107 protein-coding genes, 2 tRNA genes and 1 pseudogene (1 of these 110 cut by a window edge) are annotated in these 113116 nt (G+C 64.1%); 62 read left to right on the top strand and 48 right to left on the bottom strand.

Annotated features, from left to right (window positions below):
• The 4 genes from ACR65N_RS18590 to ACR65N_RS18575 all read right to left on the bottom strand — a co-directional run.
• Positions 1-1120, bottom strand: partial view of a methyl-accepting chemotaxis protein gene (locus ACR65N_RS18590; protein WP_440458214.1) — the 5' portion only. Its footprint begins 668 nt before the window's first position; the window shows 1120 of its 1788 coding nt (coding positions 1-1120); its start codon is at positions 1118-1120; its stop codon lies beyond the left edge, outside the window.
• Positions 1121-1347: 227 nt separating this feature from the next.
• On the bottom strand, positions 1348-7413 hold the full coding sequence (locus ACR65N_RS18585) for a translocation/assembly module TamB domain-containing protein (RefSeq protein WP_440458213.1): 6066 nt from the start codon (positions 7411-7413) through the stop codon (positions 1348-1350).
• Positions 7414-7509: 96 nt separating this feature from the next.
• Positions 7510-9423, bottom strand: coding sequence for an autotransporter assembly complex protein TamA (locus tag ACR65N_RS18580; RefSeq protein ID WP_440458212.1), 1914 nt, complete (start codon positions 9421-9423; stop codon positions 7510-7512).
• Positions 9424-9599: 176 nt separating this feature from the next.
• A complete protein-coding gene (locus tag ACR65N_RS18575) occupies positions 9600-9869 on the bottom strand; it encodes a YMGG-like glycine zipper-containing protein (RefSeq protein ID WP_430307525.1) in 270 nt (89 codons plus the stop codon).
• 378 nt (positions 9870-10247) lie between these two features.
• Between ACR65N_RS18575 and ACR65N_RS18570 the strand changes: the two genes are divergently transcribed.
• From ACR65N_RS18570 to scpA, 16 genes and pseudogenes are all read left to right on the top strand, one after another.
• The gene (locus ACR65N_RS18570) at positions 10248-10739 is read left to right on the top strand and encodes a (2Fe-2S)-binding protein (RefSeq protein ID WP_440458211.1); all 492 of its coding nucleotides are present in this window, start codon (positions 10248-10250) and stop codon (positions 10737-10739) included.
• A 126-nt stretch (positions 10740-10865) separates the two neighbouring features.
• Positions 10866-13232: a xanthine dehydrogenase family protein molybdopterin-binding subunit gene (locus ACR65N_RS18565; RefSeq protein ID WP_440458210.1), complete on the top strand. Its 2367-nt coding sequence runs from the start codon at positions 10866-10868 to the stop codon at positions 13230-13232.
• A gap of 20 nt (positions 13233-13252) precedes the next feature.
• Positions 13253-14050, top strand: a complete 798-nt coding sequence (locus ACR65N_RS18560; protein WP_440458209.1) for an FAD binding domain-containing protein — start codon at positions 13253-13255, stop codon at positions 14048-14050.
• Positions 14051-14265: 215 nt separating this feature from the next.
• On the top strand, positions 14266-15480 hold the full coding sequence (hemA, locus tag ACR65N_RS18555) for a 5-aminolevulinate synthase (protein WP_440458208.1): 1215 nt from the start codon (positions 14266-14268) through the stop codon (positions 15478-15480).
• 140 nt (positions 15481-15620) lie between these two features.
• Positions 15621-17153 carry an acyl-CoA carboxylase subunit beta gene (locus tag ACR65N_RS18550; protein ID WP_440458207.1) on the top strand — a complete coding sequence of 511 codons (1533 nt, stop codon included), beginning with the start codon at positions 15621-15623 and terminating at the stop codon, positions 17151-17153.
• A gap of 11 nt (positions 17154-17164) precedes the next feature.
• Positions 17165-17401 carry a DUF4160 domain-containing protein gene (locus ACR65N_RS18545; protein ID WP_440458206.1) on the top strand — a complete coding sequence of 79 codons (237 nt, stop codon included), beginning with the start codon at positions 17165-17167 and terminating at the stop codon, positions 17399-17401.
• Positions 17382-17666: a DUF2442 domain-containing protein gene (locus tag ACR65N_RS18540; RefSeq protein WP_430307518.1), complete on the top strand. Its 285-nt coding sequence runs from the start codon at positions 17382-17384 to the stop codon at positions 17664-17666. Before ACR65N_RS18545 ends, ACR65N_RS18540 begins: the two co-directional genes overlap by 20 nt.
• A gap of 23 nt (positions 17667-17689) precedes the next feature.
• Positions 17690-17770 (top strand): annotated as a pseudogene (locus ACR65N_RS18535) (propionyl-CoA carboxylase); the annotation flags it as partial.
• Positions 17771-17797: 27 nt separating this feature from the next.
• Complete coding sequence (locus ACR65N_RS18530; protein WP_440458205.1) at positions 17798-18013, top strand: DUF4160 domain-containing protein; 216 nt, start codon at positions 17798-17800, stop codon at positions 18011-18013.
• A complete protein-coding gene (locus ACR65N_RS18525) occupies positions 17988-18275 on the top strand; it encodes a DUF2442 domain-containing protein (protein ID WP_440458204.1) in 288 nt (95 codons plus the stop codon). The genes ACR65N_RS18530 and ACR65N_RS18525 overlap by 26 nt, the downstream gene beginning before the upstream one ends.
• Before the next feature lie 105 nt (positions 18276-18380).
• Positions 18381-19292 carry a glutathione-dependent disulfide-bond oxidoreductase gene (gene yghU, locus ACR65N_RS18520; protein WP_440458203.1) on the top strand — a complete coding sequence of 304 codons (912 nt, stop codon included), beginning with the start codon at positions 18381-18383 and terminating at the stop codon, positions 19290-19292.
• Between the two features lie 12 nt (positions 19293-19304).
• The gene (locus tag ACR65N_RS18515) at positions 19305-19682 is read left to right on the top strand and encodes a hypothetical protein (RefSeq protein ID WP_440458202.1); all 378 of its coding nucleotides are present in this window, start codon (positions 19305-19307) and stop codon (positions 19680-19682) included.
• Between the two features lie 3 nt (positions 19683-19685).
• A complete protein-coding gene (locus tag ACR65N_RS18510) occupies positions 19686-20093 on the top strand; it encodes a hypothetical protein (RefSeq protein ID WP_440458201.1) in 408 nt (135 codons plus the stop codon).
• Between the two features lie 120 nt (positions 20094-20213).
• Positions 20214-22217 (top strand): acetyl-CoA carboxylase biotin carboxylase subunit, encoded by a 2004-nt coding sequence (locus ACR65N_RS18505; protein WP_440458200.1) that lies wholly within the window; start codon positions 20214-20216, stop codon positions 22215-22217.
• Between the two features lie 226 nt (positions 22218-22443).
• Complete coding sequence (locus tag ACR65N_RS18500) at positions 22444-23112, top strand: DUF2161 domain-containing phosphodiesterase (protein ID WP_440458199.1); 669 nt, start codon at positions 22444-22446, stop codon at positions 23110-23112.
• 713 nt (positions 23113-23825) lie between these two features.
• Positions 23826-25976, top strand: a complete 2151-nt coding sequence (gene scpA / locus ACR65N_RS18495) for a methylmalonyl-CoA mutase (protein WP_440458198.1) — start codon at positions 23826-23828, stop codon at positions 25974-25976.
• Positions 25977-25993: 17 nt separating this feature from the next.
• Here the strand turns inward: scpA and dxr are convergent, their stop codons facing one another.
• Positions 25994-27166 (bottom strand): 1-deoxy-D-xylulose-5-phosphate reductoisomerase, encoded by a 1173-nt coding sequence (gene dxr / locus ACR65N_RS18490; protein ID WP_440458197.1) that lies wholly within the window; start codon positions 27164-27166, stop codon positions 25994-25996.
• 147 nt (positions 27167-27313) lie between these two features.
• On the opposite strand from dxr, the gene ACR65N_RS18485 reads away from it, so the two are divergent.
• From ACR65N_RS18485 to ACR65N_RS18475, 3 genes are all read left to right on the top strand, one after another.
• Positions 27314-28561: an FAD-dependent oxidoreductase gene (locus tag ACR65N_RS18485; RefSeq protein WP_440458196.1), complete on the top strand. Its 1248-nt coding sequence runs from the start codon at positions 27314-27316 to the stop codon at positions 28559-28561.
• A gap of 211 nt (positions 28562-28772) precedes the next feature.
• Positions 28773-29120, top strand: coding sequence for a hypothetical protein (locus ACR65N_RS18480; protein ID WP_440458195.1), 348 nt, complete (start codon positions 28773-28775; stop codon positions 29118-29120).
• A 146-nt stretch (positions 29121-29266) separates the two neighbouring features.
• Positions 29267-29905, top strand: a complete 639-nt coding sequence (locus ACR65N_RS18475) for an exopolysaccharide biosynthesis protein (protein ID WP_440458194.1) — start codon at positions 29267-29269, stop codon at positions 29903-29905.
• A gap of 43 nt (positions 29906-29948) precedes the next feature.
• Here the strand turns inward: ACR65N_RS18475 and ACR65N_RS18470 are convergent.
• Positions 29949-30025, bottom strand: a tRNA-Arg gene (locus ACR65N_RS18470).
• 140 nt (positions 30026-30165) lie between these two features.
• Positions 30166-31329, bottom strand: coding sequence for a M20 aminoacylase family protein (locus ACR65N_RS18465; RefSeq protein ID WP_440458193.1), 1164 nt, complete (start codon positions 31327-31329; stop codon positions 30166-30168).
• Between the two features lie 154 nt (positions 31330-31483).
• Here ACR65N_RS18465 and ACR65N_RS18460 point away from each other — a divergent pair, with 154 nt between their 5' ends.
• The gene (locus ACR65N_RS18460) at positions 31484-32593 is read left to right on the top strand and encodes a D-alanyl-D-alanine carboxypeptidase family protein (RefSeq protein ID WP_440458192.1); all 1110 of its coding nucleotides are present in this window, start codon (positions 31484-31486) and stop codon (positions 32591-32593) included.
• Positions 32594-32614: 21 nt separating this feature from the next.
• A complete protein-coding gene (locus tag ACR65N_RS18455; RefSeq protein ID WP_440458191.1) occupies positions 32615-33817 on the top strand; it encodes a CobW family GTP-binding protein in 1203 nt (400 codons plus the stop codon).
• On the opposite strand, the gene ACR65N_RS18450 is transcribed toward ACR65N_RS18455, so the two are convergent.
• From ACR65N_RS18450 to ACR65N_RS18430, 5 genes are all read right to left on the bottom strand, one after another.
• A complete protein-coding gene (locus tag ACR65N_RS18450; protein ID WP_440458190.1) occupies positions 33818-34090 on the bottom strand; it encodes a sulfurtransferase TusA family protein in 273 nt (90 codons plus the stop codon). It abuts the gene before it with no gap.
• Positions 34084-35433, bottom strand: coding sequence for a L,D-transpeptidase family protein (locus ACR65N_RS18445; protein WP_440458189.1), 1350 nt, complete (start codon positions 35431-35433; stop codon positions 34084-34086). Before ACR65N_RS18445 ends, ACR65N_RS18450 begins: the two co-directional genes overlap by 7 nt.
• Before the next feature lie 174 nt (positions 35434-35607).
• On the bottom strand, positions 35608-36561 hold the full coding sequence (locus ACR65N_RS18440; RefSeq protein WP_440458188.1) for an acetyl-CoA carboxylase carboxyltransferase subunit alpha: 954 nt from the start codon (positions 36559-36561) through the stop codon (positions 35608-35610).
• A gap of 51 nt (positions 36562-36612) precedes the next feature.
• Positions 36613-37560 carry a site-specific tyrosine recombinase XerD gene (gene xerD, locus ACR65N_RS18435; RefSeq protein WP_440458187.1) on the bottom strand — a complete coding sequence of 316 codons (948 nt, stop codon included), beginning with the start codon at positions 37558-37560 and terminating at the stop codon, positions 36613-36615.
• Between the two features lie 8 nt (positions 37561-37568).
• Positions 37569-37721 carry a hypothetical protein gene (locus tag ACR65N_RS18430; protein ID WP_430307496.1) on the bottom strand — a complete coding sequence of 51 codons (153 nt, stop codon included), beginning with the start codon at positions 37719-37721 and terminating at the stop codon, positions 37569-37571.
• 160 nt (positions 37722-37881) lie between these two features.
• Between ACR65N_RS18430 and ACR65N_RS18425 the strand changes: the two genes are divergently transcribed.
• Genes ACR65N_RS18425 through ACR65N_RS18415 form a run of 3 tightly spaced genes read left to right on the top strand, consistent with a single transcriptional unit; the run spans position 37882 to position 40924 of the window.
• Positions 37882-38499 (top strand): shikimate kinase, encoded by a 618-nt coding sequence (locus tag ACR65N_RS18425; protein WP_430307495.1) that lies wholly within the window; start codon positions 37882-37884, stop codon positions 38497-38499.
• The gene (gene aroB / locus ACR65N_RS18420; RefSeq protein ID WP_440458186.1) at positions 38474-39619 is read left to right on the top strand and encodes a 3-dehydroquinate synthase; all 1146 of its coding nucleotides are present in this window, start codon (positions 38474-38476) and stop codon (positions 39617-39619) included. Before ACR65N_RS18425 ends, aroB begins: the two co-directional genes overlap by 26 nt.
• Positions 39620-40924, top strand: coding sequence for an HlyC/CorC family transporter (locus ACR65N_RS18415; protein ID WP_440458185.1), 1305 nt, complete (start codon positions 39620-39622; stop codon positions 40922-40924).
• A 4-nt stretch (positions 40925-40928) separates the two neighbouring features.
• Here ACR65N_RS18415 and ACR65N_RS18410 read toward each other — a convergent pair whose 3' ends face one another.
• On the bottom strand, positions 40929-41210 hold the full coding sequence (locus tag ACR65N_RS18410) for a BolA family protein (protein WP_440458184.1): 282 nt from the start codon (positions 41208-41210) through the stop codon (positions 40929-40931).
• A gap of 101 nt (positions 41211-41311) precedes the next feature.
• Between ACR65N_RS18410 and ACR65N_RS18405 the strand changes: the two genes are divergently transcribed.
• From ACR65N_RS18405 to ACR65N_RS18385, 5 genes are all read left to right on the top strand, one after another.
• A complete protein-coding gene (locus tag ACR65N_RS18405) occupies positions 41312-41938 on the top strand; it encodes a J domain-containing protein (protein WP_430307491.1) in 627 nt (208 codons plus the stop codon).
• A gap of 74 nt (positions 41939-42012) precedes the next feature.
• On the top strand, positions 42013-43005 hold the full coding sequence (cobS, locus tag ACR65N_RS18400) for a cobaltochelatase subunit CobS (protein WP_430307490.1): 993 nt from the start codon (positions 42013-42015) through the stop codon (positions 43003-43005).
• Positions 43006-43036: 31 nt separating this feature from the next.
• On the top strand, positions 43037-44932 hold the full coding sequence (gene cobT / locus ACR65N_RS18395) for a cobaltochelatase subunit CobT (protein WP_440458183.1): 1896 nt from the start codon (positions 43037-43039) through the stop codon (positions 44930-44932).
• Positions 44933-44938: 6 nt separating this feature from the next.
• Positions 44939-45937 (top strand): esterase-like activity of phytase family protein, encoded by a 999-nt coding sequence (locus ACR65N_RS18390; protein WP_440458182.1) that lies wholly within the window; start codon positions 44939-44941, stop codon positions 45935-45937.
• Positions 45938-45958: 21 nt separating this feature from the next.
• Positions 45959-46522 carry an AAA family ATPase gene (locus tag ACR65N_RS18385; RefSeq protein WP_440458181.1) on the top strand — a complete coding sequence of 188 codons (564 nt, stop codon included), beginning with the start codon at positions 45959-45961 and terminating at the stop codon, positions 46520-46522.
• A 7-nt stretch (positions 46523-46529) separates the two neighbouring features.
• On the opposite strand, the gene ACR65N_RS18380 is transcribed toward ACR65N_RS18385, so the two are convergent.
• Positions 46530-47165 (bottom strand): VUT family protein, encoded by a 636-nt coding sequence (locus ACR65N_RS18380; RefSeq protein WP_430307486.1) that lies wholly within the window; start codon positions 47163-47165, stop codon positions 46530-46532.
• A 106-nt stretch (positions 47166-47271) separates the two neighbouring features.
• Positions 47272-47574: a 50S ribosomal protein L28 gene (gene rpmB, locus ACR65N_RS18375; protein ID WP_430307485.1), complete on the bottom strand. Its 303-nt coding sequence runs from the start codon at positions 47572-47574 to the stop codon at positions 47272-47274.
• Positions 47575-47810: 236 nt separating this feature from the next.
• Between rpmB and ACR65N_RS18370 the strand changes: the two genes are divergently transcribed.
• The gene (locus ACR65N_RS18370) at positions 47811-48587 is read left to right on the top strand and encodes a DUF3108 domain-containing protein (protein ID WP_440458180.1); all 777 of its coding nucleotides are present in this window, start codon (positions 47811-47813) and stop codon (positions 48585-48587) included.
• 40 nt (positions 48588-48627) lie between these two features.
• Complete coding sequence (gene yddG, locus ACR65N_RS18365) at positions 48628-49518, top strand: aromatic amino acid exporter YddG (RefSeq protein WP_440458388.1); 891 nt, start codon at positions 48628-48630, stop codon at positions 49516-49518.
• Between the two features lie 3 nt (positions 49519-49521).
• Here the strand turns inward: yddG and ACR65N_RS18360 are convergent, their stop codons facing one another.
• On the bottom strand, positions 49522-49944 hold the full coding sequence (locus ACR65N_RS18360) for a cupin domain-containing protein (RefSeq protein ID WP_440458179.1): 423 nt from the start codon (positions 49942-49944) through the stop codon (positions 49522-49524).
• Complete coding sequence (gene gloB, locus ACR65N_RS18355; RefSeq protein WP_440458178.1) at positions 49941-50714, bottom strand: hydroxyacylglutathione hydrolase; 774 nt, start codon at positions 50712-50714, stop codon at positions 49941-49943. Before gloB ends, ACR65N_RS18360 begins: the two co-directional genes overlap by 4 nt.
• An 89-nt stretch (positions 50715-50803) precedes the next feature.
• Here gloB and ACR65N_RS18350 point away from each other — a divergent pair, with 89 nt between their 5' ends.
• From ACR65N_RS18350 to ACR65N_RS18340, 3 genes are read left to right on the top strand one after another with little or no spacing between them, the layout of a single operon-like run.
• The gene (locus tag ACR65N_RS18350) at positions 50804-51613 is read left to right on the top strand and encodes a class I SAM-dependent methyltransferase (RefSeq protein WP_430307481.1); all 810 of its coding nucleotides are present in this window, start codon (positions 50804-50806) and stop codon (positions 51611-51613) included.
• Positions 51614-51647: 34 nt separating this feature from the next.
• Positions 51648-52757, top strand: coding sequence for a histidinol-phosphate transaminase (hisC, locus tag ACR65N_RS18345; RefSeq protein ID WP_440458177.1), 1110 nt, complete (start codon positions 51648-51650; stop codon positions 52755-52757).
• A complete protein-coding gene (locus ACR65N_RS18340; RefSeq protein WP_440458176.1) occupies positions 52754-53683 on the top strand; it encodes a prephenate/arogenate dehydrogenase family protein in 930 nt (309 codons plus the stop codon). The genes hisC and ACR65N_RS18340 overlap by 4 nt, the downstream gene beginning before the upstream one ends.
• A 39-nt stretch (positions 53684-53722) precedes the next feature.
• Here ACR65N_RS18340 and ACR65N_RS18335 read toward each other — a convergent pair whose 3' ends face one another.
• Positions 53723-54727, bottom strand: a complete 1005-nt coding sequence (locus tag ACR65N_RS18335) for a DUF2125 domain-containing protein (protein ID WP_440458175.1) — start codon at positions 54725-54727, stop codon at positions 53723-53725.
• Between the two features lie 37 nt (positions 54728-54764).
• On the opposite strand from ACR65N_RS18335, the gene ACR65N_RS18330 reads away from it, so the two are divergent.
• Complete coding sequence (locus tag ACR65N_RS18330; RefSeq protein ID WP_440458387.1) at positions 54765-55316, top strand: gamma-glutamylcyclotransferase; 552 nt, start codon at positions 54765-54767, stop codon at positions 55314-55316.
• Between the two features lie 53 nt (positions 55317-55369).
• On the opposite strand, the gene ACR65N_RS18325 is transcribed toward ACR65N_RS18330, so the two are convergent.
• The 4 genes from ACR65N_RS18325 to ftsE form a co-directional block, all read right to left on the bottom strand.
• Complete coding sequence (locus ACR65N_RS18325; RefSeq protein WP_440458174.1) at positions 55370-56161, bottom strand: lysophospholipid acyltransferase family protein; 792 nt, start codon at positions 56159-56161, stop codon at positions 55370-55372.
• Positions 56162-56232: 71 nt separating this feature from the next.
• Complete coding sequence (locus ACR65N_RS18320; protein WP_440458173.1) at positions 56233-56964, bottom strand: YdcF family protein; 732 nt, start codon at positions 56962-56964, stop codon at positions 56233-56235.
• An 80-nt stretch (positions 56965-57044) separates the two neighbouring features.
• Positions 57045-58079, bottom strand: coding sequence for a cell division protein FtsX (locus tag ACR65N_RS18315; protein ID WP_440458172.1), 1035 nt, complete (start codon positions 58077-58079; stop codon positions 57045-57047).
• Positions 58072-58731, bottom strand: a complete 660-nt coding sequence (gene ftsE / locus ACR65N_RS18310; RefSeq protein WP_430307474.1) for a cell division ATP-binding protein FtsE — start codon at positions 58729-58731, stop codon at positions 58072-58074. Before ftsE ends, ACR65N_RS18315 begins: the two co-directional genes overlap by 8 nt.
• A gap of 196 nt (positions 58732-58927) precedes the next feature.
• Between ftsE and ACR65N_RS18305 the strand changes: the two genes are divergently transcribed.
• From ACR65N_RS18305 to ACR65N_RS18295, 3 genes are all read left to right on the top strand, one after another.
• Positions 58928-59593 carry a hypothetical protein gene (locus ACR65N_RS18305; protein ID WP_430307473.1) on the top strand — a complete coding sequence of 222 codons (666 nt, stop codon included), beginning with the start codon at positions 58928-58930 and terminating at the stop codon, positions 59591-59593.
• Between the two features lie 61 nt (positions 59594-59654).
• Positions 59655-60209, top strand: coding sequence for a hypoxanthine phosphoribosyltransferase (gene hpt / locus ACR65N_RS18300; RefSeq protein ID WP_440458171.1), 555 nt, complete (start codon positions 59655-59657; stop codon positions 60207-60209).
• Positions 60210-60324: 115 nt separating this feature from the next.
• Positions 60325-60699 (top strand): response regulator, encoded by a 375-nt coding sequence (locus ACR65N_RS18295; RefSeq protein WP_430307471.1) that lies wholly within the window; start codon positions 60325-60327, stop codon positions 60697-60699.
• Between the two features lie 16 nt (positions 60700-60715).
• Here ACR65N_RS18295 and ACR65N_RS18290 read toward each other — a convergent pair whose 3' ends face one another.
• The 4 genes from ACR65N_RS18290 to argH form a co-directional block, all read right to left on the bottom strand.
• Positions 60716-63400, bottom strand: coding sequence for a TIGR02302 family protein (locus ACR65N_RS18290; protein WP_440458170.1), 2685 nt, complete (start codon positions 63398-63400; stop codon positions 60716-60718).
• A gap of 162 nt (positions 63401-63562) precedes the next feature.
• Positions 63563-64831: a diaminopimelate decarboxylase gene (gene lysA, locus ACR65N_RS18285; protein WP_440458169.1), complete on the bottom strand. Its 1269-nt coding sequence runs from the start codon at positions 64829-64831 to the stop codon at positions 63563-63565.
• Positions 64832-64844: 13 nt separating this feature from the next.
• The gene (gene lptM, locus ACR65N_RS18280) at positions 64845-65036 is read right to left on the bottom strand and encodes an LPS translocon maturation chaperone LptM (protein WP_430307468.1); all 192 of its coding nucleotides are present in this window, start codon (positions 65034-65036) and stop codon (positions 64845-64847) included.
• 79 nt (positions 65037-65115) lie between these two features.
• Entirely contained in the window at positions 65116-66519 is a 1404-nt protein-coding gene (gene argH, locus ACR65N_RS18275; RefSeq protein ID WP_440458168.1) for an argininosuccinate lyase, read from the bottom strand.
• Between the two features lie 23 nt (positions 66520-66542).
• Between argH and tlpA the strand changes: the two genes are divergently transcribed.
• Entirely contained in the window at positions 66543-67205 is a 663-nt protein-coding gene (tlpA, locus tag ACR65N_RS18270) for a thiol:disulfide interchange protein TlpA (RefSeq protein ID WP_430307466.1), read from the top strand.
• A gap of 43 nt (positions 67206-67248) precedes the next feature.
• Here the strand turns inward: tlpA and ACR65N_RS18265 are convergent, their stop codons facing one another.
• From ACR65N_RS18265 to ACR65N_RS18240, 6 genes are all read right to left on the bottom strand, one after another.
• On the bottom strand, positions 67249-68121 hold the full coding sequence (locus ACR65N_RS18265) for a 3-hydroxybutyryl-CoA dehydrogenase (protein ID WP_430307465.1): 873 nt from the start codon (positions 68119-68121) through the stop codon (positions 67249-67251).
• A 246-nt stretch (positions 68122-68367) separates the two neighbouring features.
• On the bottom strand, positions 68368-69297 hold the full coding sequence (locus tag ACR65N_RS18260; RefSeq protein WP_440458167.1) for an electron transfer flavoprotein subunit alpha/FixB family protein: 930 nt from the start codon (positions 69295-69297) through the stop codon (positions 68368-68370).
• 23 nt (positions 69298-69320) lie between these two features.
• The gene (locus ACR65N_RS18255; protein WP_440458166.1) at positions 69321-70070 is read right to left on the bottom strand and encodes an electron transfer flavoprotein subunit beta/FixA family protein; all 750 of its coding nucleotides are present in this window, start codon (positions 70068-70070) and stop codon (positions 69321-69323) included.
• Between the two features lie 220 nt (positions 70071-70290).
• A complete protein-coding gene (locus ACR65N_RS18250) occupies positions 70291-70869 on the bottom strand; it encodes a cob(I)yrinic acid a,c-diamide adenosyltransferase (RefSeq protein WP_440458165.1) in 579 nt (192 codons plus the stop codon).
• Between the two features lie 2 nt (positions 70870-70871).
• Complete coding sequence (locus ACR65N_RS18245) at positions 70872-71069, bottom strand: twin transmembrane helix small protein (protein ID WP_430307461.1); 198 nt, start codon at positions 71067-71069, stop codon at positions 70872-70874.
• Positions 71070-71092: 23 nt separating this feature from the next.
• Positions 71093-71926: an SDR family oxidoreductase gene (locus ACR65N_RS18240; RefSeq protein WP_440458164.1), complete on the bottom strand. Its 834-nt coding sequence runs from the start codon at positions 71924-71926 to the stop codon at positions 71093-71095.
• Between the two features lie 64 nt (positions 71927-71990).
• Here ACR65N_RS18240 and ACR65N_RS18235 point away from each other — a divergent pair, with 64 nt between their 5' ends.
• Positions 71991-72962, top strand: a complete 972-nt coding sequence (locus ACR65N_RS18235; RefSeq protein WP_440458163.1) for a YihY/virulence factor BrkB family protein — start codon at positions 71991-71993, stop codon at positions 72960-72962.
• Here ACR65N_RS18235 and gluQRS read toward each other — a convergent pair.
• Complete coding sequence (gluQRS, locus tag ACR65N_RS18230) at positions 72927-73823, bottom strand: tRNA glutamyl-Q(34) synthetase GluQRS (protein ID WP_440458162.1); 897 nt, start codon at positions 73821-73823, stop codon at positions 72927-72929. The two genes, ACR65N_RS18235 and gluQRS, sit on opposite strands and share 36 nt — an antisense overlap.
• Positions 73824-73841: 18 nt before the next feature.
• Here gluQRS and ACR65N_RS18225 point away from each other — a divergent pair, with 18 nt between their 5' ends.
• Positions 73842-74483, top strand: coding sequence for a DNA-3-methyladenine glycosylase family protein (locus ACR65N_RS18225; protein WP_440458161.1), 642 nt, complete (start codon positions 73842-73844; stop codon positions 74481-74483).
• A gap of 100 nt (positions 74484-74583) precedes the next feature.
• Positions 74584-75141: an HNH endonuclease gene (locus ACR65N_RS18220; protein WP_430307456.1), complete on the top strand. Its 558-nt coding sequence runs from the start codon at positions 74584-74586 to the stop codon at positions 75139-75141.
• Positions 75142-75144: 3 nt separating this feature from the next.
• On the opposite strand, the gene ACR65N_RS18215 is transcribed toward ACR65N_RS18220, so the two are convergent.
• Positions 75145-75660 (bottom strand): disulfide bond formation protein B, encoded by a 516-nt coding sequence (locus ACR65N_RS18215; protein ID WP_440458160.1) that lies wholly within the window; start codon positions 75658-75660, stop codon positions 75145-75147.
• Positions 75661-75860: 200 nt separating this feature from the next.
• Between ACR65N_RS18215 and ACR65N_RS18210 the strand changes: the two genes are divergently transcribed.
• Positions 75861-75945 (top strand) — tRNA-Leu (locus ACR65N_RS18210).
• A gap of 105 nt (positions 75946-76050) precedes the next feature.
• Here ACR65N_RS18210 and ACR65N_RS18205 read toward each other — a convergent pair.
• From ACR65N_RS18205 to ACR65N_RS18185, 5 genes are read right to left on the bottom strand one after another with little or no spacing between them, the layout of a single operon-like run.
• The gene (locus ACR65N_RS18205) at positions 76051-77112 is read right to left on the bottom strand and encodes a DUF2218 domain-containing protein (protein ID WP_440458159.1); all 1062 of its coding nucleotides are present in this window, start codon (positions 77110-77112) and stop codon (positions 76051-76053) included.
• Positions 77109-77978: an ABC transporter ATP-binding protein gene (locus ACR65N_RS18200; RefSeq protein ID WP_440458158.1), complete on the bottom strand. Its 870-nt coding sequence runs from the start codon at positions 77976-77978 to the stop codon at positions 77109-77111. Before ACR65N_RS18200 ends, ACR65N_RS18205 begins: the two co-directional genes overlap by 4 nt.
• Positions 77975-78991, bottom strand: a complete 1017-nt coding sequence (locus ACR65N_RS18195; protein WP_440458386.1) for a FecCD family ABC transporter permease — start codon at positions 78989-78991, stop codon at positions 77975-77977. Before ACR65N_RS18195 ends, ACR65N_RS18200 begins: the two co-directional genes overlap by 4 nt.
• A 20-nt stretch (positions 78992-79011) precedes the next feature.
• Entirely contained in the window at positions 79012-80055 is a 1044-nt protein-coding gene (locus ACR65N_RS18190; RefSeq protein ID WP_440458157.1) for a FecCD family ABC transporter permease, read from the bottom strand.
• The gene (locus ACR65N_RS18185) at positions 80052-80996 is read right to left on the bottom strand and encodes an iron-siderophore ABC transporter substrate-binding protein (protein WP_440458385.1); all 945 of its coding nucleotides are present in this window, start codon (positions 80994-80996) and stop codon (positions 80052-80054) included. Before ACR65N_RS18185 ends, ACR65N_RS18190 begins: the two co-directional genes overlap by 4 nt.
• 285 nt (positions 80997-81281) lie before the next feature.
• On the opposite strand from ACR65N_RS18185, the gene ACR65N_RS18180 reads away from it, so the two are divergent.
• Complete coding sequence (locus tag ACR65N_RS18180; RefSeq protein WP_440458156.1) at positions 81282-83405, top strand: TonB-dependent siderophore receptor; 2124 nt, start codon at positions 81282-81284, stop codon at positions 83403-83405.
• Between the two features lie 44 nt (positions 83406-83449).
• On the opposite strand, the gene ACR65N_RS18175 is transcribed toward ACR65N_RS18180, so the two are convergent.
• The gene (locus ACR65N_RS18175; RefSeq protein WP_440458155.1) at positions 83450-84340 is read right to left on the bottom strand and encodes a helix-turn-helix transcriptional regulator; all 891 of its coding nucleotides are present in this window, start codon (positions 84338-84340) and stop codon (positions 83450-83452) included.
• A gap of 229 nt (positions 84341-84569) precedes the next feature.
• Between ACR65N_RS18175 and ACR65N_RS18170 the strand changes: the two genes are divergently transcribed.
• Positions 84570-85325, top strand: a complete 756-nt coding sequence (locus ACR65N_RS18170) for an SDR family oxidoreductase (RefSeq protein WP_440458154.1) — start codon at positions 84570-84572, stop codon at positions 85323-85325.
• Positions 85326-85353: 28 nt separating this feature from the next.
• Here the strand turns inward: ACR65N_RS18170 and ACR65N_RS18165 are convergent, their stop codons facing one another.
• From ACR65N_RS18165 to secA, 4 genes are all read right to left on the bottom strand, one after another.
• Positions 85354-85695, bottom strand: coding sequence for a hypothetical protein (locus tag ACR65N_RS18165; protein WP_440458153.1), 342 nt, complete (start codon positions 85693-85695; stop codon positions 85354-85356).
• A gap of 105 nt (positions 85696-85800) precedes the next feature.
• Entirely contained in the window at positions 85801-87078 is a 1278-nt protein-coding gene (locus tag ACR65N_RS18160; RefSeq protein WP_440458152.1) for a GNAT family N-acetyltransferase, read from the bottom strand.
• Positions 87071-88414, bottom strand: coding sequence for a lipopolysaccharide biosynthesis protein (locus ACR65N_RS18155; RefSeq protein WP_440458151.1), 1344 nt, complete (start codon positions 88412-88414; stop codon positions 87071-87073). Before ACR65N_RS18155 ends, ACR65N_RS18160 begins: the two co-directional genes overlap by 8 nt.
• 235 nt (positions 88415-88649) lie before the next feature.
• A complete protein-coding gene (secA, locus tag ACR65N_RS18150) occupies positions 88650-91355 on the bottom strand; it encodes a preprotein translocase subunit SecA (RefSeq protein WP_440458384.1) in 2706 nt (901 codons plus the stop codon).
• 267 nt (positions 91356-91622) lie between these two features.
• Between secA and ACR65N_RS18145 the strand changes: the two genes are divergently transcribed.
• From ACR65N_RS18145 to ACR65N_RS18120, 6 genes are all read left to right on the top strand, one after another.
• Positions 91623-92465: a peptidylprolyl isomerase gene (locus tag ACR65N_RS18145; protein ID WP_430307380.1), complete on the top strand. Its 843-nt coding sequence runs from the start codon at positions 91623-91625 to the stop codon at positions 92463-92465.
• 67 nt (positions 92466-92532) lie between these two features.
• Positions 92533-93774 (top strand): bifunctional glutamate N-acetyltransferase/amino-acid acetyltransferase ArgJ, encoded by a 1242-nt coding sequence (gene argJ / locus ACR65N_RS18140; protein WP_440458150.1) that lies wholly within the window; start codon positions 92533-92535, stop codon positions 93772-93774.
• Positions 93755-94561 carry a GNAT family N-acetyltransferase gene (locus tag ACR65N_RS18135; protein ID WP_440458149.1) on the top strand — a complete coding sequence of 269 codons (807 nt, stop codon included), beginning with the start codon at positions 93755-93757 and terminating at the stop codon, positions 94559-94561. Before argJ ends, ACR65N_RS18135 begins: the two co-directional genes overlap by 20 nt.
• Positions 94558-94968: an 8-oxo-dGTP diphosphatase MutT gene (gene mutT, locus ACR65N_RS18130; protein ID WP_440458148.1), complete on the top strand. Its 411-nt coding sequence runs from the start codon at positions 94558-94560 to the stop codon at positions 94966-94968. The genes ACR65N_RS18135 and mutT overlap by 4 nt, the downstream gene beginning before the upstream one ends.
• A 125-nt stretch (positions 94969-95093) precedes the next feature.
• Positions 95094-95414, top strand: a complete 321-nt coding sequence (locus ACR65N_RS18125) for a hypothetical protein (protein ID WP_430307376.1) — start codon at positions 95094-95096, stop codon at positions 95412-95414.
• Between the two features lie 69 nt (positions 95415-95483).
• A complete protein-coding gene (locus ACR65N_RS18120) occupies positions 95484-95627 on the top strand; it encodes a Flp family type IVb pilin (protein ID WP_430307375.1) in 144 nt (47 codons plus the stop codon).
• 29 nt (positions 95628-95656) lie between these two features.
• Here the strand turns inward: ACR65N_RS18120 and ACR65N_RS18115 are convergent, their stop codons facing one another.
• The gene (locus ACR65N_RS18115) at positions 95657-96541 is read right to left on the bottom strand and encodes a methyltransferase domain-containing protein (RefSeq protein WP_440458147.1); all 885 of its coding nucleotides are present in this window, start codon (positions 96539-96541) and stop codon (positions 95657-95659) included.
• Positions 96542-96601: 60 nt separating this feature from the next.
• Here ACR65N_RS18115 and ACR65N_RS18110 point away from each other — a divergent pair, with 60 nt between their 5' ends.
• From ACR65N_RS18110 to ACR65N_RS18095, 4 genes are read left to right on the top strand one after another with little or no spacing between them, the layout of a single operon-like run.
• The gene (locus tag ACR65N_RS18110) at positions 96602-97378 is read left to right on the top strand and encodes a ComF family protein (RefSeq protein WP_440458146.1); all 777 of its coding nucleotides are present in this window, start codon (positions 96602-96604) and stop codon (positions 97376-97378) included.
• A gap of 59 nt (positions 97379-97437) precedes the next feature.
• The gene (gene grxC, locus ACR65N_RS18105) at positions 97438-97695 is read left to right on the top strand and encodes a glutaredoxin 3 (RefSeq protein ID WP_430307372.1); all 258 of its coding nucleotides are present in this window, start codon (positions 97438-97440) and stop codon (positions 97693-97695) included.
• Positions 97696-97723: 28 nt separating this feature from the next.
• The gene (locus ACR65N_RS18100; protein ID WP_440458145.1) at positions 97724-98578 is read left to right on the top strand and encodes a carbon-nitrogen hydrolase family protein; all 855 of its coding nucleotides are present in this window, start codon (positions 97724-97726) and stop codon (positions 98576-98578) included.
• Positions 98575-99003 (top strand): DUF1178 family protein, encoded by a 429-nt coding sequence (locus ACR65N_RS18095; protein ID WP_430307370.1) that lies wholly within the window; start codon positions 98575-98577, stop codon positions 99001-99003. Before ACR65N_RS18100 ends, ACR65N_RS18095 begins: the two co-directional genes overlap by 4 nt.
• Positions 99004-99036: 33 nt before the next feature.
• On the opposite strand, the gene ubiG is transcribed toward ACR65N_RS18095, so the two are convergent.
• Complete coding sequence (gene ubiG / locus ACR65N_RS18090; protein WP_440458144.1) at positions 99037-99807, bottom strand: bifunctional 2-polyprenyl-6-hydroxyphenol methylase/3-demethylubiquinol 3-O-methyltransferase UbiG; 771 nt, start codon at positions 99805-99807, stop codon at positions 99037-99039.
• Between the two features lie 266 nt (positions 99808-100073).
• Between ubiG and ACR65N_RS18085 the strand changes: the two genes are divergently transcribed.
• From ACR65N_RS18085 to clpB, 7 genes are all read left to right on the top strand, one after another.
• Positions 100074-100895: an SH3 domain-containing protein gene (locus ACR65N_RS18085; RefSeq protein ID WP_440458143.1), complete on the top strand. Its 822-nt coding sequence runs from the start codon at positions 100074-100076 to the stop codon at positions 100893-100895.
• A 181-nt stretch (positions 100896-101076) separates the two neighbouring features.
• Positions 101077-102351 (top strand): aspartate kinase, encoded by a 1275-nt coding sequence (locus ACR65N_RS18080; RefSeq protein ID WP_430307367.1) that lies wholly within the window; start codon positions 101077-101079, stop codon positions 102349-102351.
• An 85-nt stretch (positions 102352-102436) separates the two neighbouring features.
• On the top strand, positions 102437-104704 hold the full coding sequence (gene ptsP / locus ACR65N_RS18075) for a phosphoenolpyruvate--protein phosphotransferase (RefSeq protein ID WP_440458383.1): 2268 nt from the start codon (positions 102437-102439) through the stop codon (positions 104702-104704).
• A 30-nt stretch (positions 104705-104734) separates the two neighbouring features.
• A complete protein-coding gene (gene prfA, locus ACR65N_RS18070; protein WP_440458142.1) occupies positions 104735-105814 on the top strand; it encodes a peptide chain release factor 1 in 1080 nt (359 codons plus the stop codon).
• The gene (gene prmC, locus ACR65N_RS18065) at positions 105811-106677 is read left to right on the top strand and encodes a peptide chain release factor N(5)-glutamine methyltransferase (RefSeq protein WP_440458141.1); all 867 of its coding nucleotides are present in this window, start codon (positions 105811-105813) and stop codon (positions 106675-106677) included. Before prfA ends, prmC begins: the two co-directional genes overlap by 4 nt.
• A gap of 324 nt (positions 106678-107001) precedes the next feature.
• A complete protein-coding gene (locus ACR65N_RS18060; RefSeq protein WP_440458140.1) occupies positions 107002-107685 on the top strand; it encodes a DUF4167 domain-containing protein in 684 nt (227 codons plus the stop codon).
• A gap of 214 nt (positions 107686-107899) precedes the next feature.
• Entirely contained in the window at positions 107900-110500 is a 2601-nt protein-coding gene (clpB, locus tag ACR65N_RS18055; RefSeq protein ID WP_440458139.1) for an ATP-dependent chaperone ClpB, read from the top strand.
• A gap of 90 nt (positions 110501-110590) precedes the next feature.
• Here clpB and ACR65N_RS18050 read toward each other — a convergent pair whose 3' ends face one another.
• Complete coding sequence (locus tag ACR65N_RS18050; RefSeq protein ID WP_440458138.1) at positions 110591-110776, bottom strand: hypothetical protein; 186 nt, start codon at positions 110774-110776, stop codon at positions 110591-110593.
• Between the two features lie 31 nt (positions 110777-110807).
• On the bottom strand, positions 110808-112748 hold the full coding sequence (locus ACR65N_RS18045; protein WP_440458137.1) for a M23 family metallopeptidase: 1941 nt from the start codon (positions 112746-112748) through the stop codon (positions 110808-110810).
• Positions 112749-113116 lie beyond the last annotated feature (368 nt).

Here is a 113116-nt window from a genome sequence, read left to right as displayed (position 1 = left end):
CGACCACTTCGCCGGAGCGGGTGGCACCGACCGTTGTCCGCTCGACTTGCTCGCCGGCCTCTTCGGCGCGCTTGGCACTGGTGGCGACGGCCTGCGTCATCTCGGTCAGTGCTGCAGCGGTCTCTTCGACCGCGGCCGCCTGCTGCTCGGTCCGTCTCGAGAGGCTCTCGGAGGCTTCCTTGATCTGCGACGAGGCCGAGGCGATGGCGTCCGCATTGCTGCCGACGATCTGCATCGCCTGGCGCAGCTTGTCCAGCGAGGTGTTGAAGTCGTTGCGGATCTGCTCGAGGCCCGGGATGAACGGGCGGTCGAGGCGGAAGCTCAGGTCGCCATTTGATAGCGCTGTCAGACCTTCGGCAATATCATCCACCGCGCGCACCCGCTCGCTGATGTCGGTGGCGAACTTGACCACCTTGAACACCCGGCCGTCGGCATTGAAGATCGGATTGTAGGAGGCCTGGATCCAGACCACGCGGCCGCCCTTGCCGATGCGCTTGAATTCGGCGCTCTGCGGTTCGCCGGCAGCAAGCGCCTTCCAGAACGCACGGTACTCGGCGCTGTCACGCAGGCCCGGCTCGCAGAACATGCCGTGGTGGCGACCCTGGATCTCTGAGAGGCTGTAGCCGAGGCAGGCGAGAAAGTTCTCGTTCGCGGTGAGGATGTCGCCTTCGGGCGTGAATTCGATGACCGCCTGGCTGCGCGAGATCGCGTCGATCTTGCCGGCATTATCGACCGAACGCATCTTCTGAGCGGTGATGTCGGTGGCGATCTTGATGACCTTGATCGGCTTGCCGCCCGACAGGATCGGGTTGTAGGAGGCCTGGATCCAGATCTCGGTGCCGCCCTTGCCGATGCGCTTGTATTCGGCAGCCTGGAACTCGCCTCGGCCCAGCCGCTCCCAGAACGCCTTGTAGTCCGGCGTCTGGACATAGGCTGGCTCGCAGAACATGCTGTGATGCTGTCCCTTGATCTCGGACAGGCTGTAGCCCAGCGTTCGACAGAAGTTTTCGTTGGCGGTCAGAACGCGGCCGTTGAGGTCGAATTCGATGATTGCCTGAGAACGATTGAAGGCCTCCAGCGTCGCCTTCGCGCCGCCCGACCCCAGGATATGCAGTTGCATCCGAAACCCCTCGTTACCGCGTGAGCGCGGTGGTGACGTTCACGACCCTGGAGGTAACCGGAGCCTCACCGTTCGTTACCAGTACAATTAAGGGGAAATCTTTAAAAATCCGTCACGCTGCGCGATAGACTTTAGCAGCAAAGTATTCCTCAACACTTAAACTTGGGGTCGTTGTGACGAATGAAAAGACAACCGCAGGCGTCAAGAAAACGGCTCGAGGAAGAGCGTCAGTATTCTCTTTCGTAGAAGATCCCTGCTGATCCGCCATCGCTGCCGGCCGAGCCTTTGAGCTTCACGCCGCGGCCGACGTCGAGATTGATCGAAGCGTTCGCGCCGCCTTCCGCTCCACCCTGTTCCAGCTGCAGATAGGTGCGGTTGTTGAGGTAGCGTCCGACCGACACGCTGGTCTGGCCGGTGTCGTCGGTGTTGATGTCGATGTCGTCGACGCCGAGCGTCGCGCGCAGCGTCTGCAGGAGCGAGGTCGAGCCGCCGCCGGCCAGCTGGCTTGCGGCATCGGCCAACTGGGCGATCTGCAGCGGCGAGAGGCGGGCCATCGACTGGCCGAAGATCAGCTGCGCCAGCACCTCGTCCTGCGGCAGCGCCGGTGCTGAGGAGAAGCTGACCTCGGGATCGTTGGCGAGGCCGCTGACGGCGATGTTGATCGTCGTCTGGCCGGAGCTGGTGCTGGCGATCAGGTCGAGTACCGGGATGAGGCCGCCGCTGAAGGTGATCTTGCCGGTGGTGAAGTCCAGCCGCTTGGTGAGGATGACAATTCGGCCGCGGCGCATCTGGAAGCCACCGGAAACGTCCGGCGCCGCCGTGGTGCCGCGCACCGTCAGCGTTCCGCCGAGTTCCGCATCGATGCCGCGGCCGCGCACGAAGATGCCGTTCGGGGCGTTGAGCGTCAGGTCGAGGTTGATGCCGGCGCTGGTGCCGGTGCCGCCCTTCGGCCGCATGGCTGCCAGCAGGGCGCGCACGTCGGGTGGCGGGTTGCGGTGCTTCACGTCTATTTCGGCAAGCGATGCGGGAAGGCGGGCAGGCACCGTAATGTTGGCGCGCACCAGCGTCACCGTGCCGCCGAGCGTCGGGCCCTGCAGCAGCGGGCCGGTCACGGTCAGCTGGCCGTTGACGGTCGCGGTCACCAGGTTGCCGTCGACATAGGTGGCGTTGTCGAGGCCGACGCGCAGGTCGGCGGCAAAGCCGTCGCGCAGGCCGACGGATCCCTGCACCGTCAGCCGGCCGCCGGTGGAAACGCTGGCCGAGAGGTTGGTGATCGTCGCGCGATCGCGGTCGAAGGAAATGGCGGCGGCGATGTTGTTGAGCGCCAGGTTGCGGCGCACGTCGACGATGCGGGCGCCGGATGTCGAGGCACTGCCGGTGACGATCGGTGCGGCGACGGTGCCGCCGACCTTGACGTTGACCCGGCCGGTGCCGTTCAGCACCAGGCCCTGGCCGGCAAGCTGGGCTGCAGCGAGCGCGAAGGGCAGGTCGCCGTTGACGCTGAGGTCGAGGGCACGGTCGCCGGTCAGGCCGACGGATCCACCGCCGGAAAGCGCCAGGCCGCCGGCGCCGGTCAGCCGGGCGTCGAAGGTGACGCGGCTGGTATCGGCGGTGCCGTTGGCGGCGATGCGAAAGGGTGCAAGGCCTGCGGTGCGGGTCTGGGCGAGGGATGCGCCGCTCCAGGCAAGGTCGAAGCGGGCACCGGAGACGCCGGCACCCGGCAGTGCTGTGATCTTGCCGGTAATCTCACCGGTGGCGCCCAGCCCCGGCACGAAGGCGTTGGCAAGGCTTGCGGGCAACGAGTTGATGTCGGCGTTGAGGTCGAGCACGGGGCCCGCCTGGCCGCCGAGCGTGACGCTGCCATTGGCCGTCAGCGACAGTCCGTTCGGTCCGCTCAGCCGCGTTTCGCCAAGCGCCAGCCGGCCGTTCTCAAACTGGCCGGCGGCCTTCAGGTTGAGCCCCCCGACGCCCGCATCGCCCTGGCGGCGGATGGCACCGTCGGCCCATTGCAGGTCGTAGCGGATGGCCGGCGCGGCGACGCTGCCGTTGACGGTGGCGGTTCCCGAAATCGTGCCGCCGGCCTCGACGTTCGGCACGAAGGCACCGGCGAGGCTGGCGGGAAGGGACGCGATGTTGGCCGTCAGCGCCAGCGGCCGGTCGCCGGCAAGTCCGACGGTACCGGTTGCCGTGGCCTCAAGGCCGGAGGGTCCGGTGATGCCGGCCTGTTCAAGCGTCAGCGTGCCGTTGGCGATCGCTCCGCGCGCCTGCACGGCAAGGCCCTTCAGCCCGGCGTCTACGGTCTGGCGCAGCGCCGCGTCCTGCCAGGCGAGGTCGAAGCGGGCGGTCGGCGCATCCGGCGTGCCGCTCGAGGAGATGCTGCCGGAAATCGTTCCGCCGGCGCCGAGACCCGGCGAGAAGGCATTGGCGAGATTGGCGGGCAGGGCGGCGATATTGGCATTGAGATCGAGCGCCGGTCCCTGCGGGCCGTTCAGCAGAACGCGGCCCTGCGCCGTCACCGACAGGCCGGACGGGTCGCTCAACTGCGTCTGCTCCAGCGTCAGGATGCCGTTCTCGAAGCTGCCCTGGGCGCGAAGCCCGAGTGCGTTGACGTTCGCCTCGCGCGTCTGCGCCGTCGATCCGTCGGCCAGCGTCACGTCGTAGCGCAGCGCCGGGGCGGACAGTGTTCCGGCCGCGGTGATCGTGCCGTCGAGACTGCCGGCCGCCTTCAGGTCCGGCCGCGCGATGTCGGCCAGCGCCGCCGGAAGGCGGGCAAACTGTGCAGAAAGGTTGATGGGACGGTCGCCGGCAAGCTGGGCGGTGCCGCTGGCGGTGAGCGACAGGCCGTTCTGGCCGGTAAGCCGGGCGGTGTCGATCGTCACCAGCTGGTTGGCGAAGCTCCCCTTTACGGCGACCGACAGTCCGTCCAGCCGCGCCGCCCGGGTCTGCGCCAGAGAGGCGTCGGCCCAGTCGAGGGCGAAGCGCGCCTGCGGCGCGGCAAGCGTTCCGGACGCGGTAAGCGTGCCCGAGAGCAGCCCCTGCGCGCCGAGGTCGGGGCGGAACGTGTTGACCAGCGCTGCTGGTACTGCGGCAAGCGTGCCGTTCATAGAGAGTGGCCGGTCGCCGGACAGATCGAGCGAGCCGTCGGCGGTCAGCGACAGTCCCTCCTTGCCGGTCACGGCAAGGCTGTCGAGCGTCAGCGTGCGGCCCTCGAAGCGCCCCTTGGCGGTTGCCGAAAGCCGGTCGAGGCCGGCGGTGCGCAGTGCGGCGACGGAACCGTCGGGCAGTGCCAGATCGAAGGTTGCGGCCGGTGCCGCCACCGTACCCTTGATCGCCGCGGTGCCGGTCACGATGCCTTCGGCGCCGAGATTGGGCACGAAACGGTCGGCAAGCGCTGCAGGAAGGGCGGCCAAGCGGACGGTAAGATCGAGCGGCTGCGGATCGGCGGTGCCGATCGTGCCGCTTGCGGTGGCGGCAAGGCCGTCGCCGTTTTCGAGTTTGACGTCGTCGAGCGTCACGGTGCCGTTCTGGAAGCGTCCGCGCGCCGCAAGGCCGAAGGGTTGCAGTCCTTGCGCGCGCGTCTGGGCCAATTCGGCGCCGGTCCATTCGGCGCTGTAGCGGATCAGCGGATCGGCGGTGGTGCCGGCAACCGTGACGACGCCGCCGATCGTGCCCTCGGCGCCGATGCCGGAGACGAAGCCGTTGGCGAGTGCTGCCGGCAGTTCGCCGATGCGCACCGCGAGGTTCAGCCGCTCTGCCGCGGTTCCCTCGACGACCACGCGGCCGCCGCCGGCGGTCAGCACGATGCTGCCGAGATTGACGGTGCCGCCGGCAATGCCGATCTGCGCAGGCTCGGTCAGCGCCACCGGCACGCCACCGGGGCTTGCGGAGAAGCGGTCAATCGAAAGGGTCATTGCCCCGGCAGTCGCCTGGTCCAGCGCTCCGGCCAGCGTCAGCGGCTGTCCGCCGTACTGGGCGGCGAGGTCGAAGCCGGTGCGGCTCGCGGTCTGTGAAAGGGTCAGCATGGCGTTGTCGATCGCCTGCGCCCCGGTGCCGATGCGGCCGGCGCGGATCGTGCCCTCGGCGGATAGTCCGGCGAGGTTGCCGCTCACCAGGTCGATGTTCGGCGTGTCGATTGTCACGCCCTGCGCCGTCACCGTCTGGCCGCTCGCCTTCAGCGTCGCGGTGATCAGGTCTGGCGTGCTGGCAAACGTCACGGTGCCGCGCAGATCGCCGCCAACCTTCTGTCCGGCCAGCGATGCCAGCAGGCCGAGGTCGGGTAGGTCGAAGTCCAGCTGTCCGGCAGGCCGGAATTGCGGCGATAGCGTCACGCCGCCGGTCAGCCGGTTGGTGCCGGCCTCGACGACAAGGTTGGCGATCGAGATCTGCTCGTCGGCGCGGCGGACATCGGTCTGCAGGCGGATCGGCTTGCCGTCGATATTGCCGGCGGCCTGCAGCGTGCCGCCCGGGGCAGCGCCGGTCACGGCGCCGTCGAAGCGTGCGGTCATGCCCTGCAGCGCGTGGCCACTTGCGCGCAGCTCGGCAGCGTTCAGCACGGCGGTGGCGGCCAGCGCATCGAGCGGGCCTGTCACCTTGACGTCGTACCCGACGGCACCCTTGGCATCCTTTCGGAACCTGGCGATATCGGCAAGCCGGCCTGCCAGATGCGCATCGAGCGTGCCGTTTTCTAGCAGCAGGTTGCCGTGGCCGTCGACGAGGCCCGACTTGAGCACGAGGTTTTCAAGGCTCGTCTTTCCGCCGATCACCGCGTCGACATAGCCTTCCAGGCCGATCATGTCCTCGAAGTTGCGCCCTACCGCTTCCGGCAGGCCGTCGGGGTTCAACGACACGCGGACATTGCCGGTGATCGACTGCTTGGCAAGGTTATAGGCGCCGCTCACGGTGCCGGAAACATTGGCACTTTCGAAGGTCGAGGCGTCGAGCCCGATCGCCGGCAGCGCCAGGCGGATCGGCGCGTCGAGGCGGATCGGTCCATCGACAAGTCGGTCGATGTCGGGATTGGCAAAATCGGCGCGGGCTGCTGAAAGTCGGGTGCGGATGCTGCCGGCACGCTGCACGAGGTCCAGGTCTTCGCTTTCAGCCTGCAGCCGCACCTGCTCGAAGCTGGCGCCCATCGCCGAAACCGAGCGCAGCGAAGCCGTGGCGTTGAAGCGCGAGGCGTCAGCCGGTCCGGTCAGCGTGAAGTTCAGATTGTCGACCGCGAACCGCGCCGGTCCGCCGTTCATCGGCCATTCGATGTCGACGGGGCCGTTGGTCGTCGCAATGCTGCCGGTCAGGCTGTTGTCGCCGGAGGGGTCGAGCGCGCCGGCGGCGGAAAGCTTGACGGCGCCGGTGGAAAGCTCGCCCTTCTTGATCTCGATGCGGCCGTTGCCGCTGACCAGTGCACCGACATTGATGTCGCTGCGGCCGACGAAGAGCGGTCGCAGCGTCGGCGGCAAAAGCTCTGCCAGCTGGCCGCCGCCGTGGATCTGCAGCTGGTGGATGCCCTCCGGCGTCATCGTATGCTGGCCGTCCATGCCGATCACCGGCTTGCCGTCGACGGTGCCGCGCAGCTGGCCGGTCCAGTTCGACAGCGGTCCCTGGCCGTCGAGAGCCAGCGAAACGGACGGCGTCTGCGGCAGGCGCAGCAGCCGCGCCAGAAGTCCGCCCTGCGGTTCGGCGACCAGCGCCTGCAGCTTCAGTTCGTTCTGTCCGGGGGCAAACACGATGTCGGCCGTGGCCGAGGCGTCGGGCGTGTCCTTGCGATGCGCCGAAACCTTGACCGCCACCCGTTCGCCGGTGGCGTTGACGGCGCCTTCGGCCGCCAGGTCGAACTGCCGGCCGGTCAGTGCCGGGCCGAGCGAGATGTCCGGCAGGCGGATCGCGTCGATCTCGATGTTGACCGGCAGCGACGAGCCGCCCGACGAGGTCTGCTCGTTGGTCGGCGCTGGCTGCGCGGTCTCGATCGGCGGACGGGTGACGCTGAGGCTGGCGATGTCGATGCTGTCGGCATGGAAGGTGGCGCGCAGCAGCGACAGCGGCGACCAGTCGACGGTGATGTCGCGGGCCGCGGCATAGGGTCCGCCGCTGTCGGAGACGGTGACTTCGTCGATGTGCAGACGGCCGGTCAGCAGACCGTCGGGGGGCGAAATGGTGATGCGCTGGTCAGGCCCGGAGATCAGCGACGACACCATGTCTGCGGTCATGCGCTTGCCGGCCGGCACGAAACCGAGGAACAGGACGACTGCCAGCACAAGGACGAGCAGGAGCGCTGCCACGGCGATCGCCAGGCGCAAGATCCCTCTCGTGAGGCGGGATGGCGATGTCATGTGCGCGGGTTCACCCTTGTGTACTCCGGACGTGCCAATCATGATCCTCGTTACGATGCGACATCAGAAAGCCTGTCCGATCCCCGCGTAGATCCCGTAGCTGCTCCCGCCTTCATAACGGTCGAGAGGCACCGCGACATCGAGTCGGATGGGTCCGAACGGCGTTGTATAGCGCAGGCCGATGCCAGCGCCCATGCGAATATCGGAGAAATCAGGCACGATTTCGTTCGTCACTGTACCGACGTCGAAAAACGGAACCAGACCGATCTTTTCAGTCACCTTGACGCGGGCCTCGAAGGAGGCGAGCGCATAGGAACGGCCGCCAGTCGCCTCGTTCTCGGCGTTGTACGGAGAGATCTCGCGGTAGGCGTAGCCGCGCACCGATCCGCCGCCGCCGGCGTAGAAACGTCGGGTCGTCGGGATGTCCTGCAGCTGGTCGGCGCCGACGATCGTGCCGGCTGCGACGCGGGCGGCAAGCACCAGGTCGTTCTCGTCGCCGAAGCCGAGATAGCCGGATGCCGACCCCTCGAACGACGAGAAGATGCTGCCGCGATAAGCCTCGTAGCTCGGCTGCGCCGAAAGCGTGGCGCGGTAGCCTTCCGTCGGCTCCATCTTGTTGTCGCGCGCATCGCGCTCGAAGGACAGCGGCGTCGAGAAGGTCAGGTAGGTGTTCTTGCCGAAGGCGTCGTCGGCGCGCACCCAGGCGATCTCGCCACCGCCCTTGATGGTGTCGGTGTCGTTCAGCTCGTAGGACAGAATGGTGCGGGCGGTCACGGAAGTCGCCGTATAGGCGTCCGGCGTCTCGCGCTCGGCTTCCAGGCTGGCGTCGAGCGTGATGCGCGGCAGGATGGCGCCCGGCTTGGTGAAGAAGATGCCGGCCGAATAGTCGAAAGTGGTATAGTCGGTGGTGGCGCCGATACCGGAAACCTTGCCTTCGACGCGCAGCGATTCCGCCTCGCCGAACAGGTTGCGGTGGCCCCAGTAGCCGGAGACGCCCGCACCGTCGATCGACGAATATTCGGCGCCGAAGCCGTAGTAGCGGAACTTGCCTTCGGAAATCTCGATGGTCAGCGGCAACGTACCATTGGGCGCCAGCATCTCGGACTCGCGCACCGTCACGCTGGAGAAGACGCCGAGTTCCCGCAGCCGCTCGCTGGCCTTCTTCAGCTGGTCGGGGGAGTAGCGCTGCGGCTCGTCGAGGCGCGAATAGCGGCGGATGAAATCCGGGTTCACCGCCCGGGCGCCCTTTACCGTCACCTCGCCCAGCGATGCGACAGGGCCGCTCTCGGCCGCCAGCGTTAGGGCCACCGTGCTGTTTGTGTGATTGGCGATCACGTCGCGGGTGCTGAGCTTGGCGAGAGGCCGGCCGCCGTTCTTCAGGTCGCGAACGATCCGCTCGCCGGCCTGGATGATGCGCACCGAGCCTGCGGGCTCACCGATGTCGAGCTTGTATTCGCTCGGATCGAGGCCGGCGGCATCGCCCTTCAGGGTCACCGAGCCCAGCGTGAACACCGGTCCGGTCTCGATGGTCACGGTCACCGGCACCGGCGCGCTGTGGTCGAAGACCGGGGTCGGCGGCAGACGGTCGAGTTCGGTTCCGCCGATGGTGATGCGCACGACGCCGCCGTAGCGGGCTTCCTCGTAGAGCACGGCGACCAGGCGTTCGCGGTCTTCGCGCGCCTTGACCACCAGTCCGAGGTCGCCGGAGACCGGCAGTTCCTTGTCGGCCACCAGCGATGTCGCGGTCTCCAGCCGCTCCTGCAGCTTGTCGTCGGCACCGGTGATGTCGACGGACGCATCGTAGCGGACCGGGTCGATGACCTCGGCCGTCTCGTCCTCGGTTTCGAACAGGGTAATGCCGAAGATCTTCAGCGCATGGGCCTCCGGCACGAGGCCGGGAAAGGTCAGCAGCGTCGCGGCAAGAGCGGCTGCAACCCCTGTCTTCCGAGCCGCCGACGGGCGTTCCGGTCCGGGCATGTCCCTGCTCTTACTCAGTTTACCGATCCCACTTGCGGGGGCTTCATGCCCATCTGACGAATTTTGAATGTAATCGCAAATGTGCGAAAAGAGTACAAGCTTTTCTACGGTTATCCTACGAAAAGGCCCCGGTGTTGCCACCGGAGCCCAGTATAGTCGTCTGCCGATTGGGCCGATTAGTAGCGTCCGCCGCGCGGGCAGCTGTCGACGTAGCGACGGCCGTAACGGTCGCGGTAGTAGCACTGGCCCGGCTGTTCGGCGACAGAGCCGATGACTGCGCCGGAGACGCCGCCGATGGCAGCGCCGACCGCTGCGCCGCGCACGTTGCCGGTGGCCAGGCCGCCGATCACGGCGCCGCTGCCGGCGCCGATGGCAGCGCCCTGTTCCGTCTGGGTGCAGCCGGCCATCGTCAGGCCAACCACCATAAGCATCAATGCCTTTTTCATCGCTCTCTCCAAATTGCTATGAGTTCAGGCCGCTGCGAAGCCGGTCATTCCTCGTCTACGGCGCAGGTCAGTTAATCCCGCTGATGGGAAGGATAAGATTCCGATCGCGGAAGTCCATATCTGCGGCTGCTGTTTCTTTTAGCAGGTCTGCAGACGAGCGCTGCAAACGCCGAAACAGGATCGAAACTAGCTGTTGATCGATGGCCGAAAAAGGCAAATGATGCGGTTGTGTTTGAGGAGGCACGACACGCGGGCTTGAGGAGGCCGGCGGGTGGGAGGAGGCGCCGCGCCGAGGAGGCATTCCTGTCTCGGCCGGACGTCTCGTTCGCGGGTGGCTCGTGGAGGCACGCGTCTGGAGGATGAGCGGGAGGAGATCTCATGACGAAGGTGACGTTGACGGTGAACGGCCGGGCAATGACGGGCGAGTGCGACGATCGCACGCTGCTCGTGCATTTCATCCGGGACAGGCTGGGGCTGACCGGCACGCATGTCGGCTGCGATACCACCCAGTGCGGAGCTTGCGTCGTGCATCTCGACGGGCGGTCGGTGAAAAGCTGTTCGATCCTCGCCGTCCAGGCGTCGGGCTCCGCCGTCACCACCATCGAAGGCATCGCCGCGCAGGGCGAACTGCATCCGGTGCAGGTGGCCTTCAACCAGCATCATGGATTGCAGTGCGGCTTCTGCACGCCGGGCATGGTGATGACTGCCATCGACATGATCGGCCGCCACGGCGGCACGCTCGACGAGGCCACCGTGCGCCTCGAACTGGACGGCAATATCTGTCGGTGCACCGGCTATCACAACATCGTCAAGGCGGTGCTGGCGGCCGACGCTGCCATGCATGCCGAGCAGCGTGCGGCTGCTGAATAAGAGGCAACAGGCAACAGGCAATAGGCAATAGGCAATAGGCATCAGTGTTCGGCGCCGAGCCCTTACGTCTCCATTGCTAATGCCTATTGCCGTTTGCCTGATCCCTATTCTCTGGAGGAAATGAACATGGGTCTCGAAGGTATCGGTGCACGGGTCGCCCGCAAGGAGGACAGACGCTTCCTCACCGGCAAGGGGCGCTACACGGACGACATGGTGGTGCCCGGCATGAAGCATGCCGTCTTCGTCCGCAGCCCGCATGCGCATGCGCGGATCACCGGCTTCGACGCCTCGGCGGCGCTCGCGATGCCCGGCGTTATCGGCGTGCTGGAAGGCCGGCAGCTGCAGGCCGACGGCATCGGCAATCTCATCTGTGGCTGGATGATCCACTCGAAGGACGGTTCGCCGATGAAGATGGGCGCCTGGCGGCCGCTGGCGGTCGATACCGTCCGCTATGTCGGCGATGCGGTGGCGATCGTGATTGCCGACAGTGCCGCCGAGGCCCGCGATGCGGCCGAAGCAGTGGTCGTCGATTACGAGGAGCTGCCGGCGGTGGTCACCGCGCCGGCCGCACTTCAGCCTGACGCACCGCAGATCCATCCGGAAGCGCCGGGCAACCTGATCTTCGACTGGCAGATCGGCGATCCGGCTGCCACCGATCAGGCGATCGCCCGGGCGGCACACGTCACCGAGATCGAGATCCTCAACAACCGCCTGTCGCCGAACCCGATGGAGCCGCGCGCCACGCTCGGCATCTACGACGACGCGGAGGATCACTACACCTGCTACACGACCAGCCAGAACCCGCATGTGGCGCGGCTGGTGATGAGCGCCTTCTACAATGTCGCCCCGGAAAACAAGCTGCGCGTCATCGCCCCGGATGTCGGCGGCGGTTTCGGCTCGAAGATCTACATCTATCCGGAAGAGATCGTCTGTCTGTGGGCGTCGAAGAAGACCGGCGTGCCGGTCAAGTGGACGTCCGACCGCACCGAAGCCTTCCTCACCGATGCACATGGCCGCGACCACGTATCAAAGGTGAAGATGGCGTTTGATGCCGACCACCGCATCATCGGCCTGAAGGTCGATACCATCGCCAATCTCGGCGCCTACATGTCGCTCTTCTCGTCGGCGGTGCCCACCTATCTCTATGCGACGCTGCTGTCGGGCCAGTACGCCATCCCGGCGATCCACGCCAATGTCCGCACCGTCTATTCGAATACCGTGCCGGTCGATGCCTATCGCGGCGCCGGGCGGCCGGAAGCCACCTACCTCCTGGAACGGACGATGGAGACGGCTGCCCGCGAACTTGGCATTTCACCGGCCGAGCTTCGCCGCAAGAACTTCATCCGCAGCTTCCCCTACCAGACGCCGGTGATCATGACCTATGACGCCGGCGACTACGAGGCCTCCCTAGAGGCCGCCATGCAGGCGGCCGACTGGGACGGCTTTGCCGCCCGTCGGGCGCAGTCGGAAGCCCGTGGCAAGAAGCGCGGCATCGGCATGAGCTGCTATATCGAGGCCTGCGGCATCGCGCCGTCTCAAGCCGTGGGCTCGCTTGGCGCCGGCGTCGGCCTGTGGGAATCGGCGGAGGTACGGGTCAACGCCGTCGGAACCATCGAGGTGCTCACCGGTTCGCACAGCCACGGCCAGGGTCACGAGACCACCTTCGCGCAGCTGGTGGCCGATCGCCTCGGCGTGCCGCTTGCCAGCGTCAACATCGTCCACGGCGATACCGACAAGGTGCAGATGGGCATGGGCACCTACGGTTCGCGCTCCGGTGCGGTCGGCATGTCGGCAGTGGTCAAGGCGCTCGACAAGGTGGAGATGAAGGCGAAACGCATCGCCGCCCACCTGATGGAAGCCGACGAGGCCGACATCGTCATCGACAACGGCGAGGTGAAGGTGGCCGGCACCGACAGGAGCCTGCCGTGGTTCCAGGTGGCGCTCGCCGCCTACACCGCCCACAACCTGCCGTCAGGCATGGAGCCCGGCCTCAAGGAGACGGCCTTCTACGATCCGTCCAACTTCACCTTTCCGGCCGGCTGTTACATCGCCGAGGTGGAGGTCGATCCGGAAACCGGCAAGACGGAGATCCTGCAGTTCGTCGCCGCCGACGACTTCGGCAACATCATCAACCCGATGATCGTCGAGGGTCAGGTGCATGGCGGGATCGCGCAGGGCATCGGTCAGGCACTGATGGAAGAGGTGCGCTACGACGAACAGAGCGGCCAGCTGCTGACGGCAAGCTACATGGACTATGCCATGCCGCGCGCCGACGACCTGCCGTCGTTTTCGCTGTCGCACCAGAATACGCCGTGTCCCAGCAATCCGCTCGGCATCAAGGGATGCGGTGAGGCCGGTGCCATCGGTTCGCCGCCGGCGCTGATCAACGCTATCACCGACGCCATCGGCGTCAATACGCTGACCATGCCGGCAACGCCGCTCAAGGTCTGGACCGCGCTGCAGGGCGTCGCCCTGCGCCAGGCCGCCGAATAGGCAAAAAGGGGAGGAAGACCATGTACGCAACCAGCTACCACCGCGCCGCCTCCGTCGACGAGGCCGTCAACCTGCGCTCCTCGCATGACGAGGGGCGATATCTGTCCGGCGGCATGACGCTGATCGCGACGATGAAGCAGCGGCTCGCGGCGCCGTCGGACCTCATCGACCTGCGCCATATCGAGGCCCTGCGCGGCATTACCGTCGATGGCCGCCGGGTGCGGATCGGTGCCGCCACCCCGCATGCCGAGGTCGCCGCCTCCGCCGCCATTACCTCTGTCTGCCCCGCCTTTTCCTATCTCGCCGGCACCATCGGCGATCCGCATGTGCGGCACATGGGAACGATCGGCGGATCGGTCGCCAACAATGATCCGGCCGCCGACTATCCCGCCGCACTGCTTGCGCTTGATGCCACGATCGTCACCGACCGACGCGAGATCCCGGCCGGGGCATTTTTCACCGGCCTCTTCGAAACGGCGCTGGAAGAGGCCGAACTGATCACCGCGATTGGCTTCGAAGCACCGGAAAAGGCGGGCTATGCGAAGTTCACCAATCCGGCTTCGCGCTATTCGCTGACCGGCGTGTTCGTCGCCCAAACCGCGTCCGGCATCCGCGTCGCGGTGACCGGGGCCGGGGCCGACGGGGTGTTTCGCGTCGCCGCGATGGAAGAGGCACTCGGTCGGTCCTGGTCGCCGGATGCCGTTTCATCGTGTTTCGTCGATCCGGCGGCGATGATGAGCGACATGCATGCGAGCGCCGAATACCGTGCCAACCTGGTGCGGGTGATGGCCAAGCGGGCGGTCATGGCTGCCGGCTGATTGCGTTTGCAACCGGAATCTGGAGCGGCTTGCGCTGCTCCTGTTTTATTGGGTTGATGTATGTCAACTTTCTCGTATGAGAGCTGTTGTAGGTCTGCATTGGAATGATTCAAAAAGATGCGCCAAATGCCGCAGGGGTTGATATTCATCCTGATCGGGGTTGACGAGACGGTGGGCTAGCCCGCAAAAAACAGTGCATGTTCTGGAGTGTTGGAATGGATTTCGAGGCATATTTCAAAGGCGAACTGGACGCGCTTCATCAGGAAGGGCGCTACCGGGTGTTCGCCGATCTTGAACGGCATCGGGGTTCCTTCCCGCGCGCGACGCGCCACACGCCGGAGGGCCAGCGCGAGGTCACCGTCTGGTGTTCGAACGATTATCTCGGCATGGGCCAGCACCCGGCCGTGGTCGCCGCCATGAAAGAGGCGATCGATCACTGTGGCGCGGGTGCGGGAGGCACCCGGAATATCTCTGGCACCACGCATTATCATGTCCTGCTCGAGCAGGAGCTCGCCGATCTGCACGGCAAGCAGGCAGCCCTGGTCTTCACTTCCGGCTACGTATCGAACTGGGCAACGCTCGGGACGCTCGGCCAGAAGATCCCCGGCCTGATCATCTTTTCCGATGCGCTGAATCACGCCTCGATGATCGAGGGCATCCGCCACGGCAAGTCCGAGCGGGTGATCTGGAAGCACAATGATCTGAACGACCTCGAAGCCAAGCTTGCGGCCGCCAATCCGAAGGCGCCGAAGATGATCGCCTTCGAGAGCGTCTACTCGATGGACGGCGACATCGCGCCGATCCGGGAGATCTGCGATCTCGCCGACAAGTACGGCGCCATGACCTACCTCGACGAGGTGCATGCGGTCGGCATGTATGGCCCGCGCGGCGGCGGCATTGCCGAGCGCGAAGGGCTGATGGACCGCATCACCATCATCGAGGGTACGCTCGGCAAGGCCTTCGGCGTGATGGGCGGCTATATCGCCGGTTCGGTGGCGATGTGCGATTTCATCCGCTCGTTCGCCTCGGGCTTCATCTTCACCACGGCGCTGCCGCCGGCGCTGGCTGCCGGTGCGGTCGCCTCGATCCGCCACCTGAAGGCCAGCCCTTTTGAGCGCGCCCGTCACCAGGATCGGGTACGCAAGCTGCGCGCCTCGCTCGATGCGCGCGGCATTCCGCACATGCCCAATCCCAGCCACATCGTGCCGGTGATGGTCGGCGATGCGGCCAAGTGCAAGTGGATCTCCGACCTGCTGCTCGATCATTCGGACGTCTACGTGCAGCCGATCAACTACCCGACGGTGCCGCGCAAGACCGAGCGGCTGCGCATCACCCCGACGCCGCTGCATACGGATGCCGATATCGAGCATCTGGTCGGTGCCCTGCACCAGCTCTGGTCGCGCTGCGCACTCGCCCGCGCCGTGGCGTGAAAGCTTGATCGACACCAAAGTTCAACCCCGCAGGCTTCGCGCCTCGCGGGGTTTTTGCTGTGCGCCGGCCTATTGACGGACCTGCCGTTTCCAGCTTCCCTGAGGCGCGACGGCAGTTGGTTTGAAATCCGGGAGGAAGAATGCGCGCGGTTCTGGATCAGGTGGAGGCGCGGCGGGCCGAGGCCCGTCTCGGCGGCGGCCAGCGCCGCATCGATGCCCAGCACGCCAAGGGCAAGCTGACCGCCCGGGAACGGCTCGAGGTGCTGCTCGACGAGGGATCCTTCGAAGAATACGACATGTATGTCACCCACCGTGCCGTGGATTTCGGCATGGCCGGCCAGACGATCGCGGGCGACGGCGTGGTCACTGGATGGGGCACCATCAACGGCCGGCAGGTCTACGTGTTCAGCCAGGATTTCACCGTGCTCGGGGGCTCGCTGTCGGAAACCCATGCGCAGAAGATCTGCAAGATCATGGATATGGCGGTCAGGGTCGGAGCGCCGGTGATCGGCCTCAACGATTCCGGCGGCGCGCGCATCCAGGAAGGCGTCGCCTCGCTTGCCGGCTATGCGGAAGTGTTTCGCCGCAATGCGGAAGCCTCAGGCGTCATCCCGCAGATCTCGGTGATCATGGGCCCTTGCGCCGGTGGCGCTGTCTACTCGCCGGCGATGACCGACTTCATCTTCATGGTGCGCGATACATCCTACATGTTCGTCACCGGCCCGGACGTGGTGAAGACCGTCACCAACGAGATCGTCACGGCCGAAGAACTCGGCGGCGCCTCCACCCATACGAAAAAATCCTCGGTGGCGGATGCGGCCTACGAGAATGACGTGGAAACGCTGGAGGCTGTCCGCCAGCTGTTCGATTTCCTGCCGCTCAACAACCGCGACAAGCCGCCGGTGCGGCCGTTCTTCGACGATCCGGCCCGGATGGAGGCGCGCCTCGACAGCCTGATCCCGGCCAGTCCCGCCACGCCCTATGACATGAAGGAACTGATCTTCGCCGTGGCCGACGAGGGCGATTTCTTCGAGATCCAGGAAGCCTTTGCCCGCAACATCATCACCGGCTTCATCCGCATCGAGGGCCAGTCGGTCGGCGTTGTCGCCAACCAGCCCATGGTGCTGGCCGGCTGCCTCGACATCGATGCGTCGCGCAAGGCAGCCCGTTTCGTACGCTTCTGCGATGCCTTCTCGATGCCGATCCTGACGCTTGTCGACGTGCCCGGTTTCCTGCCGGGCGTGGCCCAGGAATACGGTGGGGTGATCAAGCACGGCGCCAAGCTGCTGTTTGCCTACTCCGAAGCGACCGTGCCGATGGTGACGCTGATCACGCGGAAAGCCTATGGCGGCGCCTATGACGTGATGGCATCGAAACATATCGGCGCCGACGTCAACTATGCCTGGCCGACCGCCGAGATCGCCGTAATGGGTGCCAAGGGCGCGACCGAAATCCTCTATCGCTCCGAGCTTGGCGATCCCGAAAAGATCGCCGCCCGGACGAAGGAATATGAGGAGCGCTTCGCCAATCCGTTCGTCGCCGCCGAGCGCGGCTTCATCGACGAAGTGATCATGCCGCATTCCTCGCGCAAGCGGATCGCCCGGGCCTTCGCCAGCCTGCGCAACAAGCAGGTGACGACGCACTGGAAGAAGCACGATACCATTCCGTTGTGAGGGGAATGCTCATGCCCGTCGTCCTGAGGTGGCGAGGTCATCGTTTCCTGTTCTACTCAATGGAAGTCGGCGAGCCGCCGCATATTCATGTTCTGAAGGATGCCAAGCAGTTGAAGGTCTGGCTTTCGGATCTGCGCCTGGCGCGGAACGTGGGTTTTGCTCCGCACGAGCTGAATGATATCCTCAAGGTCATTGCGGAGAACCGCCTGACGTTTCTGGAGGCCTGGCATGACTATTTTGGAAATTGACGAAAAGCAGTTGCTTGTCGTGGATGTCCATGTGACCAGCGACAGTCTGCGGTTCCAGATGGCCGACGGTAGGCGGATCGAAGCGCCGCTGTGGTGGTATCCAAGGCTGCATTCGGCATCGCCGGCCGACAGGAAGAAATGGGAGATCCTGCCCTTCGGCGATGCGGTCGGCTGGGAGGAACTGGACGAATACGTCAGCGCAAAGGCACTGATCGTCGGCGGTGCAGCACCCGGTGCCAAGCCGCCTGCCGAGGCCGCCGAGTAAGGAGCGACGTCAATTTCCTTGGGAGGATCGACCGGGCCTTTGCCAGCCTGCGCAACAAGCAGGTGACGACGCACTGGAGGAAGCACGATACTATCCCGTTGTAGAGGGCGATCGATGCCGGTGATCTTTGAATGGAAGGGCTGGAGATTCGTGTTTTCAGCCTTGACCGAGGCGAGCCGCCACATGTCCATGCACGGAAGGATCGCAAGGAGCTGAAACTGTGGCTGGATCCGGTGCGCGTGGCGTATAATCGCCGCGTCGCGGATCACGAGGTCAACGCCATCGTGGCGGTCGTGAATGAACATCGGAAGGAGTTCGTCGATGCCTGGAACCGTCATTTCGGATGAGAACTGGGAAGAGTTCGAGCCGGTCGAGGCCAAGTGCAGCGTCAGCGAGTTGATTGTCGTTCTGGCCAATGGCTTGAAATTGTCGACGCCGCTGTGGTGGTATCCACCGTTGCTCGCAGCCACTCCGGAAGCGCGCAACCAGATCGAATTGTCGCCCTCGGGCGTCCACTGGCCGGACCTTGATGAGGATCTGAGCATTGAGGTCATGCTCCAGGGCAAGCGTTACCCCAATGCCAAGCCGCCTGCCGAGGCCGCCGAATAAACCATCGCCACAGCTTTTCCTGCGGTTCGAGGCTGCGGGCGGCGCGCCTTTGACTATATATATCGCTGAAGCGCTTGGCGTCTCATCGGCACAAAGGAAGATTTTATGACCGAAACAAAATTTCCGCCTGAAAACAACCTGCCCGCCGGCTATGAGCCGCCCAAGGTGTGGACCTGGGAGCCCGGCAATGGCGGCCAGTTCGCCAGCATCAACCGGCCGATCGCCGGCTCGACGCAGGAGAAGGAACGTCCCGTCGGCCGCCATCCGCTGCAGCTCTATTCGCTCGGCACGCCGAACGGCGTCAAGGTCACGATCATGCTCGAGGAACTGCTGGCCGCCGGCCATGCGGGTGCCGAATATGATGCCTGGCTGATCAATATCGGCAAGGGCGACCAGTTCGGATCCGGCTTCGTCGAGGTCAACCCGAACTCGAAAATCCCGGCGCTGATGGATCACCAGCCGAAGGATGGCGGCGCGCCTCTTCGGGTGTTCGAGTCGGGTTCGATCCTCGTCTATCTGGCGGAAAAATTCGGCGCCTTCCTGCCGACCGATCCGCGTGCGCGCACGGAAGCGATGAACTGGCTGTTCTGGCAGATGGGCTCGGCGCCCTTCCTCGGTGGCGGTTTCGGCCACTTCTATGCCTACGCGCCGATGAAGATCCAGTATGCCATCGACCGTTATGCCATGGAGGTGAAGCGCCAGATGGACGTGCTCGACCGTCACCTGGCGGACCACGAATACATGGCCGGCAGCGAGTATTCGATCGCCGACATGGCGATCTGGCCCTGGTACGGACGCCTTGCCATGAAGGATGCCTACAACGACGCCGGCGACTTCCTCTCCGTCGACGAATACCGGCACGTCCAGCGCTGGACGAAGCAGATCGGCGAGCGGTCCGGCGTCAAGCGCGGATCGATGGTCAACCGCACCTCGGGCGATCCGTCGACGCAATTGCACGAGCGTCACGATGCGTCGGATTTCGACACGAAGACGCAAGACAAGATCGCCAAGGCGTAGGGGAAGCACAGCATGGGCAACGCCCCCGAGATGACCAAGCACCGGGGTTTTCCCTCGGGCATGCCGGGCACCGGCATCCAGTTCACCATTCGCCGCGCGAACGGCAAGGGGGTGACCCCGGTCCGCGCCCTGCCGCGCAAGGCACGGCCAGGCACAAAGGAGCACCGTATCGATGCGGCCTTCCTGCATGCGCTCTGGCACCATTTCGGGCCGGAACCCTTCGAGCGCGGCAATCTGGATGCGGCGCGGCTGAACCTGCTGTTCGGCCGCGAGGTGGTTGCAGTCGACAAGGATTTTGATCCGCTGTCCTACGAGGCGCTGCTGGTGATCGACGAGAAGGTCGCCCGGCAGAACTTTCCGGAATCCTTCGACGATGTGTTCGAGGTCTAGCCGATGGCCAAGGAATCGCTCATGCCCAAGCACCAGGGCTTTCCGGCGGGCCTGCCGGGAACCCAGTGGCAATACACGCTGCGCCGGCCGAACCCCAAGGTGACGCCGCTCACCAACTGGCCGCGGCACCGGACGATGGACCCGACGGTGGCGCTGGCCGACCTCGGTTTCCTCCAGTCGATCTGGCAGTTCTTCGGCACCGAACCGTTCGAACGCGGCAATCTTGACGGCGAGCGCCTGTGCCGGCTGTTCGGGCGCGAGATCATCGCCGCAGAGCGCGGTTTTGATCCGCAGTCCTATTTCGCCAAGCTGAAGATCAACGAACCGCTTGCCCGCAAGAACTTTCCGGAAGCGTTCGGCGACGTGAAGAACGAGCAGAGCGTGGCGAAGGGTTTGAAGAAGCAGAGTTGACCGTTGCGGGGCGCGACGGGGCATGACGGGACGGAGGGACTAGCCTTTGAGGAGGGACGGGATGATCACATTCGACGCGAATGACGGCAGCGTGCAGGCCATGGATCGAGATCGCCGGGCATGATCTCGAAAATCCTCATTGCTAACAGAGGCGAGATCGCCTGCCGGGTCATTAGGACGGCGAAGAAGATGGGCATCGCCACGGTTGCGGTCTATTCCGACGCTGATGCGAATGCCCTGCATGTGCGCATGGCCGACGAGGCGGTGCATATCGGCCCGTCGCCGTCCAGCCAGTCCTACCTCGACATCGACCGGATCCTCGCCGCGATCCGTCGCACCGGCGCCGATGCCGTGCATCCGGGCTATGGCTTCCTGTCGGAGAACCCGCTGTTTGCGCAGGCGCTGGACAAGGAGGGCGTCATCTTCATCGGCCCGCCGGTCGGCGCCATCCAGGCGATGGGCGACAAGATCACCTCGAAGAAGCTGGCAGCGGCGGCCGGCGTTTCCACCGTTCCCGGTCATATGGGGCTGATTGCCGATGCCGACGAGGCGGTGGCGATCTCGTCCTCCATCGGCTATCCGGTGATGATCAAGGCGTCAGCCGGCGGCGGCGGCAAGGGCATGCGCATCGCCTGGAACGACGAGGAGGCCCGCGAAGGCTTCCAGTCGTCGAAGAACGAGGCGAAGAACTCCTTCGGCGACGACCGCATCTTCATCGAGAAATTCGTCGACCAGCCGCGCCATATCGAAATCCAGGTTCTCGGCGACCGGCACGGCAGCATCGTCTATCTCGGCGAGCGGGAATGCTCGATCCAGCGCCGCAACCAGAAGGTCATCGAGGAGGCGCCGTCGCCGTTTCTCGATGCTGCGAGCCGCAAGGCGATGGGTGAGCAGGCCGTGGCGCTTGCGAAAGCCGTGGGTTACCATTCCGCCGGCACGGTGGAATTCATCGTCGACGGAGCAAGAAACTTCTACTTCCTGGAAATGAACACGCGGCTGCAGGTGGAGCATCCGGTGACGGAGCTCGTCACCGGCGTGGATCTCGTCGAGCAGATGATCCGTGTCGCCTCGGGCGAAAAATTGTCGCTCGGCCAGGAGGACGTGACGCTCAACGGCTGGGCGATCGAAAGCCGCCTCTACGCCGAGGATCCGTTCCGCAACTTTCTGCCGTCGATCGGCCGGCTCAGCCGCTACCGGCCGCCCGTGGAAGGCCAGTTGGCGAATGGCACCATCGTGCGCAACGATACCGGCGTCTTCGAGGGCGGCGAGATCTCGATGTATTATGATCCGATGATCGCAAAGCTCTGCACCTGGGCGCCCGATCGCGCGACGGCGATCGATGCGATGTCGGCGGCGCTCGACGATTTCGAGGTCGAGGGCATCGGCCACAACCTGCCCTTCCTGTCGGCCGTCATGGGCCAGGAACGGTTCCGCTCGGGCAGCATCACCACCGCCTACATCGCTGAGGAATTTCCGGAGGGTTTTTCAGGCGTTGCGCCCGACGCGGCGTCCTCCCGTAAGCTTGCCGCGATCGCCGCCGTCGTCCAGTCCCGGGTGCAGGCGCGGGCGGCAGAAATTTCCGGCACGATCGGCAATCACGCGCGCGTGGTCGGCACGGACTGGGTGGTGCAGCTTGGCGAGATCAGCCACGCCGTCAGCCTGTCCGGCAGCGGAGAGGCCATTGTTGTCGCCTTCGAAGATGGTGGCCGCCTGACGCTTGCCAGCGACTGGCATCCCGGAGCGCGGCACGCGCATGTCATTGCGGAGGGCGAAACGCTCGGCGTGAAGATCGATCTTGTCGGTTCGGCGATCCGGCTTCGGCTGCGCGGCATGGACGTCACGGCGCGGGTTCGTTCGCCGCGGGTGGCGGAACTTGCGCGGCTGATGCCGGTCAAGCTGCCGCCCGATACGTCGCGGCTTCTGCTCTGCCCGATGCCGGGCGTCATCACCTCCATTGCGGTCACTGCCGGCGAGACGGTGGAAGCCGGCCAGACGCTGGCAACGGTGGAGGCGATGAAGATGGAGAACGTGCTGAAGGCGGAGCGCCGCGGCGTCGTGAAGCGCGTCGCAGCGACCGCTGGCCAGAGCCTTGCCGTCGACGAGCTGATCCTGGAGTTCGAGTGACGTTGAAGTGAGGCCGGCACCTTGCCGAATTCCCTCCTTGTGGGGAAGATGACCGGCAGGGCAGAGGCCTCCGGCCTTCAAACGTAAGCGAACAGCATCGCTTAACCGGTGGCCAAGGCCATCGCAGAAGGTCCAAAAGCCGGGTCAATTTCCAGGCGCCCGCGCTGGGTCAGCCGGGGCAAATCATGCTATCGCTCACCACCCATCACCGACATCCAGGCTCTTCGTGGAAACCTCGCTCTACCTTCCGGTCAAACAGTTCCTCGAAGCGGCCGGCTATACCGTCAAGGGCGAGGTTGGTGGCTGCGATGTTCTGGGTCTCAGCGATGGCGAACCGCCGGTGGTCGTCGTCTGCGAATTGAAGCTCAGCTTCAACCTCGAACTGATCCTGCAGGCGGTCGATCGCGCCGCGGCCGCCGACGAGGTTTGGATCGCCGCACGCGTTTCGGCCAAGGGCCGCGGCCGGGAAGCCGATAAGCGCTACCGCGATCTCTGCCGGCGGCTCGGTATCGGCATGCTGGGTGTTTCGGATAAGGGAGAGGTCGGCGTCATCGTCAGTTCGGCCTCGCCGATGCCGCGCAGCAATCCGAAGCGGCGCACGCGGCTGGTGCGCGAGCATCGGCGGCGGCAGGGCGATCCGGCGCTCGGCGGCTCCACCAAGGTGCCGATCATGACCGCCTATCGCCAGCAGGCGCTCGCCTGCGCCGCGGCACTTGAGGGCGGGCCGCTCCGCCCGCGCGACCTCAAGGCGGTGACGCCAAGCGCCGGGCAGATCCTGCTCAACAACTATTACGGTTGGTTCGAGCGCATCGAAAAAGGCGTCTATGGCCTCAGCGACACGGGCATCAAGGCGCTCGGAACCTGGCGGGCGACGGTCGATCATCCTCGGGATTGACATTTTTTGCGCCCTCGTCGTCCCCGCCCTTTCACCCTGTGCCTACAATCCTGTCGTTGCGCAGCGGATACACCAGAAGGCGTTCTGGCGATGCGCAGCCGGCGCGGAGCGCGAGGGTGGGACGCAAAACCTCGTGGTTCGGGTTCGCGAAAAGGTTGCAGCCGGCGGAAATCCACCGGACGGGCCTTTGGCCCATCGAAACGTGCGGCGGCGGGCGAAATATCGCCGTCCTTTAAAATCCGTCGGAAGCGCGTCGATAAAGCCGCGCGCGGTCCGCCGGACGAGGCATCGGGTCAAGCCGGTGTCGTCCGTTTCGAGGCAATCAGGCTGCGGATAAAAACCGCCGAACGGGGCACTGGAAGGTGCAATCTATAAAACTAAATTCGGAGCAGCTTTCAGTGCCCCGGCCGACCGTTTTTTAAAAGGATCGCCAAGGGGGTGGTCCGTCTTGCCGAAGAGGAACGACAGCGTGAGACGTGGAAAGACCTTTCTCCCGCCATTCTGGCCGGGTTCATCTGGCAGCCGGCCTGTGCTTCCGCCACGCCGCGTGTCCCGCTACATGTTAGCGCGCGTGCTCGCGGATGAGCGCGACGATGCGGAAACGATTGCCAGCACCCGGCTTGCCGTGCGCAATGCCTTGGCCGCCGGGTGGGACCTCCTCGAGGTTCTTCAGGCAAGCGCGAAACTGTACAGACGAAGCGAGGAGACGGCGCATGGCGGACCAGATCAGCAGGACCCTTAAGGACGATTGGCAGGCGCTGGCTGAGAAGGAGCTGAAGGCATCGCCGGAGACGCTCATCTGGCAGACGCCGGAAGGCATCGCGGTCAAGCCGCTCTACACGGCGGATGATCTGCAGGACGTCGACCATCTCGGCAGCCTGCCCGGCTTGGCGCCCTTCGTGCGCGGCCCGCGTGCCACCATGTATGCCGGCCGGCCGTGGACGATCCGACAGTATGCCGGCTTCTCGACGGCCGAAGAAAGCAATGCCTTCTATCGCCGCAATCTGGCTGCCGGCCAGAAAGGCCTGTCCGTCGCCTTCGATCTTGCCACCCATCGCGGTTACGACAGCGACCACCGCCGAGTCGAGGGGGATGTCGGAAAGGCCGGTGTGGCGATCGATTCGGTCGAGGACATGAAGATCCTGTTCGACGGTATCCCTTTGAAGGATATGTCGGTGTCGATGACGATGAACGGCGCGGTGATCCCGATCCTCGCCAATTTCATCGTCGCCGGGGAGGAGCAGGGGTGTTCGCGGGCCGAACTCTCCGGCACCATCCAGAACGACATCCTCAAGGAGTTCATGGTCCGCAACACCTATATCTACCCGCCGGAACCGTCGATGCGGATCATCGCCGACATCATCGCCTACACGGCAAAGGAGATGCCGCGCTTCAACTCGATCTCGATCTCCGGCTACCACATGCAGGAGGCCGGCGCGACGCTGGTCCAGGAGCTGGCCTTCACGCTCGCCGATGGTCGCGAATATGTGCGGGCCGCCCTTGCCAAGGGGTTGAACGTCGATGACTTTGCCGGCCGCCTGTCGTTCTTCTTCGCCATCGGCATGAACTTCTTCATGGAGGCCGCCAAGCTGCGCGCCGCCCGCCTGCTCTGGTCGCGGATCATGACCGAGTTCGAGCCGAAGAAGCCCGGCTCGATGATGCTGCGCACGCACTGCCAGACTTCTGGCGTTTCGCTGCAGGAGCAGGATCCCTACAACAACGTCATCCGCACCGCCTACGAAGCGCTGTCGGCGGTGCTCGGCGGCACCCAGTCGCTGCACACCAATGCACTGGACGAGGCGATGGCGCTGCCGTCTGAGTTTTCCGCCCGCATCGCCCGCAACACGCAGCTGATCCTGGCGCATGAGACCGGGGTCACCAATGTCGTCGATCCGTTGGCCGGCTCCTATTACGTCGAGAGCCTCACCAAGGAACTGGCGGACAAGGCCTGGGCGCTGATCGAGGAGGTGGAGGCCATGGGCGGCATGACCAAGGCGGTCGCCGAGGGACTGCCGAAGCGGCTGATCGAGGAGGCCGCGACCCGGCGCCAGGCGCGCGTCGACCGGGGCGAGGAAATCATCGTCGGGGTCAACAAGTACCGGCTGGACAACGAGGAGCCGATCGACATCCTGGCGATCGACAATTCGGCCGTGCGCATGTCGCAGATCAAGCGCCTGGAAGAACTACGCCGCCAGCGTGATCCGGCTCGCGTTGCCTCCACGCTCGCGGTCCTCGAAGAGGCGGCCGAAACCGGCGAGGGCAATCTGCTCGCCGCTGCTGTCGAGGCGGCGCGCGCAAGGGCAACCGTCGGCGAGATTTCCGATGCGCTGCGACAGGCCTTCGGCGATCACGCGGCGGTGCCGGAGGTGGTTTCCGACATCTATGGCCCCGCCTACGAAGGTGATCCGGAATACGAGATGCTCGTCCGGCGGCTGGGCGATTTTTCCGCCGTCAGCGGCGTCAAGCCAAAGATGCTTGTCGCCAAGCTTGGCCAGGACGGCCACGACCGCGGCGCCAAGGTGATTGCGTCTGCCTTCGGCGACATCGGCTTTGAGGTGCTGGCCGGCCCGCTGTTCCAGACGCCGGAAGAGGCCGCAGACCTTGCGATCGCCGAAAAGGTGCAGGTGGTCGGCATGTCGTCGCTGGCTGCCGGTCACAAGACGCTTGCGCCGCAGCTGGTGGAAGCGCTGCGGGCACGCGGTGCCGAGCATATCATCGTCGTGGTGGGCGGCGTCATCCCGCGCCAGGATTATCAGTTCCTGCTGGATGCCGGCGTTGCCGCCGTCTTCGGTCCCGGCACCAACGTGCTCGATGCCGCCCGCGCCCTCCTCGACCTGCTGGAGGGCAAGCGGCGAAACGCGTAAGACGCTCAGGTGTACATCTATCCCAGCCGCTGGCGTGCCAGCCGGCGGGCTTCGCGGTCGGCCTCGAACACGTCGTCCATGCTGGCGGCGGCCGGTAGATGGGCAAGCTCGTCCATCACCGCCTCGGTAATCTCCGCCATGGTCAGGAAGCCGGTTTCGCCGGCGATGAACGCATCCAGCGCCACTTCCTTGGCGCCGTTCAGCACCGCGCCCTGCACGCCGCCGCGCGTCATCGCCAGCCGCGCAAGCCGGAGCGCCGGAAAACGCTCCTCGTCGGGTGCCTCGAAATCCAGCCGGGCGAGCCTGGCGAAATCCAGCCGTTCCAGCGGCAGGGCGGCGCGGCGCGGATATTCCAGCGCATAGCCGATCGCGTGGCGCATGTCTGGACAGCCGAGCTGGGCAAGCACCGAGCCGTCCGTATAGCCCACCATCGAATGGATGATCGACTGCGGGTGGACGATCACCTCCACCTGCTCGGGCGCCAAGCCGAACAGATGCTTCGCCTCGATCATCTCCAATGCCTTGTTGAACATCGAGGCGCTGTCGATGGAGATCTTCAGGCCCATCGACCAGTTGGGGTGGGCGCGTGCCGTCTCCAGCGTCACGTCGGCCATCTGGGCGCGGGTGAAGCTGCGGAAGGGGCCGCCGGAGGCCGTCAGGATCACCCGCTCGACGGCATGCCGCTGGTTCTCCTCAAGCACCTGGAAGATGGCGTTGTGCTCGCTGTCGACCGGTAGCAGGCGTCCGCCACCCTGCCGGACCGCATCGATGAACAGGTCGCCGGCCGAGACGAGACATTCCTTGTTGGCAAGCGCGATATCGGCGCCGCGGCGGGCAGCCGCAAGCGTCGGGGCAAGGCCGGCGGTGCCGACGATCGCCGCCATCACCATGTCGGCGTCCGCATCCGCCGCCTCCAGCAACCCGCTCTGCCCGGCGGCAACGGCAACGCCGGAGCCGGACAGCGCGTCCTTGAGAGCGATGTACTGGCTCTCGTCGGCCGTTACCGCAAGCCGTGCCCCATGCGTCCTTGCCTGCTCGGCCAGGAGCCCGATATTGCCGGCGCCGGTCAGTGCCACCACGTCGAAGGCGTCCCGTCCGCCCAGGTGTCCGACGACATCCAGCGTGTTGGTGCCGATCGATCCGGTGGAGCCGAGAATGCTGAGGGAACGCTTGGTGGTGCTGGATATCATGCGGGGCTGGATCCGATCTCTCTTGCCCGCTCGTTTACAGGGGCGGCGCACCGGTCACAAGGGCGGGCACCCGACATTGATTTGCATCCCCGCGGTCGCCACTTCGGCTATGGTGGTCGTTGCAATGCGCCGCTGGAGCGACAGAGAATGACCGAGACCGTATCCACTACCCGCGCCAACACCTGCGCCACCACCTGCGCGATTGCCGGCGGCGGCCCGGCGGGCATGATGCTCGGCCTGCTTCTCGCACGCGCCGGGGTCGACGTGACGGTGATCGAAAAGCATGCCGACTTCCTGCGCGACTTCCGTGGCGATACCATCCACCCGTCGACGCTGGAGGTGATCTCCGAGCTCGGGCTGGAGGAAGCTTTCCTCAAGCTGCCGCACACGCGCGCCGAAAAGCTGTCGGCCGAGATGGGCGGCCGCACCGTCACCATCGCCGATTTCTCACGGCTGCCTGTCCGGCATCGTTTCATCGCCTTCATGCCGCAATGGGACTTTCTCGATTTCCTCGCCGGCGAGGCAAAGCGTCATCCCAACTTCCACCTGATGATGGCGACGGCCGTCGAGGACGTGCTGACTGAAGACGGGCGCGTCTGTGGCCTGTCGCTTGCAACCCCTGAAGGCCCGCTGACGCTGCGCTGCGAACTCGTCATTGCCGCCGATGGCCGCAATTCGGTCGTCCGCGCCAAGGCCGGGCTCGTGGTCGAGACGTTCGGCAGCCCGAGCGAAGTCGTGTGGATGAAGCTCTCCAAGCAGCCGGGTGATCCGGCCGAGACCATGGGCCATGCAGGCCCCCGGCAGGGTTTCGTGCTGATCGACCGCGGCGATTACTGGCAGTGCGGCTATATCGTCCGGCGCGGCACGTTTTCCGAGATCCAGGGCCGCGACATCGAACTGTTTCGCGCCAAGGTGCGCGAGGTCTCGCCGCTACCGCCCGAGCGGATAGAAGAGATCCGCAGCTGGGACGATGTCAGCCTGCTGCAGGTGCGCATCGATCGCCTGAAGCAGTGGTGGCGGCCGGGGCTGATCGCCATCGGCGATGCGGCGCATGCGATGTCGCCGATCGGCGGCGTCGGGGTCAATCTCGCCATTCAGGACGCGGTGGCGGCGGCAAACATTCTGGCCGGACCGCTGAAGCAGGGGCGGCTTGCCGATGCCGATCTGGCGGCCGTCGAGAAGCGCCGGCTGTTTCCCACCAAGGCGACGCAGAAGCTGCAGCTGATGATGCGCTCCGGCCGCCGCAAGGACGAGGACGATGCGGAGAAACGCAAGGGGCCGCCGGCCTTCATCCGCAGCATCGTGCGCTTTCCGCTGCTCGCCCATCTTGCCGGTCGGCTGATCGGTCTTGGCTTCCGCATGGAGCGGCCGCGTAAGGCCGGCCTGTCCGGTTGAACGTCTCGAAACGCTGCAGCAGAAGGCCGGAAAGGCTTCGTCGGACGGCGGATTGAAGGAAAATTTACCGTTCCGGAGGTTTTCTGGGTGCGCTGACCTGCTTTTCCGCCCGCCGCCCAGAGGCGGAGTAGGATGGCAGCGGCTGGCGGAAGGGTCCGGATGCAATGACTGCGTCCTCTTCCAGCGTCCACGTCCTTGGCAGGGAATGATCATGACCAACACTCAAAATGACGGAGCATCCGTCCGGAACCTCGTGGCATCCTGCGATCTTCGCGATGCCGCCACCGTTCCAAAAGCGCTGTTCGGCTATGTCGCATCGGTGATCGATCCGAGCGCGCCCAGCGTCTACATCATCGACCTGCTGCCGCCGTTGAGCACGGCCATGCAGTCCTTCCTCACCGGCATCGGCGCCTTCAACAACGCACCGCACTCCCCACGCGAGGTGGCGGGGCGGCGCCTCAGGCTGCTGGAATGCCTGGATGCGTTCATCGACGAGGCGCGGCTGGGCGAGGGGAGCGGAACGGTGAAGCGGAGCGTCGGCGACGGCGAACGTTCCTGACTGCACCCCGTCGGCGCTCAGGCACCAGGTGCCAGTGCCGGTGCTCGAATTCTGCAGCACGGGTGTGGATGTCGCGGCCGTCATTCCCATATGAGCCCGACGACAATCCGGCCGCTGAAGGCCGTTTCATGAAAAGGGCTTGAGCGGTGACGACTTCGCGGGAACAGGGACTGGCGCCGCTCCTCGAAGACCTGGCGAACCAGGCAGCCGGCACGCGGCTCAGCCTCGGCGGTCTCCTGGCGCTGCTCGGCGAACAGGCAACCGCGCTGGTGCTGCTGGTGTTTGCCATCCCGGCGATCATCCCGACCCCCGGCATTCCGGCCGGCATGGTGTTCGGCACGGCGCTGGCGCTGCTTTCGGCGCAGCTGGTGATCGGTGCCGACCGCTTCTGGCTACCGGGCCGGCTGTCGCGGATCGAGGTCCCGCAGAAGTTGCTGTCGGCGATGTCGGTGCGCCTCGGGCCGAAGCTTGCCTGGCTGGAAACCTGGCTGCGGCCACGATGGACCGGGCTGACGGGACGCGCCGCCGTTCGGCCGCTCGGCTTGGTCGTGCTGCTGATGGGCGTGCTGATTGCCCTGCCGATCCCGTTCGGCAATGTGTTGCCGGGTCTGTCGGTGTTCTTCATCGCGCTCGGGCTGGCGCAGCGCGATGGCATGGCTGTCGCCGGCGGGCTTGTCTTCGGGCTCCTCGCCGTCGCCTTCACCGGCTTCCTGTTTCTCGGCGGCTGGTGGCTGATCAGCGACTGGCTGGGCCTTGGCAACGCGGGCAACACCCCGGCCGCCTGACGCTGGCCGGTTGCTCATGCCTTGGGTATGGACACTGGGAAAATGGTGTCCACGAGAGGATTCGAACCTCCGACCCCAGGATTAGGAATCCTGTGCTCTATCCTGCTGAGCTACGTGGACAACGCTGCGGTACATACCGCAGGCAGGCGTGGCGGACAAGACGGAAGCCGGATCCGAGGCCAAGGTTTTGGCCTGGATCGGGATCCGATTGCGTGTCCCATGTCGGTGATACTGGCGGACGTTCTCGGTCCGTCGTTCCCTCAGTCGCCGAGCCGCTGCTCTGCAAGCTTCACCCAGTAGGAGATGCCGTAGGCAAGCGCTTCGTCGTTGAAGTCGTAGGACGGATTGTGGAGCGCGGCCGTATCGCCGTTGCCGATCATGATATAGGCGCCCGGCCGGGCCTGCAGCATGAAGGCGAAATCCTCGCCGGCCATGCTGGCGTCGACGTCGGTGTCGACATTACGCTCGCCGACGATGTCGATGGCGGCCCGTGCCGCATGCCCGGTCTCGTCGGCATGATTGACGGTCACCGGGCAGGCCCGCTCGTATTCGACCAGCGCCACGGCGTCGTTGGCGGCGGCAATGCCCTCGGCGATCTGGCGGATGCGCCGCTCGGCAAGATCACGTACCTCTTCGTCGAGGCTGCGCACGGTGCCGGTCAGGAACGCCTCTTCGGGGATGATGTTGTGGGTCGTGCCGGCATGGAACTGGGTGACGGAGACGACCACCGAGCGCAGCGGGTTCGCATTGCGCGCGGCGATCAGCTGCAGGCCGCTGACGATCTGCGCGCCGATGACGATCGGGTCGGCGGCTCGGTGCGGCTCGGCGGCATGGCCGCCGCGCCCGGTGATGCGGATGGCGAACTTGTCGGGCGCCGCCATGATGCCGCCCTTGCGGATGGCAAACGTGCCGAGCGGCATGCCCGGCATGTTGTGCATGCCGTAGACCTCATCGATGCCGAAGCGGTCCATCAACCCCTCCTCGACCATCGCCAGGGCACCGCGGCCGCCTTCTTCGGCCGGCTGGAAGATGACCGCGACCGAGCCGTTGAAGTTGCGGGTTTCGGCGAGGTAGCGGGCAGCACCGAGCAGCATTGCCGTATGGCCGTCGTGGCCGCAGGCGTGCATCTTGCCGGGCGCCTTCGATGCGTAGGACTTGCCGGTGATCTCCTGGAGCGGCAGCGCGTCCATGTCGGCGCGCAGGCCGATCACCCGGCCGCCGGTACCGCGCCCGCGAATGATGCCGACGACGCCGGTGCGGCCGAGGCCGGTCACGATCTCGTCAACGCCGAATGACTTCAGCTTTTCCTCGACGAAGGCCGCGGTGTCCTCGACATCGTAGAGAAGCCCTGGATTTTCATGGATGTGGCGGCGCCATTCGGTGGCTTCCTGCTGCATTTCGGCTGCTCTGTTCAAGATCGGCATTGCTGTTCCTGCTGTTCACCAAGGCGCGGGGCGCGTCGCCCGTCGAGCTGATATTGCGCCGCAGAATTGACGGAATCAACGTTCTTTGCCATTGCTTGGCCACAAGGGCGTTCTATCGCCCGCGCGTCTCCCGCGATCATGACGAGGTCCATCCTTGCCCCACAGGACAAGCCGTTTGCCTTCCGCATCGAAGATCTCTGCCGCCCTGCTTGCCGGCATCACGGCATTCACGGGTATCGCCGATACGGCATCCGCCAATCCGAAGGTGCTTGTCGATGTGAGAACCGGCCGCGTCATCGCCCACCAGGAGGCATTCCGGAAATGGTACCCGGCATCGCTGACCAAGCTGATGACCTCCTACGTCACCTTCCGGGCCTTGAAGAGCGGCCGCATCACCCTGGAGACGCCGGTGGTGATGAGCCGGAAGGCGGCCGATCAGCCGGCCAGCAAGATGTACCTTAAGCCCGGCGCCTGGATGACGCTTGATTCGGCAATGAAGATCCTGCTGGTCAAATCCGCCAACGACATCGCCGTCGCCGTTGCCGAGACCGTCGGCGGCACCACCGAGAATTTCGTCGAGATGATGAACGCCGAGGCGGCACGGCTCGGCATGACTTCGTCGCGCTTCATCAATCCGCATGGCCTGCCCGGCAAGGGGCAGTTCACCACCGCCCGGGATCTTGCGGTGCTGACCATGCAGCTGAAGCGCGAGTTTCCCGAATATGCCAGCTATTTCTCGCTGGAAGGCGTCAGCACCGGAAGCAAGGAATATCCCAACTACAACATGCTGATTGGCCGTTTCGACGGAGCCGACGGCATGAAGACCGGCTTCATCTGCGCCTCCGGCTTCAATCAGGTTTCATCGGCGACCCGCAACGGCCGCACCGTCATCTCGGTGGTGCTCGGCTCCGACAGCCTTGCCGGGCGTGCGGATGAATCCGCCGACCTGCTGCAGAAGGGGCTCACCGCGCCGCAGGGCAATGGCGACCTGCTGTCGGCACTTGCTCCCTACGGTCCCGATCGTGACCAGGTAGTCGATATCAGCAACGACATCTGCAATCCGAAGGCCGCCAAGGTGCGCAGCGAAGGCCGCGACGATGCCGGAAGGATGATCGTTCATTCGCCTTACATCAGCCAGATGGTGAACCCGCCGCGCTACAGTCTCGCGACCATCAACCAGCCGCCGCAGCTTTCCCCGGAGCAGCGGGCGGAGGGTCATCTCGCCAACGTGCCGTTGCCGATCCCGCGGCCGGCCACTTTCTGACCTAGGGCTGAGGACATCGCCATGGCTCTTGCGAGCGAACGCATTCCGGTTTCCATTCTGACCGGCTTCCTCGGCGCCGGCAAATCGACGCTTCTCAACCGCATCCTGAAGGATCCCGCCGCCCATGACACGGCGGTGATCATCAATGAATTCGGCGAGGTCGGCATCGACAATTTCCTCGTCGAGACATCCGGCGATACGCTGCTGGAACTGTCGAACGGCTGCCTGTGCTGCACCGTGCGCGGCGAACTCGTTGAAACGCTGGCGTCGATCATCGACCAGATCCAGACCGGGCGGCTGAAGCCGATCCGTCGCCTGGTGATCGAGACGACAGGCCTTGCCGACCCGGCGCCGGTCATGCAGGCGGTGATGGGCAACCCGGTCGTCGCGCAGAGCTATCAGCTCGACGGCGTCGTCACCGTGGTTGACGCCGTCCACGGGCTGTCGACCATCGAGCGGCATCCGGAAGCGCTGCGGCAGGTGGCGGTAGCCGACCGGCTGGTGGTGACGAAGAAGACGCTTGCGTCACCGGCGGCGGTCTCGGCGCTGATGGCACGGCTTGCCGATCTCAACCCGCGCGCCGCGCTGACCGACGGTGATGCAGAAGAGGCCGGACGCGTCTTGCTTCTCGAAAACGGGCTTTACGATCAGGATACCAAGATCGCCGACGTGGCGCGCTGGCTGAGCGACGAACGTGCGGCCGAAGTGCATCCGCATCACCATGATCATCACCATGCGGACGATCATCATCACCATGATCACGACCATCATGCGCATCAGCCGGTCGGCGATCACGCACACGCGCAGCATGGTCACCAGCATCACCAGCACGACGTGAACCGCCATGGCGCGGACATTCGGTCGTTTTCGATCCTCCACGACCGGCCGATCGAGCCGATGGCAATCGACATGTTCGTCGACCTGCTGCGCTCGGCGCACGGTGAGAAGCTGCTGCGGATGAAGGCGATCGTCCAGCTCTCGGACAATCCCGAGCGGCCGCTGGTGCTGCATGGGGTGCAGAGCATCTTCCACCCGCCGGAGCGGCTGTCGCGCTGGCCGGAAGGCAGCGACAGGCGCACGCGCATGGTGCTGATCACGCAGGGCCTGTCGGAGGAGTTCGTCCAGGACCTGTTCGCCGCCTTCACCGGTCAGCCGCGCATAGATCGCCCGGATCGTGCCGCGCTCGAAGACAATCCGCTGGCCGTTCCCGGTCTGAGGATGTGATCAGTCGCGGTTGAGCCCGTTGGCACCGCGGCGGATGACGAAGCGGTGGCCGTCCTCGGTGCGTTTTGTGTCCAGGAGTTCGTGACCGTCTTCGTTGCAGAAATGCGGGATGTCGATGCCGGCAAGCGGATCGGTCGTCTCGACGACCAGTTCCTCGCCCGGGACCATCGCCGATAGCTTTCTGCGGGATTTTAGAACGGGAAGCGGGCATTTCAGCCCGCGCAGATCATAGAGGGTGCGGGTCCCGCCGGCGATCACTGCCGGCGCTACCACAGCTTCCAGAAGGGCTTCTTGCCGGTGGTTTCTGCAGCCGGCTGTACCGACGCATAGGCAAGAGGATTGGGTGCCGGCACCGGAACGGAGCCGGTGGTCATCGGCGCCTGCGGTCCAGCGGAGGCTGGCTGCCTGCCGGATGCGTTCATGGCGGTCGCGACTGACATCGAGGAACGGCCGGCCGGCGAGACGCCCTGGGTCGCCTGCGGCATGGCAGTCGCCACTGCGGCCTGAGGTGCTGGCTGCGAACCGACGCGGCCCTGCTTTCCGGCATTGCCCTCGGCCGAAGCAACGAGCATCGACCCGGCCGGCTTCGTCTTCGACAGGCGGGCTGCCATCAAGGTTTCGAATTCCGCCGGCTCGACGAGCTTTCCAGCTTCCAGCGACGTGCCGGTCGGCGCATAGGCCAGATCGCGGCCCTTGCGCTTGGCGGCAACCACCGCCTTGCGTTCGGCTTCGGTCGGCTCGTACCACACCTTGCCGCTCAGCTTATCGACGGCCTTGGTATAGGCGAGCTGATAGTCTTTCTCGTAGGACGTCAGCGCCGCGGTCAGCGCCGGCGGCGTCGACATCTGCGGACAGGCGGCGCCCGGCGAGATGCTGCCGGCCCCCTGGACCTGCTGGTTGAAGACGTACTTCCGGTCGCAAACGTTCACTTCGGGCGGACGCTTGGTCACTTCGAACTGGTCGTAGCCGACCTTCAGCATCTTCCAGAAGTCGAGGTGTTCGCTGTTGCGGTGCCGGGCCATGTTTTCCGCGGTCATGCGGAACGGGAAGGCCTCGAGCTGGATGGTCGACTGGCCGCCCTTGAAGGCGTCGCGGGCAAACGCATAGATTTCCAGGATCTGCTCGTCGGTCATCGAGTAGCAGCCGGAAGACGAGCAGGCGCCATGGATCATCAGGTTGGAACCGTTGCGGCCGTTGGCGGCGTCGTAGCGGTTCGGGAAGCCCGTGTTGATGGCGAGGTAGTATTTCGAATTCGGATTGAGATGGGCCGGCGTCAGGTTGTAGAAACCTTCGGGCGCCTGGCGGTCGCCTTCCTTGACCTTGGGTCCGAGCTTACCGGACCAGGCACAGATCTGGTACTGGGCGATCTTGTCGAAGCGGTTGTCCGCCTTCGCCTTCCAGATCTCCATCACGCCTTCTTCCTTGAAGACGCGGATCATGATCGGCGAGTTGCGGGGCATGTTCTTCTTCTGCATTTCCGCAACGACGCGGGCAGGCAGAGGCTGCTCGACCTTGTTCTTGACCGTCGAAAGATCGATGGCGCCATCGATCGATTCGGTACAGCCGACAAGGGCGGTTGCCATCAGAAGAACGGAAGCAAGAATTTTCAAGCGCATCTGATACGGATCACATGAAATCGACCAACGGGTGCAGGCTCATCCTGCTTCTACCCATTCTGTCAGGAATAATAAAGCGGTAAGCTTTACATTCTCTTAACCGCTCAAGCCCGCCGAACAGCACGAGTTCGTGAAGAACGATGCATGCCAGTTCTCTTCGATCCGACTATTTGATCAGAGATTGCGGCCGATTTCCAGAAATTTCTGCCGGCGTGCCTTGCGCACGTCATCCGGAGAAAGCTGTCCGAGCTCGCTGAGCGCCCCCTCGATCACATCGCCGGCCGCGTCGATCACCGTCTCCGGATCGCGATGCGCGCCGCCCAAAGGCTCGCCGATGATGCCGTCGATGACGCCAAGTCCCTTCAGATCCTCGGCCGTGATTTTCATGTTGGTCGCGGCTTCACGGGCCCGGGTTGAGTCGCGCCAGAGGATCGAGGCTGCACCTTCCGGGGAGATTACCGAATAGATCGCGTGCTCGAGCATGAATACCTTGTTGCCGGTGGCAATCGCGATCGCACCGCCGGATCCGCCTTCGCCGATGACGACCGAAACCATCGGTACGCGCAGCCCCAGGCACATTTCCGTCGAACGGGCGATGGCCTCCGCCTGGCCGCGCTCCTCCGCACCGACGCCCGGATAGGCGCCCGCCGTATCCACCAGCGTGATCACCGGCAGGCCGAAACGGTCGGCCATTTCCATGACGCGGATGGCTTTGCGATAGCCTTCGGGGCGGGGGCTGCCAAAATTGTGCTTGATGCGCGACTTGGTGTCGTTGCCCTTTTCCTGGCCGATGATCGCTACGGGCTGGCCGCGGAAGCGTCCGAGGCCGGCCTGGATGGCGGCATCCTCGCCGAACGTCCGGTCGCCGGCGAGCGGCGTGAACTCGGTGAACAGGCGCTTGGCGTAATCGACGAAATGCGGTCGCTGCGGATGACGCGCGACCTGGGTTTTCTGCCAGGCGGTCAGTTTGGAATAGATGTCCTGCATGGCTTCGCGAACGCGCACTTCCAGCCGCTGGATCTCGTCGGAGGTGTCGATGCTCTCATCTTCCGTCGCGAGTTTCTTCAACTCGTGGATCTTGCCTTCCAGGTCGGAGATGGGCTTTTCGAAGTCGAGATAAGTTTGCATGAGCTCCGTGTTCCGATCGTTCTTGCGGCCTGGCCGCGCTCCGCCCGGGCTCTAATCAGGTGTTTTGGCGCTTTTTGCAAGAGGGTGATGCGCTTCGACCACTTCTCGCAGGCGTTCATCCAGAACATGCGTATAGATCTGCGTGGTAGAAATGTCGGAATGCCCAAGCAGTTCCTGCACCACGCGCAGGTCAGCACCGTTCTGCAGGAGGTGGCTGGCGAAAGCATGGCGCAGCACGTGCGGCGAGATGGTTGCCACCCGGATACCGGCGCGGGCGGCGAGATCCTTCAGATCGCGGGCAAACACCTGGCGCGGCAGGTAACCCTCCTTGCCGGTCGACGGAAACAGCCAGGGGCTTTCCTTCTGGCCGGCGGCTTCGGCTGCGGCGCGTGCCTGTCCATAGGCCTGCAGCGCAGCGATCGCCGAGCGTGACAGTGGCACCAACCGCTCCTTGTTGCCCTTGCCGCGGATCATCAGGAAGCGTCCCTCCTGGTCAAGCACCTTGACCGGCAGCGACACGAGTTCGCTCACCCGCATGCCGGTGGCGTAAAGGGTTTCGAGGAGCGCCAGCATTCGCAACCTGGGCAGCCGGCCCGGTCCCTCCTCGGCCGCTTCTTCGACGGCGCGCGCAAGCAGCCGGCCGACATCCGCCTCGCTCATGGTCTTCGGCAGCGGTCGTGTCTTCTTCGGTGCGTCGAGGATCGACGTCGGGTCGTCGCCGCGCAGGTTCTCCGCATAGAGGAACTTGTAGAACTGGCGCATCGCCGAGAGCCGCCTGGCCTGCGACGATGCCGCAAGCCCCTGACGCGAAAGGTGGGCAAGGTATTCGCTGAGATCGGCGGAGGTTGCGGCAAGCAGGCTCGTCTTGCGACCCTTCAGCTGGACGTAGAGGTCATCGAGATCTCGCTGATAGGAGGACAGCGTGTTGATCGCAGCGCCACGCTCGGCGCTCATCATCTCCAGGAAGGCTTCCACATGCGCGCGCGACAGGTCCGTCATCGACATCCTTAGGGCTGCGGCGGGTTCAGCCGCTCGGAGGGAATGCGCACGGTGATTTCCCGCTCGCGTGGCTCGACGAGGAACACCAGCGCGACCATGCTTCCGTAGATAATGCCGGCAATCACCGCGAGGATGAACAGGAAACGGAAAAGGGTCGGCATCGGGTGGCTCCGCAGGGTGGGCGGCACTTTATGAGGAAAGCGGGCGGGAAGTGCAAGAAGCGGCGCGCAACTGAGGTTTTGCGGCGGCGTGACTTGACGCTTTCCCGTCATTTGTCGATAGGGTGGGCAAAGGACTGCGAGAGGACAGCTTTCCACGACGATGCCCGATCTAGTCATACCACCGGCTGCACCCTTGACGTTGAGCGATCGGGCTCGCGCGGCGCTTGGCGGCCGCAACCTCGTGTTCGTGGGGCTGATGGGCGCGGGGAAATCTGCGATCGGCCGGATCGTCGCGCAGCAACTGCGGCTACCTTTCATCGACACGGACAACGAGATCGAGCGTGTTTCCCGGATGACCATTCCGGAACTCTTCACAGCTTACGGTGAAGGGGAATTCCGCGCGCTGGAGACGCGGGTTATCCAGCGATTGATGAAGGGCGGTCCCCGCGTCGTGTCCACAGGCGGCGGCGCCTTCATCAACGATCGAACGCGGGCGTGCATCAAGCAGCGCGGGCTGTCGCTGTGGCTGAAGGCGGATCTCGATCTCCTCTGGGAGCGGGTGTCGAAGCGAGACAACCGGCCGCTCCTCAAGACCGAAAACCCGAAGCAGACGTTGGAGACCCTGATGAACCAGCGCTACCCCATCTATGCAGAAGCCGACCTGACGGTGCCGTCGCGCGACGTGCGGAAGGAGACGATGGCCAGCGACGTGCTGACAGCTCTCGTCGCAATGACCAAGGAAGTCGAGGCCGATGAATACCGCAGCCAGCAATCCTGAAAATCCTGTGCCTGAACGCCTCGTACATGTGCCGCTCGGCGAGCGGGCCTACGACATCCTGATCGGTGCGGACCTGATCGGCAGGGCCGGTGGCGAGATTTCGGCACGCCTGAAGGGCCGGCGCGCCGCCATCGTCACCGACGAGCACGTGGCGCCACTGTATCTGGAAAGCCTGATGGACAGCCTGCAGACGGACGGTATCGAGGCCGTATCGCTGACGCTTCCGGCCGGCGAGAAGACCAAGAGCCTCGAGCACCTCGCGACCGTCTGCGAGATGGCGCTGTCGGCCCGCATCGAGCGCAACGACTGCATCATCGCGCTCGGCGGCGGAGTGATCGGCGATCTTGCAGGCTTTGCCGCGGGTATCGTCCGTCGCGGCGTTCGCTTCGTGCAGATCCCGACGACGCTTCTGTCGCAGGTGGATTCATCCGTCGGCGGCAAGACCGGCATCAATACCCGTCACGGCAAGAACCTGCTCGGCGTCTTCCACCAGCCGGATCTGGTGCTGTCCGATACTGCGGCACTCGGCAGCCTCAGCGAGCGCGAGTTCCGGGCCGGATACGCGGAAGTCGCGAAATACGGATTGATCGACAAGCCCGACTTCTTCGCCTGGCTCGAAGCCAACTGGCGCGACGTCTTTGCCGGCGGCGGCGCACGCGCAGAGGCGATCGCGATCAGCTGCCAGGCGAAGGCGGACGTGGTGGTGGAGGACGAACGGGAGACCGGGCGCCGCGCGCTTCTCAACCTCGGCCATACCTTCGGCCATGCGCTGGAGGCGGCCACTCGCTACGACAGCAGTCGCCTCGTGCATGGCGAGGGCGTGGCGATCGGCATGGTGCTGGCGCATCGCTTTTCGGCGCGCCTGAACCTTGCCAGCCCCGACGATACGGCACGCGTCGAAGCACATCTGCGGTCCGTCGGCCTGCCGACCCGGATCAGCGAGATCCCGGGCGAGCTTCCCTCGGAGGAGGTGCTGATGGATGCCATCGCCCAGGACAAGAAGGTCAAGAGCGGCAAGCTGACATTCATCCTGACGCGCGGGATCGGAGAGGCTTTCGTCGCTGACGACGTGCCGGTCTCCGAAGTGCGCGCGTTTCTTGAAGAGGCACGACGAGGTTAAATGCTGCTGGGGTTCCTGACGTTCTTCACCGATCATTGGATCACGCTCGGCATCATCGTCCTGCTGATCGCCGCATCCGGCTTCTTCTCGGGCTCGGAAACCGCGCTGACAGCTGCGTCCCGGGCGCGAATGCACACCCTGGAGACCAACGGCGACCAGAGAGCCGGTCTCGTGGCGCGACTGATCGAGCGCCGCGACAGGCTGATCGGCGCGCTGCTGATCGGCAACAATCTCGTCAACATCCTTGCCTCGTCGCTGACGACGAGCCTGTTCCTCGGCCTGTTCGGCAACAATGGCGTGGCGGTGGCGACCATCGTCATGACGATCCTGCTGGTCATCTTCTCGGAGGTTCTGCCGAAGAGCTGGGCGATCTCGGCTCCCGACCGTTTCGCCCTCTGGGTCGGACCGGCCGTCAAGGTGTTCGTCGGCGTTGCCGGGCCGCTGTCGAGCGGCGTCAATGCCATCGTCCGCTTCATCCTGAGGCTCTTCGGCATCACACTGTCGCGGGAAGTCTCGATGCTGACCGCGCACGAAGAGCTGCGCGGCGCGCTGGACCTGCTGCATCGCGAGGGCTCGTTCATCAAGGCCGACCGTGACCGCCTCGGTGGCCTGCTCGATCTGGAGGAGCTCGAGGTCTCGGACGTGATGAAACACCGGACCGCGATGCGGGCAATCAATGCCGACGATCCACCGGAGGCCGTCGTGCGGGCCGTGCTCGAGAGCCCGTTCACGCGCATGCCGCTGTGGCGGACGACGACTGACAACATCATCGGCGTGGTCCATGCCAAGGACCTGTTGCGGGTGCTGGCGGAGCCGGACATGGAGCCCGAAAACCTCGATATTGCCAGGATCGCCCAGAAGCCGTGGTTCGTGCCGGATACGACGAGCCTCAAGGATCAGTTGAACGCCTTCCTGCGCCGCAAGGTGCATTTCGCCGTCGTTGTCGACGAGTATGGCGAGGTGCAGGGCATCGTCACGCTCGAAGACATTCTGGAAGAGATCGTCGGCGACATTGCCGATGAGCACGACCTCGAGATCCAGGGCGTGCGCCAGGAGGCGGACGGATCAATCGTGGTGGATGGAAACGTGCCGATCCGCGACCTGAACCGGGCACTCGACTGGCACCTGCCGGACGAGGAGGCCACGACGATCGCCGGCCTGGTCATTCACGAGTCGAAGTTGATCCCGCAGGAGCGGCAGACCTTCACCTTCCACGGCAAGCGCTTCACGGTCATGAAGCGCGAGAAGAACCGCATCACCAGACTGCGCATTCGTCCGGCAGAAGACGCAGCGGTTCCCGTCTGACCGGTTACCAGCGGGTCGGCTCTCCGGGCGCCGAAGGCTCGACCGCCAGCGCGTGCAGTCCCGCGTCCAGTTCTGGTTTCAGGAGATCGTTCACCAGCCGATGCCGCTGGAGGCGCGTCAGCCCCAGGAATCGGTCGGAGACAACCCGCACCCGCATATGGGTTTCGCCGTCGCCAGTCATGCTCGGCTGATGCCCCGCATGCTGATGGCTCTCATCGATAACCTCCAGCCGTTCAGGCTTCAGTTCCTCTTCCAACGTCGATTGAATGCGCGTGCGGACCGACATTCGGGCCTCCCGGTGTGTCGAAAATGGCGTCCCACAGAACAGCAACAAAGGCCTTTGTCAATTCTTGTTCTGCCCCGTCCTGCACCCCATAATGTGCTTAAATGAAACTAGATTCCAAATATTTCGACCGCATCCGGACGCGCCGGAAACGGGAGCAGGATCCGGCGCCCTCGGCGCCGACCTGTCAGTGGGACGGTTGCGACAAGCCGGGCGTGCATCGTGCGCCGGTGGGGCGTAACGCCGAAGGCCAATTTTTCTTGTTCTGCTTCGAGCACGTCAAGGAATACAACAAGGGCTACAACTACTTCTCCGGCCTGTCGGATACCGAGATCGCCCGTTACCAGAAGGAAGCGATCACCGGTCACCGTCCGACCTGGACGGTCGGCGTCAACAAGGCGGCGAAAGACGCGCCGCTGCATGCGACCACTCGATCCGGTTCTGCCGCCAGCTTCAATCGCGTCAAGGATCCGTTCGGCTTCGTGCGCGAAGGTGGACCGGGCGGCGCCCGGAACGAACCGGCGGTGCGGAAGTTGAAGACACTCGAGGCGAAGGCCTTCGACACAATGGGCTTGACGGCAGGCGCAACCAAAGCCGAAATCAAGAGCCGCTACAAGGAACTGGTCAAGAAGCACCATCCTGACGCGAATGGCGGCGACCGTGGCTCGGAAGAACGTTTTCGGGCCGTCATACAGGCGTATCAATTGTTAAAGCAGTCCGGTTTCTGCTAAGCCGTTCTGGTGCAAGGCAACATGGCAGCGAAGGATTGCGGCCGGACCGGTATCCGGTTCGACGTGGAGTGGTGATGAGCAAAATCGATCTTGATATTTCAAACCTCCCGGACACCACGGTTTCGGTTCGGGACGTCTTCGGCATTGACACCGACCTCAGGGTTCCCGCCTACAGCAACGGCGACCCTTATGTTCCCGACCTGGACCCCGACTACCTGTTCGACCGCGATACGACGCTGGCGATCCTGGCGGGCTTTGCCCACAATCGTCGCGTCATGGTCTCTGGCTTCCACGGCACGGGCAAGTCCACCCATATCGAGCAGGTTGCGGCGCGGCTGAACTGGCCTTGCGTGCGCATCAACCTCGACAGCCACGTCAGCCGTATCGATCTCGTCGGCAAGGACGCCATCGTCCTGAAGGACGGCAAGCAGATCACCGAATTCAAGGACGGCATCCTGCCCTGGGCCTACCAGCACAATGTCGCGCTGGTCTTCGACGAGTACGATGCCGGCCGTCCGGACGTCATGTTCGTCATCCAGCGCGTGCTGGAATCCTCCGGCCGTCTGACGCTTCTCGACCAGAGCCGCGTCATCCGCCCGCACCCTGCTTTCCGCATCTTCGCAACCGCCAACACGGTCGGTCTCGGCGATACGACGGGTCTTTATCACGGCACGCAGCAGATCAACCAGGCGCAGATGGACCGCTGGTCGATCGTCACGACGCTGAACTATCTGCCGCACCAGCAAGAAGTGGATATCGTGTCCGCCAAGGTGAAGAGCTTCGGCGCGACGGCCGAAGGACGCGAAACGGTTTCGAAGATGGTCCGCGTCGCGGACATGACCCGCTCGGCCTTCATCAACGGCGACCTGTCGACGGTCATGAGCCCGCGTACCGTGATCACCTGGGCGGAAAACGCCGAGATCTTCGGCGACGTCGCCTTTGCGTTCCGCATCACCTTCCTCAACAAGTGCGACGAACTGGAGCGGACGCTGGTCGCCGAGCAGTATCAGCGCGCTTTCGGCGTGGAGCTGAAGGAGAGCGCCGCGAACATCGCTCTCGGAGCTTGAAGGGCGAAGGCAGACTGACAAGGTGAGCGATATGGCAGGCCGCGGCGACAATACGAAGGCGAAGACGAGCGGGCCGGTTGATACCGAGCCGCTACGCCGGGCGATCACCGGCTGCGTGCGTTCCATCGCCGGAAACGCGGAGGTGGAAGTCTCTTTCGCCAACGAGCGTCCGGGTATGGCCGGCGACCGCATTCGCCTGCCGGAGATTTCCAAGCGCCCGACGGCTCAGGAGCTCGCCGTGACGCGTGGTCTCGGCGATTCCATGGCCCTTCGGCTCGCCTGTCACGATACCAGCCTGCATGCGACGATGTCGCCGCAGGGGAGCGACGCCCGTGCCGTGTTCGACGCGGTCGAGCAGGCGCGGGTGGAGTCCATCGGCTCGCTCAGGATGGCCGGCATGGCCTCCAACATCGCCACCATGAACGCCGAGAAGTACAGCAAGGCCAATTTCGGTGGCGTCGAGCGGCAGGAAGACGCGCCGATCGGCGAGGCCATGGCGATGCTGGTGCGCGAGAAGTTGACGGGCATCCAACCGCCTGCCAGCGCCGGCAAGGTGCTCGATCTCTGGCGTCCGTTCTTCGAGGAGAAGGCAGGGCCGGATCTCACCAGCCTGCGCACGGTGATGGAAGACCAGCAGGCGTTCGGCAAGCTGGTCCGCCACATGCTGTCCTCGATGCAGATGGCTGAGGATTTCGGCGACGACGAAGACCAGTCGGACGAGATGGAGAACCCTGACGACGAGGATCAGCCGCGCAGCAACGAGACCGAGAATGACGAGGTCGAGGAAGATGCCGGCTCCGACGCCGCACCGGCCGAAGAGAGCAGTGCTGCGGAAGAGCAGCTCGATGACGGCGAGATGGACGGCGCCGAGATCTCCGACGACGACATGTCCGACGACGAGGACGACCAGTCCGAGACGCCCGGCGAAACGCGGCGCCCGAACCTGCCCTTCGACGATTTCAACGAGAAGGTCGACTACCATATCTTCACGCAGGAGTTCGACGAGGAGATCCTTGCCGAGGAACTGTGCGACGAAGCCGAACTCGACCGCTTGCGGGCGTTTCTCGACAAGCAGCTCGCGCATCTCCAGGGCGCCGTCGGACGCCTAGCGAACCGCCTGCAGCGCCGGCTGATGGCGCAGCAGAACCGTTCCTGGGATTTCGATCTGGAAGAGGGCTATCTGGATCCCGCGCGCCTGGTGCGCCTGGTGATCGATCCGATGCAGCCGCTGTCGTTCAAGCGGGAGCGTGACACGCAGTTTCGCGATACGGTCGTGTCGCTGGTCATCGACAATTCCGGGTCGATGCGCGGTCGGCCGATCACGGTTGCCGCGACCTGCGCCGACATTCTTGCCCGGACCCTGGAGCGCAGCGGCGTGAAGGTCGAGATCCTCGGCTTCACGACCAAGGCGTGGAAGGGCGGGCAGAGCCGCGAGCAGTGGCTGGCGGGCGGCAAGCAGCCGACGCCGGGTCGCCTCAACGATCTGCGCCATATCGTCTACAAGTCGGCAGACGCGCCGTGGCGCCGTTCGCGCCGCAACCTCGGCCTGATGATGCGCGAGGGCCTGCTCAAGGAAAACATCGACGGCGAGGCGCTGATGTGGGCGCACAACCGTCTGATCAACCGACCGGAACAACGCAAGATCATGATGATGATCTCGGACGGCGCGCCGGTCGACGATTCAACGCTGTCGGTCAACCCCGGCAACTATCTCGAGCGTCACCTGCGGGCCGTCATCGAGCAGATCGAGACACGCTCGCCCGTCGAACTGCTGGCCATCGGCATCGGCCACGACGTGACCCGCTACTACCGTCGCGCGGTGACGATCGTCGATGCCGACGAGTTGGCGGGGGCGATGACGGAGCAGCTGGCGGATCTGTTCGACGAGAATGGCGGCCAGCGCGGCCGCGCACGACGGGCGGGCTGATCTCGCTTGGTCCGGATCCGGCATCTCGTATCCGCACTTCTGCTCGGCGCCGCGCTTGTGGCGCCAGCCATCCAGGCGCAAACGATCGATGTGCCGGTGCAGGCAAGGCCCTTCGTCTTCTTCAAGCCGGGATCACAGGAGACCCGCTTTGGCGAACTTGAGTTCGTTGGAGGGCTGGAATTCACCTCGCGGGAAGAGCTGCTCGGCTCGCTCTCCAGCATCAGGTTCCGCCCCGACGGCCTGCAGTTCGTCTCGGTTCTCGATACCGGGCACTGGCTGACCGGGCGCATCTCCCGGGGCAGTGATGGACGCCTCGCAGCGCTTGAAGACGTCGCAATCTTGGCGATGCGTGATGCTCGCGGCGAGGAGCCGGGCTACAAGGGAGACATCGACGCCGAGGGCGTCGCGCTGCGTCCCGGCGAGGCGATCGTCAGCTTCGAGCGGCGCCATCGCGTGGATGTCTATCCGGATCCCGGTTTCGAGACATCACCGCCGCGCCGCAGCCTCGACATTCTCATTCCCAGGCGTGAATTGCGCGGCAATGGCGGATTGGAAACTGTCGTCGTCGCGCCTCCAGCAGGCTCTCTGAAGGGTGCCGTCGTGACGATCGCCGAGCGTAGCGTCGATGCGGACGGCAATCTCTATGCTGCCATTTTGGAGGGCCCCCGAAAAGGCCAGTTCAAGGTGGTGCGCAAGGCGCCCTGGGACGTCACCGACGGCGCGTTCCTCCCCGGCGGCGACCTGTTGCTGCTGGAGCGTCGGTTCAGCTTCCTCGGCGGCGTGGGGATGCGTATCCGGCGGATTGCCGGCGAAGACCTGAAGCCCGGCGCGCTGGTGGACGGGCGGGTGCTGATCGAGGCCGATATGGGTTTCCAGATCGACAACATGGAAGGCATGGACGTCATCGACGGCGGTGACGGCTACCCGCATGTGATCCTGGTCTCCGACGACAATCATTCGATCCTGCAGCGAAACCTGATGCTGGAGTTCCGGCTCACCGACTGACCGGGAGAGGAGGGGTCTTAGATGATCCGTATCCATGTCATGGGTGCGTCCGGTTCCGGGACCACGACACTGGGAAGAGCCCTCGGTGAGCGGCTGGGGCTTCTGCATCTCGATACCGACGATGCCTACTGGCTACCGACGGATCCGCCCTACACGACGCCACGCCCGGTGCCGGACAGACTGGCTGTGCTCGGTGAGCGGATGGCCGGCGCATCCGGATGGGTGCTGTCCGGCTCGGCGCTCAAATGGGGACAGTCGCTGGAGCCGCTATACCACCTGATCGTGTTCCTGACGCTCGACCCCGGGCTAAGAATGGAGCGCATCCGCCGGCGCGAGGCGGAGCGTTACGGTGAACGCATCCTGCCCGGCGGCGATATGGCGGAAACAAGCGCCAGGTTTCTGGAGTGGGCCGCGGCGTATGACACGTCAGGCCCCGAGCAGCGAAGCCTTGCCGCACACGAGGCGTGGCTTGCGACGCTGACGGCGCCGGTACTGCGGCTCGATACGTCCCGGCCTGTCGAGGATCTCGTGGACGAGATCCTCCTGCATCCGCTGGCGGCGGAGGGCATTGCCGCGCTCCGTTGAGGACTGCTCAGGCAGCCTGTGCGGGCGGCATCGGCTTTACGACGCTCATCAACGCGCCGTAGGGCAGCAGCATCACGAGACCGACCAGCAGCTTGACGACGAAGTCGCCGAGTGCCCAGGAAATCCACCGCGGCGCTTCCGTGGCGAAGATGCCGAGGATGGGTGCCTGGCTGATGGCAAACTCGTCATTGGCGCCGAGGAAGCCGAAAAGAGGTGCAAACGAGATCGAGAAGAACAGGACTGTGTCCAGCGCCGAGCCCAGCATGGAACCTGCCAGAGGCGCCTGCCACCAGCTCTGGCGGCGGAGCGTATTGAACACCGAAATGTCCAGCAATTGGCCGACGAGATACGCGGCGCCGGAACCGATCGCGATGCGCGGAATGGAGGTGTAGAAGGACAGCGTGACACCGACGACAAAGCCGGCAAGAACGACGCGGCGGGCGATGCGTGGGCCGAACTGACGGTTCGTCAGGTCGGTAACCAGGAAGGCTGCGGGATAGGTGAAGGCGCCCCAGGTCAGCAGATCGCTGAGCTCGATGCCGAAGACATGCCCGGCAACCGGGAACTGGACGAGGAAGTTGGAGGCGACGACGACGATCGTCATCAGCACTACGTAAACAATGGTCGCGCGAAAATACCGCATTTTTTTACCCTGGGTGATGCCACCAGCACGATTGGATGAACGGCAAGAGAAAGGGCTTGGACGGAAACCGTCAAGCCCTTTCCAAGCGATGATAGAGGCAGAAAGCTTAGGCGGCTGCCTGAGCCACTTCGGCAGTCTTCTTGACGATCTGGCGACGCAGCAGGCGGGCGCGCATCGACAGTTCGGCTTCGTCGGCCTTCAGCAGGAACGCGTCAAGACCGCCGCGATGCTCAACCGAGCGCAGGGCGTGCGCGGAGACGCGCAGACGGAAACGCTGGCCGAGCGAGTCGGAGATCAGCGTGACGTGGCACAGGTTCGGCAGGAACCGGCGACGCGTCTTGTTGTTGGCGTGGCTGACATTGTTGCCCGACTGGACGCCTTTGCCGCTCAATTCGCACATACGGGACATGGTACACCTTTATTCTTCTTTGCAATTGAACGGGTATTCGGGCAAAGCCCGGCCTGCCGATCCAATTGTCCTGATTGGAAAGTTGCGGTTCTATAGTCAGTGAGCCCGCGCGCGTCAAGTCAAACATCGTCCGCAATGCCGGTTTTGCGCCGGTGAAACCCGGCGTCTTGCTATTTTGTTGCCACAGTGGTTTGCCTATATCGCCGCTGTCATCATCCAGGTTTCAAGGAATGCCCATGCGCCGCAGGAGCCGTCCGCTGGTTCTCATCGCCGCCGCAGCGCTCGGCCTGTCGGCGCTGCCGGCCGGCACGGCGGGTATACGGCATGTCAGCGAGTACGACATTTCGCTCGGCCTTCTGCCGATCGCCAAGGCCTCCTTTGCCAGCGAATTCGATAGTAGCGACTACAAGATCGCTGGCTCGTTCAGATCCTACGGCCTCGTCAGCCTGTTCAGCAAGATTTCCGCGGCCACGAATGTCAGCGGGTCGGTGCAGGGCCAGAAGCTGCAGGCCAATGCCTATTCGCTGGTCTACACGCAGGGCAAGAAGACGCGCACCTATGACGTCGCCTACAAGAACGGCAACGTCGTCTCCTCGACGATCAAGCCTGAACCGACAAGCCGTCCCTCCAGCTGGATCCCGATTGGCGACGGCGATCTGCAAGCGGTACTCGATCCGCTGTCCGGGCTTATCTTTCCGGATGGAGTCAAGATCTGCCCGAGCCGGTTGCCGATCTACGATGGCGAATCGCGGCTTGATCTCGTCCTGTCGTCGAAGGGCAGCAAGGCCTTCTCCACAAACGGCTACAAGGGCGACGCCATCGTCTGCGAGGTTCGCTACGAGCCTAAGTCCGGCTACAAGCAGGGGCGCACCGACATCGAGTTCCTCAAGAAGGCGAAGATGGAAGTGTGGTTTGCCAAGGCGGCCGGCGTCAATGTATATGCTCCGGTCTATGCACGTATTCCGACACGTGTCGGCGACGTCTACGTGACGGCCGTGAAATACGGCGGTTGAGGCGGCAGAGGTCGATGCCGCTCGCGACAGGGGGCTGGTGTTGAAGGTCAAGGGCACGCTGATCGGCTTTACCGCCATCCTCATGTGGTCGCTGCTGGCGTTGATGACGACGGCATCGGGGCTGATGCCGCCGTTCCAGCTTTCCGCCATCACTTTCGCGATCGGAAGCCTGCCCGGTCTCTTGCTGCTGGCGGCTCGTCCGCAGCGGCTGGCGCTCCTGAAGCAGCCGGCCAAGGTCTGGCTGATCGGCATCGGCGGCCTGTTCGGCTACCACTTCCTCTACTTCACGGCGCTTCGCAACGCGCCGGCCGTCGAGGCCGGCCTCATCGCCTATCTGTGGCCGCTGTTCATCGTCGTCGGCTCGGCGCTGCTGCCGGGCGAACGGTTGCGCTGGTACCACCTGGCTGGCGCGCTGGCCGGACTGGCGGGCACGGCGGCGATCGTGTCGCGCAGCGGAATCTCATTCGACAGCGGCTCCCTCCTCGGTTATGGCGCGGCTTTCCTGTGCGCTTTCACATGGTCGGGCTACTCGCTGCTGACGCGGCGGTTCGAGGCCGTCTCGACCGATGTCGTCACCGGCTTCTGTCTTGCGACCTCGGTGTTGTCGCTCATCTGCCATCTCGGCCTCGAGGCGACCGTCTGGCCGGCCAACGGCACCGAATGGCTGGCGGTGGTGGGGCTTGGCCTGCTGCCGGTGGGAGCTGCATTCTATGCCTGGGATCACGGGGTGAAGAACGGCGACATCCAGATACTCGGCGCCGCAAGTTACGCAGCGCCGCTGCTGTCCACCCTCATCCTTACGCTGTTCGGCTTCGCAGAGCCCAGCCTGCGCATCGGACTTGCCTGCCTGCTGATTACCGGCGGTGCCGTGCTGGCCGCCAGGGACATGATCTTTCGCAGTCGCACCCGCACATCCGCCGCGGCGGAATAGATCTCAAGCCTTAGGTTGCCATTCGGGCGGTGCCATTTCGAAGGATGAGAAGGCGAAACCCGGCGCGACGGTGCAGCCGACCAGCGTGAACTCGCCGGTCGATTCCGCCGCCTGCCATTCATTCGCCTCGACCACCGCCTGCGGGCGTTCACCACGGGCCAGATCGGTTCCCAGAATGACCTCGCGAGCCGTCTCGCCATCCTTTGCCAGACGCAGCTTCAGCGGACTGCCGGCATAGAAGTGCCAGACCTCGACTGCATCCTTGACCCGGTGCCAGTGCGATCGCTCGCCGCGGCCGAGCAGGTAGTAGATGGATGTCGAATGGCCGCGCTCGCCGCCGTCCGCATCGCGAAACGTCTCCACATACCAGCCGCCTTCCGGATGGCGCTGCATGCCGAGGTGCCGGATGATCTCGTCTGCCGTCATTTGAAGTTGTCTTTTCGCTTGCGGATCTCGGCAAAGACCTCCTCGTTCGTCGCCCCCTCCATGACCAGATGCCGGCGGATGGCCGGGTCGGCCGGGCGCATGAAGGGATTGGTCTCCTTCTCCAGGCCGATCATCGTCGGAATGGTGAAGCGGCCTTCCGCCAGCAGTTCGTCGATCTGCCGCGCCCGGCGCTGCAGCGCCTCGTTGCCGGCGTCGATGCTGAGCGCGAAGCGGGCGTTCGACTGGGTATATTCATGGCCGAAATAAACGGCTGTCTCGTCCGGCAGAACCGCCAGTTTCTGCAGAGAATGCCACATGTCTGCGGCCGTGCGTTCAAACAGCCGGCCGCAGCCGAGTGCAAACAGCGTATCGGCGGCGAACAGGATCTTGTCCTCCGGAAAATGGTAGCAGATGTGTCCGGCGGTGTGGCCGGGCGTCTCGAACACCCTCACCGGGTGTTCGCCGAACAGGAACTCGTCACCGTCCGCGACGGTCCGGTCGATGCCGGGAATGGCGACCGCCTCGTTCACCGGCCCGATGATCTCGCAGCCGTAACGGTCCTTCAGCGCCAGGTTTGCCTCGACATGGTCGATGTGATGATGGGTGGTGAAGATGTGGGTAATGCGCCAGCCAAGACGGTCGGCGGCTGCAACGATCGGGCCTTCTTCCGGCGCATCGATCGAGGCCGTCAGGCCGCTTTCCGGATCGTGCACCAGGACGCCGTAATTGTCGCTGCGACAGGTAAAGACTTCGATTGCCAGAGTTTTCATTCGCCTGAACCCGTTCTATGTCTATGGTCAGCGCAGAATGTAGGGGCTGGCGCCTTGAAGTCCAACCTCCCTCTGATAGCTTTCGTTTCATGCACGCCGATATCGTCGACCTCCGCGAATTCTACCATTCCCAACTCGGCCGCTTGGCAGAGCACTCGATCGCGGCGGCCTTGAGCTCGTTGTGGGCGCGGCTTCCTGAGGAGCGTCTGGTTGGACTCGGCTATGCCGTTCCGTATCTCGACCGCTTTCGTACCAACACCGAGCGAACCTTCGCCTTCATGCCGGCAGGGCAGGGCGCGGTGAACTGGCCGGTGCGCGAACTGTCGTCGACGGCACTGGTCTTCGAAGAGGAATTGCCGCTGCCGGACAGTTCGATCGATCGGGTGCTGATGGTGCATTCGCTGGAGTTTGCCGAAAATCCTCGCGAAACCCTGAAGGAGCTCTGGCGCGTGCTGGCACCGGGCGGACGCCTGGTCATCGTCGTTCCCAATCGACGCGGGGTCTGGGCCCGCATGGAGCATACGCCGTTCGGTTCGGGGCGGCCGTATTCGCGCCGGCAGTTGACGGCGCTGCTTCGCGAGACGAACTTTACCCCCGGCGCCAGCGCCGAAGCGCTGTTCTTCCCGCCATCGAAGCTGCGCGCCGTGCTGAAGCTGCGGCATGCCTTCGAGCGGGTCGGACGGCGCCTGTGGCCTGCATTTTCGGGCGTCCTGATCCTTGAGGCGCAGAAGCGGCTGTATCAGGGGCTGCCGGTCGCATCCCGTGCCTCACGCCGCGTCTTCGTGCCGGTGCTCGGCGCACAGGGTATCCCGGCCGGACGCATGTCCGCCGGCGGCCCACCGCACCGCCGTACCAGCGCAACCGCCTTCGCTCTCGACAAAAGAGGCTCGCAGGATTAAGGCCTCAGGATCGTTTTTTCGAAGGTCTTGTTCCATGGATGTTGCAGAGCTGAAGCCCGTTCCCCGGTCCGGAATCCTGGATATCGCCGCCTACGTTCCGGGCAAGGAACATGCCCCGGGCGTCGATCGCGTCTTCAAGCTTTCCTCCAACGAGACGCCCTTGGGTGCAAGCCCGAAGGCCATCGACGCGTTCCGGCAGGCGGCCGGTCATCTGGAGCTTTATCCCGATGGCCAGGCCACCGAATTGCGCGCCGCGATTGCTTCGACGCACGGCCTGAACCCGGCCAACATCCTCTGCGGCAATGGCTCGGACGAATTGCTCGGCCTCATCTGCCACGTCTATCTCGGCGATGGCGACGAAGCGATCATCACCGAGCACGGCTTCCTCGTCTACAGGATCCAGATCATGGGCGCCGGGGCAAAGCCCGTGACCGTGAAGGAAACCGAATGCCGCGTCGATGTCGACGCGATCCTTGCTGCCGTGACCCCGAAGACAAAGCTGGTCTTCATCGCCAATCCCGGCAATCCAACGGGCACCTATGTGCCGGCAGCCGAAATTCGTCGCCTGCATGCCGGCCTGCCGAAGAACGTCATCCTGGTTCTTGATGCGGCCTATGCCGAATATGTGCGCCGTAACGACTACGAAGCCGGCATCGAGCTGGTGTCGTCGAGCCCGAACGTCGTCATGTGCCGGACGTTTTCCAAGGCCTATGGACTGGCGGCGCTGCGCATCGGCTGGATGTATGGCCCAGTTGAAATCCTCGATGCGCTGAACCGCGTGCGCGGCCCGTTCAACCTCAATGCTCCGGCGATCGCCGCCGGCGCGACGGCCATGCGTGACCAGGCTTTCATCGGCGAGGCGGTTGCCCACAACACGCTGTGGCTCGACAAGCTGACGCATGCCTTCGAAAGCCTCGGCCTGAAGGTGACGCCGTCGGTCACCAACTTCATCCTCATTCACTTCCCGGACACCGACGGCAAGCGTGCGCCGGACGCCGATGCCTTCCTCACCAGCCGTGGCTTCATCCTGCGCGCCGTGAAGGGCTACGGGTTCCCGAACGCGCTGCGGATGACCGTCGGGTCAGAGGAAGCCAATCGCGGGGTCATCGAAGCGCTCGGCGAATTCATGAGCCGCACCGCATGAGCAGTGTCCTCTTCGATCGCATCGCGCTGATCGGCATCGGCCTCATCGGCTCGTCCATCGCACGCGACATCAAGGAGAGCGGGCTTGCCGGAACGCTGGTGATCTCAACCCGCAGCGAGGCGACGTTGAAGCGGGCAGAGGAACTCGGACTTGGCGACCTCTATGTTTCCTCAGCGGCCGATGCCGTGAAGGACGCCGACCTGGTGATCGTTTCTGTGCCGGTCGGTTCGTCCGGCATGGTGGCGGAGCAGATCGCCGCCAACCTGAAGCCTGGCGCCATCCTGACCGATGTCGGGTCGACCAAGGCTTCGGTCATCGCGCAGATGGCGCCGCATGTTCCGGCTGGCGTTCACTTCATTCCCGGCCATCCCCTGGCAGGCACGGAAAAATCCGGACCGGATGCCGGCTTTGCCGGTCTGTTCCGCGGCCGCTGGTGCATCTTCACGCCGTTGCCTGATACCGATGTTGCCGCCCTTGAGCGGCTGCGTGAGTTCTGGATTGCGCTCGGGTCGAAGATCGACGAGATGGATCCGGAGCACCACGACAAGGTTCTGGCCATCGTGTCGCACCTGCCGCACATCATCGCCTACAACATCGTTGGCACGGCCGACGACCTTGAGGCGGTGACGGAATCGGAAGTTATCAAGTACTCGGCGTCCGGCTTCCGCGATTTTACCCGCCTGGCCGCGTCTGACCCGACCATGTGGCGGGACGTTTGCCTGCACAACAAGGATGCGATCCTCGAAATGCTGGCCCGCTTCTCCGAGGATCTTGCCTACCTGCAGCGGGCAATCCGCTGGGGCGAAGGCGACAAGCTGTTCGAACTGTTTTCCCGCACGAGAAACGTCCGCCGTTCGATCATCGAAGCCGGTCAGGATGTCGATGCGCCGGATTTCGGTCGCCACGCGCTCGATCCGAAGAGCTGAGGCCGCTGAGTCCTCAAGCTCTCCGGCGGGAAGTTCTCGTCACAGCGGCGGGATCTCGCCGATGGCGATGAAGCCGCCGACCAGAACCCGGCCGCGGTTCAGCGTCAGATCGAGGCTTGCGCTATCTCCGCCGCCCGTCAGCGCCGACAGCATCTTCGATGCGGTGTCGATGGTGGATGCAGCCTGCGGCATGGCCGCCTTCAACTGCTCCCGCCAGGCGCCGATCTTCTCGACCTGCAGTTTCAGTTTTCCCGAGATGCGGCCCTGATCGTCTACCGAGAAGGGACCCGCTAGGCTCAGCACCTGGCCGTTGCCAAGGTCGACCGCCAGCCGTCGCATCTCACCCTGGGCGTTGCGAAGACCCGTGCCGATATCCCGGCCTTCGAGCATGGCTGCCTTGCCGGCCAGCGTGACATCGGCCGTCGCGGTGAAGCGCGGCAGTACCTGCGGCATCCCGTGGGTGAGGATATCCATGTTCTCCAGCGTCACCGCAGCATCGAGATCGGCACCGTTCTGGCGCATATGGGCTTCAGTGCGCCCGACGGAGACGTCGAAGTTCTGCTGGGTCTGCGTGGAGACGATGGTCGTCTTCAACCCGTCGATCGTGGTGGAGCTGCGTTCGACTCCACGACCGGTGGTCTGCAGGCTCGACTGGAGCGCCTGCCACTGCGACGACGTCGCAAGGCCTTGACCGGTGCGTACTTCTGCAGGCCCATCCAGTTCCCAGACGATGTGGTTGGGATCGTAGACCTGGGCTGCCGACCGCAATGCGCCGAGTGTGACGGCGAGACCGTTGTCACGATCGTCGATGGCCACCCTTGAGCAGAAGAGACCGATGCGGAAGGGGTAGCCGCGGTAGTCGGCATCGCTGCATTCGGCGGTCACGCCGCTACGTTGCTGCTGGCCAAGCAGCGCCAGTGTCTTTTCCTTCAGCATGGACGCCGCATAGAACCAGCCGGCCGTATAGACGGCGATGGCCAGGATGATCGCTGCAGCGAGCGCCCAAATTTTTCTGCTGACGCCGCTTCGGCTTGACGCTGCCATGATCATCTCCAATGGTGCTCGTTCGAGTGCATGCGGTGTGGCGTGGGATATGGACGAATTTTGGGTGTTTGGCTACGGCTCGCTGATGTGGAATCCGGGCTTTGCCTTCGATCAGCGAATGCAGGCGCGGGCTTTCGGTTACCGGCGCTCGCTGTGTGTCCGCTCCTTCGTCCATCGCGGCACGCCGGAACGACCCGGGCTGGTCCTTGGTCTCGACCGCGGCGGCTCCTGCCGGGGTGTTGCTTTCCGGGTCCGGCCGGAGGATCGCGACGATGTACTCGGATACCTGCGCGAGCGCGAACTGGTGACCCATGTCTACCGCGAGCGGCATCTGCCGGTCGCGCTTTCGGACGGGCGGCAGGTCAGCGCGCTTGGCTATGTAGTCGATCGGGCCCATGCGCAATACGCCGGTGCGCTGGATTCCGAGGACGCGGCGCGCATCGTGCATGCATCGGCCGGCAAATCCGGGCCCAACGACGCCTACGTGCTGAACACGCTGGAGCATCTTGATCAGATGGGCTTGCGCGATGCGTGGCTGGAAAGCGTTGCCGAACATCTCCGCGTCCTGAGGAACGAACCGGTCGCCTGACGTTCGGAGGCTGGGCAGGGGTCCCTGTCCAGCGTCAGTTCCGGGTTAGGCACTCAGACCGAGGCCCGAGCCTTCAGTTCAGCAACCCGCTTGGCGGCGCTTGGCGGCAACGGCAGATCCGGGTTGGCCGCGACATCTTCGAGCAGCAGATCGTCGCTCGCCTTTTCCAGCGTCTCGACCAGATGCGCGAAGAATGAGTCGGGATCCATGCCCGGCTGGATCGCCGGCAGGATGCGAACCTTGAAGTGACCCGGATAGCGCATCGTGCTGCGGCGCGGCCAGAAGAGGCCAGGATGCATGGCGATCGGGACCACCGGAACGTCCATGTCGCGGTAGATGCGGGCGATGCCGTAGCGGTACTGCGGATCATCACCCGGATTGCGCCGTGTACCCTCCGGATAGATGATCAACTGCCGACCATTCTCCATCTCGATCTTGGTCCGCCGCATCACCTCCAGCATCACCTTGCCGCGCGCGCCGCGGTCGACCGGGATCATTCGCTGTTTCATGACGTACCAGCCGAACAGCGGGATCCAGGTCAGCTCTCGCTTCAGGATGTAGACCGGGTCGTCCATCCACGGCAGCAGCGCGTAGGTATCCCAGAAAGACTGGTGCTTGGGCGCAAATATGCAGCCGGTCTTCGGAATATTCTCCAGTCCCTCGATCTCGAAGGTGGTGCCGACGATCTTCTCCATCAGCCAGTGGTTGGCGCGTGCCCAGTCCTTGGGGATCCGGAAGGCCTTCTTGCGCGGCAGGAGAAAATAGACCGGCGTCAGCACGATCATGCGCAGGATCAGATTGGCATAGAAGGCGACATTGAAGAGGGTCGAACGCAACATCAGCATGAAAGCGGTTCCGGAGTGGACTGGCTGGCTGTGCCTACACCATGCGGACGCAAGACGGAAGCAGCGCCGGCTCAGCGTTGCTGCTGCTTTACGCCTTCGCGCCGGATCTCGTTATCGCTCCTGAGGCCCGTCCCCTGCGGCATGCCGGCCATCCAGCGACCTGTCGCAGCCGCCATCTTGGCATATTCGGCCAGCATCGTGCGCAGCACGTCGGGCTCCGCAAACCACGCCTTGCGGGTCAGATCGGAATTGATAACCGGATAGGGGATGAAGTCGGTCTGGCGATCGACCCGGCGCAGTTCCAGAAGACTGCGCGGCATGTGGTAGTTGTTGGTGACGACCAGGACCGAGCGATACCCGTGATCGCCGATCCAGCGGGTGATCTCGTGGGCGTTGCCGATGGTATCGATCGCCGCGTAGCCGATATCGACGCAGCACTGGAAAAGGTCGGGAGATCCTTGTGTCGTGCGACGGATCTGCGCCGGCGATGCGGAAGGGTGCGCGCCGGAGATCAGCAGCCGGCGGCCGGCGCCGTCGCGCAGCAGGCCCAGCGCCTGGTCGATTCGCTGATAGCCGCCTGTCAGAACGACGATCGCATCGGCCTTGACGCCTTCAGGCGCCCGAAGCGAGGTGACTGTATCCGCAAACCAGAGAAAACCGCCGAAAAGAATGGCGACGCACACGAACACGAGGATGCCGACGTACCGCAGGGCGCGCCGCAACGGTCCGCGACGACGGAACAGACGGTCCCGGCGGGGCGTGCGCGATGCGTCTTCGTTCTGGGTCGTCGGGCCAGAGGTCATGACCATTTCCTTAGAGCCTTCTGGCTCCATCCGAAAGGCTTGCGTCGAATGCGGGTTGAGGGTTGATCTAGCATCGAAGGTCAGGAAGATGGGAGGCCGTCGGAGCGGGCCGGGTCGGACCGAATGAGGTCGATCTCGTCGATGGTCCGCATGACGGTGAAACGGGCGGTGAGCGTCGTCAGGAGAGCGATGACGATCATCGTCGCCAGAATGCCGAGGTAGCCTGAGAAGCCGATGGTGAAAGTGCCGAAAAGCGCTGTCGCCTGGTCACTTTCGGGGGTGGCCAGCGAATTGCTCTGCCAGAGGCTGGCGGTGGCAAACAGCAGCGCGGCGAGAATGCCTCCCGCGGCAGACCCCTTGAGGCTGATTTTCAGGAAGTGCTTCTGGAACTCGGTGGCGACGAAGCTGCTCTCGGCGCCGACGAAGTGCAGCACCTCGACGATGTGACGGTTGCCTGACAGGGCACCGCGGGTGGCGAAGATCACCGTCAGGATCATTGCCGTGAACACCAGGATCAGGATGCCGGTACCGATCAGCACGGTGGTGCGGGCCATCGATACCAGCCGGTCCACCCAGGTCCGGTGATCGTCGAGGAACGCCTGGGGGACTTCAGTGCGCAACAGGTCGCGCATCGCGGCAAAATCCGGCGGATTGTTCTCGTCGATGGTGATGATCACCAGCCGCGGGACGGGCAGCTCCTTCAGGTCGAGGCCGGCACCGAGCCATGGTTCCAGCAGCCGGGCGGTCGCTGCATCGTCCATGATCGTGCCCTGCCGCGTGCCGACGAAGGTGAGCGCCAGATCGCGGGCCTTGACGAGTGTCGCATCCATGTCGAGGCCATCGTCAGGCTTGATCTGGATGGTGATCTCGCGGGAGATCTGGCTTTCCCAGCTGGACGCCGTGGCGCGCACCATGCTGACGGCGCCAAGCGTCAGGCATGCGAGGAACGCCATGATTGAAATGACGACCAGCAGCGCATTGCCCTGGATGTTAGAGGGCGGCAGGATCGGGGCCGTCGGGCGGACGCGCATTTCCGCGCGCCGCTGCTGCGGGGGCGCTGACGGGCTCTCTGGAACGGCAGGACCCTCGCGGCGGGGGCGGGTGATCTCATTCATAGATGTCGAGCCGCCCGTCTGTGAGGATCATGCGGCGCGCGTCGATCTGGTCCATCAGGGCCAGGTCATGGGTCGCGATGACCACCGCCGTGCCGAGCCGGTTGAGCTCCAGGAACAGGTTGAGCAGACGGCGGGCCATCGGCGGATCGACGTTGCCCGTCGGCTCGTCGGCAAGCAGGATTTCCGGCCTGTCCATCAGTGCGCGGGCAATTGCGGCGCGCTGCTTCTCGCCGCCTGACAGCACCGGCGGTAGCACATTGATGCGCTCGCCGAGACCCACCCACTTCAACAGCTCGATGACGTCGTTGCGGTAGCTAGCCTCGTCCTTGCCGCGCACTCGCAGCGGCAGCGCGACGTTCTCGTAGGTCGTCAGGTGTTCCAGCAGGCGAAAATCCTGGAAGACGATGCCGACCCTGCGGCGAAGCATGGGCAGCTCGCTACGCGGGATCTGCGACAGGTCGCGCTCGAACATGCGGATCAGGCCGCGGGTCGGCTGCAGCGACATGAACAGCAGGCGCAGCAACGTCGTCTTGCCGGCGCCGGAGGGGCCGGTCAGGAACTGAAAGGAGCGCTTTGGGATATCGAAGGTCAAATCCCGGAGAATCTCCGGGCCCATTCCGTATCGCAAACCGACATTTTCGAAATGGATCAACAGGTCATCCAGTCCAATGGGTGGTCTTGTGAGGCCGTTGGTAAACGGCAAGGGTTGACGGATGCTGAATCATCCCCCGGAAGGCGGCGGTTTCGGGGCCGCTTTTGCGAAGCATTAACCATTTAAATTTACGACTGGGAGGGATTCGTTTCAATGCCTCAGTTTCCGCCCTGTCGGAAACAGGCGGGAGAGGGCCATGAACGCATTCCGCCCGCGTCGCGACAAAGCACCCGTGGCCTATGACATTCTGCCACCGGAGGCAATCAGCCAGCCGCGTCCGCGCCAGCCGATCACGCCGCAGCCGGTCGAGGATGCGCATTTCGTCACGCTCGCCAATGATGGACGACCGTCAACAGCGCATCGCTTCCAGAACGACAACCAGAAGCGCCCCCACCGTCCGCGGATGCAGGTCGTCAACGCCGAGCCTGCGTCGCTGGTCGAGCGGCTGATCGAGCGGGTCGAAGGCATGCTGCTGCGTATGTCGGCCGATTTCTTCTCCGCGCTCGTGGCCTTCGTCTTCGTTCTCGTCTTCACCCTGGCCGGCGGCTTTTCCCTGCTGTCGGGAGATACCGGATCGTCGGCTCGCGCCGGCGGTCTCGACATCACCCACATCACGCTGACGTCCCAGGATGCGGGGGGCATGCAGGTGCTGCTGATCAACGGTATCGTCGAGAACCGCACCTCCAGGAGCATGGCGGTGCCTTCGATCCGCGTTGAATTCCTGGTGGATGGCAAGCCGGTCGCAACCAGCATGATAGCGCCGCCGATCGCCACGATCGATCGCGACAACAGCCATGGTTTCTCGGCCCGCGTGCCGCACCCTGGTGGAAAAACCCCGCAGTTGCGCCTTTCCTTCAGCTAAATGGATGCCACTGGGGACCGATTGTGCTATCGCCGGGGTTGAGGACACCCTGGAGAAGCCCATGCCCATCGTCCGCGGCAAGACCATCGAGCCGCTTTTCACCGCTGAACAGATCGCTGAACGCAATCGCGAACTGGCGAGACAGATCGCCTCCGGTCCGACCAGCGACCTGCTGGTCATCGCGGTCCTGAAGGGGTCGTTCATCTTTGCGGCCGACCTGTTGCGCGCGCTGCACGACACGGGTCTTGCGCCGGAAGTCGAGTTCATCACCCTGTCGAGCTATGGCGCCGGCACGGTCTCGCAGGGGGTTCGGATCGTCAAGGACATCGATTCCGATGTGAAGGACCGCGACGTCCTGCTGATTGACGACATTCTCGAATCCGGGCGGACTCTGAAGTTCGCAAAGGAACTGCTCTACGAGCGCGGCGCCCGCCATGTGACGCTCGCTGTCCTGCTTGACAAGCGGGTCAAGCGGCAGGAGCAGCTGGAGGCGGATTATGTCGGCTTCGAATGCCCCGACTATTTCGTCGTCGGCTATGGCATGGACGTCGCATACGCCTTCCGCGAACTGCCATTCGTCGGCGTCGTGACAGGTGACGCCGTGTCCGAAAGCTGATCGGGTTGGTCACGGGGCGTTAACCATCCCGCCCCGGTCTTCCCAAACGTTTACTCCTCGCAAAGGATATCGGGGTCATCTGGACCCCGATTTGATGCACGGAGTACCGACGACCATGGCGAAGATCCTGATCACCGAGGACGAAGATTCGCTGCGTTCGTTCGTCGCACGGGCCTTACGGTTGGACGGCCATGAAACGCACGAGGCCGCCGACGGCGCCGAGGGATTGCAACTGCTGGAGGAGGCGTCCTTCGATCTGCTGCTGTCCGACATCCGCATGCCGGTCATGGATGGCATCGAGCTTGCTCACCGGGCTGCGGCGCAGTTTCCAGCCATGAAGATCCTGCTTATGACGGGCTATGCCGAACAGCGCGAACGGGCCGACGATCTGATGGCGAAGGTTGTCGATGTGGTCGACAAGCCGTTTGCCCTGCCCGAGATCCGCCGCGCCGTGGCGCAGGCCCTGTCGACGGCGCCGCGCGCCGCCTGACGTTCTCCGAAATCGATCACCGCAGGTCGAGCAGGCGTTTCAGATAGTGACGCTCGTCCTCGCCCGACAATGTGTTGCCGAGCTTCTCGCGGATGGCGTCCAGGATCTCGCGCGCACGCTGAACGTCGATCTCGTCCGGCACCTTCACCTGGTCCCCGAATTCCGGTCCTGAGGTCGCCCGCGGTCGGCCAAGCGGATCACGTCCGTTCTGCCCGCCCTGATTGGCCATGCCCTGACCCGGACCTTCGCCCTCCTGGCCTTGTCCCTGACCCTGCTGCATGGCCTGCATCATCTGCTGCATCATGCCCTGGGCCCCCTGGCGAAGCGCGTTGAGCGCGTTGCCCTGACCCTCGACGGCGTTGTCGCCCTGGCCCTGGCCGAGTGCCTTGCCGGCATTGCCCATTTCTCGCTCGGCCTCGCCGAAGCCTTCGCCGGGGTCCATGCCCAGTTCTTTCAGGCCCTTCTGCAGCTCCTGAAGCTTCTTGCCAAGACCTTCCTGCTGGGCTCGCAACTGCTTCAGCGCTTCGCGAAGCTGCTCGGCCGTCATCTGCTCGGTCGGGGACTGCCCCTGTTGCCCCTGCTGACCCTGCTGCTGCTCGCCTTGCTGGCCCGGTTGCTGTTGGCCCTGTTGTTGCTGGCCTGGCTGCTGCTGGCTCTGCTCGTTGGGCTGGTCGGGATCGCCGCGCTGCATCCGGTCGCGCAGCGCCTGGTTGAGCTGGAAGGTCTGATCCATCAGGCGCTGCTGCTCCTGCATGATCTCGCCGAGCTTGTCGATCTGCTGACGCATCTGGCTCGGCTGCTGCTGGCCCTGTTGCGGACGCTGCATGCGTCCGGCCTGCAGGTTGTTCATCATCCGCTGCAGTTCGGAGAGCATCTGCTGGGCGGCGTCGCGATTGCCGGAGCGCGCCAGGTTTTCGATCTGGTCCATCATGTTCTGCAGATCGCGCTGCCGCAGCACGTTCTGGGACTGCATGTCCTGGGGGGCCTGCGGCATGTTCTGCATCCGCTGCGCAAGTTCGGACATGAAGTTCTGCATCGCTTCGCGCAGTTCCTTCATCAACTGGGCGACTTCCTCATCGCTTGCGCCCTTTTCGAGCGCATCCGAAAGCGCCTGCTGGGCATCCCGCAGCCGGCGTTCGGCGGCGGAAAGATCGCCGTCTTCCATGCCGAGTGCGATCTGCCAGAGATAGTCCGCCGTGTCTTTCAGCTGCTCTTCGTTACGGGCCAGCTTCATGCGCTCCAGCGCCGAGCGGATCAGCAGGAAATGGCTGAGATTGGGGATCGTCTCGTCCGGTCGCAGCGCCAGGGCCTCGTTGAGCGCTATGGCTTTCGGCATCTCTCGCGTGTCGAGCGCGAATACCTGCCGCTCCTCGGCAACGGCCGCGGCCAGGGGCTCGGCAAACCGGCGCGCCGGCATGATCATCTCGACCGGCGGACTGCGACCTTCCTGTCCGGCACCATCGGTCGCCACCAGGGTGATGCGCACGCGCTTGCCCGACAGCGGATGCTCGCTGAGGTTCCGGCTCGTCAATCCCTTGACCTCGCGGGAATTCTGCCGCGGCAGATCCAGCTTGTACTCGGGCAGCGGATAGAGCGGCCTGGCATCCTCCGTCTGCGGCTCGGCCGGTTCGATGAGCGCGAAGGCTTTCTGAATGCCGTAATCGTCACGGCCGGTGAAGCCGATCTCAAGCGCACCGTTGACGCTGCGGCGCGGCTGCTTGTCGAAGGCGATTTCCGGCGCGCGATCGGCAATCACGTCGAACAGCCACTGCTGTCCCTCGACGCTCAGGTCGCCGCTTTCCGTGACCTTCATCTTGTAGGTGCGCGGCGGCAGTGGTTGCTCACTGGTTGTCGGTGCCGCCGCGACCTGCGGGGCCGGCTGAGCCTGGACTGCGGTGACCTCTTCTGCCGCAAGCGTTGAGGCGGGACCGCCGGTGGACGGTGAGAAATCCACCTTCTCGCCGCCTTCGCCGCCGGTGACGCGGATCGTCAGTTCGGAAAATTGCGGAATCTTCACCTGGTCGTCCGGCTGCGCCTCCCGTCCGGTGAGGAAGACCGGCGCCCGCCCCGTGTAGGGCGGTGGCGTCAGCCAGGCGTCGATCCGAAGATCGGGGTTGATCCGCGCCGCCGGTGCGGAGGGTTGGAGCACGTCGATCGTGCTTCCGCCGCCGTTCGAGAAGGAATAGCCGAAGGCGGCAGCCAGCAGCAGCGCCGGCAGGGCACGCAGCGCGAAGCGGTCATGACGCGCTATGTCCGGCCTCGGCAGACCCGCATCGAGCGCTGCAATGCGCTCGGCCATGCGGATCTGGTGCTCTTTCCAGAGCGCCCGGGCAAACGGCGTATCGAAAGCCGGCTCCTCCTCCTGCACCGCAACCGGCTGGTGGGGCAGGTTGTTGCGCTCCTCCAGCAGCCGATCGGCCTCGGGGCCGGCCGGCCAACGCAGGCGGCCGAGCGGTAGGATCGAGGTCAGGAAGGCGAAGACGAAGAGGCCGAGCGCGATCCAGCGCAGCAGATCCGGCATCTGTCGGAAGAGGCCGAACCAGGCGGTGGCCAGGAAAAGGGCAAGGATGCTCAGCGGCGCCAGCGTCAACGGGGCCAGCCGCTCGCAGAACAGCACGAGCCGCGCGAGCGATCGTTTGTTCGCAACGCGCCGCGCCAGGACTGGATGGCTCCCGAAGGCGCCTTTGCGGGTGAGGCTCATGCGGTCCGTCTCCTGTGGTGGCGGCGTCAACCGGCGTCGGCCACGCAACGCGCGAAACCGTTCCTTCTAAGATATCAGCGTTTGTGGCGAAGACGAGGGCGTCGGCCGAAGACGGCCGGCTTTTCTCGCGCCTTCGCTTAATTGTGAACGGTCAGGAGATTTTCAGGCCAGCCAATCGGGCAGCGAATCGAGAGCGATAAGGTCCTCGTAGGTTCCACGCGGGCGGATGACATGGAAGCGATCGCCGTTCACCAGCACCTCGGGCACCAGGAGGCGCGAGTTATATGTGCCGGCCTGGACCGCGCCATAGGCGCCTGCCGAAGCGATGGCGAACAGGTCGCCGGGTTCGGGTTTCGCGATGTCGCGGTCGAGCGCCAGGTAGTCACCGGTTTCGCAGACAGGACCGACAACGTCAGCCTTGATACGACCTGCGTCATGGGCTGGCAGGACAACCTCGCGGATGCCGTGATAGGCGTCATAGAGCGTCGGACGGATGAGATCGTTCATCGCGCCGTCGACGATGACGAAGGTCTTCTCGCCGGCGTCCTTCACGTAGACGACTTCGGTCACCAGAATCCCGGCATTGCCGACGATCAGCCGGCCCGGTTCCGTGACGATCCGGCAGCCGAGGCTCTTCAGCTGCGCCTTGACGACGGCGGCATAGGCCTCGGGAGCGGGTGGCGGCTCGTTGTCGTCCTTGTAGGGAATGCCGAGACCACCGCCGACATCGACATGCCGTATCTCGTGGCCATCGGCGCGCAGGTTTTCGACCAGTTCGCGCAGCAGGCGGAACGCGTCTTCGAACGGCTGCAGATCCGTGATCTGGCTGCCGATATGCATGTCGATGCCGCTGACGGTGATGCCGGGCAGCGTTGCGGCATGGGCATAGACGGGCCGGGCGCTCTTATAGGAGATGCCGAACTTGTTTTCCTTCTTGCCCGTCGAGATCTTGGCATGCGTCTTGGCGTCGACATCCGGATTGATGCGGAAGGAGACATGTGCCTTCCGGCCCATCTTCAGGGCGCGGCTGTTCAGCACTTCCAGTTCGGGCTCGGACTCGACGTTGAAGCAGTAGATGCCGGCCTCGAGGGCAAGGTCCATCTCGGAGGCAGTCTTGCCGACGCCGGAAAACATGATGCGGTTGGCGGGGATGCCGGCAGCCAGCGCCCGGCGCAGTTCGCCGCCGGATACCACATCGACGCCCGCTCCCAGCCGGCCGAGCGTCGTCAGCACGGCCTGGTTGGAATTGGCCTTCATGGCGTAGCAGACCATCGCGTCGATGTCGCCGAATGCCTCGGCGAACACCCGGTAGTGCCGTTCGAGCGTTGCGGTCGAATAGCAGTAGAAGGGCGTGCCGACCGCCTTGGCAATTTCGGGAATGGCGACGTTCTCGGCGTGCAGCACGCCGTCGATATACTGGAAATGGTTCACGACAGGCCCGGCCTTAGAGAAGCGGATCGAGAACGAACGGCCGGTCTACCGTCGGTTCCTGTTGCTGGCCGCTCTTGCGGATGTTCTGCTTCTCGATCGGCGTGCTGGGCTTGTCGAGGTTTCCCTTGCGGCCGCAGCCGGTGACGGCGACGCCGGCAATGCAAAGCACGATCGTGATGCGGGCGAGGTTTCGCAAGGTCGACATTCCCATTCCTTCGTCAGCAGAGGAGCGAGCCCGTTCATAGCGAAGTTCGGGCCGCTTGTGCAGTCAATTCTCGTGATGATCAGTTGCGACCGCGCCACCAGGCGATCTGCTGACGCACCTGCGAAGGCGCGGTGCCGCCAAAACTGGTGCGGCTGGCGACCGAGGCATCCACCGACAGCACATCGAAGACCTTGTCGGTGATCGATGCATGGATGGACTGCAGGTCTTCCAGCGACAACTGGCCCAGATCGCAGCCCTGCTGTTCGGCAAGCGCTACCGCGCGACCCGTGACATGGTGAGCGTCGCGGAACGGCAGGCCCGCCTCGCGCACGAGCCAGTCTGCAAGGTCGGTGGCGGTGGAGAAACCGGAGCCGGCTGCGGCACGCATGCGGTCGGTCCGCACGGTCATGTCGCGCACCATGCCGGCCATGGCAGCGATCGCCAACTCGAGGTTTTCGGCAGCGTCGAAGACCTGTTCCTTGTCTTCCTGCATGTCCTTCGAATAGGCGAGCGGCAGACCTTTCATGATCGTCAGCAGGGCAACCAGCGATCCGTTGATGCGGCCGGTCTTGGCGCGCACCAGTTCGGCGGCATCCGGGTTCTTCTTCTGCGGCATGATCGACGAGCCGGTCGAAAACGCGTCCGACAGGCGGATGAAGCCGAACTGCGGCGTCGACCAGATGACGATCTCTTCGGCAAAGCGCGACAGGTGGACGGCGCAGATGGCCGCGACCGACAGGAATTCCAGGGCGAAATCGCGGTCCGAAACCGTATCGATCGAGTTGCGGGTCGGCTCGCGGAAGCCGAGTGCCGAGGCCGTCATGTGGCGATCGATGGCAAACCCGGTGCCGGCAAGCGCTGCGGCGCCGATCGGGCTTTCGTCCAGATGGTCGATCGCGTGGCGAACCCGGGCGCGGTCGCGGCCGAACATTTCGACATAGGCCATGCAGTGATGACCGAAGGTCACCGGCTGGGCGGTCTGCAGATGGGTGAAGCCGGGCATCACCGTGTCGGCATGCTCGTCCGCCTTGTCGAGAAGGGCGGTGATGAGGTCCGTCAGCATCGCTTCGGTCTTGGCCATCTCCTCCTTGACCCAGAGGCGGAAGTCGAGCGCCACCTGGTCGTTGCGTGAGCGCGCCGTGTGCAGGCGGCCGGCGGCCGGGCCGATCAGCGTTGCCAGCCGTGCCTCGATGTTCATGTGAATGTCTTCGAGCTTGCGGGAGAACTCGAACTGGCCGCTTCGGATCTCTGACAGGATCGTGTTCAGTCCATCGACGATCTTGTCTTTATCTTCGGCGGAAATGATGCCTTGTTGCGCCAGCATGGTGGCGTGGGCGATGGAGCCGCGGATATCCTGGGCATAGAGCTTCTTGTCGAAGCCGATGGAGGCGTTTATCTCCTCCATGATGGCATCCGGACCCGAGGCGAAGCGCCCGCCCCACATCTGGTTGGAGGAACCTGCATCCTTCGTGCCGTCAGCCATGATTACCCGTCCTGGAGTTCCCGATGCCGAACAAGAGACCGCTGGGTCTGCCGTCCGTCCGCCTGATCTTGATTGCCGCCGTCGCTGGTATTCTGGCCGGCGCCGTGGCGGTATACGTGAACCCCACCCTGTCTGGCAATGGTGAGGCGGTGGTGGCCGATCAGCGTTGCGAAGGAGCGGTCGATCAAGCGCGCAGCATCGACGAACTGGCCAAGGGCGAGCTTGCGGCACTGACCGCGACGCAGCCGCCGCGGCCGCTGCAGCCGCTCCGCTTCAAAGGGCCGGAAGGCCAGGAACTGACGCTTGCCGATTTCGCCGGCAAGACGGTGCTGGTGAACCTCTGGGCGACGTGGTGCGTGCCCTGCCGCGAGGAAATGCCGGCGCTGAACGGATTGCAGACGGCCAAGGGCAGCGACAGGTTCCAGGTGGTCGCCGTCAACATCGATACCGGCAGCGACGAGAAGCCGAAGACCTTCCTGGAAGAAACCGGCGTGCATGCGCTGTCCTACTACCGCGACAGCTCGATGGGCGTCTTCAATGCGCTGAAGAAGGAAGGCCTGGCGTTCGGCCTGCCGGTCACCCTTGTCGTCAATGGCAATGGGTGCCTGATCGGCTCGATGAACGGTCCGGCGAAATGGGATGGCGAGGAGGCAAAGAGCCTCGTGGACCGCGTCTCATCGCTCTGATGCCGTCACGACATCTCCCAGGCCCTTCGGCCCGGGCGCTTGATCAGCGCGTCGGAACCGGAACTTCGCCGCGATAGTCGTAGAAGCCGCGGCCGGACTTGCGGCCCAGCCAGCCGGCTTCCACATACTTCACCAGCAGCGGGCAGGGGCGGTACTTGCTGTCGGCCAGCCCGTCGTGCAGCACCTGCATGATCGACAGGCACGTGTCGAGGCCGATGAAGTCCGCAAGCTGCAGCGGTCCCATCGGATGGTTGGCGCCGAGCTTCATCGCCGTATCGATGGCTTCCACCGAACCGACGCCTTCATAGAGCGTGTAGATAGCCTCGTTGATCATCGGCAGAAGGATGCGGTTGACGATGAAGGCGGGAAAATCCTCGGCCACCGTGACCGTCTTGTCGAGCGACGCGGCAAACTGCCGGGCGGCCGAAAAGGTCGCCTCGCCGGTGGCGATGCCGCGCACCAGTTCGACCAGCTTCATCACCGGCACCGGATTCATGAAATGTATGCCCATGAACTGTTCCGGGCGGTCGGTCGACGCCGCAAGGCGCGTGATCGACAGCGACGACGTGTTCGTTGCGAGCAGTGCCTCCGGCTTCAGGACGGGGCAGATCTGGCCGAAGATCTTGCGCTTGACGCTTTCGTCTTCGGTCGCCGCCTCGATCACCAGGTCCATGGGAGCCAGATCGTTGTGATCGACGGTGCCGCTGATGCGGGCGAGCGTCGCCTTGCGTTCCTCGTCCGTCAGCTTGCCGTTGCTGACCTGCCGCGCCAGATTGCCGTTGATCGTCGCAAGTCCGGCTTCGATGCGCTGGCTGGAGAGGTCGTAGACCATGACGTTGTAGCCTGCGAGCGCCGAGACATGCGCTATACCGCAGCCCATCTGGCCTGCACCGACAATTCCGACGTTCGTGATCATAGCGCCTCATTTCCTATCGAAAGGGACCAGCCGCGGCGATATCCGCTCCGCCGACCGGTCGGAGAGCCGCGGGCTGCAAGCCTTTCGCTTCTCCTGAATTGATAAGGCCCGCGCCGCCATTTTGCCAGTCTTTAATGTCGCGCACCTTAGAACGGCAACCAAAGGCAGGACGGCATGAGCCCTCTAAATGCAATCGGCCGCGCTGCATGCAGTGCGACCGATCGAAGATTGGTGAACCGGAAGGCGTCAGAGAGCCTTTTCAAGCTCCGGCAGGATCTGGAACAAGTCACCGACCAGACCGTAGTCTGCCACCTGGAAGATCGGGGCTTCCTCGTCCTTGTTGATGGCGACGATGACCTTCGAGTCCTTCATGCCGGCGAGGTGCTGAATGGCACCGGAAATGCCGCAGGCAATGTAGAGATCCGGGGCAACCACCTTGCCGGTCTGACCGACCTGCCAGTCGTTCGGTGCGTAGCCGGCATCGACGGCGGCACGCGATGCACCGACCGCTGCCCCCAGCTTGTCGGCGAGCGGCAGGATCACCTCGTTGAACTTTTCCGCCGAGCCGAGCGCGCGTCCACCGGACACGATGATCTTTGCAGACGTCAGTTCCGGACGATCCGAAGACGACAGCGCATCACCGACGAAGCTCGACAGGCCCGGATCGGCAGCTGCCGAGACCGGTTCGATGCTGGCCGAACCACCGGCATCGACGCCGGCAAAGGCGGCGGTCCGCACGGTGATGACCTTCTTGGCATCGCCCGACTGAACCGTCTGGATGGCGTTGCCGGCGTAGATCGGCCGCTTGAAAGTATCGGGCGACACGACCTCGGTGATTTCCGAGATCTGCATCACGTCGAGCAGTGCGGCAACGCGCGGCATGACGTTCTTGGCCGAGGCAGTCGCGGGTGCCAGGATCACGTCGTAGGCGCCGGCCATTGACACGATCAGGTCGCCAAGCGGCTCGGCCATCTGGTTCGCCAGCGCCGGGCTTTCGGCGAGCAGCACCTTGGATACGCCGGAAAGCTTGGCGGCGGCCTCGGCCGCGCCCTGCGCACCGGAGCCGGCAACCAGCACATGGATATCGCCGCCGATGCTCTTGGCTGCGGTGACGGCCTTGGCGGTCTGGTCCGATACGCCTGCGCCGTCATGCTCGGCGAGAAGAAGAATTGCCATGTTTGTTTCTCCCTATCGTCTGATCAAAGCACGCCGGCTTCGACTTTGAGCTTCTCGACGAGTTCGGCGACCGAGGCCACCTTGACGCCGGCCTTGCGGCCACCCGGCTCCTCGGTCTTCAGAACCTTGAGGCGTGGCGCCGTGTCGACGCCGAAATCGGCCGGGCTCTTCTTGTCGAGCGGCTTCTTCTTCGCCTTCATGATGTTCGGCAGCGAAGCGTAGCGCGGCTCGTTGAGGCGAAGGTCGGTGGTGACGATGGCAGGAAGCTTGACGTCGATCGTCTGCAGGCCACCGTCGACTTCGCGGGTCACCTTGGCCGAACCCTCGCCGAGCTCGATCTTCGAGGCGAAGGTGGCCTGGCCCCAGTTGAGCAGGGCCGCGAGCATCTGGCCGGTCTGATTGCTGTCGTCGTCGATCGCCTGCTTGCCAAGGATCACCAGACCGGGCGCCTCCGCCTCGACGACGCCCTTCAGCAGCTTGGCGACGGCCAGCGGCTCGACGGCTTCGTCGGTTTCGATGAGGATGCCACGATCGGCACCCATAGCGAGTGCGGTGCGGATCGTTTCCTCGGCCTTGGCCGGGCCGATCGACACGATGACGATCTCCTCCGCCTTGCCGGCTTCCTTCAGCCGCAGAGCCTCTTCCACCGAAATTTCGTCGAACGGGTTCATCGACATCTTCACGTTGGCCAGTTCCACGCCGCTGCCATCCGCCTTGACGCGGATCTTCACGTTGTAGTCGACCACCCGCTTAACAGGCACCAGGATCTTCATGACTTCCTTCCTCAGCTCAACCAATTGGGAAAATGCGGCCTCAACCCGGCCGCCGATCGTCAATGGGCGACATGGATACGCATTTTTAGGCCGAAGACAAAGTGATTTCAGCGCGCCAGCCGGTGCGTTTTCATCATGCCCCCATTCCGTGGGTAAACGCCTGGATGCCTGTCAGCGCCCCTGCGGCCCCGTCGGCGACGAGACGCTTCAACCACGGCTGCTACCGGTTCTTGCCCGGCACCCAGAGGATATCCGCCTTGCCGCCACCGTTGGCGTAGCGGGCCGCGACGAACAGGAAATCCGACAGCCGATTGACGTAATGAAGTGCCGCTGCGCCCACCACTTCGCCCGGCGTTCGCGAAAGCTCCACCATCAGCCGCTCGGCGCGTCTCGATACGGAGCGGGCCATGTGAAGCGTGGCTGCGGCGGGCGAGCCGCCGGGCAGGATGAACGATGTCAGGGGGTCGAGCTTGGCGTTCAGCGTGTCGATTTCTCGCTCAAGGCGATCGACCTGCGATTGGACAATGCGCAAGGCTTCCCACTCGAGCGGGCGGCCATCATCAGGCGTCGCAAGATCCGCGCCCAAATCGAACAGGTCGTTCTGGATGCGGAACAGCATGCCGTCGAGCTCACCCATCAGCCCGGTATGAAGCCGGGCGACGCCGATCACCGAATTGGTTTCGTCGATCGTTCCGTAGGCCTCGACACGCAGGTCGTGCTTTGCGCGACGCGGCCCGCTGACCAGTCCCGTGGTGCCGTCGTCGCCGGTGCGGGTATAGATCTTGTTGAGCTTGACCACCGTCAGCGGCCTCCGCCGGTTAGCCACAGCGTCAGCATGATGAGGCCGATGGCGATCGCCTGCAAAAACAGGCGCAGTTGCATCAGCTTGTTCGACTTGTTGCCGTCCGTGCCCTTCAGCATGTTGAAGAGGCCGCGGATCAGCACGATAACCACGAGACCCATGACGATGAGCGTCAGAATGGTGGTGAAGCTGGACATTGGGATGCCTTTGGTGAGGGTGTTCAGTCGAACTTACGGATGAGGCGGTAGAACAGATCGGCGGGGAGGAGGCGTTTGAGCAGGACGCCCTGCTTGGCCGGCCTTGTCACCAGGTAATGTGGTCGGGGTCGCCGGGCGTTCAAGGCGTGCAGAAGAACCTGATGAACGGCTTCCGGCCCCAGCTTGTGCCGGTTGACCGGTCCGGATCCATCAAGCCGTGCAAGCTGCCGCCGGTATTCCTCGGCATGCACCGAATTTTCCAGATCGATATGGGCCTTGGCGGCCGCGAGCGCGTTTGCCGTAAAGCGGCTGGCGATCGGTCCAGGTTCGATGAGGCTGACGAAGATGCCGCTGCCCTCAAGCTCCATGCGCAGAGTGATGCTGAGCGCCTCGATCGCGTGTTTCGAGGCGTTGTAGGCGCCGCGGTAGCGATAGGGAATGAGGCCGAGGATGGAGGAGCACTGGACAATCCGGCCCTGCCCCTGCCGACGCATGATCGGGATCACCTGCCGGGTAAGTTCGTGCCAGCCGAAGACGTTGGTCTCGAACTGCAGGCGAAGGACGTCGGTCGAAAGGTCCTCGACGGCTCCGGGCTGGCCATAGGCGCCGTTGTTGAACAGCGCATCGATGCGCCCGCCCGTGCGCTGCGTGACCTCTTCGACCAGCGAGTCGATGGTCTCGCGGCGGGTGTAGTCCATCACCAGCGTTTCGATGCCGTCCTCTTCGAGGGCGCTGACATCCTCAGGCTTGCGAACAGTGGCGAAGACCCGCCAGCCGGCAGCTTTCAAGGCGCGCGCCGAATGGGCGCCGATGCCGGAAGAACAGCCCGTTACGATGATGATCCGATTCTCAGGCATTCCCCCTCCTGTACAATCAGCCAGCATTTCCCATATTTCAGCTGTAGTGACAACGGAGTTGAACGTGGCCGAGACCAAACCGAAATGGCGGGCCTTTCGGCTGGCGTTCAAGGTATTCTACGACGCCTACACGCATTTCAACGATGACGATGGCTGGGCGATGGCAAGTCATGTCTCCCTCTCTGGCCTGCTGGCGCTGTTTCCGTTCCTCATCTTCGGTACTTCGCTCGCCGGCTTTCTCGGCGCCCAGAGCTTTGCCGATACCGCCGTCCACCTGTTGTTCGATACCTGGCCGACCGACATCGCAGAGCCGCTGGCCGCCGAAATCCGGCGCGTGCTGGAAATTCCGCGCGGCGGCCTGCTCACCATCTCCGTGCTGGCGGCCGCCTATTTTGCCTCCAATGGCGTGGAAGCGCTGCGCATCTCGCTCAACCGCGCCTATAGGGTGACGGAGGATCGCGCCTGGTATGCGACGCGGCTTGCAAGCCTGGGCTATGTGATCGTCGCGGTGGTGATCTTTGCCGCCATCAGCATCGTGCTGGTCGCCGTGCCGATCGCGGTGAGATTTACCGGCTCGCACCTTCCCTGGCTTTACGACCAGCTCGACAACATTGCCAATTTCGGCCTGCTCGGAACGGCGATCATCCTGTTCCTCGGGCTGATCGTCTGCCACAAGGGCCTGCCGGCCGGCAACCGGCGGGTCATCGACATCCTGCCGGGGATCATTCTGACCCTTGTCTGCTGGACCGGTTTCGGCCTCGCCTTCGCCTCGTACCTGTCCAGCTTTGCCAACTATGCGGCGACTTATGCCGGGCTGGCCTCCGTCATGATCGTACTGGTCTTCCTGTACATGGTGGGCGTCATCTTCATGCTCGGCGCAGAGGTCAACGCGGCGCTGATGAAGTACCGCGTGCTGTCGGCAGTTGCCCATTCGCGCCGGCTCGGGCGGTTCCGCCATCGGCACGGCACGCCCGGAAAGGCTTTGCCGAAGGAGATTGTCTCAGAAACCCAGCCTGCGACGGATATCCGCAGCTGACAGGCCTTGCTCGCGCAAGACCGATAGCCCCGTCGATCCGTCGCTCTTCGACAGCTTGCGTCCATCCGGTCCGAGAACCAGCCGGTGATGATGGTAGAGCGGCACCGGCAGGTCGAGCAGCTGCTGCAGCAGGCGGTGCACCGATGTGGCGTGGAGGAGATCCAGTCCGCGCACCACATGGGTTACCTCCTGGACGGCATCGTCGATCACGACGGATAGATGATAGCTGGAGGGCGCGTCCGATCGCGACAGGACGACATCTCCCCACTGCGCCGGATCGGCGACCAGCCGACCCGTTTCGCCGTCGCCGTCTTCCTGCCAGGTGAGCGGCTCCGACAGCGTCGCCAGCGCCTTGCCCATGTCGAGCCGCCAGGCGTGGCGGATGCCGCTTGCCAGGAGCTGCCGTTGTTCGTCGGCGCTCCGCTCACGGTCGTCGGGCGGATAGAGAGGCGCGCCGTCCGGATCCCGCGGCCAGGGCCTGCCCTGTGCCTCGGCGGCCGAGACCATGGCTTTGACTTCGCCGCGCGTCAGGAAGGCCGGGTAGACGAGGCCCATGCCCCGCAGCCGATCGAGCGCTGCCTGGTACTCCTCCAGATGCCCGGCCTGCCGCCGCACCGGCTCTTGCCAGGAAATGCCCAGCCACGAAAGGTCGCGGTAGATAGCCTCCTCGAATTCTGGGCGGCAGCGTGACGCGTCGATATCCTCGATGCGCAGCAGCAGCCGTCCGCCATTATCGCTTGCCATCGCCTGGTTGATCAGCGCCGAGAGCGCGTGGCCCAGATGCAAGAAACCGTTGGGACTGGGAGCGAAACGGAATACGGGCTTTTGACGCGCGGAGGGGAGCATGCTTTGTTCTGCCATGAATCGAGGGGCGTGACGATGGTTCTGATACGCGAGCGAGCGGACCTGGAGGAGGGGCTTCGGCAACTCGGCCGGATCGACCCGCTGTTGCTGCCGATCATCGAGCGGACTGGTCCTGTCCCGTTGCGGCTGGCCGAGCCCGGCTTTGCCGGGCTTGCCAATATCGTCGTCTCGCAGATGGTGTCCAAGGCGAGTGCCGCCGCCATCTGGAGACGGATCAGCGCCTTCGGACCGGTCACCGCGCATAGCTATCTCGCTCATGAACCGCAGATCGTCGCAGGCTTCGGCCTGTCGCGGGCGAAAGCCGCGACGCTCGATCGTCTCGCCCGGGCGATCCTTAACGGCAGCCTCGATCTCGACGCGCTGGTGGCGCTTGCGGACGAAGAGGCGATGGCACGGCTGGTGGCGCTGAAAGGCATCGGACCTTGGACGGCCGAGGTTTATCTCATGTTCTGCCTCGGCCGATCGGATATCTTCCCAGCCGGCGACGTGGCGCTGCGGGTGGCTGTCGGCGAGGGGCTGCTGCTCGGCACACGTCCGTCGGCGATGGAGGTTTCGGAAATCTCGCGTCGATGGAGCCCCTGGCGGTCGGTTGCCGCCTGCCTGTTCTGGGCCTTCTATGCCCGTCGCGGCCCGGCCGACGCGCTGCCGATCGGATGATCGCTGCGCCGTCCGGTTGTGCCATTAATTTGGCTTCACAATCCTGTAACAACGGACCTAATATAGAAGTCACATAAGCCGAATCGGTGAGGAGCGTCCGTTGACGATTGCAGTCTCCCCGCAGGCCCTGCCGGCGCTCGTGTTGAACGCTGACTACCGGCCGCTGAGTTATTACCCCTTGTCGCTGTGGTCCTGGCAGGACGCGATCAAGGCGGTCTTCCTCGACCGTGTGAACATCATCGCCGAATACGATCACTCGGTCTCCTCGCCCACCTTCTCCATGCGCCTGCCGAGCGTCGTCAGCCTCAAGACCTATGTCCAGCCGACGCGCAATCCCGCCTTCACCCGGTTCAACGTCTTCCTGCGCGACAGGTTCGAGTGCCAATATTGCGGTGCCCATGACGATTTGACGTTCGACCATGTGATCCCGCGGGCGCATGGCGGCGAAACGACCTGGCAGAACGTCGTGGCCGCCTGTTCGCCCTGCAACCTGCGAAAGGGCAGCAAGCTGCCCAAGCAGGCGGGCATGCTGCCGCACCAGAAGCCATACCAGCCGACGGTGCAGGACCTGCACAACAATGGCCGGCTGTTTCCGCCGAACTACCTGCACGAAAGCTGGATGGACTACCTCTACTGGGATACCGAACTGCAGCCTTGACGATCAGCGGCGCCTGACGAGCGCGCCGCGGAAGGCGACGGCGGCAATCAGCAGCGCGGCGATGACGTTCCAGCCGGCCAGCGACAGGCCGAGAATGCGCAGCGCCGCCACCGTGCAGGACGGGCCGTGCACGGTGTTGACGTCGGAGAGAAGACTGCCGGCATTGGTGGTCATGCCGTTGGCGGTGGTCGAGCACGTCGTCGGACCGTCCCAGAAGCCCCATTCGACGCCTGCGTGGTAGACGCCCATGCCGGCTGCGATCAGCATCATGATACCGACCAACCCCAGCAGTCCGCGTGTCAGCGCCGGCGGCAGCCGGAAGGCGGCCGTCAGCAGGGCGGCAATCGCCACGGGGATGCCCCAGTAGTAGGGCTCGCGCTGCAGCAGGCAGAGCGCGCAGGGGATGTAGCCGCCGAGATGCTGGAAGCCGAGCGCCGAGCCGACGGTCGCTGCCATCGCCACGCCAAGCGCGGTCGAATGGAGCATCAGGGAACGGCGGGTTTCAACGGCGACGGACATGGCCTTCTCCTCGGCGACTATCGGAAGTCTGGTGGTTTCTGCTGTAGACACCGGCCACTCGCCTGTAAATGCGCGGGCAGTCTGCCGGAGCTTGGGGCCCCGCCAAATTTCCGTGAACCGCAGCAGGCTGTTGGCGCCGGGCAGGCGTGGCTTGCGCGCCCCCGTGCCGCTGTGCTAGACGCGCTTTCACCACTTTCGATGCCCCGTTGGCGGAATTGGTAGACGCGCCTGACTCAAAATCAGGTTCCGAGAGGAGTGCTGGTTCGATTCCGGCACGGGGCACCAGAAAATTCAACCGATCAGCTTGTATCTGGATGTTGCGACGGCATCGTCAGCAGCAGCCGAGCGCCCCGGCATTGGCTGCCGAGGCACACGTTCAGCTGCTAGCGCTCAGGCTTCACGTTCCCAATACCAGGCGGCGTACATCTGCCGGCGGTCGTGGTTGCGGGCCTTGAGGAAGGCGCGGAGCGAGCGGACATCGTCCTTTTCGCAGGCGACCCAGACGAAGGTTCCAGGCTCCATGGCCTCGATGGCAGCCTTCGCCGACGCCATCAGCGTGCCGCGCGCGTCCGCTGCATAGTGGCTGCGGTGCAGCCACCGGACATCGACGGCGGTGCCCGAAACGAGCGGCTGTTCTTCCGCCTCATTCGCCACTTCGACGATTGCGTGGATGCGCGTGCCCGGCGCAACCTCTGCGCAGATGCGGGCAATTGCCGGCAGAGCGCTCTCGTCGCCGATCAGCAGGATCGATGCCGCGTCCGGCGCGTGACCGCCGCCTGGACCGAGCAGGGCCGCACTGTCGCCCGGCTGGGCATCACGGGCGAAATCGGCGCCCGGCGTCTTCACGCCCGGGGCCGGATGCTGCAGGAAATCCACCCACAGCTCGCCTCGCTCCGCATCCACGGCGCGGATGGTATAGATGCGCACCAGCAGCTCGTCTTCGCCTTCCGGCCAGGCGATACGGCCGTCGTCGCGGACGCCCGGCCAGACCGGCGTCCTGTCCCGTGGCGGCACCAGCAGCCGCACATGCATGCCGCCTTCGATGAACGGCGTCACGTCGGCGCAGGAGAACTTGACCCGGCGCATGCGGGGGGTGACGTCTTCCGCGGACACCACCGTCACCGCGTGGATGTTCGGCAGCGCGCCAAGCGGCGCAGGCTCCGACCAGTCGAGGGTCATCGGGTCTTCACCGCTGAAGTAGAACAGATGCTCGGCAATCATCGTCCGGTTCATCTGCAGCTGCTCCTGCGTCGGGCTGACGAGCCCGATCAGCAGCCTGTCGTCCTGCAGGCGGATGTCTACGGTGGCGCTCTCGCTCTTCATGAAGACGAGATTATCCGTTCGCTTGACTTCGGCGTGCTCGACGAAATGCTCGCAGATCTCGTCCAGCATGCTGATGGGGTTGGTCGGCAGCGCCACGCCGGACAGACGGAATTCCTGGATGCCGTTCATCGCTGGTTCTCCTTGTGGATCTGTTGGTTGCCCTGATCAGGGCCGATTGGTTCGACTTGAGTGGTGTTCGGTGCCATCCGGTGCCGGCCGATCGGTAGCATGATCGGCTTGCCGGATGTCGGGTCGATGATGACGCGGCTCTCAAGACCGAAGACGGTGCGAACGTTTTCCACCGTCAGCACCTCTTCCGGCGTGCCGGACGCATGCAGGCGTCCGTCGACCATCGCCACGAGATGGTCGGCGTAGCGGGCTGCCAGATTGAGGTCGTGCAGCACCATGACGATGGTCGTCCCGCGCGCATGGTTGAGATCGGTCAGCAGGTCCAAAACCTCGACCTGATGGCTGATATCGAGGAAGGTCGTCGGCTCGTCGAGCAGCAGCACCCGGGTGTCCTGGGCAAGCGCCATGGCGATCCAGACGCGCTGGCGCTGGCCGCCGGACAATTCATCCACCGGCCGCTCCGCGAGGTCCTCCGTCTTGGTGGCGACGAGGGCGGCCGCGACTGCCTCCTCGTCCTTGCGCGACCAGCGGGAGAACATGCCCTGGTGTGGATGCCGGCCGCGGCTGACGAGGTCGGCAACGGTGATGCCTTCCGGGGCGATCGGCGACTGCGGCAGCAGCCCCAGCGTCTTGGCAAGGTCGCGGGGCGCCACCTTGTGGATGGACTTGCCATCCAGGACCACCTGGCCGGCGCGCGGAAACAGCAGACGTGACATGGTGTGCAGGAGCGTCGACTTGCCGCAGGCATTGGCGCCGACGATCACGGTGATCCGGCCGGTGGGGATTGGAAGATCCAGTCCGTCGAGGATGATGCGGTCGCCGTAACCGGCGGACAGCGCGGTTGCAGCCAGGCCTTGGGCGGTCATAGCGTGCCTCCCTTCCGATTGACGCGGATGATCAGGTAGATAAGGTAGGGTGCCCCGAGGGCGCCGGTGACGACACCGACCGGGTAGCGGCTGGGAAAAACATACTGGCCGCAATAGTCGCCGGCCAGCACCAGCAGGGCGCCGATCAACGCGGACGGGATCAGCAGTGAGCCTCCGGTGCGGACCACCCGCGCGGCAATTGGGCCGGAGAGGAAGGCGACGAAAGCGATGGGACCGGCGACGGCGGTGGCAAAGGCGATCATGCCGACCGCAGCGACGATGACGATGATGCGGATGCGCGTCACCGGCACGCCGAGCGCCGCGGCCGTATCGTCCCCGAGGCGCAAAGCCTCGAGGTCACGCCGGTGCGCCAGCAACAGTCCGCCGAAGGCGATGACCGCCAGAAGCAGCGGCAGCGCCTGATCGAGCCGGGCACCGTTGACGCTGCCGGTCAGCCAGCGCATCGCCTCCTGCAGGTTCCAGCCGCCGGCGCCCGAGAGGATGTAGGCGATGAAGCTTTCCAGCATTGCCGAGACGCCGATGCCGACGAGGATCAGCCGGGCGCCGGCAGCGCCGTTGCGGAACGAAAGGCCGTAGACCAGCATCGCGACGCCGAGACCGCTTGCCACGGCAAAGACGGACACGATTGGGCCGTTTAACTGAAGCACGACGATTGCGAAGACAGCGGCGGCACTGGCGGCCGAACTGATGCCGATGATGTCCGGGCTCGCCAGCGGATTGCGCAGCATGGTCTGGAAAGCGATGCCGCCGAGACCGAAGCTGATGCCGGCGAGGATCGACAGGACGGCGCGCGGCAGGCGCAGTTGTCCGACGGTGAAGGCGATGCCGGGAACGTTTTCGCCGGCAAGGAAGCGGATGACGTCGCCGGCCGGCGTGTAGGTCTGGCCGCGCAGCAGCGTCAGCACGAAGAGGGCGACGAGGCAGGCGAGGAGGGCGCCGACGAGCAGGACATGCTGGCGCGCCCGGCGGCGCCGGTTTTCGCCGATCGACAGGAGGGTTGGAGACAGCACCGTCACAGCTCGCGAACCTTCTGGCGCCGGACGATCCAGATGAAGAACGGCGCGCCAACAAGCGCGGTGATGATGCCGACGTCGATCTCGCCTGGCCTGGCGACGACGCGGCCGAGGATATCGGCGATCAGCAGCAGGCAGGCGCCGGCCAGCGCCGAGAACGGCAACAGCCATCGATGATCGACGCCGGCCAGCAGCCGGCAGAGATGCGGTACGACGAGGCCAACGAAGCCAATCGGACCGCAGATGGCCGTCGTGGCACCGCACAGCAGGATTGCGCCGAAAGCGGATATGGCGCGGGCGAGGGCAACGCGCTCGCCGAGACCGGCGGCAAGCTCGTCGCCGAGCGCCAGCGAATTCAGCTTGCGAGCCGACAGGAGACTGATGACGAAACCGGCGGCGAGGAAGGGCAGCACGTCGTAGAGCCGCTCGAACGTCGCTCCGCCGACGCCGCCGATCTGCCACGAGCGGATGCCGCCGGCAATGTCATTGCGCGGCAGAACCACGGCGATGACCAGCGAGGCGAATGCGATCGAGGTGGCGGCACCGGCCAGCGACAGCTTGAGCGGGCTTGCCCCGCCGCGGCCGAGCGAGCCGATGGCATAGACAAAGACTGCTGCACAGCCGGCGCCGCCGATGGCGGTCCAGACATAGGCGTTGGCTGAGGAGATGTTGAACCAGGCGACGCCGATGACGACCGCCAGCGAAGCGCCCATGTTGACGCCGAGGATGCCGGGATCGGCCAGCGGGTTGCGGGTGATGCCCTGCATGATGGCGCCGGAAAGTCCCAGTGCCGCGCCGGCAAGCGCCGCCAGCACCGTGCGCGGCATCCGCACCGCGACCGCCGCTTCGCCGATCGTCTCGACCCGGCCGCCCAGAGCCGACAGAATGTCGTTCAAGCCCACGTCGCGCGTGCCGATCGCGACCGACAGGCCGCAGAGCACCGCGAGCACCGCCGCCGTCGCCAGAAGGCAGAGGCCTCGCGTGCGGTTCAGATGCCGATAGCCTGGCAGGCGATGGCGGTCGTGAGCGCCTCCGGCGATCATTTGTTCTTCTTCACCGCATCTGCCAGCAGTGTGACGTAATCGTCGAGCACCCAGGAAATCGACAGCGGCGTCGGGTTGGCAGCGGTCCCCAGCGGGTTCCTGCCGAGCAGCACCAGCGAGCCATTGGCAACCGCCGGCATGCGCGACATCAGCGGATTGCTTTCCAGCGCCTCGACCAGGTTCTGGTCGCCATAGGTGACGACAATGTCCACGTCGTCGAACGCGTCGACCTTTTCGGCGCTGATGGAGCCCGAATAAAGGCCGGTGATCGAGGCCTGAGTAACGCTCTTCGGCGCCTTCAATCCGAGATCGGCGAAGAACCTGACGCGCGTATCGCTCGTCGTGTAGAAGTTGACGGTGCTGAGGTCGCGCGCATCGAGGTGGGTGATGAACATCGCCGACTTGCCGTGCAGCTCAGGATGTTGCGCAACCGTCTTCTCGATATCGGCTTCGATCGTCTTGATCAGCGCTTCGCCCTCCGACGCCATGCCGAGGCCCATGCTGTTCAGCCGGATCATCTCGCGCCAGTCAGTCGACCACGGCGCGCGCGGATAGGCGACGACCGGGGCAATCTGGCTCAGCGTATCGTAGTCGGCCTGTGACAGGCCGGAATAGGACGCGAGGATGACGTCCGGCTGCGTTGCGGCGACCGCTTCGAAATCGATGCCGTCGCCCTCGTCGAAGAGCACCGGCTTTTCCGCATTCAACTGGGCGAGCTTTTCGGCCACCCAGGGCAGCAGGCCGTCACCGTTGTCGTCGCCGAAGTTGGCGGCCGCGAACCCGACCGGCACGACGCCCAGCGCCAGTGGAACCTCGTGGTTGGCCCAGGCGACGGTCGCGACGCGCACGGGCTTCCTTTCGATGACAGTCGTTCCGAAAGCGTGCTTGATGGCGATTGGATAGGTCGTTGCCTCGTCAGCCCAGGCACTGCCTCCCACCATTACCAGCAGGCAGATGGCGGCCAATCGCACGGGCGCGCACAGCCATCGCATCATCGGCATGTCTCCTTCGGATTAAGTTGACTTCCAGTTTCAGGTTCACGCCGTCGCGTCAACTCTCAACGCCGCAGGGCAGGAATTCCTCGCGGAAGCTTCCGGGGTTTCCTACAAAAACGGTGTTTCCTACAATACTGGACGCATCCACTCAAGTTAAGGCGGATTCGATGATTTGGGGACGCCTCGTGCCGGCCGTCGGCGGGGGCAATTTCAGGGTGACGGGTTTCAGACATGCACATCAGACACATCGGCGACGACACGAGATCGGCGCGCATCCGGGCGCGGCATGCGGTCCTTCTCGGCTGCACGGCCTTGGGCGCTCTGGCACCCAGCCTGTCCTGGGCCCAGGAACCTGTAACGGCAGAGGGAACGACCGTTCTCGAACGCGTCACCATCTCGGGAACCGGCAAGGATGACGATGCGCGCTCGATCGTCGCGACGACGACGACGGGTACCGGCAAGTTGCCGACCGACATTCTCGTCGCCCCCGCCTCTGTGTCCGTCATCACCTCCAAGGAGATCCAGGAGCGTGGTGCCGAGAGCATCGAGCAGGTGGTCCAGTACACCGCCGGCGTCGTCACCGACTATTATGGCTCGGATGACCGATACGACTATTTCGACATCCGTGGCTTCACGCCCTACACCTACCGCGACGGTCTGGCGATCGGCCGCACCTTCGGCGGAACCCGCGAAGAGCCCTATGCCTTCGAGCGTATCGAGGTGCTGAAGGGCGCCAGCTCCGCGGGCTTCGGAGCGGCAGAACCCGGCGGCTCGGTGAACTACGTCACCAAGCTGCCGAAGAGCGAACGCTTCGGCGAAGCCTATGTCACGGGCGGATCCTACAACCACAAGGAAGCGGGCCTCGATTTCGGCGACAACATCACCGAGGATGACACGCTTTCCTATCGCCTGACGGGCAAGCTCCAGGGCGCGGATGCGGAATATGATTATTCCGAAGACAACAAGAAGTTCATCATGGGCGGCCTGACGTGGCGCCCCACGGATGCGACGAGCCTTTCCTTCGTCTTCGACCATCTCAACATGGATGGGGTCCCAGGCAGCGGCGGCCAGCCGCTCGGCACGGACTTCGACCGGGACCGCTTCTTCGGTGAACCGGACTATTATTTCCGCTCGACCAACCGCAATACCTACAGCGTCATGTTCGACCATGACTTCGGCAATGGCCTGAGCTTCGGCTCCAACGCCCGCTATACGAATTCCGATGACGCTTTCGGCGGCGCGTATCTGTCGAGAACGCGCACCGATGGCTCGAACATCGCCGACCGCTATTTCTTCGGCAGCGACAAGTCGACCGAACAGTTCGTCATCGACGCCAATCTGATATACGAAACCAGCTTCGAAAACGTCGAGAGCCGCACGCTTGTCGGCGCCGACTATAATGATTTCGACTCCGTCAACTACGGTCTCTACAATCCGGCCGCTCCATCCATCAACTGGGTGAACCCGGTCTATACCGGTAGACCCGCCTCGACGGCGCCGAACTCCGGGACGTCAAACGACCAGAAGACCAAGGCGATCTACCTGCAGCAGGATCTGACCTTCTCCGACAGGCTGACTGCAAGCCTCGGCCTGCGCAACGATTGGCTGGACCTGAGCGAAACGAACCTGTTCACCGGCGCCGCGCGCTCCGACGATCACAGCGAATTCACCACGCGCTTCGGCCTGAGCTACAAGATCACCGAGGAACTGGCGGCCTTTGCAAGCTATGCCGAATCCGCGGCACCCCCCGGCATCGGCACCGAACCGACCACGGGCAAGCAGTACGAAGTCGGCGTCAAATACCGTCCGGATGCCTTCCCGGCCCTGTTCACCGCGTCTGTCTACGATCTGACGAAGGGCAATATTACTGTCTTCGATAGCGTGACCTATCTGCCGCAAACCGTCGAAGAGGTCCGCCATCGCGGCATCGAGCTGGAAGCCAAGGCGGAGGTGACGGACAACATCGATATCATCGCGGCCTATACCTACATCGATTCCAAGATCAAGGAGCCGGGCGGCGCAAACGATGGCAACCGTCTCATGCGCGTTCCCGAGCATCTGGCGTCGGTCTGGGGCACCTATAAGGTGGCAGGCGAGGGCGTCCGGGGCGACATGACCTTCGGCGTCGGAGCTCGCTACATGGGGTCCTACTTCACCAACATTCAGAACACCATCTCGTCGGAAAGCGCCGTCGTGTTCGACGCGTCCTTCACCTACAAGATCCAGGAGAACACGACGTTCCAGCTGAACGCCAGCAACGTCTTCGACGAGAAGCATGTTGCGAGCCTTGATAGCGGCGGCGTGTACTACAACCCCGGCCGCGCCATCTACGCGACGCTGCGGCAGACCTGGTAAAACACGCTTCTCCGCTCGACCCCGTCGGGCGGAGAATGCCTCTCTTAAGCGACCTGCTGCATGCGTCGCCATGCGGCAGGCGTTTCGCCGATCACCTGGCGGAATGCCTTTGTCAGGTGGGCCTGGTCGGAAAATCCGAGCTGGATGGCGATATCGGCGACCGTCAGACCGCTGGTGAGCAGCAGTTTCTGCGCCAGGTCGATGCGTTTTCCCAACTGCCACTGCAGCGGCGTCACGCCGTTGGTCTGCTTGAAGGCGCTGGCGAACCAGCTTTCCGACAAGCCGACGACGCCTGCCATCTCGGCTACCGTGGCGCGGCAGTCGGCTCGCGCGGTGACAAAGGAAGCAAGCTTGTTCATCTGCGCCTGCGTCAGCCGTCCGCTGCCCTTTTCCGCTCGCTCCGAAAGATCCATGAGCCCGGTCACCACGCCGGATACCAGGCTCTCCGCGAATGCCGGGTGCCGGGAAGGGTTGGAGAGTTCGTTGACGAGCAGGCTCGCAAGCGTCTCGACCGGCGCCGCGTCCTGGGTTTCCACCGGCTGCTGCAGCGCCGCCATCGCCGCAGACCGGCCGATGGATGGCGTCAGAAGTTTGAGAAGCCGATCCTTGTGCAGATGCAGGTCGAGATGGGAGAAGCGATGCGGCGCCGTGAACCGGCTCCACATCGGCATGCCCGGCGGCACATAGATCGCACGCCGCATCGGCCGGAAGGACTGCACGGCCTCGCGCGCCTGGTTGGCGATGCGGATCTGCTCGGAAACGTCGTTGAAGAAGATGACGATGCGCGGATCCGGCGACAGGTAATAGCCTTTGGCATCGGCCTGACCTTCGGCGTCCCAGAAGACGCTGACGGATCCCTCAAGCCCACGCCACTTTGCCGGTACCAGTGCCTGGATGCCTTCGGTCCGGCAGACCATGGAATGTCGATAGCTCACGCGCACACTTCTCTGTTCGTCTACCCGCCTGGCGTCTGCTGCGTCTCTTTTCGGCGCGGACGATGTCTGTCGGTCGTCGTCGCCACCCGATCGGCGGCCGTCCTCGTGCCGGCGGCGCGCGTCTTCTAAGGGTTGCGAGAATAACCAATCCGGACAATGAATAGCATAAAAGGATGACTTTTGTAATCTGCCGCTGCGGCGGCTCCAGCTGATGAATTCGAGACTGAAGATGAGCGTTGAACTTTTCGATCTGACGGGCAAACGGGCATTGGTGACAGGATCATCGCAGGGCATTGGCCTTGCGCTGGCGCATGGCCTCAAGGGTGCGGGCGCCGAAATCGTGCTGAACGGCCGCGACGCGGGCAAGCTGCGGGCAGCCTCCGACAGTCTTGGCGGCGCCCGAACGCTCGCCTTCGATGCGACGGACCATGATGCCGTTCGGGTGGCGATCGACGGGTTCGAGGCGGAGGTCGGGGCGATCGATATCCTGGTCAACAATGCCGGCATGCAGCACCGGGCGCCGCTTGAAGATTTTCCGGCCGATGCCTTCGAGAAGCTCCTGAAGACCAACATATCGACAGTCTTCCATGTCGGGCAGGCCGTCGCCCGTCACATGATCAAGCGCGGCGCCGGCAAGATCGTCAATATCGCCAGCGTGCAGACGGCGCTCGCGCGTCCCGGCATCGCGCCCTATACTGCGACCAAGGGCGCCGTCGGCAACCTCACCAAGGGCATGGCGACCGACTGGGCGAAGTATGGCCTCAACTGCAATGCCATAGCGCCCGGCTATTTTGACACGCCGCTCAACGCCGCGCTCGTCGCCGATCCCGAATTTTCTGCGTGGCTGGCGAAACGCACGCCAGCAGGGCGATGGGGCCGGGTGGAAGAACTGGTCGGCGCCTGCATCTTCCTGTCGTCGGACGCCGCGTCCTTCGTCAACGGCACCGTGCTCTACGTCGACGGCGGCATAACCGCCTCGCTGTGAGGCGGCCATGCCGAGATGACGTCAGGCGTCAGTGCATGTTGATCGTGTAGGAGCCCATCGCGCACAGATCCTGCGTGTCCTCGAGGTCTTCGATGTTGGAATCCTCGGTGAATTCGAAGCGCATGTCGTATTTGCACACCGAGCGGCCGTCGCCGATGGTGATTTCCATGCTCTCGCCCGGTTCGATAACGTCGGCGCCGAACACGTCTTCTTCCCAGGTGCCGACGCCGACAGGCGACGTGTAGAAACGTTCGAGCGTGCCCTTGGTGTTGTTCTTCAGCGTGAACACAAGATCTTCGGCGCTCGACACCGATGTCATTGCTGAAAGCGCGATCGCCGCTGCGGAAAGCTTCAGGAGCAGGTTAGTCATCATGTTATCCCCGACCCATGATTGGGCAGGAGGGGGATAACAGAAAGCGGGTCTTGCGCAACGGGATGGTGAATTAAGGATTAACGCCGAAAATTCTGAGCCCGCTCAAGTATCTCGTCCGGCAAGTCCCATGATCTTCTCGCGCAGCAGACGGGCGATGTTGCGGGTATTGCGGTAGAGGTGCAACTGCGCTGCCACCTGGCGCACGTCGCGGTCGCTCGTCTCCCGCAGGCCGATCACGAGCGTCCCCATTTCCTCGCGCTCCATCCAGAACCGGCTCATGATCGGATGATCGGGTACAGCACACGAATCCGAGCGGACGATGTTGGCGTCGTCGAGATGCCAGTCCGTCAGCTTCATCATCAGCAGCTTGCCCGGCGAAAAGCGCGCCAGGTCCTCGTCATAGGCGGTCTTCCACGTGTAGGCCTCGCCAGCCATGACGAACACCACCAGGGACGCAATCGCACGCCCGTCGAAGTCGAGCGTGTGGATGCGCACTGCATCGACTTCGGCGAGGTTGCCGATGGCCTCGCGGGCAAAGGCTGCCCGGTAGCGGTCGCTGATCAGCGCCGAGCGCTTGCGCCCCTTCCAGCCCTTGGCCTCCAGCGCCAGGAATTCCTCGGTGCGGCGACGGATGTCACCGGGCTGGCGTGCCACGTCGTAGGTGAGGCTGCCTTGCGTCGCGAGGCGCCGCCACAGGCGGCGCATCTCGCGCAGGTGATGGGCGGATACCGCCTGCTTCAGATAGGTGTCGCCGTCCAGACGGCTGTCGAGGAACGGCCGGCGGTAGGTGCCGGTCACTGTCACCGGCAGGTTGCGGGCGACCGCGACGGCGCGCATCAACTGGGCAAAGCGGCCGCCGAGGCGCAGTTCCGGCAGCACCAGAACCTCGGGCAGGCGCGCTTCGCGGCTGGCGAGCGCTTCGAGCAGGTTGTCGAGCGTCTCGGCGGCGCCCTCGGCATCGACGAGCGGCGTTCCGAGCGGTCCGAAAGGGTTGGCCCAGACGCGGATGATCGAGGCGCCCATCGAGAAGCCGGGCTTTTCCTGCGAGAAGGGCATCAGCAGCCGCATGCGGCTGGAGCGGTCGTTCTGGTCGCGGATGAGCGCCAGCTGCACCTGACGATCTTCCACCCGCGGCATGGCCGGTGCCAGCATCCGGCCGGCAAAGAAGATGTTCGGCTCCATCACCCGGTTCGACAGGAAATCCAGCTCGTCCTGCAGTTCATAGCCCATCGTCGCCGGATAGATCGACAGCGATCGGCCGGGCCGTCCGACGGTGACGCTGATCGGCGCTTCGGGAATGAGCGGCTGGCGAAGGTGCGAAACCGGCGTTACAGCCAGCGCCTTCTTTGCGGGACGGGAAAGCGGCGGAAGCTCAGCCATGGAGATCCTGCCTTTCATGCGCAGCAGCTGCGACGGGAGGTCGGGCAAAGGCGAACAGCACGATGTCCAGCGTGCGGCGAACGGCGATGTGCAGGAGGATCGCCTCGAGCATCATGGCGCCCGCTGTCGCCGCTGCGGCGCCGACGAGACCGAAACGCGGGATCAGAACGATATTCAGGCCGATATTGGCTGCGAGAACCGTGGCGTATAGAGCGACGCACAGCTTCTGCCATCCGGCCATGTTCAGCAGAACCTCCCCCGGTCCAACCGAGGCTTTCGCGAGGATGCCGGAAAACAGCACGATCATCAGCGGATAGCCCTGCGTGAACCCGGGTCCGAACAGCCCGAGCAGGAATTCGCCGAGCGCCAGAACTCCGGCGCCGACCGCGAGTGCCGGCCAGAAGGACCAGCGGGCCGCCTGTGCGGCAAAACCTTCCAGCGCGGCATGATCCTCGTCCGCCATGATGGCGGAGAAGCGCGGTGCGGCGGCGGCCTTGACCGAGAAGTAGACGAACTGCACCAGCGCGATGGTCTTGGCGGCGGCAAAGTACACGGCCACCTGGTCCGGCGGCAGGTAGAGCCCGACGACCACCACGTCGGCATTGGTCAGCAGAAAGCCTATCCCGTCGACGAGAAACAGCGGAAAGGCAAAACGGGTCCAGGTGCGAAGCTGAAAGCTCAGGCCGCCCGTGCCGTTCATCCGGCGCAGCCGCAGCGTTACCCGCAGGAACTGATAGAGCGTCGTCAGGTAGGTGGCCGCAAGCGCTGCTTCCATGGCGGTCCGCGCAGTATGCGGCTGGCCAAGCCAGATCGCCACCAGCATCAGCGTCAGGATGAGCAGCGGCCGGAGGATGTAGGTGGGGCTGAGTGCCGTGACAGCCCAGCCATTGGCGCGGGCCGTGCCTTCAAGCACGTCGCCGAGGGCGATCATCGGCAGGGCGAAAAGCCCGAGGAAGACCGGCACCATCCAGTAATCCGGGACGATACGGTCGAAGACCTGCATGAAGGCGAAGCCGGTCGCCGCAAGCGCGCTGGCCGAAAGCATGGCAAACACGCGTGCCGTCCAGTTCAGGCCACGCACAGTGTCGATTTCGCCGCGCGCCCGGTGGAGCGGCAGGAAGCGGATGACGGCCGTGTGGAAGCCGAGGCAGGAGAGGTTGCCGAACACGACCACCAGCACCCAGACGAAGGCGAAGATGCCGTATTCGAATTCGCCCATCAGGCGTGCGAGAACGATCTGCGAGACGAAGGCGATGGCGGCGCTGACGACGCGGATGACGAAGGCGACCAGCGCCATGCGTTGCGCCTTGGCGGTTTCATCGGTGCCGTTCAGCACGGGGGCGAGCTTCCGCAGCAACGGCGCGAGCCGAATCCGAAGGCCGAGCGGGAGAAGTTTTTCCGCTGTTTCGATCACCGCCGTGTGGGACACGCATTACTCGCTGAAACGCAAGACAAGATGCCGTCACTATGCCGACCGGGCGGTTAAGAAACGATTGCCTCGCGGTTCGTCCACAGGCGAGGCGGACGGGCCGGCAAAATGGAAAGGCCGCCCGGAGGCGGCCTTCTGTCAATCAAACCTGTTCGAACGCACCATGGCAGTGCTTGTACTTCTTGCCCGATCCGCACGGGCAGGGCTCGTTGCGCCCGACCTTGCCCCAGGTGCTCTGGTCGACCGGGTCACGGTCTTCGGCAGCGACCGTCAGAAGCGGCGGCTGGGAGAACTCGTCCTCGCCGGTCGTCGGATCCAGATGGTGTGCCTGCATCAGCGGCGGTTCGGGCGTCTCGGGCGCGTCGCGAACCAGTTCAACCCGCATCAGCTGGGCTGTCACGGCCTCACGCAGGTTGGCGAGCAGCGCCTGGAAGAGCTCGAAAGCTTCAGCCTTGTATTCCTGCAGCGGATCACGCTGGGCGTAGCCGCGGAAACCGACGACAGACCGCAGATGGTCGAGGTTGACGATGTGCTCGCGCCACAGGCCGTCCAGCGTCTGCAGGAGGACCGAACGCTCGACATAGGTCATGACCTCGGGGCCAAACCGCTCGGCACGATCCTTGGCTACGGCGTCCGCTGCCGTCGTCAGGCGTTCGCGGATGTCGTCTTCGGCAATGCCTTCTTCCTGCACCCACTCCTCGATCGGCAGGTCGAGGTTGAGCATCTGCTGAACGCCCTGCTTCAGGCCGGCGGCATCCCACTGCTCGGCGTAGGCGCGCTCGGGGATGTGCTTGGTCACCAGCATCTCGATGACTTCGTGGCGCATGTCCTCGACAGTCTCGGTGAGGTCAGTCGCATCCATCAGCTCGATGCGCTGCTCGAAGATCACCTTGCGCTGGTCGTTGGTAACGTCGTCATATTTGAGGAGGTTCTTGCGGATATCGAAGTTGCGGGCTTCGACCTTCTTCTGGGCGCGCTCCAGGGCCTTGTTGATCCACGGATGGACGATCGCTTCGCCTTCCTTGAGCCCCAGCTTCTGCAGCATGCCTTCCATGCGGTCGGAGCCGAAGATGCGCATCAGGTCGTCCTGCAGCGACAGGTAGAACTTCGAGCGGCCCGGGTCCCCCTGACGGCCGGAACGGCCGCGCAGCTGGTTATCGATACGACGGCTCTCGTGGCGCTCCGTCGCAATGACGAAGAGGCCTCCGGCAGCAAGCGCCTTTTCTTTCAGTTCCTTGACGTCGGCCCGGATCGAGGCTTCCAGCGCATCGCGCTCGGGACCCGGCTCCATGCCTTCCAGCTCGCGTTCGAGGCGCATCTCGATATTGCCGCCCAGCTGGATGTCGGTACCGCGCCCGGCCATGTTGGTGGCGATGGTCACGGCTCCCGGCACGCCCGCCTGGCTGACGATATAGGCTTCCTGCTCATGGTAGCGGGCGTTGAGGACGCTGAACGCCTCGAAGCCGGCCTGACGCAGCATGGTCGCCAGGAGTTCCGACTTTTCAATCGACGTGGTGCCGACGAGAACCGGCTGGTTGCGCGCGTGGGCGGCCTTGATCTCTTCGATGATGGCCTTGAACTTCTCCTCGCCCGACCGGTAGACTTCGTCATCCTCGTCAATGCGCTGGATCGGCAGGTTGGTCGGCACTTCGACCACTTCGAGGCCGTAGATGTTGCCGAATTCCTCGGCTTCCGTCGATGCCGTGCCGGTCATGCCGGCGAGCTTGTCGTACATGCGGAAGTAGTTCTGGAAGGTGATCGAGGAGAGCGTCTGGTTCTCCGGCTGGATCTGCACCTTTTCCTTGGCTTCGAGAGCCTGGTGCTGACCTTCGGAATAACGGCGGCCCGGCATCATGCGGCCGGTGAACTCGTCGATGATGACGATCTCGCCGTTACGAACGATGTAGTCCTTGTCGCGGCTGAAAAGCTTGTGGGCCTTCAGCGCGTTGTTGATGTGATGGACGATCGCGACGTTTTCGACGTCGTAGAGCGATTCGCCCTTCAACAGGCCTGCATCGCGCAGCAGGTTTTCGAGCTTTTCGGTGCCGCCTTCAGAGAAGTTGGCAGACCGCTGCTTCTCGTCGATCTCGTAGTCTTCAGCCGACAGCATCGGGATGAAGGCATCGATGGTCGTGTAGAGATCGGAGCGGTCGTCGAGCGGGCCGGAGATGATCAGCGGCGTGCGCGCTTCGTCGACGAGGATCGAGTCCACTTCGTCGACGATCGCGAAAGTGTGGCCGCGCTGCACCATCTGGCCGCGGTCGTATTTCATGTTGTCGCGCAGGTAGTCGAAGCCAAGCTCGTTGTTGGTGGCGTAGGTAATGTCGCAGGCATAGGCGGCGCGGCGCTGGTCGTCGTCGAGCCCGTGAACGATGACGCCGGTGGTGAGACCGAGGAAACCGTAGAGCTTGGCCATCGTCGCTGCGTCGCGCTGGGCGAGGTAATCGTTGACGGTGACGACATGCACGCCCTTGCCGGCCAGCGCGTTCAGGTAGACCGGCAGGGTCGCGACAAGCGTCTTGCCTTCGCCCGTCTTCATTTCGGCGATCGCGCCGTCGTGGAGGATCATGCCGCCCGTCAGCTGCACGTCGAAGGGACGCATGCCGAGCACCCGGCGCGAGGCCTCGCGGACGACGGCGAATGCCGGTGCCAGAATGTCGTCCAGGCTCTTGCCGTCGGCAAGCTGCTGCCGGAACTCCACGGTCTTGGCGGCAAGCTCTGTGTCGGTCAAAGTCTTCACGCTGTCTTCGAGAGCCGCGATATCGCTGATCCGGGACCGATAGGAGCGTACGCGGCGTTCGTTGGACGAACCGAATAACTTGCGGGCTATTCCACCAAAGCTGACCATGGACATGGTCCTTTCTGAACTGATCGTGGCATCACGTGACCGGGGTCGTCGGCTCATCGAAGCGCTCTGCCGCGTTTCACACTGACAAAATGCCTTGACCGCCCGGAAACTCTTCTGGACGCGAAGTAGCGTGACAGATAAGAGGGGGGTCGAATGATGTCAACGGTTCCGGCCGATACAGAATGGCCACAATCCGGTGTTTCTGAGAGTGTTCCGGCCGGCCTCAGCCGCGCTGAGACCGCAGTTCAATTCGAAAGGTACTTCCCTATGTTTCGCCACAAATTCCTTGCGACTGCCGCACTGGCCGTAGCGGTTTCCTTCCAGGTGCCGGCCTTCGCGCAGGAGGACGCAGTGGTGGCCAAGGTCGGCAATATCGAAATCCATCAGTCGGATCTCGATACCGCCATGGCCAACCTCAGCCAGCAGTACCAGCAGCTGCCGGAAGATCAGAAGAAGGTCGCCGCCCTGTCGCAGGTCATCGACATCAAGCTGGTCGCCAAGAAGGCTGAAGATGCCGGCCTGCAGAACAGCGAAGACTTCAAGAAGCGCATCGCCTTCCTGCAGGAGCGCGAGCTGCACAATGCCTTCCTGCGCACCCAGTTCGACGCCCTGAAGCCGGAAGAGGTCAAGGCGCGCTACGACAAGGAAGTCGCAGCCATGCCGAAGGAAGAGGAAGTCCACGCCCGCCACATCCTGGTCAAGACCGAGGAAGAGGCCAAGGAGATCATCAAGCAGCTCGACGCCGGCAAGGATTTCATCGAGCTTGCCAAGGAGAAGTCGGAAGACACCAGCAAGTCCGACGGCGGCGACCTCGGTTACTTCGCCAAGGGCCGCATGGTGCCGGAATTCGAACAGGTCGCCTTCACGCTTGAAAAGGGCACCTACACCAAGACCCCGGTGAAGTCGCAGTTCGGCTTCCACGTCATCAAGGTGGAAGACAAGCGCGACGCGCAGCCGCCGGCATTCGACCAGGTCGAGCCGCAGGTTCGCCAGATCGTCATGCAGGAGAAGTACTCTTCGATCATCGACGAGGCGAAGAAGGAGCAGAAGGTGGAAATCACCGACGAAGCGCTTCGCAAGGGCTACGAAGACCTGACCAAGGGCGAATAATCCTTTTCCGCATTTCAACAGATCGGCCCGCGTCTGCGGGCCTTTTCTTATCCAGGTCTTGAGGCAGATGTCCGCAACCGTTTCCCCCCTTGCTCCGAAGTCCTATCCCGAAATGCCGGTCATCCGGGGCCTGCGCATGGCCACGGCGGCTGCGGGCATCAAGTACAAGAACCGCACCGACGTGCTGCTCATGGTGTTCGACGAGCCGGCGACGGTGGCCGGCGTGTTCACGAAATCCAGGTGTCCTTCGGCTCCGGTCGATTTCTGCCGGGCCAATCTTGCCGGCGGCATGGCGCGGGCGGTGGTCGTCAACTCGGGTAACGCCAATGCCTTCACCGGCGTGAAAGGACGGGCGGCGACGGAGCTGACGGCAAGTTCGGCATCTGAGGCCGTCGGATGTTCGGTGGGCGAGGTGTTCCTAGCCTCGACCGGCGTCATCGGCGAGCCGCTCGATGCCAGCAAGTTTGCAGGGGTTCTGGGTGACATGCACCGGGATGGCACCGGCGATTTCTGGCTGGAAGCCGCCAAGGCCATCATGACCACCGACACCTATCCCAAGGTCGCCACCCGCACCGCCGAGATCGACGGCATTACTGTGACCATCAACGGCATCGCCAAGGGGGCGGGGATGATCGCGCCGGACATGGCGACCATGCTCTCCTTCGTTGCTACCGATGCCGATATCGCGGCGCCTGCTCTCCAGGCGCTGTTGTCCGAGGGCGTCGCTCCGAGCTTCAACTCCGTCACGGTCGACAGCGACACCTCCACCTCCGATACGCTGATGCTGTTTGCCACCGGCAAGGCTGCCGAGGATGGTCAGAAGCGGGTCGAAGCCGCTGACGATCCGCGGCTCGGCTCTTTCCGCTCGGCGCTCAACGACCTCTTGAAGGATCTCGCACTGCAGGTCGTGCGCGACGGCGAAGGCGCCCGCAAGATGGTCGAGGTGACCGTTACCGGTGCCGAGACCGACATGGCTGCCAAGCGCATCGCGCTGTCGATCGCCAACTCGCCGCTGGTCAAGACCGCGGTCGCGGGCGAAGACGCCAACTGGGGCCGCGTCGTCATGGCCGTCGGCAAGTCCGGCGAGATGGCCGATCGCGACCGGCTGGCAATCTGGTTCGGCGATGTGCGCGTCGCCGTCAACGGCGAGCGGGACCCGGCCTATTCGGAAGCCGCCACCTCTGCCGTCATGCAGAAGGAGGACATTGTCATCCGCGCCGATATTGGACTGGGTTCGGGTACGGCCACGGTGTGGACATGCGACCTGACCAAGGAGTATGTCGCGATCAATGGCGACTACCGGAGCTGATAGATCGATGCAGGCAATCTCACCCGAAGGCAATCTGCCGCTGGTTCGGCGGCTGGAAGCAGTCGGCTTCCGGGCATGGCCGGCGGCTTCCGTGGTTTATGACGGAAGCTGGCAGATCCGCCTGACGGGCGGTCACCCGTCGAAGCGGTTGAACTGCGTCGTTCCCCTCGATCCCTCCGACTACCGAGACGCGGACCTGCGGATCGAGAAGGCGCGCAAGCGGTTCGAGCATTACGGCCGGCAACTGGTCGTGCGCGAGACGCCGCTGGCGCCGGCGCCGCTGATCGCCCGTCTCGAAGCGGATGGCTGGGAGGCGTTCGAGACGGTGTCGGTGATGACCGCTGATCTTTCCAGCCTGGAACTGCCCGACATGATCGGCCACCTGCCGACCCACGACATGGGCCGCTTCATCGACGCCCTGCTGCTGGTCGAGGACGAAGATCCGGCATTGAAGCCGGTGCTGGCGGAAATCCTGACGGCCATCAAGCCTGCGACCGGCCTGTTCATCGCCGAAAATCCGGGCGAGCCTGCGCAGGCCGTGACGCTCTGCGTCCAGGATAACGATCTTGCCGGCATCCTGTCCTTCGCCGTTGCGCAGCAGCGCCGTCGCCAGGGTATCGGCACGGAAATGCTGACGGCTGCACTTCGCTGGGCGGGCATCAGCGGAGCGCGTACGGCCTGGCTGCAGGTCGTCGTCGACAACGCGCCGGCCCTGCATCTCTATCGTCGCTTCGGTTTCCGCGAGGCCTACCAGTACCGCTACTGGCGGCAGGCAGACGGAGCGTGAGCGAGATGCGCAAGCTCCTGCTGGTCGCGGCCTGCGCGCTGATCGATACGGACGGGCGCATCCTTCTGGCACAGCGTCCTGAAGGCAAGAGCCTTGCTGGGCTTTGGGAGTTTCCCGGCGGCAAGGTGGAAGCCGGCGAGACGCCGGAAGAAACGCTGGTGCGCGAACTGGAAGAAGAGCTCGGGATCGTTACGAAAGTGCCGTGCCTCGCGCCTTTGACTTTTGCCAGCCATACCTACGAGACGTTTCACCTGCTGATGCCGCTCTACGTTTGCCGCCGCTACGAGGGCATCCCCACAGGGCGTGAGGGGCAGGCGTTGAAGTGGGTGCGGGCGTCGGCACTGCGGGATTATCCGATGCCGCCTGCCGACGAACCGCTGATCCCGTTCCTGCAGGATCTCCTCTAGAAAGCCTTAAGAGTTGTCCACATCTTTGCCCGCGGAGCGGCAACTCATGCATCGGCGTTAACAGATCGTTTAAGAGATTGGGACAATATGCGCGTTCGAGGTAGTGAATGCGTAAAGAGGTCCCTATGGACGAGGAATTCTGGAGGACTGTCCGCGCTCAGCAGCGAGCAACGGTCAGGTCCGGCAAGACCGGCGTTCTCAATATCGCGCTTCTTTTCGGAACGGCGGCGATCGCGCTGTCGCTGATCGTCACTCCCATGTTGGCCGGTCGTCAGGACCAGCGTCATCTTGCCCATGTGCAGGAAGAATTCGACATGATCACGACCGGGTCGATCAAGTCGGACGACGGGGGAACCAAACATTATACAATTCGGCGTAGTGTTCTCCAGGAAACCCCCGGATCGGTGTGCATCGTCCAGGGCTACGACGCAGCAAATTCCTGCTGAGTCTGCCTGAGGAGCGGCACCGGACAAGTCTGCCGAAGGACCGCCATGAGATTGCTCGCGAGATTTGTCTTGGACGTCCGGGGTGCGACCGCGGTGGAATACGGCATCCTCGGCGGTTTGCTGGCGGTGGCCATCATCGCCGGGTTCGGAATCTTGAGCGGCAGCATCGAAGAGGTGCTGACCACCATCGCCAGCCACATCACCACCAACTGACCGGATGCACTGACCAGTTGCAGGCCGGATCAGGCGTCGTCGGAACGCCTGTCGACGCGAAGCGCATCCGCCAGCCGCACCTTGGCGGAGCCAGGCTTCAACGGCTTCTGCTGGCTTTCGTGCGGCGCCCAGCCTGACACGTAGACGACCGAGAAGGTCGCCCGGATGCGGCCGTCCGGATCGGAATAGCGCTCGGCATACAACTCCGCGGCCCGGACGAAGAAACGTCGCGTCAGCGGTTTGCGGCTGCGGCCGACGAGCGGGTTGGTCATGCCCATGGCGCGCAGGTCGTGCATCAGGTCGAACAGCGTGTCGTAGCGCACGGTATAGCTTTCCGCATCGATGACAGGCAGGGCAAAGCCCGCCCGCTGTAATAGGGCGCCGATGTCGCGGACGTCGGCGAACGGGATGACCCGCGGGCTGGCGCCACCGGAGATATCCGCCTCGGCAGACAGCAGAACATCGCGCAGTTCGCCAAGCGTCCCGGCACCCGGGATGGCGGCCAGGAACAGGCCGTCCGGTCTCAGTGCCCGGCGGATGCGTACCATCATGCCCGGCGTGTCGTTGGTCAGGTGGAGTGACAGCGGCGACAGGACGAGGTTGACCGACTGGTCGGCGAGCGGCACCTCCTCGAGGGCGGCGACGGCGAGATCTTCCCCAGGCCTCGCGAAGGCATTGCTCGTCTCGACCCGCTTGATGCTGCCGATCCGTCCGGTCGCCATGGCTTCGCGGGCCGCCGAACCGGTGCCGCCGTGCAGTTCGACGGCCTCGTCGAAGTGCCGCTCGACCACCGACAGCCGCTCAGAAAGCTCGCGCGCTGTGACGTCGAGCAGAAAATCCGCGCCTGCGGTTGCCTGCCTGAGAGCACGTTCGCGGCGGGCCGCCACCAGCGGCAGGTCGAAGAGAATGTCCATGGTCAATACCCGTCTAAATCACCGGTCGCATGGGCGCCAGCGAAGGGTTAAAGTCAAGAGATGGGGGAAGAGTTGCGCGAAATCCAGGTGAATGGGCGACGAGCGCAGCCTCGGCGATGGCTCCGGCCGGTGCTTGATCTTCTTTATCCGCCCTGCTGTGCCGCCTGCGCGGTCCGCACCTCCGATCATTCAGCACTGTGCCCTGCCTGCTGGACGCAGATGCGCTTCATCGAGCGCCCGTACTGCGAGGTGCTGGGCATTCCGTTTTCCTACGATCTGGGGGAGGGGATGCTGAGTGCCGAAGCGATTGCCGCGCCGCCGGTGTTCGACCGCCTGCGCGCCGTTGCCTTGCATGAAGGGCCGGCACGGGCGCTGGTGCATGGCCTGAAATACCGGGACCGGACCGATCTGGCGCCGATGATGGCGGCATGGATGCGGCGTGCCGGCGGTTCTCATCTGGAGCAGTGCGAGGCAATCATTCCGGTGCCGCTTCACTGGACGCGCCTGGTCCTGCGACGTTTCAACCAGGCTGCCGAACTGGCACGTGCCCTGTCGCGCCAGTCGGATCGGCCGCTGGTGGTCGCGGCGCTATCCCGTTCGAAGCGCACGAAGCGGCAGGTGGGACTGACCGCCAAGGCGCGCGAGGCGAACCTCAGGGCAGCCTTCAAGGTGGCGAAGGGCCATGAGAACGAGGTATTCGGCAAGCGTGTGGTGCTGGTCGACGATGTCTATACGACAGGTGCGACGGTCGCCTCCGCAGCCCGTGCGCTGAAGCGTGCAGGCGCCACCGAGGTGACCGTTTTGACCTTTGCAATGGCTTTGCGCCAGCCTATATGACGACCATAGGCAGAGCGCCCGGAATTCCCCGCGGGCCCTCCAGTCCACGGAGAAAATTCATGGCCGACGTTGTTATCTACACCCGCCAGATGTGTGGCTACTGTGCCCGCGCGAAGTCGCTTCTTCAGTCCAAGGGCGTCGATTTTACCGAGCACGATGCCAGCCATTCACAGGAACTGCGCCAGGAAATGATCGGCAAGTCCAATGGCCGGTCGACCTTCCCGCAGATCTTCATTAACGGCACGCATATCGGCGGCTGCGACGATCTTCATGCACTGGACCGTGACGGCCGCCTCGACCCGATGCTTGCTCAGTAATCGACCGAACTCACCGACGGAGTGTGACATGACGTTCAAGGCCGCCGCCATCCAGATGTGTTCGGGCGTCGATCCGCAGCGCAACGCCGATACGATGGCGCGGCTCGTCCGTGATGCGGCGACCCAGGGTGCTGTCTATGTCCAGACGCCGGAAATGACGGGTGCCTTGCAAAAGGACCGGGCCGGCCTGCGGGCCATCCTGCGCGACGAGAGCGCCGACCTGATCGTTGAGCGGGCGGGTGAGCTTGCCCGCGAACTCGGCATCCATGTGCATGTCGGTTCGACGGCCATCGCCCGTCCCGACGGCAAGATCGCCAACCGCGGCTTCCTCTTCTCGCCGACCGGCGAGCGCCTCAGCTCCTACGACAAGATCCACATGTTCGACGTCGATCTCGACAATGGCGAAAGCTGGCGCGAAAGCTCAGCCTACGAGCCGGGATCGCAGGCCCGGGTGGTTGAACTGCCGTTTGCGACGCTCGGCTTTGCGATCTGCTACGACGTGCGCTTCCCGCAGTTGTTCCGGGCCGAAGCGATGGCGGGAGCCGAGGTGCTGACGGTTCCTGCCGCCTTCACCCGCCAGACCGGCGAGGCGCACTGGGAGGTGCTGCTGCGGGCGCGGGCCATCGAGAACGGCGCCTTCGTCATCGCCGCGGCGCAGGCCGGCATTCACGAGGATGGCCGCGAAACCTTCGGTCACTCGATGATCATCGATCCCTGGGGCAAGGTGCTGGCGAGTGCGGCCGGAACGGGCGAGGCTGTCGTGCTTGCGGAGATCGACGTCAGTGCCGTGAAGGCGGCACGCGGCAAGATCCCCAACCTCAAGAATGCGCGTGAGTTCACTCTTGAGCAGTCGGCCGGCAAAGCGGGAGGCGTCGCAGCTTGATCCGATACTCTCTGATCTGCGACAATGCCCATGGCTTCGAAGGCTGGTTTTCGGAGAGCGCCGAGTTCGACCGCCAGGTCGAAAGCGGGTTCCTGACCTGTCCGACCTGCGGCTCAGGCGCGATCTCGAAGACGCTGATGGCGCCGTCCGTCAGCACGGCCCGCACGAAGGAAGCCCGCCAGCAAGTGGTTATGGACGTGGTGCGCCAGGAGGCCATCGCCAAGCTGAAGGAAGCCGTCGCGGCGATCAAGGCGAATGCCGAGGACGTCGGCGAGCGCTTTCCCGAGGAAGCCCGCAAGATCCATTACGGGGAAGCGGATGCGCGCGGCATCGTCGGCCAGGCGAGCCTCGTGGATGTCCAGGAGCTCATCGAGGAAGGCATCGAAGTCGCGCCGCTACCGGTGCTGCCGGACGATACCAACTGAGACGACGGGCTTCATCGCCTCAGCTTCGCCTTTTCACTCAGAACCGCCAGCCGCCCTGAGCTCCGGCCGCTTCGTCAGCATCATGTAGTTGACGTCCATGTCGCGTGATAGGTTCCAGCGATCCTGCAGCACATTGTAGAACACGCCGGTGCGGTGGATAACGTCCAGGCCCCCGGCGACCAGCGGCCGCTCTATTTCTTGCGGCCGCACCAGCTTCTCATAGCTGTGGGTCCCGCGCGGCAGCCAGCGCAACACGTTCTCGGCGGCGAAGATGGCAAGCGCTCCGGCCTTCAGGGTCCGGTTGATGGTGGCGACGAACATCAGCCCGCCCGGCCGGACCATCGAGGCGCATGTGGACATGAACAGGTTGACGTCCGCAACATGCTCGACGACCTCCATGTTGAGGATGACGTCGAAGGTTTCGCCGGCCGCGGCCAGTTGCTCGGCCGGCACCGCCCGGTAGTCGACCGTCACGCCGCTTTCTGCCGCATGGGTTTGCGCGATGCGGACGTTCTTCTCGGAGGGGTCGGCGCCGACCACAGTTGCGCCCATGCGCGCCATCGGCTCGGACAACAGGCCGCCACCGCAGCCGATATCAAGGAAGCGGAGACCCTCGAAGGGCCTGGGACTTCTCGGATCGCGGTCGAAGTTCTCGCACACGCGGTCGCGAATGTAGGAGAGCCTGACCGGGTTGAACTTGTGCAGCGGCTTGAACTTGCCCGTCGGGTTCCACCATTCGGCGGCCATGGCGGAGAATCGGTCCACCTCGCTCTGATCGATGGTGGTCGCGGCGGTATCGCTCATCGGTGCACTCCTTGTCGTCTGTCGAGCCTGAAGTCGTCTTGCTGCCGGCACTTGTCAAGCCTGACGGGCGGTGGCGCCGACGCGTTTGCCGCGCCGGCTTGCGGGTCGACGGCTTTGATCTATATCTCTGAACCTGACTGACGGGAAAGCAGAGCTTTTCCCAAGGTTCAAATTCGTCAAGACATGAAAAGAACAAAATCCCGCTGGCGTTTGACAGCAGAAGGGACGTTGAAACCAAGAACAACGGGTTCCTGAGGAGGACACTTGTGAAACGTCAAATAATGAAGGCTCTGGCGGTCGGCATCCTGCTGGCTCTGCCAACCGTTGCGTCAGCTGCTACCAACGGCGTGGCGACAACGAATGTGAACATGCGCTCGGGTCCGAGCACGTCCTATCCCGCCGTGGTCGTCATCCCGGCCGGTGCACCGATCTCCATCAACGGCTGCCTGAGCAACGTCAACTGGTGCGATGTCACCTTTGCCCGCGGTCGCGGCTGGGTGTCCGGCAACTATATCCAGGCGACCTACCGACAAAACCGCGTGTATGTCGGTCCGCAATACTACCGTCCGCTCGGCATCCCGACGGTTACGTTCGACGTCGACAACTACTGGGGCCGCTACTATCGCGACCGCGACTTCTACCGCGAACGGGATCGCTGGCGTGGTTGGGACTACCGCCGCGTCGATGCACCGCCGCCGCGCTGGGACAATCGCCGCCCGGATCCGGGCTTCGACCGTGATCGCTACCGCGACGACAACCGTTATCGCGACCAGGATCGTTACCGCAACGAAGACCGCTATCGTAATGACGATCGCTACGGCAACGACGACGGCTACCGGGACGAGGAGCGTCGCGATCGGCGGCCTCGCTGGAGCGATGACAACCGCGATGACAATCGGGACAACAGCCGCGACCGCAATCAGCGGCAGCAGGAGCCCGATCGTCGTCAGCAGCAGCAACCTCAGGCACCACAGCCGCAGCCGCAGGCCCAACCTCCGGCACCGCCGCCGCAGGCGGGAGGCGATGATTGCCGGCCGCCGCAGCCCTGCCTGTTCCTGCGCGAACAGCAGCGCAACACGCGAGACTGACATGATCACGAACGCGGCGCTCCGGCGCCGCGTTCTGCCTCCTCCCCAATACCTTGCCCATTGCGCCTCCGCCCCCTTTTCGCTAAGAGGACGCCGCAATGCCTTGGGCTCAGGTCGCAAGGCGACCCGAGTTGGAGCCGCGCCCTGAACCGGGAGCGCGAAAAGGTGGTTTTGTTCGGATATGGCTCGCATTGTCATGAAGTTCGGCGGCACGTCTGTCGCCAATCTCGAACGCATTCATAACGTTGCGCGTCACGTCAAACGGGAGGTGGATGCCGGTCACGAAGTGGCTGTCGTCGTCTCGGCAATGTCCGGCAAGACCAACGAATTGGTCGCCTGGGTGCAGGATACGCCGAAGGTCGCCGGCGGCAACTCGCCGTTCTATGATGCCCGTGAGTATGACGCGATCGTTGCGTCCGGCGAGCAGGTGACCTCCGGTCTCCTCGCTATTGCGCTGCAATCGATGGGCGTCAACGCGCGTTCGTGGCAGGGCTGGCAGATCCCGATCCGCACCGACAACGCACATGGCGCTGCACGCATCCTCGATATCGACGGAAGCGAAATCATTCGCCGCATGGGCGAGGGGCAGGTGGCGGTGGTCGCCGGCTTCCAGGGACTTGGGCCCGACAATCGGATCGCAACACTTGGACGCGGCGGCTCGGATACCTCGGCGGTGGCGATCGCTGCTGCGGTGAAGGCAGATCGCTGCGACATCTACACCGATGTCGACGGTGTCTACACCACAGACCCGCGCATCGTGCCGAAGGCCCGCCGGCTGAAGAAGATCTCGTTCGAGGAGATGCTGGAAATGGCCTCGCTCGGCGCCAAGGTCCTGCAGGTCCGCTCGGTCGAGCTTGCCATGGTGCACAAGGTGCGCACCTTCGTCCGCTCCAGTTTCGAGGATCCCGATGCACCGGGCATGGGCGACCTCATCAATCCGCCCGGTACGTTGATTTGCGACGAGGAAGAGATCGTGGAACAGGAAGTCGTTACCGGCATCGCCTATGCCAAGGATGAAGCGCAGATTTCGCTGCGTCGCGTATCCGATCGCCCGGGCGTCTCCGCCGCCATTTTCGGCCCGCTGGCCGAGGCGCATATCAATGTCGACATGATCGTCCAGAACATTTCCGAGGACGGATCTAAGACCGACATGACCTTCACCGTTCCGTCCGGCGATGTCGACAAGGCGCTGAAGGTGCTGGACGACAACAAGGACCGAATCGGTTTCGACGTGGCGCAGAGCGAACTTGGCCTCTGCAAGGTATCGGTCGTCGGCATCGGCATGCGCAGCCACGCAGGCGTCGCGGCGCTCGCTTTCAAGGCGCTTGCCGAAAAGAGCATCAACATCCGGGCGATCACGACCTCGGAGATCAAGATCTCTGTGCTGATCGACGGCGCCTATTCCGAACTTGCAGTTCGCTCTTTGCATTCTGCCTACGGTCTCGATAAGAGTTGACGTTGAACCGGCGCGTCGCGTCTCCACCTTTGGAGGTGCGCCGTGGCCCGGGTAGATAGACCTGTTTTCGGGAGCACCTATGCCGATGAGAGACCTGTCGGCAGGCCCGCGCGTCCTGCTCAAGCGGCTACGGGAGTTGATGGCGGAACCGCTTGAGCCGCAGGAGCGGCTCGACCGGATCGTGCGGCAGATTGCCAGCAACATGGTGGCGGAGGTCTGCTCCGTCTATGTCCTGCGCTCCGACGGCGTTCTCGAACTCTATGCGACCGAAGGCCTGAACAAGGACGCGGTGCACCTGGCTCAGCTGAAGATGGGGCAGGGCCTCGTCGGTACGATCGCGGCATCGGCGCAGCCGCTCAATCTCTCGGATGCACAGGCTCATCCCGCCTTCCGATATCTCCCCGAGACCGGCGAGGAAATCTACCACTCCTTCCTCGGCGTGCCGATCTTGCGCGCCGGCCGCACTTTGGGCGTGCTCGTCGTCCAGAACAAGGCGCAGCGAAACTACCGCGAAGACGAGGTAGAGGCGCTGGAAACCACCGCAATGGTGATCGCCGAAATGATCGCGACCGGAGAGTTGAAGAAGATTACCCAGCCGGGCCTCGAGCTGGACCTTACCCGCGCGATCAGCATCGATGCCGACGGCTATAGCGAGGGGATCGGGCTGGGCCACGTGGTCCTGCACGAGCCGCGCGTCGTGGTGACCAACCTGCTGAACGAGGATACCGACCGGGAAATCGAGCGTCTCGTCGAGGCGATCGGCAGCCTGCGGCTGTCTATCGACGACATGCTGTCGCGGCGCGAGGTGTCGCAGGAGGGCGAGCATCGCGAAGTGCTCGAGACCTATCGGATGTTTGCCCATGACCAGGGCTGGGTCCGCCGCATGGAAGAGGCGATCCGCAACGGCCTGACGGCCGAAGCGGCGGTCGAGAAGGTGCAGAGCGACACCAAGGCGCGGATGATGCGCCTCACCGATCCTTACCTGCGCGAGCGGATGCACGATTTCGACGATCTTGCGAACCGCCTGCTGCGGCAACTGACCGGCTATTCCGGCCGCGCCTTCGATGATGGCTTCCCGACCGATGCGATCATATTTGCGCGTGCCATGGGGGCTGCCGAACTGCTTGACTATCCGCGCGAGAACCTGCGCGGTCTGGTTCTCGAAGACGGTGCCGTCACCAGCCATGTGGTGATCGTGGCGCGGGCAATGGGGATCCCGGTGATCGGCCAGACGGCCGGCGTCGTGGCGCTCGTCGAAAATGGTGATACCGCGATCATCGATGGCGACGACGGGCAGGTGCACCTGCGGCCGGTGGCCGATCTGGTCAAGGCCTATGAGGAAAAGGTACGCCTGCGTGCCCGCCGCCAGGAACAGTTCCGCGCATTGCGCGACGTTGATTCGGTGACCAAGGACGGTCAGCGGATCAGCCTGATGATCAATGCCGGGCTGATGGTGGACGTGCCGCAGCTTGCCGAATCGGGCGCCGACGGCATCGGCCTTTTCCGCACCGAGCTGCAGTTCATGATCGCCTCGACGATGCCGAAGCTCGAGGAGCAAGAGGCCTTCTATCGCAACGTCCTGCGCCAGGCGGCCGGGCGGCCCGTAACGTTCCGCACGCTCGACATTGGCGGCGACAAGGTCGTCTCCTATTTCCGCAGCCAGGAAGAGGAAAACCCGGCTCTCGGCTGGCGGGCAATCCGCCTGTCGCTCGATCGCCCTGGCCTGCTTCGCATTCAGCTGCGAGCCCTGCTGAGAGCGTCCGCCGGGGCCGAGCTGAAGATGATGCTGCCGATGGTGACGGAGGTGTTCGAGATCCGCGCCGTTCGGGACCTGGTGCAGAAGGAAGTCCAGCATCTGTCGAAGTTCGGCCACCCGTTGCCGCGCAAGCTGCAGTTCGGCGCCATGCTGGAAGTGCCGGCGCTGATGTGGCAGCTGGATGAGTTGATGGCCGAGGTCGACTTCGTGTCGGTCGGCTCCAACGATCTGTTCCAGTTCTCGATGGCCGTCGATCGCGGCAATGCGCGGGTTTCCGACCGGTTCGATATTCTCGGCAAGCCGTTCCTGCGGATCCTGCGCGATATTGTCCGGGCGGCGGAGCGCAACAAGACGTCTCTGACGCTGTGCGGTGAAATGGCAGGGAGACCGTTGTCAGCCATGGCGCTGATCGGCATCGGCTTCCGTTCGGTTTCCATGACGCCGACATCGATCGGCCCCGTGAAGGCGATGCTGCTCGGGCTGGACGCTGGCAGGCTGCAGGACGAGCTGAACCGGGTACTCGACGATCACGTCTCGACGGCATCGGTTCGCGACCTTCTGGTAAGCTTCGCCGACGAGCACCACATTCCCGTCTAGAACAACAACAAACATCTGGAGTGCAGCAGGGTGGCGAAGCTTCCTGTCGAAAAAATGCGTGAACTGGAACGCCGCTTCGGCGAGATCGAGGCGCGCATGTCCGAAGGACCGTCGGCTGACGCCTATGTGAAGCTGGCATCCGAGTATTCCGAACTGCAGCCTGTCGTCGGCAAGATCCGCGAATACGAGAAAGCGGTGGCCGAGGAGGCGGACCTGCGGACGCTGCTGGACGATCGCTCCACCGACCGCGACATGCGAGATCTGGCGGAGGCGGAGCTGCCGGGCGCGCAAGAGCGGATCGAGGCACTGGAAAAGCACATGCAGATCCTTCTCCTGCCGAAGGACGCAGCCGACGAGAAGAGTGCGATCCTCGAAATTCGCGCCGGCACCGGCGGCAACGAGGCTGCTTTGTTCGCAGGCGACCTGTTTCGCATGTACGAGCGCTTTGCATCCACCAAGGGCTGGAAGGTCGAGGTGCTTTCCGCCAGTGAAGGGGAGGCGGGCGGATACCGCGAAATCATCGCAACCGTGACCGGTCGCGGCGTATTCTCCAAGCTCAAGTTCGAATCCGGGGTGCATCGCGTGCAGCGCGTTCCAGATACCGAGACGCAGGGGCGCATCCACACGTCCGCAGCAACCGTCGCGGTTCTGCCGGAGGCGGAAGAAATCGACATCGAGGTCCGCGCCGAGGATATCCGCATCGACACGATGCGATCCTCGGGAGCGGGCGGCCAGCATGTCAACACCACGGACTCCGCGGTGCGCATCACCCACCTTCCGACGGGCCTCGTCGTCACCAGCTCGGAGAAATCGCAGCACCAGAACCGCGCCAAGGCCATGCAGGTCCTGCGTTCGCGCCTCTATGACATGGAGCGCCAGAAGGCCGACAGCGAACGCTCCGCCGACCGCAAGAGCCAGGTGGGATCGGGCGACCGGTCGGAACGCATCCGCACCTACAATTTCCCGCAAGGCCGGGTGACGGACCACCGCATCAACCTGACGCTCTACAAGCTTGACCGAATGATGATCGGCGAGATCGACGAAGTGGTCGACGCGCTGATCTCGGACTATCAGGCAGGACAGTTGGCGCAACTGGGCGGGCCGCGGTGACCGAGACGCTGGCTGCTCTGCTATCGGAGGCCCGGCGTGTTCTCGAGGAGGGCGGATCGATCGATGCCGCCACCGACGCGCGGGTCTTGATCGCCGGTCTGCTGGATCTGAGCGTTGCCGATTTCGTTCTGCACGGCGACCGCGTGGTGCCGCCGGAACAGGTGCAGAGGGTGCGCGAGGCGCTGCAACGGCGGCTGCGTCACGAACCGGTGCACCGGATCCTCGGGCGCCGCGATTTCTTCGGCCTGACGCTGTCTCTGTCTCCGGATACACTGGAGCCGCGGCCGGATAGCGAAGTTCTGGTCGATGCACTGATCCCGATCGCACGCGAGTTGGTCGCAAGAAATGGCGCCGCGCGCCTTCTCGACCTCGGTACCGGCACTGGTGCCATCGCGCTTGCTCTGCTCTCCGAAGTCGAAGGGCTGATGGCGACAGGCACGGATATCGCCCCGGGGGCACTTGAAACGGCTCTGAGGAATGCCGATCTGAATGGTCTGGGCGATCGCTTCGCCTGCGTCGAGAGCCGGTGGTTCGATGCGGTGGAGGGTCGATTTGACATCATCGTGTCGAATCCCCCCTATATTCGCAGTGCTGTCATCCCCGGACTTGATCCGGATGTCAGGGATTTCGATCCAATGCTGGCCTTGGACGGGGGCGCTGACGGGCTCGATGCCTACCGCGCCATAGCACTCGATGCCGAAGCCTTTCTGAACGATCACGGCGTGGTCGCCCTGGAGATCGGATACGACCAGAAACAAGCCGTCACTGACATCTTCGCGGAAAAAGAATACCATTTTCTGACGGCAATAACGGACTACGGCGGCAACGATCGCGGGCTCGTATTTTTTCGAGAAAAGCCTTAGATTTCCTAGTCTTGACAGGCTTTTGCAGGCGCGAAAGAAAAGGCTTGGATTTCCGCGGGAAGCGCGATAGGTTGCGGTCACGCACTAGGCGGCTGGGAATGAACGGAGATTCGTTCGGGTTACGCTCAACCGGTCAGCAGCTTTCCTTGGAAGGCTTCTAGGTTGAACATTACCTAATGCGTGCATCAGTTAAACTGACTTCCACCAGCGGCAGGACGGATGGATCGAGCCTGTCCGCGGCACGTGAAGCTTCGTTGCGGCGTGATGCCGCCTGGCTACGTGGCCCCCTAATCAGCAAATATAGAGAATTCAGGTGAGAAATCGATGAGGCCAGGACAGCAAAATAAGCGTGGTCGGGGGCGTGGCAATAACAACAATAATAGCAACAGCGGCGGCGGTGGCGGTAACAACTTCAACCGCAAGGGCTCAAATCCGCTGACGCGGACGTATGATAGCTCCGGCCCCGATGTGAAGATCCGCGGTACTGCCCAGCACATTGCCGAAAAATACAGCACGCTTGCCCGGGATGCGCAAAGCGCCGGCGACCGCGTGATGGCAGAAAATTACCTTCAGCACGCCGAACACTACAACCGCATCATTGCTGCCGCCCAGGCGCAGATGCAGGAACGCTTCCAGCGCGACGATCGCCAGGATTACAACGACCGCGACGGCGATGGCGACGACTTCGACGGCAATGACGGTGACGACAACAGCATGTCGCAGCCGGTCAGCCATGCACCGCAGCATCAGCCGGCGCCTGTTCGCGCTCCTGCCGCTCCGGTTGCCGCAGACAACAGCGCCGATGACGGCAGCGGTCCGCAGCCGGTGATCGAGGGAACGCCGGCCGAAGTGGCGATGGAAGAGGAAGGTGCTCCGGCCCGCGAGCGCCAGCCGCGCCGCCGCAACGCCAGCAATCGCCCGCGCCGTCCGCGCCGCACCGCTGAAGGCGGCGAAGGCGAGGTGGCATCCGACGATGCGCCAGCAATGGCCGAAGCCTCGTCCGAGTAAGCTTCACGGCAGATCGACATTTGAGACCCCGGCGGACCTTCCGCCGGGGTTTTTCTTTGGCCGATCTTTAAACCGCAAAAATCGCCCACCATATTGCGCTGCAGGTGCTTTACCGCTCACGTGAACGGTGAAGCCGGGCTCGCCTTTGAGGGAGCTCAATCTCAATCATCGGCCTGTGCCTTATAAGGGCAGGTCGATCCATGGAGGTCAGGGAATGAACATCGAGAAATACTCCGAACGGGTCCGCGGCTTCTTGCAGTCCGCGCAGACCCACGCCCTCTCGGAAGGGCACCAGCAATTCACGCCCGAGCACGTGCTGAAAGTGCTTCTGGACGATGACCAGGGCATGGCGTCGTCGCTGATCGAGCGCGCCGGCGGCAGTGCCAAGGAAGCGCGGATCGCCAATGATGCCGCACTTGCCAAGCTGCCGAAGGTGTCCGGCGGCAGTGGCCAGGTCTACCTATCGCAGCCGCTCGCCAAGGTTTTCACGACGGCCGAGGATGCAGCGAAGAAGGCCGGCGACAGTTTCGTCACCGTCGAACGCCTGCTGCTGGCACTTGCCATCGAGACATCCGCTTCCACATCGGCGAGCTTGAAGAAGGCCGGCGTCACCGCCCAAGCGCTCAACCAGGTGATCAACGATATCCGCAAGGGACGCACCGCCGACAGCGCCAATGCCGAAGAAGGCTTCGACGCGCTGAAGAAGTTTGCCCGCGATCTGACGGCGGAAGCCCGTGACGGCAGGCTCGATCCGGTCATCGGCCGCGATGACGAGATCCGCCGCACGATGCAGGTGCTGTCCCGGCGTACCAAGAACAATCCGGTGCTGATCGGCGAACCGGGCGTCGGCAAGACCGCGATCGCCGAAGGGCTGGCGCTGCGCATCATCGAGGGCGACGTTCCGGAAAGCCTGAAGGACAAGAAGCTGATGGCGCTCGACATGGGCGCGCTGATTGCCGGTGCGAAGTATCGCGGAGAGTTCGAGGAGCGCCTGAAGAGCGTCTTGAACGAAGTGCAGTCGGAGAACGGCGAGATCATCCTGTTTATCGACGAGATGCATACGCTGGTCGGTGCCGGCAAGGCGGATGGGGCGATGGACGCCTCCAACCTCCTGAAGCCGGCACTGGCACGCGGCGAGTTGCACTGCGTAGGTGCAACGACGCTCGACGAGTATCGCAAGCACGTGGAAAAGGATCCCGCACTTGCCCGTCGTTTCCAGCCGGTGATGGTTGATGAGCCGACGGTCGAGGATACGATCTCGATCCTGCGCGGCCTCAAGGAAAAATACGAGCAGCATCACAAGGTGCGGATCTCCGATTCGGCACTGGTCTCGGCTGCGACCCTGTCGAACCGCTACATCACCGACCGTTTCCTGCCCGACAAGGCAATCGACCTGATGGACGAGGCCGCCTCGCGGCTGCGGATGCAGGTGGACAGCAAGCCCGAGGAACTCGACGAGCTGGATCGCCGCATCATGCAGCTGAAGATCGAGCGCGAAGCCTTGAAGAAGGAAACCGACAGTGCATCGGCCGATCGTCTCGCCCGGCTCGAGGGCGAGGTGACGTCGCTGGAAGAGCAGGCGGACGCGCTGACGGCGCGCTGGCAGGCGGAAAAGCAGAAGCTCGGCCTCGCCGCCGATCTGAAGCGCCAGCTCGAAGAGGCGCGTAATGAACTGGCGACTGCTCAGCGCAGGGGCGAATTCCAGCGTGCCGGCGAACTGACCTACGGGGTCATCCCGGAGCTGGAGAAGCAGTTGACGGAGGCCGAAGCACAGGACGGCTCGACCACCGCCATGGTCCAGGAAGTCGTGACGCCCGATGCCATCGCCCACGTCGTTTCCCGCTGGACCGGCATCCCGGTCGACAAGATGCTGGAAGGCGAACGCGACAAGCTGCTGCGGATGGAAGACGAGTTGGCGAAGTCGGTCGTCGGCCAGGGCGATGCGGTGCAGGCCGTGTCGCGGGCCGTGCGTCGTTCGCGCGCGGGGCTGCAGGATCCGAACCGGCCGATCGGCTCGTTCATCTTCCTCGGCCCGACCGGCGTCGGTAAGACGGAGCTGACCAAGTCGCTTGCCCGCTTCCTGTTCGACGACGAGACCTCGATGGTGCGGCTCGACATGTCGGAATACATGGAGAAGCATTCGGTCGCGCGGCTGATCGGTGCGCCTCCGGGCTATGTCGGATATGACGAGGGCGGTGCCCTGACGGAAGCCATCCGCCGCAAGCCCTACCAGGTCGTGCTGTTCGACGAAATCGAGAAGGCGCATCCGGACGTGTTCAACGTTCTCCTGCAGGTGCTCGACGACGGGCGGCTGACGGACGGGCAGGGCCGCACGGTCGACTTCAAGAACACGATGATCATCATGACCTCGAATCTTGGGGCGGAATATCTGACCGGGCTTCGCGAGGACGAGGATTCGGAAAGCGTGCGCGAGCAGGTGATGGGCGTGGTGAAAGCCTCGTTCCGTCCGGAATTCCTCAACCGCGTCGACGAGATCATCCTGTTCCACAGGCTGAAGCGCAACGAGATGGGCGCGATCGTCGACATCCAGATGAAGCGGCTGCTCTCGCTGCTGTCCGATCGCAAGATCCGACTCGAACTAGGCGACGATGCACGCGAATGGCTGGCGGACAAGGGTTATGATCCGGTTTACGGCGCGCGGCCGCTGAAGCGGGTGATCCAGAAGTTCCTCCAGGATCCGCTGGCGGAACAGATCCTCGGTGGCACGGCGCCCGACGGCTCGACCGTCAAGGTGTCGGCGGGGTCCGATCGCCTGCTGTTCTACGTCAAGAAGGACGTCGCCGAAGCGGCATGATCAACCAACAAGGGCCATCCTCCGGGGTGGCCCTCTTTCGTTTCCGCGCTGAACTGACCGGTCTGTGAACAGCGCTGGACCAGTGCTCAACTATCGAAAGCTGCGGCCCGGTGACAGGGTCTGCTTCGTCTCGCCCGCGAGTACGCCCGATCGAACGTCCTCTTCCGGCGGGTCCGCCCGCTGCAGGACATCGGATTGAAGGTTGAGTTCGCGCCGCATGCCTTTGGTGAGCACGGCTGGTTTGCCGGAACCGACGAGGCGCGGCTTGATGCGCATTGCCGGACGCTTGTCGTGTCGTTGAGCAGGCTTACTTCGCTGCGACCTGGTTCGACTGGTTGTCCGGCGCAAGCAGGGCGTCGATCCGCTTGCGCTCCTCTTCGAAACGGGCAAGCGCGGTGCCGGTGAGCGACTTGCCGCCCGGCAGGCGGACCTTCATCGCGTCGACCTTCGTGCCGTTGACGATCAATTCGTAGTGCAGATGGGCGCCGGTGGAGGCGCCGGTCGAGCCGACATAGCCGATCACCTGACCTTGGGTGATGCGGGCACCTTCGCGCACGCCCTTGGCGATGGCGCTCTGGTGATTGTAGGAGGTCTCGTAGCCGTTGGGGTGCTTGACGATCGTCTGGTTGCCATAGCCCGAGGCCCAGCCTGAGCGCTCGACGACCCCGTTGCCGGTGGCGATGATCGGCGTGCCGCGCGAGGCGGCCCAGTCGGTACCGGTATGCATGCGCGAGTAACCGAGGATCGGGTGGCGACGCATGCCGAAGCCGGAGGTCATCCGGCCGTTCGGAACCGGGTTGCGCAGCAGGAACTGGCGGATGCTCTTGCCGTCCTGGTCGAAGTAATCGACCGTGTTCTCGTCAAGGTTCTGGTAGCGATAGAAGCGGGTCACCGTGTCGCCGAACCTGGCATTCACGTAGAGAAGTTCGGAATTCGGCCCGGCGGCGCCGTTCTCGTCGGCAGCCGAGAAGAAGGCTTCGATGGAATCCGTCGGCTTGAGCTGCGCCTGGAGATCCACCGTGCTCGCCAGGAGCTTGACGATCAGGCCGGTCATGTCGGTGGTCATTCCATAGGAAAGAGCCGCCCGATAGATCCCGTCATAGATGCTCGGCAGGTCGCGGCCCGGCTGCACGACCGGGCTGTCATCGGAAAAGGCGCTGTTGATCGCATCGAGATGCGCCGGTTCGGCGCCCCGCACGTAGTGCCGGTCGTCGTCGAGCGCTACGGTCGCCTGATGCAGGCCTTTCCGGTAGAGGGAGGCGCGAACGATCGAGACGAGATCGGACTCCTGAATGAGGCCGATCCGCAGGACGTCTCCGGTCTCCAGCGTTTCGCCGCCAATCTCGGCGCCCAGATCCTTGCTGATCTCTCCCGCCTGCTCACTCGGATAGCCGACCGCCGTCATCGCCTCGGCAATCGACTGCGCCCGACGCACCGGAATGACGTCGTCGGCATAGTCGCGGGTTTTTGGCGTCACCGGCTCCGGGGACGATACCGACATGTTCTCTTCGACGATGCGCGCCGACAGCGGAATGCCGACCGACAGATCGTTGTCGTCGCCTTCGAAGCGCTGTGGATCGACATAATAGAGCGAGGCGACCTGTGTCGTTCCGTCGGTCAGCACCGAACCGTTGGTGCGGACATTCTCCTCCACCTCGTCAAGCGACATGCCCGGCGCATAGGCAAGGTCGACGGATTTGGTGGGAAACGCCTGGCTCTGCAGGCTGACCTCGGATTCCACCTGCGAACCGTAGATGACGCCGGGGTTTGGAGCTGCCTCGTCGGCATCACGCTCGCCGGTGGAGAAGATCGTCAAGGGATCGAAGGCCGGGTAGTCGTCCTTCGGCGCCTGATGATAGGCGGCAAGCGTCATCAGGACGTGGGAGAAGGGCTGGCGGCGGACGATCTCCTTGTTGCCCTCCTTCACCAAGGTCGCGACTTCCATCACCTTGCGGCCGGTCGGCTTGGCCACGACCTTGCCGCCCAGGATGCGCTTGCCGCGGCTGACGCCGTCGCTGCTATGCGAGGGGAGGGCGGCGAAGGCTTCGGCGGGAATGGCAAGCTGCTGTCGCCCGTCGAGTGCTGCAAACAGGGCGACGCCCATCAGGATCGACGAGGTGATGCCGGTCAGGAAGGTGCCGGACAGCCAGCGCAGGGAGATCTCGCGGCGATCCGGCGCGCGCCGCCCGTCCGCCAGGATCGGTGCGTCGTTACCCAGCGATGACACCATGGCCTGAGGCGTCGTCATTCCTGTCGTGCCATCCCTGTTTTTGATCGCCGGTCTTGTGGCGGCTTGTCTGAAGATGTGCCCAATACGCGGGCCGAAGTCAAATCAGACGGTGTATCGGCAAGACCTCTCGACCCTTGCCGCACGCACGCTTCTTTAACTCCGGGACTAGTCGCCGATTGTGGAGAACTCGCGGCGACCGGTCCTCATCGGGTCCGAGCCTGTGGAGAGAGGATTTGTGCCCGGCATTCCCGTCGCTTTGAAGGGCGCTTCATGGGTGCCGAATGGCCAAATTCAAAATCGAAAATAAAATCAGCCACTTACGAATTTTCTGAAGTTTTTGCGACGGTGGTTGTTGACGTGTGGGAAGTGTGGATCTATAACCCCGA

This window comes from Rhizobium sp. SAFR-030 (assembly GCF_059415005.1).
The sequence above is the reverse complement of the archived record's forward strand: the minus strand, read 5'-3'. Positions and strand labels throughout refer to the sequence as shown.

Excerpts from the sequence above, each read along its gene's own strand:
- ACR65N_RS18580 (WP_440458212.1), bottom strand. The coding sequence starts at position 9,423 with ATGCCCGGACCGGAACGCCCGTCGGCGGCTCGGAAGACAGGGGTTGCA.
- ACR65N_RS18575 (WP_430307525.1), bottom strand. The coding sequence starts at position 9,869 with ATGAAAAAGGCATTGATGCTTATGGTGGTTGGCCTGACGATGGCCGGC.
- ACR65N_RS18570 (WP_440458211.1), top strand. The coding sequence starts at position 10,248 with ATGACGAAGGTGACGTTGACGGTGAACGGCCGGGCAATGACGGGCGAG.
- ACR65N_RS18565 (WP_440458210.1), top strand. The coding sequence starts at position 10,866 with ATGGGTCTCGAAGGTATCGGTGCACGGGTCGCCCGCAAGGAGGACAGA.
- ACR65N_RS18560 (WP_440458209.1), top strand. The coding sequence starts at position 13,253 with ATGTACGCAACCAGCTACCACCGCGCCGCCTCCGTCGACGAGGCCGTC.
- hemA (WP_440458208.1), top strand. The coding sequence starts at position 14,266 with ATGGATTTCGAGGCATATTTCAAAGGCGAACTGGACGCGCTTCATCAG.
- ACR65N_RS18550 (WP_440458207.1), top strand. The coding sequence starts at position 15,621 with ATGCGCGCGGTTCTGGATCAGGTGGAGGCGCGGCGGGCCGAGGCCCGT.
- ACR65N_RS18545 (WP_440458206.1), top strand. The coding sequence starts at position 17,165 with ATGCCCGTCGTCCTGAGGTGGCGAGGTCATCGTTTCCTGTTCTACTCA.
- ACR65N_RS18540 (WP_430307518.1), top strand. The coding sequence starts at position 17,382 with ATGACTATTTTGGAAATTGACGAAAAGCAGTTGCTTGTCGTGGATGTC.
- ACR65N_RS18530 (WP_440458205.1), top strand. The coding sequence starts at position 17,798 with ATGGAAGGGCTGGAGATTCGTGTTTTCAGCCTTGACCGAGGCGAGCCG.
- ACR65N_RS18525 (WP_440458204.1), top strand. The coding sequence starts at position 17,988 with ATGCCTGGAACCGTCATTTCGGATGAGAACTGGGAAGAGTTCGAGCCG.
- yghU (WP_440458203.1), top strand. The coding sequence starts at position 18,381 with ATGACCGAAACAAAATTTCCGCCTGAAAACAACCTGCCCGCCGGCTAT.
- ACR65N_RS18515 (WP_440458202.1), top strand. The coding sequence starts at position 19,305 with ATGGGCAACGCCCCCGAGATGACCAAGCACCGGGGTTTTCCCTCGGGC.
- ACR65N_RS18510 (WP_440458201.1), top strand. The coding sequence starts at position 19,686 with ATGGCCAAGGAATCGCTCATGCCCAAGCACCAGGGCTTTCCGGCGGGC.
- ACR65N_RS18505 (WP_440458200.1), top strand. The coding sequence starts at position 20,214 with ATGATCTCGAAAATCCTCATTGCTAACAGAGGCGAGATCGCCTGCCGG.
- scpA (WP_440458198.1), top strand. The coding sequence starts at position 23,826 with ATGGCGGACCAGATCAGCAGGACCCTTAAGGACGATTGGCAGGCGCTG.
- dxr (WP_440458197.1), bottom strand. The coding sequence starts at position 27,166 with ATGATATCCAGCACCACCAAGCGTTCCCTCAGCATTCTCGGCTCCACC.
- ACR65N_RS18485 (WP_440458196.1), top strand. The coding sequence starts at position 27,314 with ATGACCGAGACCGTATCCACTACCCGCGCCAACACCTGCGCCACCACC.
- ACR65N_RS18480 (WP_440458195.1), top strand. The coding sequence starts at position 28,773 with ATGACCAACACTCAAAATGACGGAGCATCCGTCCGGAACCTCGTGGCA.
- ACR65N_RS18465 (WP_440458193.1), bottom strand. The coding sequence starts at position 31,329 with ATGCCGATCTTGAACAGAGCAGCCGAAATGCAGCAGGAAGCCACCGAA.
- ACR65N_RS18455 (WP_440458191.1), top strand. The coding sequence starts at position 32,615 with ATGGCTCTTGCGAGCGAACGCATTCCGGTTTCCATTCTGACCGGCTTC.
- ACR65N_RS18445 (WP_440458189.1), bottom strand. The coding sequence starts at position 35,433 with ATGCGCTTGAAAATTCTTGCTTCCGTTCTTCTGATGGCAACCGCCCTT.
- ACR65N_RS18440 (WP_440458188.1), bottom strand. The coding sequence starts at position 36,561 with ATGCAAACTTATCTCGACTTCGAAAAGCCCATCTCCGACCTGGAAGGC.
- xerD (WP_440458187.1), bottom strand. The coding sequence starts at position 37,560 with ATGACGGACCTGTCGCGCGCGCATGTGGAAGCCTTCCTGGAGATGATG.
- ACR65N_RS18430 (WP_430307496.1), bottom strand. The coding sequence starts at position 37,721 with ATGCCGACCCTTTTCCGTTTCCTGTTCATCCTCGCGGTGATTGCCGGC.
- ACR65N_RS18425 (WP_430307495.1), top strand. The coding sequence starts at position 37,882 with ATGCCCGATCTAGTCATACCACCGGCTGCACCCTTGACGTTGAGCGAT.
- aroB (WP_440458186.1), top strand. The coding sequence starts at position 38,474 with ATGAATACCGCAGCCAGCAATCCTGAAAATCCTGTGCCTGAACGCCTC.
- ACR65N_RS18415 (WP_440458185.1), top strand. The coding sequence starts at position 39,620 with ATGCTGCTGGGGTTCCTGACGTTCTTCACCGATCATTGGATCACGCTC.
- ACR65N_RS18410 (WP_440458184.1), bottom strand. The coding sequence starts at position 41,210 with ATGTCGGTCCGCACGCGCATTCAATCGACGTTGGAAGAGGAACTGAAG.
- ACR65N_RS18405 (WP_430307491.1), top strand. The coding sequence starts at position 41,312 with ATGAAACTAGATTCCAAATATTTCGACCGCATCCGGACGCGCCGGAAA.
- cobS (WP_430307490.1), top strand. The coding sequence starts at position 42,013 with ATGAGCAAAATCGATCTTGATATTTCAAACCTCCCGGACACCACGGTT.
- cobT (WP_440458183.1), top strand. The coding sequence starts at position 43,037 with ATGGCAGGCCGCGGCGACAATACGAAGGCGAAGACGAGCGGGCCGGTT.
- ACR65N_RS18385 (WP_440458181.1), top strand. The coding sequence starts at position 45,959 with ATGATCCGTATCCATGTCATGGGTGCGTCCGGTTCCGGGACCACGACA.
- ACR65N_RS18380 (WP_430307486.1), bottom strand. The coding sequence starts at position 47,165 with ATGCGGTATTTTCGCGCGACCATTGTTTACGTAGTGCTGATGACGATC.
- rpmB (WP_430307485.1), bottom strand. The coding sequence starts at position 47,574 with ATGTCCCGTATGTGCGAATTGAGCGGCAAAGGCGTCCAGTCGGGCAAC.
- ACR65N_RS18370 (WP_440458180.1), top strand. The coding sequence starts at position 47,811 with ATGCGCCGCAGGAGCCGTCCGCTGGTTCTCATCGCCGCCGCAGCGCTC.
- ACR65N_RS18360 (WP_440458179.1), bottom strand. The coding sequence starts at position 49,944 with ATGACGGCAGACGAGATCATCCGGCACCTCGGCATGCAGCGCCATCCG.
- gloB (WP_440458178.1), bottom strand. The coding sequence starts at position 50,714 with ATGAAAACTCTGGCAATCGAAGTCTTTACCTGTCGCAGCGACAATTAC.
- ACR65N_RS18350 (WP_430307481.1), top strand. The coding sequence starts at position 50,804 with ATGCACGCCGATATCGTCGACCTCCGCGAATTCTACCATTCCCAACTC.
- hisC (WP_440458177.1), top strand. The coding sequence starts at position 51,648 with ATGGATGTTGCAGAGCTGAAGCCCGTTCCCCGGTCCGGAATCCTGGAT.
- ACR65N_RS18340 (WP_440458176.1), top strand. The coding sequence starts at position 52,754 with ATGAGCAGTGTCCTCTTCGATCGCATCGCGCTGATCGGCATCGGCCTC.
- ACR65N_RS18335 (WP_440458175.1), bottom strand. The coding sequence starts at position 54,727 with ATGGCAGCGTCAAGCCGAAGCGGCGTCAGCAGAAAAATTTGGGCGCTC.
- ACR65N_RS18325 (WP_440458174.1), bottom strand. The coding sequence starts at position 56,161 with ATGCTGATGTTGCGTTCGACCCTCTTCAATGTCGCCTTCTATGCCAAT.
- ACR65N_RS18320 (WP_440458173.1), bottom strand. The coding sequence starts at position 56,964 with ATGACCTCTGGCCCGACGACCCAGAACGAAGACGCATCGCGCACGCCC.
- ACR65N_RS18315 (WP_440458172.1), bottom strand. The coding sequence starts at position 58,079 with ATGAATGAGATCACCCGCCCCCGCCGCGAGGGTCCTGCCGTTCCAGAG.
- ACR65N_RS18305 (WP_430307473.1), top strand. The coding sequence starts at position 58,928 with ATGAACGCATTCCGCCCGCGTCGCGACAAAGCACCCGTGGCCTATGAC.
- hpt (WP_440458171.1), top strand. The coding sequence starts at position 59,655 with ATGCCCATCGTCCGCGGCAAGACCATCGAGCCGCTTTTCACCGCTGAA.
- ACR65N_RS18295 (WP_430307471.1), top strand. The coding sequence starts at position 60,325 with ATGGCGAAGATCCTGATCACCGAGGACGAAGATTCGCTGCGTTCGTTC.
- ACR65N_RS18290 (WP_440458170.1), bottom strand. The coding sequence starts at position 63,400 with ATGAGCCTCACCCGCAAAGGCGCCTTCGGGAGCCATCCAGTCCTGGCG.
- lptM (WP_430307468.1), bottom strand. The coding sequence starts at position 65,036 with ATGTCGACCTTGCGAAACCTCGCCCGCATCACGATCGTGCTTTGCATT.
- argH (WP_440458168.1), bottom strand. The coding sequence starts at position 66,519 with ATGGCTGACGGCACGAAGGATGCAGGTTCCTCCAACCAGATGTGGGGC.
- tlpA (WP_430307466.1), top strand. The coding sequence starts at position 66,543 with ATGCCGAACAAGAGACCGCTGGGTCTGCCGTCCGTCCGCCTGATCTTG.
- ACR65N_RS18265 (WP_430307465.1), bottom strand. The coding sequence starts at position 68,121 with ATGATCACGAACGTCGGAATTGTCGGTGCAGGCCAGATGGGCTGCGGT.
- ACR65N_RS18260 (WP_440458167.1), bottom strand. The coding sequence starts at position 69,297 with ATGGCAATTCTTCTTCTCGCCGAGCATGACGGCGCAGGCGTATCGGAC.
- ACR65N_RS18255 (WP_440458166.1), bottom strand. The coding sequence starts at position 70,070 with ATGAAGATCCTGGTGCCTGTTAAGCGGGTGGTCGACTACAACGTGAAG.
- ACR65N_RS18245 (WP_430307461.1), bottom strand. The coding sequence starts at position 71,069 with ATGTCCAGCTTCACCACCATTCTGACGCTCATCGTCATGGGTCTCGTG.
- ACR65N_RS18240 (WP_440458164.1), bottom strand. The coding sequence starts at position 71,926 with ATGCCTGAGAATCGGATCATCATCGTAACGGGCTGTTCTTCCGGCATC.
- gluQRS (WP_440458162.1), bottom strand. The coding sequence starts at position 73,823 with ATGGCAGAACAAAGCATGCTCCCCTCCGCGCGTCAAAAGCCCGTATTC.
- ACR65N_RS18225 (WP_440458161.1), top strand. The coding sequence starts at position 73,842 with ATGGTTCTGATACGCGAGCGAGCGGACCTGGAGGAGGGGCTTCGGCAA.
- ACR65N_RS18215 (WP_440458160.1), bottom strand. The coding sequence starts at position 75,660 with ATGTCCGTCGCCGTTGAAACCCGCCGTTCCCTGATGCTCCATTCGACC.
- ACR65N_RS18205 (WP_440458159.1), bottom strand. The coding sequence starts at position 77,112 with ATGAACGGCATCCAGGAATTCCGTCTGTCCGGCGTGGCGCTGCCGACC.
- ACR65N_RS18200 (WP_440458158.1), bottom strand. The coding sequence starts at position 77,978 with ATGACCGCCCAAGGCCTGGCTGCAACCGCGCTGTCCGCCGGTTACGGC.
- ACR65N_RS18190 (WP_440458157.1), bottom strand. The coding sequence starts at position 80,055 with ATGATCGCCGGAGGCGCTCACGACCGCCATCGCCTGCCAGGCTATCGG.
- ACR65N_RS18185 (WP_440458385.1), bottom strand. The coding sequence starts at position 80,996 with ATGGTGGGAGGCAGTGCCTGGGCTGACGAGGCAACGACCTATCCAATC.
- ACR65N_RS18180 (WP_440458156.1), top strand. The coding sequence starts at position 81,282 with ATGCACATCAGACACATCGGCGACGACACGAGATCGGCGCGCATCCGG.
- ACR65N_RS18170 (WP_440458154.1), top strand. The coding sequence starts at position 84,570 with ATGAGCGTTGAACTTTTCGATCTGACGGGCAAACGGGCATTGGTGACA.
- ACR65N_RS18165 (WP_440458153.1), bottom strand. The coding sequence starts at position 85,695 with ATGACTAACCTGCTCCTGAAGCTTTCCGCAGCGGCGATCGCGCTTTCA.
- ACR65N_RS18160 (WP_440458152.1), bottom strand. The coding sequence starts at position 87,078 with ATGGCTGAGCTTCCGCCGCTTTCCCGTCCCGCAAAGAAGGCGCTGGCT.
- secA (WP_440458384.1), bottom strand. The coding sequence starts at position 91,355 with ATGGTCAGCTTTGGTGGAATAGCCCGCAAGTTATTCGGTTCGTCCAAC.
- ACR65N_RS18145 (WP_430307380.1), top strand. The coding sequence starts at position 91,623 with ATGTTTCGCCACAAATTCCTTGCGACTGCCGCACTGGCCGTAGCGGTT.
- argJ (WP_440458150.1), top strand. The coding sequence starts at position 92,533 with ATGTCCGCAACCGTTTCCCCCCTTGCTCCGAAGTCCTATCCCGAAATG.
- ACR65N_RS18135 (WP_440458149.1), top strand. The coding sequence starts at position 93,755 with ATGGCGACTACCGGAGCTGATAGATCGATGCAGGCAATCTCACCCGAA.
- ACR65N_RS18125 (WP_430307376.1), top strand. The coding sequence starts at position 95,094 with ATGGACGAGGAATTCTGGAGGACTGTCCGCGCTCAGCAGCGAGCAACG.
- ACR65N_RS18115 (WP_440458147.1), bottom strand. The coding sequence starts at position 96,541 with ATGGACATTCTCTTCGACCTGCCGCTGGTGGCGGCCCGCCGCGAACGT.
- ACR65N_RS18110 (WP_440458146.1), top strand. The coding sequence starts at position 96,602 with ATGGGGGAAGAGTTGCGCGAAATCCAGGTGAATGGGCGACGAGCGCAG.
- grxC (WP_430307372.1), top strand. The coding sequence starts at position 97,438 with ATGGCCGACGTTGTTATCTACACCCGCCAGATGTGTGGCTACTGTGCC.
- ACR65N_RS18100 (WP_440458145.1), top strand. The coding sequence starts at position 97,724 with ATGACGTTCAAGGCCGCCGCCATCCAGATGTGTTCGGGCGTCGATCCG.
- ubiG (WP_440458144.1), bottom strand. The coding sequence starts at position 99,807 with ATGAGCGATACCGCCGCGACCACCATCGATCAGAGCGAGGTGGACCGA.
- ACR65N_RS18080 (WP_430307367.1), top strand. The coding sequence starts at position 101,077 with ATGGCTCGCATTGTCATGAAGTTCGGCGGCACGTCTGTCGCCAATCTC.
- ptsP (WP_440458383.1), top strand. The coding sequence starts at position 102,437 with ATGAGAGACCTGTCGGCAGGCCCGCGCGTCCTGCTCAAGCGGCTACGG.
- ACR65N_RS18060 (WP_440458140.1), top strand. The coding sequence starts at position 107,002 with ATGAGGCCAGGACAGCAAAATAAGCGTGGTCGGGGGCGTGGCAATAAC.
- clpB (WP_440458139.1), top strand. The coding sequence starts at position 107,900 with ATGAACATCGAGAAATACTCCGAACGGGTCCGCGGCTTCTTGCAGTCC.
- ACR65N_RS18050 (WP_440458138.1), bottom strand. The coding sequence starts at position 110,776 with ATGCGCATCAAGCCGCGCCTCGTCGGTTCCGGCAAACCAGCCGTGCTC.
- ACR65N_RS18045 (WP_440458137.1), bottom strand. The coding sequence starts at position 112,748 with ATGACGACGCCTCAGGCCATGGTGTCATCGCTGGGTAACGACGCACCG.